Consider the following 115,343-nt stretch of genomic DNA (forward strand, 5'->3'; position numbering starts at 1 on the left):
GCCGCATATGCAGAATTTTGACGGCGTCTACGATGCTAAAATCGATTTGGTGGACAACACCATTCTTTTTTCCGCGATGGCGGAGGTCAGGCCTTCCGCGTTGCTGCCGCTGGCGGCCGATCTCTCTGCTATCAACGCCAGTTCGTTGACGGTAAAAGCCTTTCTCGATATGCAGGATGATAATCTGCCAAAACTGGTTGTGTGCCAGTCTTTATCCGTTATGCAAGGCGTCACCTACGAACAGTTCGAATGGTTTGTTCGCCAAAGTGAAGAGCAGATTTCTATGGTGATCCTTGAGGCCGGGGCGCATCAGCTTCTGTTTAACGCGGAAGAAGACGCGCAAAAAACCAGCGCGGTTGACCATTTTCTTCACTGATCCCTCCCGATAATCAGGCAGTCGCTGCCAGCGCGGCTGCTGTTTACGTTTTTTTATGCTGCCGTTAACCTTTATTTAAAGAATTATTCACCTCCTTTCTGACCATTTCGCTTTATCACATAGACAAAACCTGCATAAAAAATTGATAAAAGGCGTTTTTTAATCTGGGCTATAGCCTCAAACCTTAGCTAAAGTTATTCTTGCGAAGCTTCTATAGCGAGCTTGATGGCAGGGAGGGCGACCTCTCTTCTTCATTTGTATCAAATGAAAAGGTATGCACATTTCAGGCATGTTTTAAACCACGCCTAATGGGTTCATTTGTTAACGGATTTCAGAAGGAAAGCGATGATGACCGCCTTAAAGAAAAAATGGCTATCGGGTCTGGTTGCGGGTGCTCTGATGGTCGTCTCTGTCGGCACGCTCGCTGCCGAACAAAAAACGCTGCACATTTATAACTGGTCAGATTATATCGCGCCGGACACGGTGGCGAACTTTGAAAAAGAGACCGGGATTAACGTTATCTATGATGTCTTTGACTCTAACGAAGTGCTGGAAGGCAAGTTAATGGCAGGCAGCACCGGGTTCGATCTGGTGGTGCCATCGGCCAGTTTTCTTGAGCGCCAGCTCACCGCGGGCGTTTTTCAGCCGCTGGATAAAAGCAAACTTCCCGGCTGGAAAAACCTCGATCCTGAACTGCTGAAACTGGTAGCGAAGCACGATCCTGACAACAAATACGCCATGCCTTATATGTGGGCCACGACGGGCATTGGTTATAACGTTGATAAAGTGAAAGCGGTGCTGGGGGATGATGCGCCAGTGAATAGCTGGGATTTAGTCCTCAAGCCGGAAAATCTGGAGAAGCTAAAAAGCTGCGGCGTCTCTTTCCTTGATGCGCCTGAAGAAATTTTTGCCACCGTGCTGAACTATCTGGGTAAAGATCCGAATAGCAGCAAAGCGGATGACTACACCGGCCCGGCAACCGATCTGTTGTTGAAGCTACGGCCAAACATTCGCTATTTCCACTCCTCGCAATACATTAACGATCTGGCTAATGGCGATACCTGTGTGGCCATCGGCTGGGCGGGCGATGTCTGGCAGGCCGCTAACCGGGCGAAAGAGGCGAAAAATGGCGTCAATATCTCTTTCTCGATCCCCAAAGAGGGGGCAATGGCATTTTTTGATGTGTTTGCCATGCCGGCTGACGCCAAAAATAAAGACGAGGCCTACCAGTTCCTTAATTATCTGTTGCGCCCTGATGTGATTGCCCATATTTCCGATCACGTTTTCTACGCCAATGCGAATAAAGAGGCGACGGCGCTGGTCAGCCAGCAGGTGCGCGATAACCCGGGAATTTATCCGCCGGCGGATGTGCGGGCCAAGTTGTTTACCCTGAAAGTGCAGGAGCCGAAGATTGATCGCGTCCGCACCCGCGCATGGACGAAGGTGAAAAGTGGTAAGTAATTGATTAACGGTATGGCCTGATAAGCGTGCGCTATCGGGCATTCCACCGTTTGTATCGTTTGATTGTGTTATGCCGGAGAGCGCCTTGTGAATGATGTCCCCCACCGCCCGCAGGTGAAAACCCGTAAAGCGCTGACGCCGCTTCTGGAAATTCGCAACCTGACGAAGTCATTCGACGGGCAACATGCTGTCGATGATGTCAGTCTGACTATCTATAAAGGCGAGATTTTTGCCCTGCTGGGCGCGTCAGGTTGTGGAAAATCGACTCTGCTACGGATGCTGGCAGGTTTTGAACCGCCGAGCAGCGGGCAAATTATGCTCGACGGCGTCGATCTGGCGCATGTTCCGCCGTATCAGCGTCCAATTAATATGATGTTTCAGTCCTATGCGTTGTTTCCGCATATGACGGTAGAGCAGAACATCGCTTTTGGTCTGAAGCAGGACAAACTGCCGAAGGCGGAGATTACCAGCCGCGTCAATGAGATGCTGGGTCTGGTGCACATGCAGGAGTTTGCGAAACGTAAGCCGCATCAGCTTTCCGGCGGTCAGCGTCAGCGCGTGGCCCTGGCTCGCAGCCTGGCGAAACGTCCTAAGCTGCTCTTGTTGGATGAACCGATGGGCGCGCTGGATAAAAAATTACGCGACCGGATGCAGCTTGAAGTGGTGGATATCCTTGAGCGCGTCGGCGTGACCTGCGTCATGGTGACGCACGATCAGGAAGAAGCGATGACGATGGCGGGGCGCATTGCCATCATGAACCGTGGAAAATTTGTGCAAATTGGCGAACCGGAGGAGATTTACGAGCATCCGACGACCCGCTACAGCGCCGAATTTATCGGATCGGTAAATGTTTTTGAGGGCTTACTGAAAGCGCGTGAAGAGGACGGTCTGGTCATTGACGCGCCCGGTTTGGTTCATCCGTTAAAAGTCGATGCAGATGCCTCTGTCGTTGATAATGTGCCGGTATATGTGGCGCTACGTCCGGAAAAAATCATGCTGTGTGAGTCGCCGCCTGCCGATGGCTATAATTTCGCCGTCGGCGAAGTGGCGCATATTGCGTATCTCGGCGATCTGTCTATTTATCATGTGCGGCTAAAAAGCGGGCAGATGATCAGCGCTCAACTGCAGAATGCGCACCGTTACCGGAAAGGGTTACCGACCTGGGGCGATGAAGTGCGTTTGTGCTGGGAAGCGGATAGCTGCGTGGTCCTGACGGTATAAGGGGGAAACATGAGCACACTTGAACCTCCGGCACGCATCAGTAAACCTGGCAGTGCGGCGCTATGGTTGGCGCGAATGCAAATGAAACATGGGCGTAAGCTGGTTATTGCTTTGCCTTATATCTGGCTCATTCTGCTGTTTTTACTGCCGTTTCTTATCGTCTTTAAGATAAGCCTGGCGGAAATGGCGAGGGCGATCCCGCCGTATACCGATCTGCTGGAATGGGCTGACGGTCAGTTGTCGATTACGCTCAACCTCGGCAATTTTTTGCAACTGACCGACGATCCGCTTTATTTCGAAGCCTATCTGCAATCGTTACAAATTGCCGGTATTTCCACAATCTGCTGCCTGCTGTTGGGCTACCCGCTGGCGTGGGCGGTGGCGCACAGCAAGCCCTCCACGCGCAATATCCTGCTGCTGTTGGTGATCCTGCCCTCGTGGACATCTTTTTTAATACGCGTCTATGCCTGGATGAGCATTTTGAAAAACAACGGCGTGCTGAACAATGTGTTGCTGTGGCTAGGGGTTATCGATCAGCCGCTGACGATCCTGCACACTAACCTGGCCGTCTATATCGGCATTGTTTATGCTTATCTGCCGTTTATGGTTCTGCCCATTTATACCGCATTGACGCGCATTGATTATTCGCTGGTGGAAGCGTCGCTGGATCTCGGCGCCCGACCGCTGAAAACGTTTTTTAGCATCATTGTACCGCTCACCAAAGGCGGAATCATCGCCGGCTCGATGCTGGTTTTTATCCCGGCGGTGGGCGAGTTCGTGATCCCGGAACTGCTTGGCGGGCCGGACAGTATCATGATTGGTCGCGTTCTGTGGCAGGAGTTTTTCAATAACCGCGACTGGCCGGTGGCTTCTGCGGTCGCCATTATTATGTTGCTGCTGCTGATAGTACCGATCATGTGGTTCCATAAACATCAGCAAAAAAGTGTGGGGGAGCACGGATGAATAACTTACCGGTCGTTCGCTCGCCCTGGCGCATTCTGATTCTGGTGCTGGGGTTTACTTTTCTCTATGCGCCGATGTTAATGTTGGTGATTTACTCGTTTAACAGTTCGAAGCTGGTGACGGTGTGGGCGGGATGGTCGACGCGCTGGTATGGCGAGCTCTTTCGGGATACCGCCATGATGAGCGCAGTGGGCCTAAGCCTGACAATTGCCGCCTGCGCGGCGACGATGGCGGTGGTGCTCGGTACCATTGCCGCGGTGGTGATGGTGCGATTTGGACGGTTTCGCGGCGCAAACGGCTTTGCGTTTATGATCACCGCGCCGCTGGTGATGCCGGATGTGATTACCGGGCTGTCGCTGCTGCTGCTGTTTGTCGCGCTCGGTCATGCTATCGGCTGGCCCTCCGATCGCGGGATGCTGACCATCTGGTTGGCGCACGTCACTTTCTGTACCGCCTATGTGGCAGTGGTGATCGCTTCGCGATTACGCGAACTGGATCGTTCGATTGAAGAGGCGGCGATGGATCTTGGCGCGGCGCCGTTGAAGGTCTTTTTTGTCATTACGTTACCGATGATCATGCCAGCGGTGATCTCGGGCTGGCTGTTGGCCTTTACGCTTTCCCTTGACGATCTGGTGATTGCCAGCTTCGTTTCCGGTCCCGGCGCCACCACGCTACCGATGCTAGTTTTCTCCAGCGTGCGCATGGGCGTGAACCCGGAAATCAACGCGCTGGCGACGTTAATCCTCGGCGTGGTAGGAATCGTCGGATTTATTGCCTGGTACCTGATGGCGCGAGCGGAAAAACAGCGGATTCGCGATATCCAGCGTGCAAGACGCGGCTGAAGCCACTAAAATCTTCCACTATGGCAATGCGTTGCCGCGCGGGTCGCGGCATCATTTTCAGGGAAGACATTCATTGGGATTTATAAAGCAATCAACCTCATCACATGCCCGTTTAAATGTGCCTACGCTGGTGCAGGTTGCGGCTATGGCGATTATTTTGATTCGCGGTCTCGATGTGCTGATGATTATGAATACCCTCGGCATACGTGGGATGGGCGAGTTTATTCATCGCAGTGTGCAGACGTGGAGCTTAACCCTGGTCTTTCTGGCAAGCTTAGTGCTGGTCTTTGTTGAAATTTATTGTGCGTTTTCGCTGGTGAAAGGCCGTAGCTGGGCGCGCTGGGTGTACCTGGCGACACAAATTATTGTGAGTGGGTATCTGTGGGCGGCGTCGTTAGGCTACGGGTATCCGGAGTTGTTTAGCATCGCGGGAGAATCGAAGCGTGATATCCTGCATTCCCTGGTCATGCAAAAACTCCCCGATCTTTTAATTCTGTTTCTGCTGTTTATTCCCGCTCCCAGCCGTCGGTTCTTCCGGCTGCAATAATGTGTATAATCGTCGCCCCGGATAATATGAAGGTTTTTTGGTATGCAGTGCGCACTCTATGACGCGGGTCGCTGCCGTTCCTGTCAATGGATTACGCAGTCGGTTAACGAACAACTTTCCGCAAAAACAGCCGATTTACATCGTTTGCTGACCGGGCTGCCTGTTGAACAGTGGTGCGCGCCGATTGGCGGCCCGGAACAGCATTTCCGCAACAAAGCGAAAATGGTCGTGAGCGGTAGTGTAGAAAAACCGCTCTTCGGGATGCTGCATCGCGACGGTACGCCAGTCGATCTTTGCGGCTGCCCGCTGTATCCCGCCTCCTTTGCCCCCGTATTCAGCGCGCTAAAACCTTTTATTGCCCGTGCCGGACTCACGCCTTATAACGTGGCGCGAAAACGTGGCGAACTGAAATACCTGTTGCTGACGGAAAGTCAGTTCGATGGCGGCATGATGCTACGCTTCGTGTTGCGTTCAGAAACCAAACTTACGCAACTTCGCGCAGCGTTACCGTGGCTGCGTGCGCAACTGCCGCAGCTCAGGGTGATCACCGCAAATATTCAGCCGGTACATATGGCGATTATGGAAGGGGAGACGGAAATCTATCTGACGGATCAGCAGGCGCTGGCGGAACGTTTTAACGATGTGCCGCTGTGGATTCGTCCGCAAAGTTTCTTTCAGACCAACCCTACGGTCGCCAGCCGATTATATGCAACGGCGCGCGATTGGGTAGGGCAACTGCCGGTACGCCATATGTGGGATCTTTTTTGCGGAGTGGGCGGATTCGGCCTGCACTGCGCGACGCCGCAGATGCAATTAACCGGTATTGAGATCGCGCCGGAGGCGATTGCCTGCGCGAAGCAATCCGCTGCCGAGCTGGGATTGACCCGCCTTCATTTCCAGGCGTTGGATTCCACCCAATTCGCCACCGCACAAGGCGAAACGCCCGACCTGGTGTTGGTGAATCCTCCCCGCCGTGGCATTGGCAAGCCGTTGTGCGATTACCTTGCACAAATGGCGCCGCGTTTTATTATTTATTCAAGCTGTAACGCGCAGACGATGGCGCAGGATATTCGCCATCTGCCGAACTACCGTATTCAACGTGTTCAGCTTTTCGATATGTTCCCGCATACCGCGCATTATGAAGTGTTAACATTGCTTTGCAGGCTGTAGCGCCAAAAGCTAGACATACAAAATATCTATATTAACTGTCTAATTATCCATAAATAATAATAACCATGATCGATCGATAAAAAACTCCGATCGATCATGGTTATATATTAACCTATTTTTGCAAATCAAATCACAAATAATCACTTTAAATCTTTTAATGACTAATTTTGATTATTACAGTGCGTGTAAGGCAAAATTAGACAAGGTGGTTTATCGGGTAAATTTCAATAGCATCAGCGAAGCAATACGTAACGTCAGTAAAGGGGTCAATCATGACAACGAATAGGCACGCTTATGGAGGGCGTTCAGACGATGTTTGCCAAATTTATAGATGTTATTCAAACGTTTTTAACTGAACCGGCAATATTAATTGGGATATTAGTCGGTGTTGGCTATGCGCTGGATAAAAAGACGCCTATAAAAATTATCACCGGTATGATCAGCGCGATGGTCGGTTTGATGATGGTGTTATTTGGCGGCTTTCAATTTTCAGCCACTTTTAAACCGGTTGCAGAGGCAGTCAGCAAGGCTTATGGCGTGCATGGATACTTAATGGATTCATACGCCATGAAAGCCGCGACGCAAATAGCGCTGGGCGATAATTTCGGCTATGTAGGATACGTTTTTGTACTGGCGTTTTTTACTAACCTGATATTAGTTTTATTTGGTCGTTATACCGGCGCAAAAGGTATATTTCTTACCGGTAATACCGGGGTCTCACATTCACAGGCGGTACTGTGGTTAATTGTCTTCTGGCTGGGGTTCGGTTGGGTACAATCCATTGTGATTGCCGGGGTATTGACCGGGGTTTTTTGGGCGTTTTCAACCACGCTTATTGTTAACCCCATTGCCAAAGTGACCAATAACGCCGGTTTTACCATCGCGCATAACCAGATGTTGGGACTGTGGTTTTTCTCGAAATTCGCGCATAAATTCGGCGATCCGGAAAAGCATGACGCCGAAAACCTGAAACTTCCCGGTTGGTTAGCCATTTTTAACCACAACGTGACGGCAATCGCCATTGTGATGACGCTCTTCGTTGGCGGTTTTTTATTGGCGACAGGGATCGATAACGTACAGTTAATGGCGAAAGGCAAACCCTGGTATATCTATATCATCAATCTGGGCCTGCAATTCTCTATGTATATGGTCATCTTGCTGCAGGGCGTGCGGATGATGGTAGGCGAAATTAACGGTTCGTTTAAAGGATGGCAGGATCGCTTTATTCCTAATGCTATACCGGCTGTGGATGTTGCTGCTTTATTACCTTTTTCGCCGAACGCGGCCACGCTGGGATTCGTCTTTTGTACCTTCGGCACGATTTTTTCCATGGGCATTCTGCTGCTCATCCATAGCCCTATTATGGTATTGCCTGGTTTTGTTCCGCTCTTCTTTTCCGGCGGTCCCATCGGCGTATTAGCCAACCGAATGGGGGGATATCGTTCCGTTATTATTTGTACTTTCCTGTTAGGGATTATTCAGACTTTCGGTACGGTATGGGCCATTCCTTTAACCGGGCTGGCAAAAGAAGGTGTGGGCTGGACGGGAATATTTGACTGGGCGACTCTGTGGCCTGCGATTTGTGAATTACTGAAATTTATTGCTTCAACGTTCCATCTTGGTCCTTATTCCATTTAATTGATTCGGTTTATATAAAGGATTTTATCATGAAAGATTCTGTAAATATTTTATTCGTATGCGGTTATGGTGTAGGCAGTAGCGTAATGTTACAGACTGTGGTTAAAAAAGCGTTAGCAAAATATGACTTCTCTTTTGATATGGAGCATACGGCAGCGGGAGAGGTCGGTGGATTTACCGACTGGGCAGATATTTATGCGATTTCAAAAAAATTGCTTGATGTCGTTAGCCTCGATCCTAAACACGGACAATATCTCATTCCCATTGAAAATATCATGGATGGCGAATCAATAGGTAAACAGATTTACGATGTGGTAGAGAAAAATTTTCCGCACCTGCTCAACAAATGAGGCTGAGTCATGAAAGCGATTATTCTGCTGTTTGACAGTCTGAATAAAAACTATTTGCCGCCCTATGGCGATTTGCTAACGAAAGCGCCTAACTTTCAACGCCTGGCGGCACATGCCGCCACCTTTGACAATAGTTATGTCGGCAGTATGCCCTGTATGCCAGCCCGTCGGGAACTGCACACCGGGCGTTATAATTTCCTGCATCGTGAGTGGGGCCCGCTGGAACCCTTTGATGATTCCATGCCGGAATTATTGAAAAAAGCGGGGATCTACACCCATCTTATCAGCGATCATTTGCATTACTGGGAAGACGGCGGCGGTAACTACCATAACCGCTATAGCTCCTGGGACGTAGTACGCGGTCAGGAGGGCGATCACTGGAAGGCGAGCGTTGGCGAGCCGCCCATTCCGGAAGTATTGCGCGTTCCACAAAAACAAACCGGAGGCGGCGTTTCCGGGCTATGGCGTCACGACTGGGCGAACCGCGAATACATCCAGCAGGAAGCCGATTTTCCCCAGACGAAAGTTTTTGACGCCGGGTGCGATTTTATCCATAAAAATCATGCCGAAGATAACTGGTTATTGCAGGTTGAGACGTTCGATCCGCATGAACCGTTTTATACCACCGAGGAATATTTATCGCTCTATGACGATGAGTGGCAAGGCCCGCATTATGACTGGCCGCGCGGCAAAGTCAGTGAAAGCGAGGAGGCGATAGCGCATATTCGCTGTCGTTATCGGGCCCTGGTTTCCATGTGCGACCGCAATCTGGGACGTATCCTTAATCTGATGGATGAACACGATCTCTGGCGCGATACGATGCTGATTGTCGGTACCGATCACGGCTTCTTGCTGGGGGAGCACGGTTGGTGGGCTAAAAATCAAATGCCCTATTATAACGAGGTGGCGAATAACCCGCTGTTTATCTGGGACCCGCGCAGCGCGGTATGCGGAGCGCGGCGGCAGTCGCTGGTGCAGATGATTGACTGGGCGCCAACGCTACTGGATTATTTTCAGCAACCTATTCCCGCAGATATGCAGGGCCAACCGCTGGCGAAAGTCATTGCCAGTGATGAACCCGTCAGGGAAGGCGCGCTGTTTGGCGTGTTTAGCGGACATGTTAATGTTACCGACGGACGGTATGTTTATATGCGGGCCGCGCAGCCGGGGCGTGAGCATGACATTGCGAACTACACGTTAATGCCGATCAAGATGAATGCGCGTTATGACGTGGATGAACTGGGAAAATTATCTCTGGCGCCTCCGTTTAAATTCACTAAAGGGCTTCAGGTATTACGTATTCCGGCCAGGGAAAAATATAAAGGTGTGAATAGCTTTGGTCATCTCTTGTTTGATCTCAGAGACGATCCGCAGCAGCAACATCCTATTCATGATGAGGCCATCGAAGCAAGGATGATCAACTTACTTATCCGTTTGATGAAAGAAAATGATGCTCCGGCGGAGCAGTATCGCCGTCTGGGTCTGGATGTTATCTAAAAACGTAACAATGTTGTAAGCCGGGTACGCGTCAGCGTCACCCGGCAAGTATTAGTCCGAATCGCCTGTTGATGCAGGCGTTTGAGACTGATGACAAACTGTAGAATGCTCAATGGCGCTGCGCTTATCAGGCCAGGATGATTTCGTGGTCTGAATAAGGTATTTATACTGCCATTTCGCAACACGGTGGGGTAATCACATACGTCTTACTGCGGGAACCACTGATCGCTGATTTTCTGATAAGTGCCGTCCGCTTTAATGGCGGCCAGCGCATCATTCAGTTTTTCCAGCAACGCCTTATTGTCCGGGCGCACCGCGATGCCAAGTCCGGTACCGAAGTATTGCGGATCGGTCACTTTCTCTGTTGCCGGACCCAGTTGCGGATTCGTTTTCAGCCACTCATTGACCACTGCGGTATCGCCAAAGACGCCGTCAATACGGCCATTTTTCAGGTCGATAATCGCATTCTGGTAGCTGTCGTAGGCCACGGTTTTGACCTCCGGATGTTTATCCTGGAGATATTTTTGATGCGTGGTGCCATTTTCCATACCGATACGCTTACCTTTTAGATCGGTAAAGGTTTTATAGGTGTCTTTTTTGGCAATCACCAGCGCGGAGTTCGCATAATAGGGATTGCTAAAGGCGACCTGCTTACTGCGCTCCGGGGTAATGTCCATTCCGGAAATGACGGCATCATATTTTCTGAATTTCAGCGCCGGGATAAGACTATCGAAAGCATGATTGGTAAAAGTACATTCTGCCTGCATTTGCTTGCACAATGCGGTTGCCAGATCGATATCGAAGCCCACAATTTTATTACTCGCATCCAGGGATTCAAACGGGGGATAGGTGGCGGAAACCCCGAAATTGATTTTTTCAGCGGCGATGCTGCCAGTGGCGAAAGAGGCGAGTAATGCGGCCAGAACTAACTTTTTCATGATGTCACTCCCGTAATCTTATGATTATGCGCCGTGTCTGCGGCATAGATTTACAATGCCATTAATTGAATTTGTATGCAATAAAAATGATTAAATATTTTAAAATGGATAAAAAAAGACGGACAAGTTAACCACTTGTCCGTCGGGTTTATTCAATATTATGCATCGTAGGCTTGATAAGCGCAGCGCCATCTGACCATTGTCGAACGGCGGCGAGAATGCCTTATCCTGCCTGGTTAATTGCGCCGCTCAAACGCCAGGGCTTTACGCTCAATCAAACGCATCATCAGCGTCAATAGACCGTTGACGACCAGATAAATTACGCCTGCCGCACCAAATACCATCACATCGTAGGTACGACCATAGAGCAACTGACTGTACCCCATGACCTCCATCAAGGTGATGGTATAGGCCAGAGAGGTACTTTTGAAGACCAGTACTACCTCATTAGAATAGGAGGAGAGGGCGCGTTTAAACGCATAGGGCAACAAAATCGCCAGCGTATCTTTCTTACTCATCCCCAGCGCGCCGCAGGACTGCCACTGACCTTCCGGAATCGCGCGAATCGCGCCATAAAATAGCTGCGTGGTATAAGCGGCGCTGTTTAGCGACAACGCGATCAGTGCGCACAGCCACGGTTCAGACAGTAGATGCCAGAGTAGCGGATACTCTTGCAGTGTCGGGAATTGACCGGGTCCGTAGTAGATCAGGAAAATTTGCACCAACAACGGCGTACCGGTAAACAACGTGATATAGCCGCGTACCAGCCACACCACGAACGGCGTTTTTAGTGTCAGGATAATAGTAAAAACTAACGCCAGCACCAAAGCGACGGCAATAGAAGCCACGGTCAGCGTCAGGCTGGTGTGTAGCCCTTTTAGCAGTTCAGGTAAATACTCAAGCATTAGTCCGGCCTCCGCTCAAAACGTGTCGCGCGCAGGTCTATGCGTTTGAGAATGTACTGACTGATCAGCGTAATGACCAGGTAAATAGCCGCCGCAATAATGTACCAGTTAAACGGTTCCTGGGTGCGTGTGGCAATACTTTTGGTCTGCAACATTAGATCGTTAACGCTGATAAGGCTGACCAGAGCCGTATCTTTTAGCAACACCAGCCACTGATTACCCAGCCCTGGCAGAGCGTGACGCCACATCTGCGGCATCACCAGACGGAAAAAAATCGCCGTCTTTGATAATCCCAGTGCCTGACCCGACTCCCACTGACCAGACGGAACGGCTTTCAGCGCGCCGCGTAGCGTCTGCGACGCATAGGCCGCATACAGCAGGGACAACGCAATCACGCCGCACAGGAACGGACTGACGTCAAAGTTCTCAATCTCCATTTGCACCGGGATCTGCGTAAAGCCGAGATGGAGGGTAAACCCGTCAGACAGCGTAAGCAGGAGTTGCGAGGAGCCGAAATAGATAAACAGCACCACCAGAATTTCCGGCAGGCCGCGCAAAATAGTGACCAGCGCGGAGCCTATCCAGGCAATCGGGCGCCATTTTACGGACTCCCAGACGGCAAAGAACATGGCTAACGCGAGGCCAATGATCAGCGCACAGACGGCAAGGCCGACGGTCATCCCGGCGGCGCTTGCTAAAGGAAAAAATTCGTTCATCAAAGATTACTTCTGGAACCATTTGTTATAGATGGTCTCGTAAGTCCCATCTTTCTTCACTTTTTCCAGCGCAGTATTGAATTTCTGCTGCAGCTCGGTGTTGCCCTGACGTACCGCGATACCCAGGCCGGTGCCGAAATAATCTTTATCGGTGACTTTATCGCCGACCGGCGCCAGCTTAGGATTGGCTTTCAGCCATTCGGTCACGACCGCCGTGTCGCCGAAAACAGCGTCGATACGGCCATTTTGTAGATCCAGCTTCGCGTTCTGATAGCTGTCATACGGTACGGTGGTGATTTCCGGATGCTTATCCATGATGAATTTCTGGTGCGTCGTACCGTTCTGTACGCCGACTTTCTTGCCTTTCAGTTGATCGACGCTGGTGTATTTGCCCTGCTGACCCACGAACAGCGCGGAGTTGTCGTAATATGGCGTGGTAAACAGCACCTGCTTTTCACGTTCCGGCGTGATATCCATTCCCGCCATTACAGCGTCGAAGCGGCGGAATTTCAGGCTGGGGATCAGGCTGTCGAACGCCTGATTGGTAAAGGTACAGGAGGCGTCGATCTCTTTACATAGCGCGTTGGCCAGGTCGACGTCAAAGCCGACAATCTTGTTATTAGCATCCATCGATTCGAACGGCGGATAGGACGCTTCGGTCGCAAAACGAATGGTCTGGGCTGCTGTAGCGGAAAGGCTAAAGCCTGCAATTAGCGCGGCAATCAGAACTTTTTTCATTGTCATTGTCCCGAATCTTAGTGAGAGAGATAGTTTTTGAACGCTTCGGTCTGAGGGTGGGCAAAGCAACCCGCATCACCGTGCTCGACGATGTGACCATTTTCCATATAAATCACACGACTGGCGGTCTTACGCGCCACTTCGACTTCATGCGTAACGATCACCTGAGTAATGTTCGTTTCCGCCAGCTCATGAATAATGCTGACGATTTGAGCGGTAATTTCCGGGTCCAGCGCGGCGGTCGGTTCATCAAACAGCAGCACCTGCGGCTCCATCATCAGCGCGCGGGCAATCGCGACGCGCTGCTGCTGACCGCCGGAAAGATGCAACGGATAACGATCGCTATAGGGCTTCAGACGTAAACGCTCCAGCAGCTTTTCTGCGCGCGCCAGCGCCTGATCTTTTGTCAGACCCAGTACGCGGCAGGGCGCTTCAATCAGATTCTGCACAACGGTGAGATGCGGCCAAAGATTATATTGCTGAAAGACCATTCCGACATTTTGACGTAGCTCACGAATCGCCTTATCGGACGGCGTTTTCGTAAAATCAAAATGGTTCCCGGCGATAGTCAGAGTGCCGGAGCGCGGCATCTCAAGCAGATTGAGTACACGCAGCAGCGAACTTTTACCCGCCCCGCTTGGGCCAAGCAACACCAGCGTTTCGCCTTCGGGGCAATCCAGCGTGATATCGAACAGCGCCTGATGCGCGCCGTAAAAGCAATTAATGCCGTTTAATTGAATACTCATTGACACTCGTATACAGGCAGTCTGATAGCTATTGAAGCCGCAGATAGTACCTTTCGCAGAATAGTTATGCAATATTTATGCGTTAAAAGTTAAATATATCCCACATTCTTCCCTAAACATAGCACAAAATAGCAGGAGGAATAGTAGGTAAGAAGAATTGTCGGCATCCCGGGCAGAATGCCAGACAATTTACGGGGTTATGGGTGCAAAAGCGGGGAATACTGGCTGTTAACGATTTTCTATCGACTGGCGCAGCGTACCGGCAGGGGCATGGACATCTCCGCCCAGATAGCGAACGTCGTCAATCACCCAGCATGAGCCTTCGTGAATCATAAGGACCTCATCCTGCCAGCTTTGATCGCCCTGTTTTAACGCCACCCGCAGAGGAATATTGCGCGCATCTCGGTTCGGAATGGTTGATGCGCTGGCGACGCTGGCGCTATCCGGCAGCGTAGCGCGGCTGGAGAACAGATCGCCGCTCATCAACTGACGGTGCTCCGTATCGCGGCTGGCGTCGGTCAACAATTTCGCCAGGTTATCACTCAAGTAGGGGCGAAGCGCGGCGATATCATTGCTGTGGTGTTGAATACGGTAGTCGTAAAATTGTTGAGCCACGCTGTCCGGGCCGCCTTCCACACACGCGCCGATATGCGGGCCATTATCTTTGTAGGCGGGAGTGACGGTCGTACAGGCGCTAAGCAGAAGCGCGCACGGGATGAGCAAAGAGAGTTTAGAATAGCGCATGATGATTTCCTTATAGGCGATCGAGCAAAAACCGATCTACGATAATCAATTATATCCTTTCAATGATAGCGTATCAGCTTGATAATGCGTTTGAGATCGTGTGCTTAGCTAACCTGGGAGATTCACTATGCAGTTTTCAACAACCCCAACGCTGGAAGGACAAAGCATCGTGGAGTATTGCGGTGTGGTAACGGGCGAAGCCATTTTAGGCGCCAATATTTTCCGCGATTTTTTCGCCGGCATTCGGGATATCGTCGGCGGACGTTCCGGCGCGTATGAGAAAGAGCTGCGTAAAGCGCGTGAAATCGCTTTTCAGGAACTTGGCGAGCAGGCTAAAGCGTTGGGCGCCGATGCGGTGGTAGGCATCGATATTGATTACGAAACTGTCGGCAAGGATGGCAGTATGCTGATGGTCAGCGTCAGCGGAACGGCGGTGAAAACGCGCCGATGAGAGCGCTACTGTGGCTGGTGGGTCTCGCGTTGCTGTTAACAGGCTGCGCGAGCGAAAAAGGAATTATCGATAAAGAGGGATATCAGCTTGATACCCGACATCGGGCGCAGGCGGCCTATCCGCGCATTAAAGTCCTGGTGATTCACTATACGGCGGAAAACTTTGACGTTTCGCTGGCGACGTTAACGGGTCGCAACGTCAGTTCGCATTACCTGATTCCCGCAACCCCGCCATTATATGGCGGTAAACCGCGCATCTGGCAACTGGTGCCGGAACAGGATCAGGCCTGGCATGCGGGCGTCAGTTTCTGGCGAGGCGCCACGCGTCTCAATGATACGTCTATTGGCATTGAGCTGGAAAATCGCGGCTGGCGAATGTCCGGCGGGGTGAAATCTTTCGCGCCGTTTGAATCCGCGCAAATTCAGGCATTGATTCCGTTAGCGAAGGACATTATCGCGCGCTATGACATCAAACCGCAGAATGTGGTGGCCCATGCGGATATCGCGCCGCAGCGTAAAGACGATCCCGGCCCGCGCTTCCCGTGGCGCGAGCTGGCGGCGCAGGGGATTGGCGCCTGGCCTGACGCCCAGCGTGTAGCGTTTTATCTGGCTGGACGCGCGCCGTATACGCCAGTCGATACCGCAACGGTGCTTGCGTTACTCTCGCGCTATGGTTATGAAGTCAAAGCCGATATGACGACACGCGAGCAGCAGCGGGTGATTATGGCGTTCCAGATGCACTTCCGTCCGGCGCAATGGAACGGTATCGCAGATGCCGAAACGCAGGCGATTGCCGAAGCATTACTGGAGAAGTACGGCCAGGATTAACGCGGTAAATTTCCGTGATCGCGTAGCCAGGCGGCGGTGCGTTCAATGCCTTCGTCCAGCGTGACGATGGGCTGGTAGCCCAGCTCTTCCTGCGCGCGAGTCGTATCGAGCGTAAAATCAAAATTCAGTTTTGACACGCCGTAATGCGTTAGCGGGGGCTCTTTGGCGGATTTTTTGCCGAAGCGCTCCATACTGCGGGCGATCATATCCAGCATCGGGTAAGGCACAGAGCGAATGCGGCAGTCGATAGTCAGTTCATCTATTAACTTTTGTACGATGCTGCGTAAGGTGCGGTTTTCGCCGTTAGTGATGTTATAAGCGCGGCCAGAAGGCAGATGATCGCAGCCCGGCTGGCTGGCCAGCCACATGGCGTGGATCGCATTTTCATAGTAGGTCATATCGACCAGCGCGCTGCCCCCGTGCGGTAATAAGACGCTACCGTAATGGTGCATCATATGCGCCAGACGTGGGATAAATACTTTATCGTGCGGGCCAAACAGGCTTTGCGGACGCAACACCGTAAAACGTGTTTGCGGATTGGCCTGCGCCAGCAGATTAATCACCTCTTCGCCGGCGGCTTTACTGCGGGCGAACTCATTGGCAAACCGATGCGGACGGAAATCCTCTTTGATATCACGGTGGTGGTGGTAATCAAAATAGAGTGAGGGAGAGGAGATATGAATAAAATTGCGCACGCCCCAGGCGACCGCCCATTCTCCCAGACGGCGGGTGGCGCGAACATTCGCCAGATCGAAAGCTTGTTGGGTTCCCCAGGGCGAGGTAAAGCTGGAGCAGTGCCACAACGTGTCGATCCCGGCGAGCATCACTTTAGCCTGCGAGGAGACCAGTTCGGTTAAATCCGCATGGACGAATTCCGCGCCCATTTTTTCAAGCAGCTTGCCCATCGCTTCATTGCGACCCGTCGCTCTGACGCTGATGCCTTTATTGCGCAAAAATTCAACCGCGTTTCGACCTAAGCCGCTGGTGGCGCCGGTAACCAGTACCTTCATATCAATCCACTGTGTTTAATAAACCGTCGTGCGCATTCTTCCGTGAATTACGTCGGTATGCAATGGGAAACACGAAAGAATACAGCAACTTTTTCTCATTTTTCTGTGATTTGTTCTGCAAGTCGGGCAATACGCCTTGCCATTCCCCGGAAAATAAACAGGTGCGCCGGGATCATCAGTAGCCAGTAAATCAGGCCCGGCATTCCGTGTGGATGCCACCAGGCGCGCACGTCAATTTCGCGGTAGCGACCTTTATCGTGCAGCGTGAAGCTAAGCCGCCCCAGGCCCGGCGCTTTCATGCCAAACAAGAGCGTGAGCTGTTTTTCTGGTTCGACAATGATCACTTTCCAGCTATCTACCGTATCGCCTGGCTTGAGCAAGGCATGCGACGGGCGGCCTTTCGCCAGTTTATGCCCCACCAGACGGTCCATCGCGGCGCGCGTCTGCCACAAAATATTGCCGAAAAAATAGCCCTCTTTGCCACCCAGCCGATTTACGACCTGCCAGAGCGCCGATAGGCTGGCCGGGGTCTGCGCGGTAAAGCCCGCCTGCTTTGGAAAATAGCCGTATTCGGGACGCCAGCGGGCGAAGGCCAGCGCGTCGTAGCCCCAGTCGCTAGAGTTCACCAGTTTTTCTTCTTCTTTTAGCGTGCGGCGAACGGCGTCATCAAAGGTGATAAGCGTTTGGGGGATCAACTTTTTTAACGCGGCGTCATCGGCCAGCAAATCGTGCCTTAACCCCTGGATTAAGGCTTTTGCGGTAGTCGGCGGCACAGAGGTAATGACGTTTAAAAACCAGACCGAAATCCAGCGGGTCGGAAAAGGAACCGGGATCAGCGGACGCCGTTTACCGCTGACGGCCATAAAACGTTCAAACTGCTGCTGATAACTTAATACCTGCGGCCCGGCGGCTTCCAGAATACGATGCTCGCGCGCAGGGTGGTCCAGCAAGCCGACCAGGTAGTAGAGTAAATTTTCCAGAGCGATGGGCGTGGTGCGCGAACGCACCCAGCGCGGCGGCGTGAGTATTGGCAGGTTGTAAACCATGTCACGCATGACTTCGAAGGCGGCGGAGCCTGCGCCGACGATGATCCCGGCGCGTAATTCCGTCACCGGCACGCCTGCGTCGCGCAGTGTGTCAGCCGTAAGCTGGCGGGCGCGCAGGTGATCGGATTGCTCATGCGTCGGCGCCTGCAATGAACTGAGGAAAATAAGTTGTTTAACCGGCGTCTGGCGCAGCGCGTCGCGCACGTTGAGCGCCGCCTGACGCTCATGGGCGATAAAATCGCCGCCTTCGCCCATGCCGTGTACCAGATAGTAAACGGTATCAATGTCGCGAAGCAGCGCGGGTAAATTTTCCGGCCAGTGCAGATCGACCTTATGACAACTGACGTTGGCGAGGCGCTGCTTTTCCAGACGTTCCACGCGCCGCGCCGCCGCCCGCACCTGATGTCCTTGCTGACTTAGCGCAAAGGCCAGGTGCTGGCCGATATAGCCGCTGGCGCCGAGAACCAGAATGCGTTGCGCCACGTTGCTCTCCTTAGCGGGCTAAAAAGGCGCGCCAGTGGGCGACGACGTCGGCAAGCTGTTCGCGAGAAACATCCAGATGCGTCACCAGACGCACAATCGGCGCGGCGTTAATCAGGATATTCCGTTCCCGTAAATAGTCGCCAAGCGCGGCGGCCTGTGCTTCGCCAACGCGAACAAACAGCATATTCGTTTCGTGGCGCATGACCTCCGCACCTGCTTCCCGAAGCTGCTGCGCCAGCCAGGCGGCGTTATCATGGTCCTCTTGCAGACGCGCCACGTTATGCTTCAGCGCATACAGTCCGGCCGCTGCCAGAATCCCGGCCTGACGCATTCCGCCGCCGACCATTTTACGCCAGCGCGTCGCGCGTTTAATGTAATCGCGGTTGCCGACCAGCAGCGAACCGACCGGCGTTCCGAGACCTTTTGACAGGCAGATGGTAAAAGAGTCGCAATACTGCGTAATCTCTTTTAACTCACAGCCGTAGGCAACCACCGCGTTAAAAATTCGGGCGCCGTCAACGTGCAGCGCCAGTCCACGTTCGCGGGTAAATGTCCAGGCGTCTTTCAGATACGCGCGCGGCAGCACTTTCCCGTTATGCGTATTTTCCAGACTGAGCAAGCGCGTGCGCGCGAAGTGGATGTCATCCGCTTTAATCTTCGCCGCCACGTTCTCCAGCGGCAGTGTACCGTCCGCGGCGGCGTCGATGGGCTGCGGCTGAATGCTGCCGAGCACCGCAGCGCCGCCAGCTTCATAGAGATAATTATGCGCGCCCTGACCGACGATATACTCTTCGCCGCGTTCACAATGGCTAAGTAGCGCGACCAGATTGGCCTGGGTGCCGGTGGGTAAAAAAAGCGCCGCTTCTTTACCGGAAAGGTCGGCGGCGTAGCGCTGAAGGGCGTTAACGGTAGGGTCATCGCCGTATACGTCGTCCCCGACCGGGGCGGTCATCATCGCCTCGAGCATGGCGCGGCCCGGTCGGGTAACGGTATCACTGCGTAAATCAATCATGGCACATCCCTGGATTTTAAAAGGTGATGTGCACTGTTTTACCTTAGCCAGTTCGTTTTCGCCAGTTCGATCACTTCATCGCCGCGGCCGCTAATAATGGCGCGTAGCATGTACAGGCTAAAGCCTTTCGCTTGTTCCAGTTTGATCTGCGGCGGGATCGCCAGCTCTTCTTTTGCCACGACCACGTCAACCAGTACCGGGCCGTCAATGGAAAACGCGCGCTGTAGCGCTCCGTCCACGTCTGCGGCTTTTTCCACGCGAATACCGGTAATACCGCAGGCTTCGGCGATACGCGCGAAATTGGTGTCGTGCAGTTCGGTACCGTCGGTAAGGTAGCCGCCGGCTTTCATTTCCATCGCCACAAAGCCCAGCACGCTGTTATTAAAGACGACGATTTTTATCGGCAGCTTCATCTGTACCACCGAGAGAAAATCGCCCATCAGCATACTGAAGCCGCCATCACCGCACATCGCGATAACCTGACGACCCGGCGCGGTGGCCTGAGCGCCGAGCGCCTGCGGCATGGCGTTGGCCATTGACCCGTGGTTAAACGAGCCCAGCAGGCGGCGCTTGCCGTTCATTTTTAGATAGCGGGCCGCCCAGACGGTCGGCGTGCCGACATCGCAGGTAAAAATAGCGTCGTCAGCGGCGAAATGGCTAATTTGTTGCGCCAGATATTGCGGATGGATGGCTTTGTCGCTGAGTTTGGCTAAGTCATCAAGTCCCTTACGGGCGTCCCGATAGTGCTCCAGAGCTTTATCGAGGAATTTACGATTGTTTTTTTCTTCCACCAGCGGCAGCAGGGCGCGAAGCGTGGCTTTAATATCGCCCACCAGCGCCATGTCGACTTTGCTGTGCGCGCCAATACTGCCCGGGTTGATGTCAATCTGAATGATTTTGGCATCGCTCGGATAAAAGGCGCGGTAGGGGAACTGGGTGCCGAGCAGGATCAGCGTATCGGCGTTCATCATGGTGTGGAAGCCAGAAGAGAAGCCAATCAGGCCGGTCATTCCCACATCATAAGGATTATCGTACTCAACGTGCTCTTTGCCGCGCAGGGCATGAACGATTGGCGCTTTTAGTTTTGCCGCCAACGCGACCAACTCCTCATGCGCGCCCGCGCAGCCGCTACCGCACATCAATGCGATATTGCTGGAGTAACGCAGCAGTTGCGCCAGTTTTTTCAGCTCTTCTTCCGCCGGCGTGACGACGGGGTGCGGGGCATGGTACCAATGAGTGACGGCGTTTTCAGGCGCAGGTTTCAGCGCTACGTCACCCGGAAGTACGACCACGGAGACGCCGCGATTTAGCACCGCTTTGCGCATGGCGATGGCGAGTACCTGCGGGATCTGCTCCGGGCTGGAAACCAACTCGCAATAGTGGCTGCATTCACGGAACAACTCCTGCGGGTGGGTCTCCTGGAAATAACCGCTGCCGATTTCACTGGACGGAATATGGGCGGCGATCGCCAGAACAGGGACGTGGTTACGGTGGCAATCAAACAGGCCATTGATCAGGTGCAGGTTGCCCGGTCCGCATGAACCGGCGCACACTGCCAGCTCGCCGGTAAGCTGCGCTTGTGCGCCGGCGGCGAAAGCGGCAACCTCTTCGTGGCGGGTTGGCATCCATTCAATGGTTCCCATACGATTAAGACTATCGCTCAGGCCGTTCAGGGAGTCGCCAGTGACGCCCCAGATTCGTTTTACGCCAGCCTGTTCCAGCGTTTTGGCGATAAAAGCAGCAACGGTTTGTTTCATGGTTCTCCATCTCCTTAAATGTGATAACGGTTACAAGTTTAGTTGAAGATGACGATGACGTTTTTCTTTGGCGAAGAGAGGGGCGAAAGGATGAAGCGAGCGGCAAATCGCCCGGTGGCGCTAACGCTTACCGGGCCTACGATGGAACGTTTACCGATTATGCGAGAACAAGATCGCCCTGCGGATGGCAGGAGCAGGCCAGTACGTAACCTTCGGCAATCTCCGCCTCGCTCAGCGTCATGGTGCTGCTCACCGTATAGTCGCCGGAAACGACTTTGGTTTTACAGCAGCCGCAAACACCTGCCCGACAGGCAGCGGCAACCGGTACTTTATTACTCTCCAGCGCCTCCAACAGCGTTGTACCGATCGGGGCATAAAATTCCTGCGCTGGCTGTAGTTTGGTGAATTTCAGGCCGCTGGTTGCCGTTTCCGCCACCGGCGTGAAGAACTTCTCTTTAAAGAAGCGCGTTACGCCAAGCGCTTTCACGCCCTGTTCGACGAAATCCATATAGGGCGCCGGGCCGCAGGTCATGATGGTGCGCGATGCCAAATCCGGTACGCGCTGTAACAATTCCGTGGTCAGACGGCCCGCGACAAAACCTTCCGTGGCATGATTTTCCGCCACTAGCGTGACCGGATACTGTTGCCACTCGTCGGCAAAAATCACATCATCCGGCGAACGGACGTTAAAGATGACCTGCACATCGGCCTGCGGGCGGTATTTCGCCAGCCAGCGACGCATCGACATGATTGGCGTTACGCCACAACCGGCGGCGAGCAGCAGAAACTTATCTTCTGTTTTATCGTCACAGGTAAAATCGCCCATTGCATCAGACAGCCAGATGTAATCGCCGCGCTTGATGTCATGGGTCAACCACTGTGAACCCGTGCCATCTTCAATCCGACGAACGGTCAGCGTGATATATTCACTGACGCCCGGCGTAGACGAAAGGGTGTAGGCGCGCAGCGTTTCCGCTGAATTACGCACGCTCACCAGCGCATACTGCCCGGCGCGGTAAGGGTAGTAGTCATGGCATAATAGCGCAATTGTCCATACATCCGGCGTCTCCTGACGGATGTGATGCACCTGCATTCGCCAGGGACATTGTGAGGTTGGCATCGTCATCATTGGCCTCCTTACGCGCTCAGCAATTGCTTCATGTCTTCTTCAACGGTGGTCACGGAACGCAGACCGAACTTCTCGTTGAGGATAGCCAGCAGATCCGGCGTGAAGAAGCCCGGCGCGGTCGGCCCGGTGACAATATTTTTCACGCCTAATGACAGCAGCGTCAGCAGAATCACGATCGCTTTCTGCTCAAACCAGGAGAGCACCAGCGATAGCGGCAGATCGTTGACGCCGCAGCCCAGTTTTTCCGCCAGCGTCACCGCCAGGATAATCGCGGAGTAAGCATCGTTACACTGACCGGCATCGACCAGACGCGGCAGACCTTCGATATCGCCGAACTCCAGTTTGTTGAAACGGTATTTACCACACGCCAGAGTCAGGATCAGGCAGTCGTCCGGCACGCTGGTGGCGAAGTCGGTGAAGTAGTTACGTTCGCCGCGCGCGCCGTCGCAGCCGCCCACCAGGAAGATGTGACGCAGTTTCTCACGGCTCACCAGGTCAATCAGGGTATCAGCCGCGCCCAGCAGGGTCTGACGACCGAAACCTACGGTGATCAGGTGCGGAATTTCGCTGTACGGGAAGCCAGCCATCTGCTGGGCCTGCGCGATAACCGGACCGAAGTCATCGCCTTCCAGGTGGCTCACACCCGGCCAGCCGACGATGCTACGCGTCCAGATACGATCGTCATAGCTGCCCACGGTCGGGTCGATAATGCAGTTAGAGGTCATCACGATTGGGCCAGGGAAGCGGGCGAATTCGACCTGCTGATTCTGCCAGCCGCTGCCGTAGTTACCGACCAGATGCTTGAATTTACGCAGTTCCGGATAGCCATGTGCGGGCAGCATTTCACCGTGAGTGTAGACGTTAACGCCGGTGCCTTCGGTCTGCTCCAGCAGGTTGTAGAGATCTTTCAGATCGTGACCGGAGATCAGAATGCACTTGCCTTCAGTCGCTTTGACGTTGACCTGAGTCGGCGTTGGGTGGCCGTATTTGGTGGTTTCACCGGCATCCAGAATGCTCATCACTTTAAAGTTCATCTGGCCGATTTCCATTGCGCACTCCAGCAGCGCGTTCATATCAGCAGGCCAGGTGCCGAGCCAGGCCATGATTTTGTGGTACTGGGCGTAAATGTCGTTGTCGTATTGACCGAGAACGTGCGCGTGCTCCATATACGCCGCCGCGCCTTTCAGACCGTACAGGCACAGCAGACGCAGGCCGAGGATGTTCTCGCCAATGGCGGCTTTGTCTTTATTCGGGGTAAATTCCGCCGCCTGACGTTGCAGTTCGCCCAGATCGTCGCTAACCAGTTGCAGATCGGCCATCGGATTTTCGCAATGCGCATTGGCATCCACGCTCAGGCACTGCGCTTTCAACGCTTCACGCAAGGCAATCGCTTCACGGGCGTAGCCGACGATACGCGGAGAGTCGAAGTTAACATTGGTCAGCGTGGAGAAAAACGCGCGCGGCGCAAAGTTATCAACGTCGTGATTAATGATGCCATATTCACGGGCCTTCACCGCCCAGGCAGACAAACCTTGCAAAGCCGCAATCAGCAGATCCTGCAGATCGGACGTTTCAGCTGTTTTACCGCACATTCCCTGCGCGTAGGAGCAGCCGTTTCCGGCTGGTGTACGGATGGTTTGTTCACATTGCACACAAAACATGGTCACACCTTTTAAAGTTATATTTAATATACATGTTTAAGGTTATGCCTGTGAACAAAGGGATAAAAGGGATTTCTGCCATAATGTGCAAGGAGATTGATTTAGCGCAATTTTGGCGGCAGATGCCTACCGCCAAAGAGGTATCAGGCCGAGAAGAACGCCATTAAGAGGGGGACCAGCAGGCTGAGGATAAAGCCATGTACGATAGCCGCCGGAACAATCTCTACGCCGCCGGAGCGCTGTAATACCGGCAACGTAAAGTCCATTGAGGTCGCTCCGCACAGGCCCAACGCCGTTGAACGGCTGCGGCGAACCAGGCCGGGAATAAGCATAATGGCTAAGAGTTCGCGGGCCAGATCGTTAAAAAATGCCGCGCTGCCGATAACCGGTCCAAACGACTCCGTCAGCAAAATACCGGAAAGAGAGTACCAGCCGAAACCTGACGCCATCGCCAGGGCGGTTTTTAGCGGTAAATCCAGGATAAACGCATTAATCACGCCGCCCAGTAATGAGCTTGCCACGACAACGACCGCGACCATCATTCCCCGGCGGTTAAGCACAATTTGCTTTAAGGTCATGCCGCTATTTCGTAGCTGAATCCCCACCAGGAACAATAAAAAGATCAGCGTATATTCACTGGCTTCGGTGGCGTGCTGTAAAACAGAGAGTCCGCTCAGGCCGATAACAAACCCCAATACCACTACGCCGCACAGTTGCAGCGACTCCAGCGCCATGGCAATACGCGAAGGCAGTTTTTCCTGCTGATGATGGTGACGCCACGGGAGGATACGTTCCAGCCACAATAAGGCAGCGATATTACACAATAAAATAATCGTAATACTGACGGCGGAATAATGAAAAATCGCCACCAGATTACTGGCGAGGTTATCCAAAAACGCCAGGCTTATTCCCATAAAAAAGAGAATAAGATACACGATCCAGCTCAGTAGCCGGTTAATAAGTTGTAATGCGGCTTTATGTCGCAGTGGAATGAGATAGCCCACAATCAGTGGAACCAGAATGATTAAAAGTCCTGAAAACATGAACAGCCGGGCCCTTTTTTATTGTTTGAATAGCGTACATGACACTACCGAATTCCAGACTATCAGTAAAGCGACACCGTCAGCCGTACATTTATCATACAGTTGCCTCAGGCAAAGGGGGGAATATCACGCCAGGCGGAAGCATTTGCCGTTATACTGCGGTGAGTTTAATGGAGTGGTGACGCTTTTCTGGAGGAAGCATGATTCTCGAACGCGTTGAAATAGTGGGATTTCGCGGTATCAACCGACTGTCGTTGATGCTGGAGCAAAACAACGTGCTGATTGGGGAAAACGCCTGGGGCAAATCCAGCCTGCTGGATGCGCTGACTCTGTTATTGTCGCCGGAACTCGATCTCTACCATTTTGTCCGTGAGGATTTCTGGTTTCCGCCTGGCGACATAAAAGGACGCGAGCATCACCTGCATATTATTCTGACTTTTCGCGAAACGCAGCCAGGGCGGCATCGGGTACGTCGTTATCGAGCGCTGGAAGCATGCTGGTCGCCTTGCGAGGATGATTTTCACCGTATTTTTTATCGGCTAGAGGGCGAATGCGGCGCCGATGGTAGCGTGATGACGCTGCGCAGTTTTCTCAATAGCGATGGGCAGCCATTGCCGGTGGAAAATATTAACGATCAGGTGCGCCACCTGGTTCGTCTGATGCCAGTGCTACGTTTGCGCGATGCGCGCTTTATGCGACGTATTCGCAACGGTACGGTGCCCAATGTGCCGGATGTTGAAGTCACGGCCCGACAGCTGGATTTTCTGGCGCGTGAGCTGGCGACCCGGCCGCAAAATTTAACCGACGGGCAGATTCGTCAGGGACTGTCCGCGATGGTGCAACTGCTTGAACACTATTTCTCAGAGCAGGGCGCAGGACAGGCGCGTCACCGACTCATGCGCCGACGTTCGCAAAATGAGCAGCGTAGCTGGCGCTATCTGGATATTATTAATCGGATGATCGACAAACCGGGCAGCCGGTCGCATCGGGTGATCCTGCTGGGGCTTTTCTCCACGCTGTTACAGGCGAAAGGGACGCTGCGGTTACATAAAGACGCGCGACCATTACTGCTGGTGGAAGATCCGGAAACCCGTTTACATCCCATTATGCTTTCAGTCGCCTGGCAATTGCTCAATCTGTTGCCGCTACAGCGGATAGCGACGACTAACTCAGGCGAATTGCTCTCGCTAACGCCGGTGGAGCATGTCGTACGGCTGGTGCGCGAATCTTCCCGCGTCGCCGCCTGGCGTTTGGGCCCGGGCGGGTTAAGCGCGGAAGATGGACGGCGCATCGCCTTTCATATCCGCTTTAATCGCGCGTCGTCGCTGTTTGCGCGTTGCTGGCTACTGGTGGAAGGCGAGACGGAAACCTGGGTTATTAATGAGCTGGCGCGTCAGTGTGGACATCATTTTGATGCGGAGGGCATTAAAGTCATTGAGTTTGCTCAGTCCGGTCTGAAACCGCTGGTGAAGTTCGCCCGCCGTATGGGAATCGAGTGGCATGTCCTGGTGGATGGCGACGAAGCGGGGAAAAAATATGCCGCGACGGTCCGCAGCCTGCTTAATAACGATCGGGAAGAAGAACGCGAACATCTCACGGCGCTGCCTGCGCTGGATATGGAACATTTTATGTATCGTCAGGGCTTTGCCGATGTTTTTCACCGGGTTGCGCAGCTTCCGCCTAATGTACCGATGAATACCCGGAAAATTATCACTAAAGCTATCCACCGCTCGTCAAAGCCGGATTTGGCGATTGAAGTCGCGATGGAAGCCGGGCGGCGGGGAATTGACGCCGTGCCGCCGCTGTTCAGAAAGATGTTCTCGCGCGTGGTTTGGCTGGCGCGGGGCCGGGCGGATTAGCGTTTGAATGTGGCCGGAACCTGTACGACAACGCTATCGAGTAAAGCATAGCGGCGGCGATACTCGGCCCGTTTTTTACTGGCGATCTCCGCTTCGCTTTTTCGGGCGATCGCCAGCGGTAGCGCATAGTAATTTCCTTTAATTCTTTCACCGCCTAACGATTCCCAAAACGCGTCATAGTCGGCATGCATTTGCGTCTTTTTATCCATGTATCGCCAGCTACGGTAAACGTGCGCATCGTTACTCACGGCTATAATCTGCTCCGCCTGAAAGACTTGCGCAAACTGACAGAGAGCCTCCATCACGATGCGTTTGGGAAAAAGACCATGGCAGGCTTTGGTCGCCTGCTGGATAATTTCGTGAGGAACGTCGTTTGCCGCGCCCTGTAATCCGCCGATAAATAGTGTGCGTTGTTGGTTAAAGCGACACAGGGTAAATGTGATCTCTGCCAGAATACGTAACTGTGCGTCGCGAACAACAATAGTGCTTTCACCTTCTTTATCCAGTGAGACCAGACTGACTAAATCAAGTTGAAACAACTCGCCGGTTTTAGTTTCAAATTTAGCAAGATTCAGGCCATACTGACTTAAATAGCTAACCTGTTGTTCCCGCGATAAAAGTTGGCGCATCTGTTGATAATGAAAACACAGCGCATCTAAGGCGAAATCGCGTTTAATATTTACAGCCATATAAGGACGATGTAGCCGAATAGGCAAACGCGGCTGACGAGCAAGTAACGTATTTAACTCCGGCCATTGGGTGAGATTGGTCAGTAATTGGCTGGTCGCACGCGGCATGACTAATGAGCGGATTAAAAACTTGCGACGAAAGCTGGCTTTACGCCAGAATTTTCCTGGCTGTAATTGCCCGCGCGTCAGACGAATAAATAATTGTAAAGGAGAGATGTGATCTGAAGTGTACCAGGTATTATCTGTAAGCTGTGTCATGATCGTAATCCGCGACATAAGATTGTCGAGATTGAACCACAGGAAACATTAACCAATCGTCAATACAGCCGACGCTATCTTTATTGTGTCAGGTTTGTTTAGATACGGTTTACTTTCTGGTTAAAATTTTGCCGTCAGGGTTTCTATGCGTGCTAAGGGAAAGAAATTTAAAAAGCGTTATCTGGTCATTATTTTAATTCTTTTAGTGGGGGGGATGGTTAGCTGGCGAATGATAAATGCGCCGCTGCCAACTTATCAGACATTAATCGTGCGGCCAGGCGATCTTGAACAGAGTGTACTGGCGACTGGAAAACTGGACGCGTTGCGTAAAGTGGATGTCGGCGCGCAGGTGAGCGGCCAGTTGAAAACGCTGCTGGTCTCCATTGGAGATAACGTTAAAAAAGATCAGCTACTCGGCGTGATTGACCCAGATCAGGCGGAGAACCAGATAAAAGAGGTCGAGGCCACCCTGATGGAGCTGAACGCGGAGCGTCAGCAGGTAGCCGCTGAGTTAAAGCTGGCGCGGGTTACGCTGGCGCGCCAGCAGCAGTTAGCTAAGACTCAGGCGGTATCGCAACAGGATCTGGATACCGCGGCGACGGAGATGGCGGTTAAACAGGCGCGTATTGGCACCATAGATGCCCAGATCAAACGTAATCGGGCCTCGTTGGACACCGCGAAAACCAACCTGGAATATACCCGTATTGTTGCTCCCATGGCGGGGGAAGTGACGCAAATCACTACCCTGCAAGGACAAACGGTGATTGCAGCTCAGCAGGCGCCCAATATTCTGACGCTGGCGGATATGAGCACCATGCTGGTAAAAGCGCAGGTCTCGGAAGCGGACGTGATCCATCTTCGGGCGGGGCAGAAAGCATGGTTCACCATTGCAGGCGATCCGCAAACGCGCTATGAAGGCGTTTTAAAAGATATTCTGCCGACGCCGGAAAAGGTCAACGACGCTATTTTTTATTACGCCCGGTTTGAAGTGCCGAATCCCAAAAGAATCTTGCGTCTTGATATGACCGCACAGGTTTATATTCAACTCATGGATGTCAAAAATGTGCTGATTATTCCTCTCGCCGCGCTTGGCGAACCGGTGGGCGGCAATCGTTATAAAGTGGCGCTGTTGCGTAACGGCGAAAAACGTGAGCGCGAAGTGATCATTGGCGAGCGTAACGATACAGACGTGGAAGTGGTTAAAGGTCTGGAAGCGGGCGATGAGGTGATCATCGGCGAAAGCAGGCCAGGAGCGACGCCATGACGGCATTGCTTGAACTGCGCAATGTGAGTCGCAGCTACCCCTCCGGAGAAGAGCAGGTGGCGGTGTTAAAAGATATCTCCCTGCAAATCCACGCCGGGGAGATGGTGGCGATCGTCGGCGTTTCCGGTTCTGGAAAATCAACGCTGATGAATATCCTCGGGTGCCTGGATAAACCGACCAGCGGCACTTATCGGGTGGCGGGGCGGGACGTCTCGACGCTGGACCCGGACGCGCTGGCGCAGCTGCGGCGTGAGCATTTTGGCTTTATCTTTCAGCGCTACTATCTGTTGTCGCATTTAACGGCAGCGCAAAATGTTGAAATCCCCGCCGTCTACGCCGGCATTGAACGCAAAAAACGCCAGGCGCGCGCCAGAGAGTTACTTCTGCGGCTGGGATTAAGCGATCGCGTCGATTACCCACCTTCACAGCTTTCTGGCGGACAGCAGCAGCGTGTCAGTATTGCCCGCGCGCTGATGAACGGCGGACAGGTGATTCTGGCGGATGAGCCGACCGGCGCGCTGGATAGCCATTCCGGCGAAGAGGTGATGGCGATTTTGCGCCAACTGCGCGATCGCGGACATACGGTGATCATTGTGACGCACGATCCGCTGATTGCCGCCCAGGCGGAGCGGATTATTGAAATTCACGATGGCAAGATTGTCCATAATCCGCCCGCGCAGGAAAAGAAACGCGAACAGGGCGTTGACGCTGCCGTAGTTAATACGGCTCCCGGCTGGCGGCAATTTGCCAGCAGCTTTCGCGAAGCGCTGTCGATGGCGTGGTTAGCGATGGCCGCTAACAAAATGCGTACTTTACTGACCATGCTGGGAATTATTATCGGTATTGCGTCGGTGGTGTCGATTGTGGTGGTCGGCGACGCCGCAAAAAAGATGGTACTGGCGGATATCCGCGCTATGGGCACTAACACGATTGATATTCATCCAGGCAAAGATTTTGGCGACGACAACCCGCAGTATCGACAGGCGCTGAAATATGACGATCTGGTGGCTATTCAGAAACAGCCGTGGGTTAACTCTGCGACGCCCAGCGTTTCAAAGAGCCTACGTCTTCGCTATGGCAATATTGATATTGCCGTAAATGCTAATGGCGTCAGTGGCGATTATTTTAACGTTTACGGCATGTCCTTTAGGGAGGGGAACACCTTCAATGCTGTACAGCAACAGGATCGCGCGCAGGTGGTGGTGCTGGATGCCAACACGCGACGCCAGCTATTTCCAAATAAAGCGAATGTCGTAGGGGAAGTGGTGCTGGTGGGTAATATGCCGGTTATTGTTATTGGCGTGGCGGAAGAGAAACCGTCCATGTACGGCAATAGCAATCTGTTGCAAGTTTGGTTGCCCTATAGCACGATGTCAGATCGCATAATGGGTCAGTCATGGCTTAACTCGATCACCGTTCGTGTGAAAGATGGCGTTGATAGCGATCAGGCTGAACAGCAGCTTACCCGCCTGCTCACCTTACGCCACGGTAAAAAAGACTTCTTCACCTGGAATATGGACAGCGTCCTGAAAACGGCTGAAAAAACCACCTATACTCTTCAGTTATTTCTGACGCTGGTGGCCGTCATTTCGCTGGTTGTCGGCGGCATCGGCGTTATGAATATTATGCTGGTTTCCGTCACCGAGCGAACGCGTGAAATCGGCATCCGTATGGCGGTAGGCGCGCGCGCCAGCGATGTGCTACAGCAGTTTCTTATTGAAGCGGTGCTGGTTTGCCTGGTTGGGGGAGCGCTGGGGATTAGCTTGTCGATGTTCATCGCATTTATGCTACAGCTTTTCCTGCCCGGCTGGGAGATCGGTTTTTCACTGACTGCGCTGGCGAGCGCGTTTTTATGTTCGACGTTTACTGGGATACTGTTTGGTTGGCTACCGGCGAGAAACGCGGCGCGACTGGACCCGGTGGATGCGCTGGCAAGGGAGTAATCTTGCTGACGTCATTTGTCGGCCTGATAAGATGTAACAGTGTTGCTATCAGGAACTGGCGTTAAATAAAAATGCCAGCCGATCGGGCTGGCATTTTGCCTCCTGGATGTACACAATGAGACAGAGGAGCTATGCAACGGCCTCTGCTTCGATGGGCACGATGACGCTGGCGTGATTGCCTTTTGGCCCCTGGTGTACATCAAACCGGACAGACTGTCCGGCTTTAAGCGTTCTGTAACCATCCATTTGAATGGTGGAATAATGGGCGAAAATATCCTCGCCGCCGCCTTCAGGGCAGATGAAACCAAACCCTTTGGCATTATTGAACCACTTTACAGTACCCGTTTCCATGCTTCGACATCCTTCGTAAATCTTATATAAGTAAGATGGAATGAACCGGTGACGGAGTGGGGGCTGTTCAAAACCTCACCAACTCTCGACATTACAATTTAGAGAAATCAGGCGAGGCGTCAAGCATCAGGCAGGGGGGATCGGGTAAAAATGAATCAAAAATTTGAAGCAGTTAACGCTATTGCCGGGAATGTGACAGATGTCGCGGATGGTACTGATAGATGTTAGTTATCTATCAATTGAGGTAGATTGATTGTGTGCATAGACTCTGGTCAGCGGCAGATTTTCCTGCCGACAACCGTAACCGATAATGACGACTGACGATGGGTAAGACGAACGATTGGCTGGATTTTGACCAGCTGGTGGAAGATAGCGTGCGCGACGCGCTAAAACCGCCATCTATGTATAAAGTGATATTAGTCAATGATGATTACACTCCGATGGAGTTTGTTATTGACGTGTTACAAAAATTCTTTTCTTATGATGTAGAACGTGCAACGCAATTGATGCTTGCGGTTCACTATCAAGGCAAAGCCATCTGCGGCGTGTTCACCGCCGAGGTGGCGGAAACCAAAGTGGCGATGGTGAACAAGTATGCAAGGGAGAACGAGCATCCGTTGCTGTGTACGCTGGAAAAAGCCTGAATGCAGGTATAAAAATTGGGGGAGGTGCCTATGCTCAATCAAGAACTGGAACTCAGTTTAAACATGGCTTTCGCCAGAGCGCGCGAGCACCGTCATGAGTTTATGACCGTCGAGCATCTGTTGCTGGCGCTGCTCAGCAACCCATCGGCTCGCGAAGCGCTGGAAGCATGCTCCGTGGATCTGGTGGCGCTCCGTCAGGAACTCGAAGCCTTCATTGAACAAACCACACCCGTACTGCCTGCCAGTGAAGAAGAGCGTGATACGCAGCCGACGTTAAGTTTCCAGCGTGTCCTGCAACGTGCCGTCTTCCACGTTCAGTCTTCCGGGCGTAGTGAAGTGACTGGCGCGAATGTGCTGGTGGCTATCTTTAGCGAACAGGAATCACAGGCGGCTTATCTGCTGCGTAAGCATGAAGTGAGCCGTCTGGATATCGTGAACTTTATTTCTCACGGGACGCGAAAAGACGAACCGAGCCAATCTTCCGATCTCGGCAATCAGCCAACTGGCGACGAACAAGCTGGTGGGGAGGAACGTATGGAAAACTTCACGACGAATCTTAACCAACTTGCTCGTGTGGGCGGCATCGATCCGCTGATTGGTCGTGAAAAAGAACTGGAACGCGCGATCCAGGTCTTGTGTCGTCGCCGTAAAAATAACCCGCTGCTGGTGGGGGAATCCGGCGTTGGCAAAACGGCGATTGCCGAAGGGCTGGCCTGGCGTATCGTGCAGGGCGATGTGCCGGAAGTGATGGCCGATTGCACCATTTACTCGCTGGATATCGGTTCGCTGCTGGCGGGCACCAAATACCGCGGCGATTTTGAAAAACGGTTTAAGGCGTTGCTGAAACAGCTTGAGCAGGATACCAACAGCATCCTGTTTATCGATGAAATCCATACCATTATCGGCGCTGGCGCGGCGTCGGGCGGACAGGTGGATGCGGCAAATCTGATTAAACCGCTGCTTTCCAGCGGCAAGATCCGAGTGATCGGCTCAACGACCTATCAGGAATTCAGCAATATTTTTGAGAAAGACCGCGCATTAGCACGCCGTTTCCAGAAAATTGATATTACCGAGCCTTCGGTAGAAGAGACGGTGCAAATTATCAACGGCTTGAAACCTAAGTACGAAGCGCACCACGACGTGCGTTATACCGCGAAAGCGGTGCGTGCGGCGGTCGAGCTGGCGGTAAAATATATCAATGACCGCCATCTGCCGGACAAAGCCATTGACGTGATTGACGAAGCGGGCGCGCGGGCGCGTCTGATGCCAGTGAGCAAACGTAAGAAAACGGTCAACGTGGCGGATATTGAGTCCGTAGTGGCGCGAATTGCGCGAATTCCTGAAAAGAGCGTCTCGCAGAGCGATCGCGATACGCTGAAGAACCTGGGCGATCGTCTGAAAATGCTGGTCTTCGGCCAGGATAACGCGATTGAGGCGCTGACCGAAGCTATTAAGATGAGTCGTGCGGGTCTGGGCCATGAGCATAAACCTGTCGGCTCATTCTTGTTCGCCGGGCCAACTGGCGTAGGGAAAACTGAAGTTACGGTACAGCTTTCAAAAGCGCTGGGTATTGAGCTGTTGCGCTTCGATATGTCCGAATATATGGAGCGTCATACGGTGAGCCGTTTGATCGGCGCGCCTCCGGGATACGTCGGTTTCGACCAGGGCGGGCTGCTGACGGATGCGGTGATTAAGCATCCTCATGCGGTGCTGTTGCTGGATGAGATCGAAAAAGCGCACCCGGATGTCTTTAACCTGCTGCTGCAGGTGATGGATAACGGTACGCTGACCGATAACAACGGCCGTAAGGCGGATTTCCGCAACGTGGTGCTGGTGATGACCACCAACGCCGGCGTGCGAGAAACCGAACGTAAATCTATTGGTCTTATTCATCAGGACAACAGTACCGATGCGATGGGCGAGATCAAGAAAGTGTTTACGCCGGAGTTCCGTAACCGTCTCGACAACATTATTTGGTTCGATCATCTGTCTGGCGAGGTGATTCATCAGGTTGTCGATAAGTTTATCGTCGAGTTGCAGGCCCAGTTGGATCAGAAAGGCGTCTCCCTGGAAGTCAGTCAGGAAGCGCGCGACTGGCTGGCGGAAAAGGGCTATGACCGGGCGATGGGCGCACGACCGATGGCGCGTGTGATTCAGGATAACCTGAAAAAACCGCTGGCCAATGAGTTGCTGTTTGGATCGCTGGTTGATGGCGGACAAGTCACCGTCGCGCTGGATAAAGAGAAAAATGCGTTGACGTATGGCTTCCAGAGTGCGCAAAAGCACAAGCCGGAAGCCGCGCATTAATCTTCGTTTCACTGCCGTACAAACCGGGCCTTAGCGCCCGGTTTTTTTACGCCGGCTAATAGTTAGCCTGATGGCGTTGTGCTCGCGGTAGGCGGACAAGGCGCTTGTAAATTGCGTCATCATCCGGTAATCGACGGGGGTTTAATGCGAAAAAAAGCCCGCCGACAGAAGACGTTCCACGAATGTGCGGAAGCCGTGCTGGAAATTTTAGGCCCATTGAGTATGCCGCTTGTCTCATGGATGCTCTTGTTCTGCCGGGTAAGCGGTCTGCTACAGCCATACTTCCCACAGGATAATACTGTACCAGAACCTGATGTTCCCGCTCATGCCAGTGGCGAGAGTAGGTTTTCACGAATTCCAGTTCTTCGGGCGTCCAGATTGTGCGGTGATATCTGCCTTTCGATTTTATCATCAACTTACTTTCCAGATAGAGTTACGCATTACAAATTTTAAAAAATCCATTCTGATTTGCTTTATTTTCGTAAGAGAATATTCATTTTTTAAACCCCACAGTATCCCGTCATATTAAGTGTATTTTCATCGCTTTTTGTTTTGATGACAATAGTGGCTTTAATGTCACTTCCTTCATCATCATTTTGCTCTGCCACTGGAGTCTGTTTTATAAAGATAGAAAAATCCTTATTTTTATATACTGAGTCATTTTCACCTGACGATATCTGTTTCAATATTGTTATATTCCCATTCAGTTTCATGATGGCAGAGTAAGTACATTCTTCCCCACCCGCAGGACAAATCGCCCCTTCAATATAGTTATAGGAATCCTCCTTCTTATTATCAGCCAGGCGCAGAGTGCAAGTGGAGTGCCTCAAATCATCAGTAATCTCTCCATCAGTAATCTCCCCAATGTCGAAGCTATTAGTGTTTAGGCCATCTAATGGTATGTTGCCTGGCTCGGTTGCAGCACAACCAACAATGCCAGATAACATCAGAACTAAAATATAACCTATATATTTAAGCACTTTATCAACTCCTTGAAGATCAAACTCTTGGAAGATTATTTTTCCATACATTCAGATATGGTGCAGGATCTGTTACATCGGAACGCCTTCTTAATTCACCATGTCTGATTTCTACAGCAGAAGTACCAGAGTAAAAGGGATAAGGGGCACGCACCAGCACTCCATCAGCAACAGCATAAATAGGCGTCCCTGGGGGAAACGCATCCATCGCCATCAGTGCCGCATCTTCGGTCGGGGCCTGATAGAGCGTCTCAGGCCGCTGGTGACGGCTTTGTAGTCTTTCCCGGCTACGTATTTCAGGCTGTTACGCACCATATGGATAATGCCTGGCTGGATATGGGTTTGCGGGAAGACGCTGTTTATCGCATCCGGGAAGCCCTTCAGACCGTCCACACAGGCAATCAGGATGTCCTGAAGACCCCGCTTTTTCAGCTCCGTCAGCACGCTTAGCCAGAACTTTTCGCCTTCATTTCCGGACAGCCACATGCCGGCAACGCTTTCTGACCTTCGGTATTGATCCCCAGCGCAGGGAAAACTGCTTTGTTTATCACACTGCCATTCTGATGAACTTTGACAACATACAATCCATATAAACAAAGGGATACAGCGTATCCAGTTGTCAGTTTTGCCACTCAGTGACCTGCTCTTTTACGGCGTCGGTGACTTTAGATATCCGCGTGGGCGACACATCGGCGTCGTACATCTCTTTGAAGGTGGCAACGATTTCGCGGGTAGTCATGCCTTTGGCGCAGAGGGATAAAATCTGACTGTCCATCTGCGTAATGCGCGTCTGGTGCTTCTTAAGCTGCTGTGGTTCGAAGGTGTTTTCACGGTCACGTGGCGTGTTCAGTTCGATCTCACCGTCATCGCATAACACCGTTTTTGACGAGTAGCCATTGCGGGTGTTTGAGCCTGTTTTGGGCGCATTTTTCTCATGCCCGGGGTGGTCAGTCAGCTCCGCATTGAGCGCCGTTTCGACGGTTAATTTCGTCAGCATGCGGAAAAACGGATTGAGGCCGGCTTCGGTTTTAAGGCCTTTAGCCAGTTCAGCGGCCAGTGCTTTGAGTTTCTTTTCGTCCATAATGCGCCTGTCTCCGTTACTGGAGTGAACATATCAAAAACAGGTAATTACACAATTTTAATTACAGTCTCTATGGCACTGACGAACCGGCGATTAACACGTTTCGGTTTGGCCTCTGTACGGTGAAAAAGCTGCTCCACTTCAGGATTATCCCGATGCTGGAGCTGATGCTGTCCTTACCAATGCCAAAAAAACTAATCCTCTTCTCTGAAAAGAGTAGTCTTACACTTAGCACAAAGAATTCTTCTGTGATTATCCCATACCTGTATCAAACCAACATCGCTGAATTTCTCGTGACCACAACTGTAGCAGGATATTTTACTCATATTGTGTTTTTTAATATATTCATCTTTGGTTGGAAATTGCTTCCAGTAGCCTATCAGTCCGGGCATAACCTCTCCTTGAGTGGTTTATGTAATTTGCAAACGATGATAATAATTATATAATAAATAGTTCAGTATGAAATTATTGCTTATCACATTTTCGAAAGCGAATGCTATTAGCATCACACTTTCTACGTTGTTATCAATGACTAGTCCTGATATAGGTTGACAGTTTTTTGTCTGTAAAACGCCTGATGAACATCATCGGGCGTTTTGTATTTCAGGGCCAGGTGTGGCCGTTCATGGTTATAAATTGCCACGGACTCTTTTACTATTTCCCGCGCTTGCGCCAGGTCTGCAGGACGCGAGAGTAAAAACTCATTTTTCAGTATCCCGTTTATTCTCTCAGCCAGCGCATTCTGGTAGCAGTCGTAACCATCGGTCATTGAACAGGTTATTCCGTTTCGCTCATGAACTGACTGATAAAGTACCGAACAGTATTGCAGTCCTCTGTCAGAGTGATGTACCAGCGGACCTGTCGTTTTTCTCCGCCTCAGAGCCTGCCTGAACGCCTTTACCACATTTTCTGTCTGCAGGTTTTCTCCGACATGGTAACCCACGATTTTTCTGGAGCAGGCATCGGTGACCAGACTCAGATAGGCCGTGCCGCTGCGTAGTGGAAGGTAAGTAATATCGGCGACCCAGACCTGTTCTGGCTCAAGGGCGGTAACCTGTTCAGGGCCGGGTTTCAGCAGATTAGGATGCCGGTAAAAGCGATGATGGCTGTTGGTGGTTTTGTGATATGCCCGTTTCACGGGTACCAGGAGCCGGTATTCACCCAGCAGATTAAACAGACGGTCCCGTCCGATATTCAGCGTGTTATCAGTCTGCATGTTCAGCAGATAGTGCAGTTTACGCGTACCGATTCGCGGCTGACGGCACCGGGTACGGGCAACAAAATCAAGAACCTGAGCATGATGCTCCTGCCGTTTATTACATCTTGTATTGTACTGGTACCACGCCTGTCTGCTGTGCCCCAGGAACTGGCATGCACGCGTAACTGTTATTTTGGGGGCCTGACTTTGCGTGAGGACTTGCCGGGCCGCTTTTTTACAACACTTACCCCGTAATCATTTTTCAGGACGTTGATAACGCACTCAAAAAACTCAGCTTTCTGGTTTGCCAGCTCAAGCTGTTCTTCAAGTTCCCTGATTCTTTGCTCGGGTGTCAGCGGGATAGTTGTCTGAGCCACAGGCAGTTTCCTCTTCACCAGGTCAGGAAGTCCGGGTCTCCAGTCAAGCCGGCCATATTTACGCAGCCAGACAAGTACGGTGGCGCGCCCCTGAATGCCATATCGCTGCTGGGCCTGTTTATAGGTCATCTCGCCTTTTTCGACCTGCTCAACGACGGCTATTTTAAAGGATAGAGGATAATCGCGTTGGGTGCGTTTGAACTCAGTCATCATCACGTTCTCCGGATTTAAGTCTGGAACGTGTCAACGCTATTCAGGACGGGTCACATATAAGCAAAAAGCCCGTACTTCTGTACAGGCTCTCAACTTGAATATGGCGGTGAGGGGGGGATTCGAACCCCCGATACGTTGCCGTATACACACTTTCCAGGCGTGCTCCTTCAGCCACTCGGACACCTCACCATATTGTATTGCTGCCTGACCACTTGGGGGGCAACGGGGCGCTACTATAGGGAGTTGCGCTAAAACGGTCAAGCAGAATTTACATATTCACTGTCGTTTGCTCATGCAATAGACATAATCCCCGCCCAAACTGGCGCGGGGGGGCAAATTAGCGCTGTGAATCCAACATTTCGTTGTTTTTCACCACATCCTGCGCTTTGCTGTAGCTTTCGATCAGCAGTTGATAGGCCGGGAATACCTGAGTATAAACGTCGGCCCACGCGGCGGCGTCTTCACGGTTCCAGGTGCCTTGCAGCTCAGAGGCGACCGCGGCAGTATCCATCGGTACGACGCCAGCCTGTACGATACGCGCCAGGGTGATCTCCTGCGCCATCTTACTGTAGGTGCCGGATGCGTCGATCACGGCAAATACCTTATAACCTTCCGCTACCGCGCTAATGGCCGGGAATGCCATGCACACGCTGGTAATCGTCCCGGCAATGATCAGCGTCTTACGACCCGTCGCTTTTACCGCCTTAACGAAATCTTCGTTATCCCAGGCGTTAATTTCACCTTTGCGTGCAATATACTGCGCATGTGGCGCATTAGCGTGGATCTCCGGGATCAGCGGGCCGTTCGGACCTTGCGGTACGGATGCCGTGGTAATGACCGGCATTTTCGCTAACGTCGCCATCTTCGCCAACGCCGCGGCGCGAGCGCGTAATTCGGGCATTGGCATATCGCCTACGGTCTGGAAAAGACCGCTTTGATGATCGATTAAAAGCATCACGGAATCGTTAACATCAATTACCGGGCGCAAACCATTAAAATTAGCAGGACTTGACATCGTGTTCTCCTTCATGTTTTCAGATTTGGCCAAAATGGCCGGAGTTGAAATCGCGGACTGCTTCTGCGATCTCTTGTTTCGTGTTCATAACAAATGGGCCGTAACCCACAATCGGTTCATTCAGCGGCTCGCCTGATAACAGCAATACGCTGGCGTCGCTGCTGGCCTCAAGGTGCAGCGTTTTCCCTTGCTGGCTCAATACCACCAGTTGCGCTTCGTTGACCGGCGTCGTGCCGTTCACCGTGATATTGCCTTTCAGTACCACCAGCGCGGTGCTCCATCCTTCCGGCTGTGCCAATGTAAGCTGGCGATTGCGTTGCAGGCGCATATCCCAGACATTGAGCGGCGAGAAAGTGTGCGCTGGGCCTTTTGTCTCTTCATAACGCCCTGCGATGACCCGCACGACTCCGGCGTCATCCGGCAACGTAACGGTCGGGATAACATCGTGGGTAATGCTTTGATAACCCGGGGTGGTCATTTTGTCCTTCATGGGAAGGTTAACCCACAACTGCACCATTTCCAGTTCGCCGCCCCGACGGGTAAACGCGTCGGAATGGAACTCTTCATGCAAAATGCCTGCGCCTGCGGTCATCCACTGAACGTCGCCCGGGCCGATAACGCCGCCGCGACCGGTAGAGTCCCGGTGCTCGACTTCGCCACTATAAACAATCGTCACGGTCTCGAAACCGCGGTGTGGATGCTCTCCAACGCCGCGTTTTTCATTACCCGGCGTAAATGTGTGCGGCCCGGCATAATCCAGCAGCAGGAATGGACTCAACTGCTGCGCATGTGACTGATAAGAAAAGAGTGAACGAACCGGAAATCCATCGCCAACCCAGTGCGGGCGAGGTGCGGTATAGACGCCTGTAATCTGTTTCATGGTGTTCTCCTCAGTGGCGTTGTCTTGATGTGAATAAGCTTATATTCATGACAAAAGGTTCGGTAGTGGCTAAAATGGCTCATACCGTTCCATTAATAGGACAATGTAATGATAAAAACGGATCTCAATGATTTTGCGTGGTTTGTGCATGTGGTCGAAGAGGGTGGGTTTGCCGCGGCGGGGCGTGCGCTTGATGAACCAAAATCAAAACTGAGCCGGCGTATTGCGCAACTGGAGGAACGGCTGGGCGTGCGATTGATTCAGCGAACCACCCGGCAGTTTAACGTTACCGAAGTGGGACAAACATTCTATGAGCACTGTAAAGCGATGCTGGTGGAAGCTCAGGCGGCGCAGGATGCCATTGCCGCATTGCAGGTAGAACCTCGCGGTATCGTGAAGCTGACCTGCCCGGTTACGCTGCTGCATGTACACATCGGCCCAATGCTGGCGAAGTTTATGGCGCGTTATCCTGATGTTTCGCTACAGCTTGAAGCGACCAATCGTCGGGTGGACGTCGTAGGGGAGGGGGTGGATGTGGCGATTCGCGTCAGGCCGCGCCCGTTTGAGGATAGCGATCTGGTGATGCGCGTCCTGGCTGACAGAGGGCATCGCCTGTTTGCCAGCCCGGATCTCATCGCACGGATGGGAATCCCTTCCGCGCCGGCGGAGTTGAGCCATTGGCCAGGGCTAAGTCTTGCATCCGGCAAGCATATTCACCGCTGGGAACTTTATGGCCCGCAGGGCGCACATGCGGAAGTCCATTTTACCCCGCGTATGATTACCACCGACATGTTGGCGCTACGCGAGGCGGCGATGGCGGGCGTGGGGCTTGTGCAGTTACCTGTCTTAATGGTGAAAGAACAACTGGCCGCCGGTGAACTGGTCGCGGTGCTGGAAGAGTGGGAGCCCCGGCGGGAGGTTATTCATGCTGTGTTCCCATCCCGGCGAGGATTATTACCTTCCGTACGCGCGTTGGTCGATTTTTTGACGGAAGAGTATGCGCGGATGGTGGAAGAGTAACCTGCTCGTCATTCATCGACTTAATGGACGCAAAAAAGGCCGGTTAAACCGACCTTTTATCCAGCCGCCCTTCAGGGCGTGAGGAGACAATTAGCGACTACGGAAGACAATGCGGCCTTTGCTCAGGTCGTACGGGGTCAGCTCAACGGTCACTTTGTCGCCCGTCAGGATGCGGATGTAGTTCTTACGCATTTTACCGGAGATGTGTGCAGTAACCACGTGACCGTTTTCTAACTCTACGCGGAACATGGTATTAGGTAACGTTTCGAGAACGGTACCTTGCATTTCAATATTGTCTTCTTTGGCCATCTAATCCTCTGGGGTATCACTACCATAATTTGAACCGGCAAGATAATGCCGAACTTCTTTTGATAAGTAAAGATTTGTGCGTTTAAAACACAGCAAACCAGGTTTAGCACATGATTCCGCGACACACGACAACGCCGCGTTATACACCCTTTCCCTGATACTACCGCCTGATGTATCGACATAAGCGCAACATATAAGGGAACGGTGAAATAAACGATGGGCGTTACCTGACAACGGGCTGCGGGATAATATGCTAAACCAATTCTGCGGCAGCAATTATAACACCCCAATAAAAAATGTGCCGAAAACATTCACTTCCGGGGCAAAAATAATGTCCGCGGCACCCAAAAACGGGAGGCCAGCGGTTGTTGGCGTAAGGCTGCGAGGTGATCGAGGTAGTCACGACGTGGAATTTCAATGGCGCCGAGCGAGGCGGTATGACTATTAATTACCTGACAATCAATAAGTTTACCGCCGTGACGGGTAAATTCAGCGCAAAAAACCAGCAGTGCGGTTTTAGAGGCATTCTCCTGGCGGCTAAACATCGATTCGCCGCAAAACAGCGCCCCCTGCGAGACGCCATACATCCCGCCGACCAGTTCCTGATCACGCCACACTTCAATGGAGTGCGCGTGGCCCAATTCATGTAATCGGCGATAGGCTTCCTCAATACCACGCGTTATCCAGGTGCCTTCGTCACGGTGATTGGCGCATCCATCAATGACCCGATCGAAAGCGTAATTGAGCGTCACGCGGTAAGGGGATGCGTTGTGAAAGCGCTTCATGCTGCGACTGAGGTGAAACTTTTCAGGCCACAGCACGGCGCGCGGATCGGGCGACCACCACAGAATCGGGTCGCCCGGCGAAAACCACGGGAAAATCCCGTGCTGGTAGGCCATTAACAACCGGGCAGGGCTGAGATCGCCGCCCAGCGCCAGTAAACCGTTAGGCTCGCGTAAAGCGCCTTCCGGCGAAGGGAAGGCGATAGAATGTCGGGAAAGCTGAACCAGACGCATGACGGCGAAACTCCAGTACGCAAGTCGGATCGTTCAATAATAGCTTACAGACGTTGTTTAAACTGATAATAGCGCCCTTGTCCGGCTAACAATTCTGCATGAGTGCCTCGCTCAATGATGCGCCCGTCGTCCATTACGATGATTTGATCAAAACGGGCCAGGCCGCGCAAACGGTGAGTCACCATCAGGACGGTTTTCTCGCGCATCACATCGGCAAGTAATTCCAGCATTTCGCTCTCGGTGGTCGCATCCAGCCCCTCAGTGGGCTCATCCAACAGCATTAACGGGGCATCGTGCAACAGCGCGCGGGCGATGGCCAGGCGACGAAGTTCGCCGCCGGACAGCAGACGACCGCCTTCGCCAAGCCAGCTATTAAGCCCACTATCTTCGAGCAGATTTTCGAGGCCGACGCGACGCAGCATGTCGGAAAGGGCTTCGTCGCTGGCATTGGGCGCCGCCAGTAATAAATTATCACGCAGTGTGGCGCTGAACAGGTGGACACGCTGCGGCACCACGCTGATAGTCTGGCGTAAGGCGGATTCGCTCAGCGAGGATAGCGGAAGATCGTTGAGCAGAATTTCGCCTTGTTGCGGGTCCCAGGCGCGGGTGAGTAGCTGCAACAGCGTTGATTTTCCGCAGCCGGTACGCCCCAGAATAGCGACATGCTCGCCAGGATTAGCCTGTAATGAGAGGGCATTGAGCGCATTAATCGGCTGGTCGGGATAACGAAACGAAACGTCCCGCAGGGTGAGTGTGACCTTTTCCGGCGCGGGAGTTTCTGCCTGTGGAAAGGTCACCTCCGGTTTTTGCTCCGTTAATTCAGTGATACGAAGCGCAGAGGCGATAACCTGCCCCAGATGCTGGAATGCGCCGGTAACGGGCGCAAGCGCCTCGAAAGCCGCCAGCGCGCAGAAGACAAACAGCGCGATGAGCGCGCCGGGCTGCGTATTGCCGCCAACGCCGCCGGAGGCCATCCACAACATTAACATCACCGCCAGCGCGCCAATCAGCAGCATTAACGCCTGCGATAAGGCGGTCAGTTCAGACTGTCGGCGTTGGGCCTCATGCCATTGTAATTCGGTGGCTTCCATTTGCGCCCGATAGCGTTTGCTGGCGCCAAAAATGGTGAGTTCCGCCTGGCCCTGTAACCATGACGTGAGCTGTTGGCGATACTGACCTCGTAGATGCGTCAGATTTTGGCCGGTATTTTTGCCGGCGCGATAAAACACCGGCGGCATAATAAACAGCGTCAACAGCATAATGCCGCCCAGCGTGATCGCCAGCGTCACGTCGAGAACGCTAAGCCCCAGGGTGACAATCATAATCACTACAAAAGCGCCGACCAGCGGGGAGATGACGCGCAAATAGAGATGATCCAGCGTGTCGACGTCGGCAACGATGCGGTTCAGCAGTTCACCTTGCTGATATCGTGCCAGACCCGCGGGGGAGAGCGGTAGAAGTTTGCTGAAGGTGTAAATACGCAGATGTTGCAGCACGCGGAACGTGGCGTCATGACTTACCAGACGTTCAAAATAACGACCGGCGGTACGGGTAATGGCCGCGCCGCGCACGCCGGCTGCCGGGAGCATATAGTTAAAACTGTAAATTCCCGCGAAGCCTGCGATAGCGGACGCGGACAGGAACCAGCCGGAAAGCGTCAGCAGCCCGATACTGGCAAGCAGGGTCAGGATTGCCAGCGCAATTCCCAGCGTTAGCATCCATTTGTGGCGTTTATAAAGCGTCAGATAAGGGAGTAGCGCGCGCATTTAAATATCCTCCTGACGGTGAGCCAATAACGTCGCAAAAGCGCCGTTGGCAGCGCTGAGTTCGGCATAACTGCCTTGTTCGACAATCGCGCCATCTTGCATAACCCAGATAGCGTCCCAGTCGGCGAGATCTTCCAACTGATGCGTCACCATTAATGTGGTCTGGCGTTTTGACGCCGCTTTTAACGCTTGCATGACGCGTTGCTCGCTGTGAGCGTCCAGGCTTGCCGCCGGTTCATCCAGCAGTAGCAGTTGACAGGGATTAAGTAGCGCACGGGCGACCGCTACACGCTGTGCCTGGCCGACGGAAAGTCTGCTGGCATGATTGCCGAGCGGGGTGTCTACTCCCTGCGGCAGCAGCGGTAAAAACTCGCTTACCCATGCGGCGTCAAGCGCGGCATAAAGTTCCTGCTCGCTGGCGTCCGGGCGCGCCAGTAATACATTTTCGCGTAGCGTCGCCGCAGGTAATTGCGGGTTTTGTCCGACCCAGGAGAGATGCTGGCGCCAGGATTCCGGCGAGAGATCGCGAAGCTCGACACCGTTAATACGCAAAGATCCCTGATAGGAGAGAAAACCGGATAATACATTCAACAGAGAGCTTTTACCGGAACCGCTGCGTCCTACCAGGACGGCGCGTTCTCCTGCCGCTAATGAGAAATTCAGCGGCCCGGCAAGCGTTTTGCCTTCTGGCGAGGTGATAATAAGATTGACTGCGTCAATGGTTACAGGTTCGTTTTCCGCCAGCTCAACTTCGCCGCGCGCCGGGTGGGCGAGGGGTGTTTCCAGAAATGTCTTCAGACTATCCGCCGCGCCAACCGCCTGCGCCTTAGCATGATAAAACGTGCCGAGGTCGCGTAACGGCTGGAAAAACTCCGGCGCGAGGATCAAAGCGAGGAACCCGGCGGCGAGCGTCACACCAGTACCGTAATGACCAAAGTTCAGCTCGCCCAGGTAAGAGAAGCCAAAATAAACGGCGACCAGCGCAATAGAAAGCGAGGTGAAAAACTCCAGCACGCCGGAAGATAAAAAGGCGAGGCGCAGTACTTCCATCGTGCGTTGACGAAAATCCTGCGATGCTGCGCGAATGTTCTCGGTTTCCGCTTCTCCACGACCGAAAATTCGCAGCGTTTCCATCCCGCGCAGACGGTCAAGAAAATGGCCGCTTAGCCGGGCAAGCGCCAGGAAATTGCGGCGGTTGGCGTCAGCCGCGCCCATTCCCACCATCGCCATAAATAGGGGAATGAGCGGGGCAGTGCCCAGCAGAATCAGCGCCGCCGCCCAATTTGACGGGAAAATCGCCGCCACGATTAAGAGCGGTACGCAAACGGCAAGCGCCATTTGCGGCAGATAGCGCGCATAATAGTCATGCATATCGTCAATCTGTTCCAACACCAGCGTCGCCCAGCTACCGGCGGGCTTGCCCTGAATCCAGGCAGGGCCGGCTTGCTGCAGACGATCCAACACCTGACGGCGGATCTCAAAGCGAATATGTTGTCCGGCATGAAAACCGACGCGCTCGCGCAACCACACCACCCAGGCGCGAAGGACAAAGACCAGTATCAGCAGGATAAAAGGGAGCAACAGCGCTTCCCGTGGAATGTTCTCCATGATCATATGTTGCAGGATACGCGCCATGATCCAGGCCTGAGCGACAATTAATACGCCACTCATGAATCCCAACAGGCGGGAAATATTCAACCACCGTTGGGAGATTACGCTTTGCTGTTTTAACCAGCGGGTCAGCTCTTTTTGACGGGTTTTATTCATTGCACGCTTAGCAGGTGAGTTATTAGAATTTCAGGCAGGGGCAATGTTACAACGACGCAAAAATAAAGGCGACTTATAGTCGCCTTTTTTACTTTTGTTACTGATTTGTAAAAACTATTTGCTCGCGTCGGCCAGACCATCGAGATAGCGTTCAGCATCCAGCGCCGCCATACAGCCCGTACCTGCAGAGGTGATCGCCTGACGGTAAATATGATCCATAACGTCACCCGCCGCGAATACGCCAGGGATGCTGGTTTGTGTGGCGTTGCCATGGGTGCCGGACTGAACTTTGATATAACCATTTTCCAGCTCAAGCTGGCCTTCGAAGAGCGCCGTGTTTGGGCTATGACCGATGGCTACGAAAAGTCCGGCGATGTCCAGCGTCTCGATATTATCGCTCTGCTGCGTGTCGCGAAGACGCAGACCAGTGACGCCCATCTGATCGCCGGTCACTTCTTCCAGCGTCCGGTTGGTGTGCAGGATGATATTGCCATTTTCGACTTTATCCATCAGGCGCTTAATGAGGATTTTTTCAGCGCGGAAACCGTCACGGCGATGGATAAGGTGTACTTCCGAAGCGATGTTGGACAGATAAAGCGCTTCTTCAACTGCGGTGTTGCCGCCGCCGATCACCGCCACTTTCTGGTTGCGGTAGAAGAAACCGTCGCAGGTTGCGCAGGCGGAAACGCCGCGTCCTTTAAAGGCTTCTTCCGATGGCAGCCCCAGATAGCGCGCGGAAGCGCCGGTCGCAATGATCAACGCATCACAAGTGTACTCTGCGCTGTCACCTGTCAGACGGAACGGACGATTTTGCAGATCCACTTTGTTGATGTGATCAAAAATTATCTCGGTTTCAAATTTTGCCGCATGTTCATGCATGCGTTCCATCAGCAGCGGGCCGGTCAAATCGTTTGGATCGCCGGGCCAGTTTTCCACTTCCGTCGTGGTAGTCAGTTGACCGCCTTTTTCCATACCGGTAATAAGTACTGGCTGTAAATTTGCGCGCGCGGCATACACCGCCGCGGTATATCCCGCCGGTCCTGAGCCCAGAATAAGCAGCTTACTGTGTTTGGTCGTGCCCATGAGATCCCCATAGTTGTTGGCAGACAATGAGCAGAATTGTAGGGAATTTACAGACGTAAAAAAAGAGCATAACGATTTTGTTAACAATATGTGTAATAGCATGAACCGATGAACGACCGGGACAGCGACGTTATCATCACAAATTTTACTTGAAATCGGTAACTTATAAGGTGACGAAATGACAGTTTACCGCCCTCTCTAATGAATAACTGGCATGTTGTACTAAAAATCGATGTTTTGCTTTGACAATCACCTGCTGTTTTGCGAAAACATTCGAGGAAGAAAAAAACTGTGTTATGTATGTGCTGCATAATCATGCATGTAAATACCATGTTTACCGGGCTAGTGAAATCTACGCATGGCGTGGACAGACGCCATTCGTGATGTCGATAGCTGCCGCGAGGCAACGGTCTTCTCACCATAGACCAGGCATTGCGCGCCGTTAATCCCTCTGGGTTTCGGTCTATTGTGATGGGCAGCGACTCTGAACAGTGATGTGAGTAGAGTCAGGCAGGAGTAGGGAAGGAATACAGAGAGACAATAATAATGGTAGATAGCAAGAAGCGCCCTGGCAAAGATCTCGACCGTATCGATCGTAACATTCTTAATGAACTGCAAAAGGATGGGCGTATTTCCAACGTCGAGCTTTCTAAACGAGTAGGGCTTTCGCCGACACCTTGCCTTGAGCGTGTGCGTCGGCTGGAGCGACAGGGGTTTATCCAGGGCTATACGGCGCTGTTGAACCCGCATTATCTGGATGCGTCACTTCTGGTATTCGTTGAGATTACCTTAAATCGCGGCGCGCCGGATGTGTTTGAACAGTTTAATGCCGCCGTGCAAAAGCTTGAAGAGATTCAGGAGTGTCATTTGGTTTCCGGCGATTTCGACTACCTGTTGAAAACCCGTGTACCGGATATGTCAGCGTATCGAAAACTATTGGGAGAGACGTTGCTGCGCTTGCCAGGTGTGAACGACACCCGAACTTACGTAGTGATGGAAGAGGTAAAACAGAGTAATCGTCTGGTTATTAAGACACGCTAACACGGAACAGGTGCAAAATCGCCGTAGTTTGATTACACTCCTGTTAATCCATACAGCAACAGTGCCGGGGTAACCCGGTGCTGTTGTCCGTTTTAGCATCGGGCGGGAAAAGCCTGGAACCTGGAGAGCCTTTTTTGAGCCAGGAATATACTGAAGACAAAGACGTCACATTGACGAAGTTAAGCAGCGGGCGCCGACTTCTGGAAGCGTTGTTGATACTTATTGCCCTTTTTGCCGTCTGGCTGATGGCGGCCTTGTTGAGCTTTAACCCTTCGGACCCCAGTTGGTCGCAAACCGCCTGGCATGAACCCATCCATAATTTAGGCGGCGCGCCGGGCGCGTGGCTGGCCGATACACTGTTCTTTATTTTTGGCGTAATGGCCTACACCATCCCTGTCATTATTGTCGGCGGGTGTTGGTTTGCGTGGCGTCATCAGTCTACGGATGATTACATCGACTATTTTGCTGTGTCGCTACGCCTTATCGGCGTGCTGGCGCTGATTCTCACTTCCTGCGGTCTGGCGGCCATTAATGCCGACGATATCTGGTATTTCGCCTCCGGCGGCGTAATTGGCAGCCTGTTAAGCACCACGCTGCAGCCGTTGTTGCATAGTAGCGGCGGAACGATAATGCTTCTCTGTATTTGGGCTGCCGGGCTGACGCTCTTTACCGGTTGGTCCTGGGTTAGTATCGCCGAAAAATTAGGCGGCTGGTTGCTTAATATACTGACCTTCGCCAGCAACCGTACCCGGCGTGATGATACGTGGGTTGACGACGAAGAGTATGATGACGAATACGATGAAGAAACCGACGGCGTGCAGCGTGAATCTCGCCGGGCGCGTATTTTGCGCGGCGCGTTGGCGCGTCGTAAGCGACTGGCTGAAAAATTCAGCAATCCACGGGGCCGTCAGACCGATGCCGCGCTCTTTTCCGGCAAACGGATGGATGATGACGAGGACATTCAGTATAGCGCGCGCGGCGTCGCTGCCGATCCCGACGACGTTCTGTTTTCGGGCAACCGTGCGACGCAGCCGGAATATGATGAATATGATCCGCTGTTAAACGGCCATTCTGTCACCGAACCGGTTGCCGCCGCTGCGGCCGCAACTGCCGTCACCCAGACGTGGGCAGCGTCCGCCGATCCCATAATGCAAACGCCGCCCATGCCGGGGGCTGAGCCGGTTGTCGCGCAACCGACCGTGGAGTGGCAGCCCGTACCGGGGCCGCAAACCGGCGAGCCGGTTATCGCGCCTGCGCCGGAGGGGTATCAGCCGCATCCGCAATATGCTCAACCGCAGGAGGCGCAAAGTGCGCCGTGGCAGCAACCTGTGCCTGTCGCTTCCGCGCCGCAATACGCCGCGACGCCAGCGACCGCAGCAGAGTATGACTCTCTTGCGCCGCAGGAAACACAGCCGCAATGGCAGGCGCCGGATGCCGAACAACACTGGCAGCCGGAGCCGACCCATCAGCCGACGCCGGTTTATCAGCCGGAGCCGATAGCGGCTGAACCTTCCCACATGCCGCCGGTTATCGAACAGCCGGTTGCCACCGAGCCTGAACCTGTCATAGAAGAGACCAGACCCGCCCGTCCTCCGCTTTACTATTTTGAAGAGGTGGAAGAGAAACGCGCCCGTGAGCGCGAACAACTGGCGGCATGGTATCAACCGATTCCGGAGCCGGTAAAAGAGAACGTGCCGGTCAAACCTACGGTATCTGTCGCGCCATCCATACCGCCAGTGGAAGCGGTAGCCGCCGCCGCGTCGCTTGACGCAGGTATTAAGAGTGGCGCTCTGGCAGCAGGCACCGCGGCCGCTGCGCCTGCATTTGGTCTGGCTACCGGCGGCGCGCCGCGTCCGCAGGTGAAAGAGGGGATTGGTCCGCAACTGCCGCGTCCGAACCGCGTTCGCGTGCCGACCCGACGGGAACTGGCGTCGTACGGTATTAAGCTGCCGTCACAGAGGATTGCAGAAGAAAAAGCCCGCGAGGCGGAGCGCAATCAGTACGAGACGGGCGCGCAGCTAACCGATGAAGAAATAGATGCAATGCATCAGGACGAGTTAGCCCGTCAGTTTGCGCAGTCGCAGCAGCATCGTTATGGTGAGACGTATCAGCATGATACTCAACAGGCAGAAGATGACGATACCGCTGCGGAAGCTGAATTAGCCCGCCAGTTTGCCGCTTCGCAACAGCAGCGATATTCCGGCGAGCAACCCGCTGGCGCGCAGCCGTTCTCACTGGACGATCTGGATTTCTCGCCAATGAAAGTATTGGTTGATGAAGGTCCGCACGAACCGCTGTTCACGCCGAGTGTCATGCCCGAATCAACGCCTGTTCAGCAGCCGGTAGCACCGCAGCCGCAGTATCAACAGCCGCAACAGCCGGTAGCGCCGCAGCCGCAGTATCAGCAGCCGCAACAGCCGGTAGCGCCGCAGCCACAGTACCAGCAGCCGCAGCAGCCGATAGCACCGCAACCGCAGTATCAGCAGCCGCAACAGCCGGTAGCGCCGCAGCCACAGTATCAGCAGCCGCAGCAGCCGGTAGCGCCGCAGCCACAGTATCAGCAGCCGCAGCAACCGACAGCGCCGCAAGACAGCCTGATTCACCCGCTGTTGATGCGTAACGGCGACAGTCGTCCATTACAGCGTCCGACGACGCCGCTGCCTTCGTTAGATCTTCTGACGCCGCCGCCGAGCGAAGTTGAACCGGTAGATACCTTTGCGCTGGAGCAAATGGCGCGTCTGGTTGAAGCGCGTCTGGCGGATTTCCGCATTAAAGCTGATGTGGTGAACTATTCGCCAGGCCCGGTCATTACTCGCTTTGAACTGAATCTGGCCCCGGGCGTTAAAGCGGCGCGTATCTCCAACCTTTCCCGGGATCTGGCGCGCTCATTGTCAACGGTAGCCGTACGCGTTGTGGAGGTCATTCCAGGCAAACCTTACGTAGGGTTGGAATTGCCGAACAAGAAACGGCAAACCGTTTATCTGCGCGAAGTGTTGGATAACGCCAAATTCCGCGAGAATCCGTCGCCGCTTACCGTGGTGTTAGGTAAGGATATCGCGGGCGATCCGGTAGTGGCGGATCTGGCGAAAATGCCTCACCTGCTGGTGGCCGGTACGACCGGTTCCGGTAAGTCGGTCGGAGTTAACGCTATGATCCTCAGTATGCTGTATAAAGCGCAGCCGGAAGACGTTCGCTTTATCATGATCGACCCGAAAATGTTAGAACTCTCGGTCTATGAAGGTATACCGCATCTGCTGACAGAAGTTGTTACCGACATGAAAGACGCGGCTAACGCGTTACGCTGGAGCGTCAATGAGATGGAGCGTCGCTATAAGCTGATGTCCGCGCTCGGCGTGCGTAATCTGGCTGGGTATAACGAGAAAATCGCCGAAGCGGCCCGCATGGGGCGTCCGATTCCGGACCCGTACTGGAAGCCGGGCGACAGTATGGATGTTCAGCATCCGGTTCTGGAAAAACTGCCGTATATCGTGGTACTGGTTGATGAATTTGCCGACCTGATGATGACCGTCGGTAAAAAAGTTGAAGAGCTGATCGCGCGTCTGGCGCAGAAAGCGCGCGCCGCGGGGATTCACCTGGTACTGGCGACGCAGCGTCCGTCGGTCGATGTGATTACTGGTTTAATTAAAGCCAACATTCCAACCCGTATCGCTTTTACCGTATCCAGTAAGATCGACTCCCGCACCATTCTTGATCAGGGTGGCGCTGAGTCGTTATTGGGAATGGGGGACATGCTCTATTCCGGACCAAACTCCACCATGCCGGTACGTGTCCATGGGGCGTTTGTGCGTGACCAGGAAGTCCATGCGGTGGTTCAGGACTGGAAAGCGCGCGGTCGTCCGCAATATGTGGATGGCATTACCTCCGACAGCGAAAGCGAAGGTGGCGGTGGCGGTTTTGACGGCGGCGAAGAATTAGATGCGCTATTCGATCAGGCCGTTAATTTCGTCACCCAGAAGCGTAAAGCGTCCATTTCAGGCGTTCAGCGTCAGTTCCGCATCGGCTATAACCGTGCGGCGCGTATTATCGAACAGATGGAAGCGCAGGGTATTGTCAGCGCTCAGGGGCATAACGGTAATCGTGAAGTGCTGGCTCCGCCGCCTTTTGAGTAAACCTGTAAGCCGGATGGCGCTGTGCAGGCTGCCATCCGGCAACAAAATTCAGTATTTTCTTCTTTCCTCATGCTGATTTTTGGCCTGGAATAGAAAGCAAAAGGAGCTCCTGGTCGGGAGTGTCGAAACCTGAGGAATAATGATGAAAAAAATGGCAATCGCCTGTGCATTACTTTCAAGCGTTGTAGCCAGCAGCGTATGGGCTGACGCCGCCAGCTCTCTGAAAAGCCGTCTGGATAAAGTGAGCAGCTTTCATGCCACCTTTACTCAAAAAGTCACCGATGGCAGCGGTGCCGCGGTGCAGGAGGGACAGGGTGATTTATGGGTTAAGCGGCCAAATCTATTCAACTGGCATATGACGCAACCTGACGAGAGTATTCTGGTTTCTGACGGCAAAACGTTATGGTTCTATAACCCGTTTGTAGAACAGGCTACCGCCACGTGGTTGAAAGATGCCACCGGAAATACACCGTTTATGCTGATTGCCCGCAACCAGGCCAGCGACTGGCAGCAGTATAATATTAAGCAGGATGGCGATAATTTTGTGCTGACGCCGAAAGCCAGCAACGGCAATCTGAAACAGTTCACCATCAATGTGGGACGCGACGGGACTATCCACCAGTTTAGCGCCGTAGAACAAGACGATCAGCGTAGCGCCTATCAGCTAAAATCCCAGCAAAACGGCGCTGTTGATCCGTCAAAATTTACGTTTACTCCGCCGCAAGGGGTAACGATAGACGACCAACGTAAGTAGAGGCGATGAGTGAGCAATCTGTCGCTCGATTTTTCTGATAATACGTTTCAACCGCTGGCCGCGCGGATGCGGCCGGAAAATTTAGCGCAGTATATCGGCCAGCAGCATTTGCTGGCCGCAGGTAAGCCGTTGCCTCGCGCTATTGAGGCCGGGCATCTGCACTCCATGATTTTATGGGGGCCGCCAGGGACGGGGAAAACCACGCTCGCTGAAGTGATCGCCCGCTACGCCAGCGCCGATGTCGAGCGTATTTCCGCCGTCACTTCTGGGGTAAAAGAGATTCGCGAAGCTATCGAGCGCGCCCGCCAGAATCGTAATGCCGGTCGCCGTACCATCCTGTTTGTCGATGAAGTGCATCGCTTTAACAAAAGCCAGCAGGACGCCTTTTTACCGCATATCGAAGATGGCACTATCACCTTTATCGGCGCGACCACGGAAAATCCCTCTTTTGAGCTGAACTCGGCGCTATTGTCGCGAGCGCGGGTCTATCTGCTGAAATCGTTGACCACTGACGATATTGAGCAAGTACTGGACCAGGCGATGCAGGACAAAACGCGTGGTTACGGCGATCAGGATATCGTGTTACCGGATGAGACACGGCGAGCGATTGCTGAGCTGGTCAATGGCGACGCGCGGCGCGCCTTAAATACGCTGGAAATGATGGCCGATATGGCGGAGGCGGATGATAGCGGCAAACGCGTTTTATTGCCCTCCTTGTTGACCGAGATCGCCGGCGAGCGCAGCGCGCGTTTTGATAACAAAGGCGATCGCTTCTACGATCTTATTTCCGCCTTACATAAATCAGTGCGCGGCAGCGCGCCGGATGCCGCCCTCTATTGGTATGCCCGTATCATTACCGCGGGAGGCGATCCGCTGTACGTGGCGCGTCGCTGCCTGGCGATTGCCTCGGAAGATGTGGGTAATGCCGATCCGCGCGCGATGCAGGTCGCTATTGCCGCGTGGGATTGTTTCACCCGCGTTGGTCCGGCTGAAGGCGAAAGGGCGATCGCGCAGGCTATCGTTTATCTCGCCTGCGCGCCGAAGAGCAACGCCGTCTATACCGCCTTTAAGGCTGCGCTGGCCGACGCGCGCGAACGTCCTGATTATGACGTTCCTGTCCATCTGCGTAATGCGCCAACCAAACTGATGAAAGAGATGGGTTATGGCCAGGAGTACCGCTATGCCCACGATGAGCCCAATGCCTATGCTGCGGGTGAAGTGTACTTCCCGCCGGAAATCGCGCAAACGCGCTATTATCATCCGACAAATCGTGGTCTGGAAGGCAAGATTGGCGAAAAGCTCGCCTGGCTGGCTGAACAGGATCAAAATAGCCCCACAAAACGCTACCGCTAGTGTAAACGTTGCGGTAAGGTTATCTCTAAATATGATGCTCCAGGTATCATGGCGTTGATGATGAACCTCGTTATGCCTGATAGCACGTTGCTTATGAGGTCCGCGGGTATAGCGCAATGGATGCGTTGTTGCTGTCGTCGGTCAGGTAAGGCGAAAACGTCGCTATTACGTAAACGCGGTTTACGTTCATCAATACAATCAGAGGCGATCATCAATTGATCGCGTTTCCTTTTATTATTCGATAAGCACAGGATAAGCATGCTCGATCCCAATCTGCTGCGTAATGAGCCAGACGCAGTCGCTGAAAAACTGGCACGCCGGGGCTTTAAGCTGGATGTAGATAAGCTGCGCGCTCTTGAAGAGCGTCGTAAAGTTTTGCAGGTCAACACGGAAAACCTGCAGGCGGAGCGTAATTCTCGATCGAAATCCATCGGCCAGGCGAAAGCGCGCGGGGAAGATATCGAGCCTTTACGCCTGGAAGTGAATAAACTGGGCGAAGAGCTGGATGCGGCGAAAGCCGAGCTGGATACCTTGCTGGCGGAGATCCGCAATATCGCGCTGACCATCCCAAACCTGCCTGCGGATGAAGTGCCGGTAGGTAAAGATGAAAACGACAACGTTGAAGTCAGCCGCTGGGGTACCCCGCGTGAGTTTGATTTTGAAATCCGCGATCACGTCACCTTAGGGGAAATGCACTCCGGCCTCGACTTTGCCGCCGCGGTTAAGCTGACCGGCTCCCGTTTTGTAGTGATGAAAGGACAGATTGCGCGTATGCATCGCGCATTGTCGCAGTTCATGTTGGATCTGCATACGGAACAGCACGGCTATAGCGAAAACTACGTGCCGTATCTGGTTAACCACGACACGCTGTATGGCACCGGTCAACTGCCGAAATTCGCAGGCGATTTGTTCCATACCCGTCCGCTGGAAGAAGAAGCAGACAGCAGCAACTATGCTTTGATCCCGACGGCGGAGGTTCCGCTGACCAATCTGGTACGCGATGAAATCATCGACGAAGATCAGCTGCCAATTAAAATGACGGCGCATACGCCTTGTTTCCGTTCTGAAGCAGGTTCTTATGGTCGTGATACCCGTGGCCTGATTCGTATGCATCAGTTTGACAAAGTGGAAATGGTGCAGATCGTTCGCCCGGAAGATTCTATGGCTGCGTTGGAAGAGATGACCGGTCACGCGGAAAAAGTGCTCCAGCTACTGGGACTGCCGTACCGTAAAATTATTCTGTGCACTGGTGATATGGGCTTCGGCGCCTGCAAAACCTATGACCTCGAAGTCTGGGTTCCGGCGCAGAATACCTACCGCGAGATCTCTTCCTGCTCTAACGTCTGGGACTTCCAGGCGCGTCGTATGCAGGCACGCTGTCGCAGTAAGTCCGACAAAAAGACCCGTCTGGTCCATACCCTGAATGGTTCTGGTCTGGCGGTAGGTCGTACCCTGGTGGCCGTGATGGAAAACTATCAGCAGGCTGATGGTCGCATTGAAGTGCCGGAAGTATTACGTCCGTACATGAACGGACTGGAATATATCGGCTAATCCTCGCTTTCTCTTCTTCTAAAAAGCGCCTTCGGGCGCTTTTTTTATGCCAGTTTGATACCGGACAATAATCCCTACCCTATTAGGGGTAATACTGATTTCGAATGAAGGTCAGTTTTTAACGCTATTTTTCTATTTTTTCGATATATATCAGACTTTATAGCGACGTTATCGCTATATAAAATTCTATACATCGTTTTATTGTTTTTTTTATTGTGAGCAGCAGAGTGAGCCCTTATGAAAACTAAGATCCCTGATGCCGTGCTGGCAGCCGAGGTGAGCCGTCGTGGTTTAGTCAAAACCACCGCGATAGGCGGCCTGGCGATGGCCAGTAGCGCATTTACCCTGCCATTTACCCGCATCGCTAACGCCGCAGAGGCGATAAGCCCGGCGAAAACCGGCGAGAAAGTCGTCTGGAGCGCCTGTACGGTAAACTGTGGCAGCCGTTGTCCGCTACGTATGCATGTTGTGGATGGCGAAATCAAATATGTAGAAACGGATAATACCGGAAACGATGATTACGATGGCCTGCACCAGGTTCGCGCCTGCCTGCGCGGTCGTTCTATGCGTCGTCGCGTCTATAACCCGGATCGGCTCAAGTATCCGATGAAGCGCGTCGGCGCGCGCGGCGAAGGTAAATTTGAGCGTATTAGCTGGGACGAAGCCTACGATATCATTGCTACCAATATGCAGCGTCTTATCAAAGAGTATGGCAACGAGTCCATTTATCTGAACTATGGCACGGGTACGCTGGGCGGCACTTTGACACGTTCATGGCCGCCAGGAAAAACGCTGGTCGCCCGTCTGATGAACTGCTGCGGCGGTTATCTTAATCACTACGGTGATTACTCTTCCGCGCAAATCGCAGCGGGTCTGAATTACACCTATGGCGGCTGGGCGGATGGCAATAGTCCATCCGACATTGAAAACAGTAAGCTGGTGGTGTTGTTTGGTAATAACCCTGGCGAAACCCGCATGAGCGGGGGCGGTGTAACGTATTATCTTGAACAGGCGCGGCAGAAATCAAACGCGCGGATGATCATTATCGATCCTCGTTACACCGACACCGGCGCCGGTCGCGAAGATGAGTGGATTCCGATTCGTCCAGGTACCGATGCGGCGCTGGTCAATGGTCTGGCATATGTCTTAATCACCGAGAACATGGTCGATCAGCCGTTCCTGGACAAATATTGCGTCGGTTATGACGAAAAAACCTTGCCTGCCAGCGCGCCGAAAAACGGTCACTACAAAGCCTATATTCTGGGCCAGGGTAAAGACGGTATCGCGAAGACGCCGGAGTGGGCGGCGCAAATTACCGGGATCCCGGCGGATCGCATTATTAAGCTGGCGCGAGAAATCGGCAGCGCTAAACCCGCCTATATTTGCCAGGGGTGGGGACCACAGCGTCATGCTAATGGAGAAATCGCCACGCGCGCCATCTCGATGCTGGCGATCCTGACGGGTAATGTTGGGATTAACGGCGGTAACAGCGGCGCGCGCGAAGGGTCTTATGCCCTGCCATTTGAACGTATGCCCACGTTAGAAAACCCGGTTGAAACCAGCATCTCCATGTTTATGTGGACCGATGCCATTGAACGCGGCCCGGAAATGACGGCGCTGCGTGATGGCGTGCGGGGGAAAGATAAGCTGGACGTGCCGATCAAAATGATCTGGAACTATGCTGGCAACTGTTTGATTAACCAGCACTCTGAGATTAACCGCACCCACGAAATCCTGCAGGATGACAAGAAATGCGAAATGATCGTCGTTATCGACTGTCATATGACCTCGTCGGCAAAATACGCCGATATTCTGTTACCGGATTGCACTGCTTCTGAGCAGATGGACTTTGCGCTGGATGCCTCCTGCGGGAACATGTCTTACGTTATCTTCACTGACCAGGCGATTAAACCGCGCTTCGAGTGTAAGACGATTTATGAGATGACCAGCGAACTGGCGAAACGTCTTGGCGTGGAACAACAGTTTACCGAAGGACGGACGCAAGAAGAGTGGATGCGTCATCTGTACGAACAGTCGCGTAAATCCATTCCGAATCTGCCCACCTTTGAGGAGTTCCGTAAGCAAGGCATCTTCAAACAGCGTGACCCCGAAGGCCACCATGTCGCCTATAAAGACTTCCGCGAAGATCCGCAAGCGAATCCACTTACAACGCCATCGGGCAAGATTGAAATCTATTCACAGGCGTTGGCGGATATCGCCGCCACCTGGGAGCTGCCGGAAGGCGACGTGATCGATCCATTACCGATCTACACGCCAGGTTTTGAAAACTATAACGATCCGCTAACGGATAAATTCCCGCTGCAGTTGACGGGTTTCCACTATAAAGCGCGTGTACATTCCACTTATGGCAACGTAGACGTACTGAAAGCCGCCTGTCGCCAGGAAATGTGGATTAACCCAATGGATGCGCAGAAACGCGGTATCAACAATGGCGATAAAGTCCGCATCTTCAACGATCGCGGCGAAGTACATATCGAGGCTAAAGTGACGCCGCGCATGATGCCGGGCGTGGTCGCCCTGGGAGAAGGCGCATGGTATGACCCGGATGCAAAACGCGTGGATCAGGGCGGATGTATTAACGTACTGACGACCCAACGTCCTTCTCCGCTGGCGAAGGGGAACCCGTCACATACGAACCTCGTTCAGGTTGAAAAGGCGTAAGGAGTAACCGATGACAACCCAGTATGGATTTTTTATTGATTCCAGCCGTTGCACCGGTTGCAAAACCTGCGAACTGGCCTGCAAGGACTACAAAGATTTGACCCCGGATGTCAGCTTCCGCCGCATTTATGAGTATGCGGGTGGCGACTGGCAGGAAGATAACGGCGTCTGGCACCAGAACGTCTTTGCCTACTATCTCTCCATCTCCTGTAACCACTGCGAAGACCCGGCCTGTACCAAAGTCTGTCCGAGCGGCGCGATGCACAAGCGCGATGACGGTTTTGTGGTGGTGAACGAAGAGGTCTGTATCGGTTGCCGCTACTGCCACATGGCCTGTCCGTACGGCGCGCCGCAATACAACGCGGCCAAAGGTCATATGACCAAGTGCGACGGCTGTTATGACCGGGTGGCGGAAGGCAAGAAACCGATCTGCGTCGAATCCTGTCCGCTGCGGGCGCTGGATTTCGGCCCGATAGACGAACTGCGCAAAAAACACGGTGAGCTGGCTGCCGTCGCGCCGTTGCCGCGCGCGCATTTCACGAAGCCGAATATTGTGATTAAACCCAACGCCAACAGCCGCCCGACCGGGGACACCACCGGTTATCTGGCCAATCCGAAGGAGGTATAAGATGGGAAGTGGATGGCATGAATGGCCGTTGATGATCTTCACGGTCTTTGGTCAGTGCGTGGCTGGTGGTTTTATTGTTCTGGCTTTGGCGCTGATGAAGGGCGACCTGCGCGCGGAAACGCAGCAGCGGGTGATCGCCTGTATGTTTGGTCTGTGGGTGCTGATGGGGATTGGCTTTATCGCCTCGATGCTGCATCTGGGTTCGCCGATGCGCGCGTTTAACTCGCTTAACCGCGTGGGTGCTTCCGCACTGAGCAATGAAATTGCCAGCGGCTCGGTGTTTTTTGCGGTCGGCGGGATTGGCTGGCTGCTGGCGGTACTGAAAAAGCTGCCGCCGGTACTGCGCACACTCTGGCTGATTATCACGATGGTACTGGGCGTCGTCTTCGTCTGGATGATGGTACGCGTCTATAACAGCATCGATACAGTACCGACCTGGTATAGCATCTGGACGCCGCTGGGCTTCTTCCTGACGCTCTTTATGGGTGGCCCGCTACTGGGTTATCTGCTGCTGCGCATCGCGGGCGTGAACGGTTGGGCGATGCGTTTGTTGCCTGCGGTGTCGGTGCTGGCGCTGGTGGTTATCGCCATTATGGCGGCCATGCAGGGCGCGGAACTGGCGACGATTCACAGTTCCATTCAGCAGGCGTCTGCTCTGGTGCCGGATTATGGCTCGCTGATGGCCTGGCGTATGGTGCTGCTTGCGGCGGCGTTGTGCTGCTGGATTGTGCCACAGTTAAAAGGGTATCAACCTGCGGTACCGTTGCTCTCTGTCGCCTTCATTCTGATGCTGGCGGGGGAATTGATTGGCCGCGGCGTATTCTATGGGCTGCATATGACCGTGGGCATGGCGGTAGCCAGCTAACGCGTTGACGCGTATTCGGCCTGCAGAACGTGCAGGCCGAATACGCCTTTAGCCGCCATCAATTTAAGGGATATAACCGGGGCGGAGAAGGTGCATATAAATCCATAGAGAAGAAAACGAAGCTAAAGGAACCATGAAATTTTTCGACTGAACAAAACGCCGATTTTGCGGGTTAGATCAATAAAAACAAGGGGATGAATTTTTAGCCTTTTAATATATTCACGTGCAGAATAAGTAAATCAAATCGATAGTCTCAAAACTTGCGGATCGCCCATGCGGAGCCGATTGACAATGTTTTTGGCGATGGCATGATGCGCATGAAATTTGAACTTCCTCACGGTTTTTATTCATGTCCACCTATACCCGTCCCGTCATGCTTTTGCTGTGCGGGCTACTTTTGTTGACCCTGGCCATTGCGGTACTGAATACGCTTGTGCCGCTGTGGCTTGCTCAGGCAAACCTTCCGACCTGGCAGGTGGGGATGGTCAGCTCGTCTTATTTTACCGGCAATCTGGTCGGGACGTTATTTACCGGGTATTTAATTAAACGCATTGGGTTTAACCGTAGCTATTATCTTGCCTCGCTGATCTTCGCCGCGGGTTGTGTCGGGTTGGGCGTGATGGTGGGGTTCTGGAGCTGGATGAGCTGGCGTTTTATTGCCGGTATCGGCTGCGCCATGATTTGGGTGGTTGTCGAAAGCGCGTTGATGTGCAGCGGAACCTCGCATAATCGCGGGCGCCTGCTGGCTGCCTATATGATGGTCTATTACATGGGGACCTTCCTTGGACAATTATTGGTCAGTAAAGTGTCTGGTGAATTGCTGCACGTCCTTCCCTGGGTGACCGGAATGATTCTGGCGGGAATTCTGCCGCTACTCTTTACCCGGATTGTAAATCAGCAAACACAGGCACGTCATTCCTCTTCTATTAGCGCCATGCTGAAGCTACGCCAGGCGCGTCTTGGCGTGAATGGTTGTATTATTTCCGGCATTGTTCTTGGTTCATTATATGGTCTGATGCCGTTATATCTGAAGCATCAGGGGATGGCTAACGCCAGCATCGGTTTCTGGATGGCGGTACTGGTGAGCGCCGGTATTTTGGGGCAATGGCCAATGGGACGTCTGGCGGACAAATTTGGTCGCTTGCTGGTATTACGCGTACAGGTATTCGTTGTCATACTCGGTAGTATTGCCATGTTAACCCAGGCGGCGATGGCGCCAGCTCTGTTTATTCTGGGGGCGGCGGGTTTTACGCTTTATCCTGTTGCAATGGCCTGGGCCTGTGAAAAAGTCGAACACCACCAGCTTGTGGCAATGAACCAGGCACTGTTGTTAAGTTATACGGTAGGGAGCCTGTTGGGGCCGTCTTTTGCTGCGATGTTAATGCAGAATTATTCAGATAATCTGCTGTTTATTATGATCGCCAGCGTATCGTTTATTTATCTGCTGATGCTGTTACGTAACGCCGGCCAGACGCCTAATCCTGTCGCCCACACCTAACTGTTCTCTGAATCGTATGCAGGACGTGAGTCTTGCATACTCTTTGTTTATGTTTTACGTAAAATAATTGACCTGCATAATTTTCTTGCTTTACTGAAAAATAAAATGTGCCGAAGGTTATAATTTTGCGCTCCTCTATTTTCTCTCTTCGTCTTTACCGCGCATAATTCCCCGCTTCATTTATAGTAATAGCATTGTGTTCACGAAGGATCACGTTATGCCGAATGTGCAGGAAAAACAGTTGCGATGGTACAACATCGCCCTGATGTCGTTTATTACCGTTTGGGGATTCGGCAATGTTGTCAATAACTATGCTAACCAGGGGTTAGTGGTTGTCTTCTCCTGGGTGTTTATTTTTGCGCTCTATTTTATTCCTTATGCCTTAATCGTGGGGCAACTGGGCTCAACCTTCAAAGAGGGAAAAGGGGGCGTCAGTACCTGGATTAAGCATACGATGGGGCCGGGGTTGGCTTACCTTGCGGCATGGACTTATTGGGTCGTGCATATTCCCTACCTGGCGCAAAAGCCGCAGGCGATACTCATTGCATTGGGATGGGCTTTAAAAGGCGACGGCTCGTTGATAAAAGAATATACCGTCGTTGCCTTGCAGGGGCTGACGCTGGCATTGTTTGTTTTCTTTATGTGGGTTGCTTCCCGGGGGATGAAATCGCTAAAGGTTGTTGGATCTGTGGCCGGAATTGCCATGTTTATCATGTCAATTTTATATGTTGTGATGGCAGTGACCGCGCCAGCAATTACAAACGTTGAAATTGCGACCACTAACATCACCTGGCAGTCATTTATTCCTCATATCGATTTTACCTATATCACCACCATCTCTATGTTGGTCTTTGCGGTTGGTGGGGCAGAGAAGATCTCGCCTTACGTTAACCAGACGCGGAATCCAGGAAAAGAATTTCCGAAGGGGATGCTCTTTTTAGCCGTCATGGTTGCGGTCTGCGCTATCCTCGGTTCGTTGGCGATGGGAATGATGTTTGATTCCCGGCATATACCTGACGATTTAATGACCAATGGGCAATATTATGCATTCCAGAAATTGGGTGAGTATTACCATATGGGTAATTCATTAATGGTGATTTATGCCATTGCCAATACTCTGGGGCAAATCGCCGCGCTGGTGTTTTCTATTGATGCGCCACTAAAAGTATTGCTGGGTGATGCAGACAGTAAATATATCCCGCAGCGCTTATGTCGTACTAACGCTTCAGGTACGCCAGTTAACGGTTATTTGCTGACATTGGTGTTGGTCGCTATCTTGATTATGTTGCCAACGCTTGGCATCGGCGATATGAACAACCTGTACAAATGGCTGCTTAATCTCAACTCAGTTGTTATGCCGCTGCGCTATCTGTGGGTATTTGTCGCCTTTATTGCTGTCATTCGACTGGCGCAAAAGTACAAACCCGAATATGTGTTTATTCGCAACCGGGCGTTGGCGTTAACTGTGGGAATATGGTGTTTTGCCTTCACCGCGTTTGCCTGCCTTACCGGTATTTTCCCCAAAATGGAGGCGTTCACACCGGAGTGGACATTCCAGCTGACGTTGAACATCGTGACGCCTTTTGTCCTGGTCGGGTTGGGATTAATTTTCCCACTGCTGGCGCGTAGAAACACATAACGACGCTCTTTTCCACGGCGCTCCTGTCAGGCGAGCGCCTTTTAAGGTCACAGGTGCCTGGGTTCCAGGCGGAGACCATGGTATTAACAGGCACCGGGTCAGCAATAGTTGTCAGACCTTCAACCCAGCAGCAGATAAGCGACTCTGTATTTAATACCTGGTAAGCGCAATATTGTTAACCAGGCCTGTCTGACGGCGGAGTCGGATATTTTAGCGGTAAGAGCGTTATCCAGACAGCAAAACGGCTACCCTCACGGGTAGCCGTTTAAAAGCGGATAAGATAGCAGGCGATTAATACATCACTTTATGACCATACTGCTCAAGAATGCCCTTCACACGCTCCATGGTCTCTTTTTTAGGCGGCTTCACGCCATCCAGTTTATATTCTTCGCCCATTGCCACCCATTTATGTTTGCCCAGCTCATGATAGGGCAGCAGTTCGATTTTTTCGACATTCCCCATATCGCGGGTAAACTCACCCAGGCGATGCGCGGAATCATCGTCGTCAGACCAGCCGGGAACGACAACGTAACGGATCCAGACCTTCACATTTTTCTTTGATAAATACTGAGCGAATTCCAGCGTCCGGTGATTAGAGACACCGACCAGATTCTGGTGGATCTCATCATTCATCTGCTTGAGATCGAGCATCACCAGATCGGTAACGTCCAGCAGTTCATCAATCACTGGGTCATAACGGCGCACAAAGCCGTTGGTGTCGAGACAGGTGTGGATACCTTCTTTTTTACAGGCGCGAAACCAGTCGCGTACAAATTCTGCCTGCAAAATGGCCTCGCCGCCGGATGCCGTCACGCCGCCGCCAGAAGCATTCATAAAATGCCGATAGGTCACCACCTCTTTCATTAAGTCTTCAACGGTGATTTCTTTACCGCCATGCGTATCCCATGTGTCGCGGTTATGGCAATACAGGCAGCGCATCAGGCAGCCCTGGAAAAAGGTAATAAAGCGGATGCCTGGGCCATCAACGGTGCCACAGGACTCAAAGGAGTGAATGCGACCAATAACCGGCTTTTTATCAGCAGTTACTGCAACACTTTCATTTGTAATACAATCGGTTAAGTTACTCATATCGCTTCGGCTAGCTCTAAATAACATGGGGTTTATGGACACATTCCGGGCATGTTGAGCACCCTGGTAAGGGGGTTGCATCCTGTAAAAAAGCGGTACTGCGAGCGTAAATTTTGGACTACAGAATGTGTGGCTGTTCCAGAATGTGCTGCAATGGAGCTATTTTACCTCTATTCAGTATAAAATATACGGCAAATCTATGCTGCATAACTCGCACCGCCAGAAATTCTGGCTCATTCATCAGGTCGTAACGCCTCAACCGCAATACATACTGTAAGTGTATCATTCATAGCGCCCTGGTTTTGCTGTTTATGATCCGCCTCTTTTTTCGAATGGTTGGCGCCGTTTTGTTGTGGTCAGAACGAAAATAATTCTCAACATAATTCAGATGTGTCCAAAGAACGTTATGCCCGTCCAGTGCCTGGCGTCGCATTCAACGCGCAATCAGGTGTAAATCTGATGCCATTTCTAAACCCAGGCTGATTCAATCTCTTAAATAGAGTGTGGCTTTAATCAAAAAAATGAGAGCAACGGATTGGATTTTTCTTTCGCGGTAAATAATCAAGGGAGTTATTATGCCAGTTACGTTAAGTTTTGGTAATCGTCATAACTATGAAATTAATCATTCACGGCTAGCCCGTTTGATGAGTTCTGACAAAGAAGAAGCGCTATACATGGGGGTATGGGATAGATTTAAGGACTGCTTCAGAACACACAAAAAAAGAGAGGTGCTGGAGGTATTATATACACTCATCCATGGATGTGAACGTGAAAATCAAGCTGAACTTAATGTTGATACAGTCGGCATGGAGAAGATATATGCCTTTGCACAATTAAAACAATATGCTAATCCATCTCAACAAGACCGCTTTGTTATGCGTTTTGATATGAGTCAGACACAAGTTTCATTTGAGATTGATGGCAAGGTTATTGATAAATGTAATTTGCATCGTATCCTCAATGTTTCAGAAAACTGTATTTTTAAAGTGATGGAAGAAGATGAAGAAGAGTTGTTTTTTAAAGTATGTATTAAGTATGGAGAAAAAATTGCTTGCTATCCAGAATTATTAGAAAACTTTGCTTTTAAACTTAGGCAGGAAGTTAATGAAGATGATGAAATTAAGGATGAAGTTTATAAGCTTATGCGATCTGGAGAAGATCGAAAAATGGCATGTGTTGAATGGAATGGTACGCTTACTGAGGATGAGATGGATAAACTACGCTGTCTTCAAATGGGGTCTTTTGAGATTTCTACCCAATTTTGTAAAATAGGTTACTGGGAATTAGAGGGAGAAGTCCTGTTTGATATGTTTCATCCAACACTTATCTATCTGCTACATGGATATATGCCGTCATTGTCATGTGATTTTACAGAAGCTAACACCATGCTGTTTTCTGATGTATTAAATAAGGATTATGATGATTATCAAAATAATAAAAGAGAAATTGATGCTATTCTGAGAAGAATATATAGATCACATAATAACACTTTATTTATAAGTAAAAATTCTGGTTGTCGAAATATGCTTTTATAAAAATTAAAAAGGCCCCACTGACATGGAGCCTTTTTTGTACGCTTTTTATAGCGTAATTTCAGTCAAACCCATTACATGGTCTGCGTGAAGGTACGAGTAATAACGTCCTGCTGCTGTTCTTTCGTCAGGGAGTTAAAACGTACTGCGTAACCAGATACACGGATGGTCAGCTGCGGATATTTTTCCGGATGTTCCATCGCGTCCAGCAGCATTTCACGGTTCATGACGTTGACGTTCAGGTGCTGACCGCCTTCGATGGACGCTTCGTGGTGGAAGTAACCATCCATCAGACCTGCCAGGTTAGTCTTACGAACTTCGTCGTCTTTACCCAGTGCGTTCGGAACGATAGAGAAGGTATAAGAAATACCATCTTTCGCGTAAGCAAACGGCAGTTTAGCAACGGAGGTCAGAGAAGCGACAGCGCCTTTCTGGTCACGACCGTGCATCGGGTTAGCACCTGGTCCGAACGGCGCGCCAGCACGACGACCATCCGGGGTGTTACCAGTTTTCTTACCATACACAACGTTAGAAGTGATGGTCAGAACAGACTGCGTCGGGATAGCGCCACGGTAGGTGGTCAGTTTCTGAATTTTCTTCATGAAACGTTCTACCAGGTCAACCGCCATGTCATCTACACGAGCGTCGTTGTTACCAAACTGCGGGTATTCGCCTTCGATTTCGAAGTCGATAGCCAGACCATCTTCGTCACGAATCGGTTTAACTTTCGCATATTTGATGGCAGACAGGGAGTCAGCCGCAACGGACAGACCTGCGATACCACACGCCATGGTGCGGATAACGTCACGGTCGTGCAGCGCCATCAGAGAGGCTTCGTAGCTGTACTTGTCGTGCATGTAGTGGATAACGTTCAGCGCGGTGACATACTGTTTAGCCAGCCAGTCCATGAAGTGATCCATGCGATCCATCACTTCGTCGAAGTTCAGAACATCGCCTTTGATCGGTTCGGATTTCGGACCAACCTGCATTTTCAGTTTTTCATCAACGCCGCCGTTGATTGCATACAGCATGGTTTTCGCCAGGTTTGCACGCGCACCGAAGAACTGCATTTGTTTACCAACGATCATCGGGCTTACGCAGCATGCGATAGCGTAGTCATCGTTGTTGAAGTCCGGACGCATCAGGTCATCGTTCTCGTACTGCAGAGAAGAGGTGTCGATGGAGACTTTAGCGGCGAATTTCTTGAAGTTCAGCGGCAGTTTTTCAGACCACAGAACGGTGATGTTCGGCTCCGGAGACGGCCCCATGGTGTACAGGGTGTTCAGGAAGCGGAAGCTGTTTTTGGTGACCAGAGTACGGCCGTCAACGCCCATACCACCGATAGATTCGGTTGCCCAAATCGGGTCGCCGGAGAACAGTTCATCATATTCCGGAGTACGCAGGAAGCGAACCATACGCAGTTTCATGACCAGGTGGTCAATCATTTCCTGTGCGTCTTGCTCGGTGATTTTGCCTGCTTTCAGGTCACGTTCGATGTACGCATCCAGGAAGGTGGATACACGACCGAAGGACATTGCTGCGCCGTTCTGAGATTTAACCGCAGCCAGGTAACCGAAGTAAGTCCACTGGATTGCTTCCTGAGCGTTAGTCGCCGGGCCAGAGATATCGCAGCCGTATTTAGCTGCCATTTCTTTGATCTGACCCAGAGCGCGGTGCTGTTCAGCGATTTCTTCACGCAGACGGATAGTCGCTTCCAGATTTACGCCGTTTTCCAGATCGGATTGCAGAGACGTAAACTGCGCGAATTTGTCTTTCATCAGGTAGTCGATACCGTACAGCGCTACGCGACGGTAGTCACCGATGATACGGCCACGGCCATACGCATCCGGCAGACCGGTCAGAACGCCAGATTTACGGCAACGCAGGATGTCCGGAGTATAAACGTCGAATACGCCCTGGTTGTGGGTCTTACGGTATTCGGTGAAGATTTTTTTGAGCATTGGGTCCAGCTCGCGATTGTACGCTTTGCAGGAACCTTCAACCATTTTGATACCGCCGAACGGGATAATCGCACGCTTCAGCGGAGCTTCAGTCTGCAGACCAACAATTTTCTCAAGCGCTTTGTTGATGTAGCCAGCGTCGTGAGAAGTGATGGTGGAAGCAACGGAGGTGTCAAAGTCAACAGGCGCGTGAGTGCGGTTTTCCTGTTTAACGCCTTCCATTACGCTGTCCCACAGCTTGGTGGTCGCGTCAGTAGCGCCAGCCAGGAAGGACTCGTCACCCTCATACGGAGTGTAGTTTTTCTGAATGAAGTCACGGACGTTTACTTCATTCTGCCAGTCACCTTTGGTAAAACCTTCCCAGGCTGTGGCTAACTTTTCATTAAGCTCGGACATGTAACACCTACCTTCTTAAGTGGATTTTTTATTTACTGCGTGTAATGGGCATCAACAGATTAATGATGCTCGTTACCACGCAGGTAAATGACCCAGTATGTCAACCCGACCAACAAACCGCCGCCGATAATATTACCGATCGTGACCGGAATCAGGTTATCAGTGATGAAGCTCATCACGGTCAGGTGAGAAAAACTTTCCGGAGACGAACCGACTGCGGTCCAAAACTCCGGTGTAGCGAAATCGCGTATTACAATACCCATAGGAATCATAAACATGTTTGCGATACTGTGCTCAAAACCGCTGGCGACAAACATGGCGACGGGCAGTACCATGATGAACGCTTTGTCCATCAGGCTACGACCTGAATAGCTCATCCACACGGCCAGACAAACCATCAGGTTCGCCAGAATACCGAGGCAGACAGCTTCAATAAAAGTGTGGTGCATTTTGTGGTCGGCGGTTTGCAGGACGTTAAGTCCCCATTGACCGTTGGCAGTCATATACTCGCCGGAAAGCCACATCAGTAACACGAAAAGCAGAGCGCCAATCAGGTTACCAAAATAGACGTTTAACCAGTTTTTAGCCAGTTGCCCCCAGGTGATGCGACCGCTAGCTTTAGCTACAACGATCAGAACAGTAGAGGTGAAAAGATCAGCGCCGCAAATAACACAGAGAATCAGTCCCAAAGAGAAACAGATACCCCCGATAAGTTTCGCCATGCCATAAGGCATCGCGCCAGTACCGGTTGTCGCAGTAATATAAAAAACAAAGGCAATTGAAATGAATACGCCGGCGGTAATCGCCAGATAGAAAGTCTTAAGCGGATGTTTCGTTGCTTTATAGACGCCTGCTTCTTCAGCCACTTTGGCCATTGCTGCAGGGAGTAAAAGGTCAAAAGGGTTGTCAGCTTTCACACTAACTCTCTCTTTATTAAGTCGGCGACGAGATACTAACAAAGCATTATAGATGAGAATTTGATATAGATCATATCTCGCCTGGCTTATAGGCCCGTAAGTCGCATGGCTTTTATGCAATTACGGTGTAACTTTTTGATTATCCTAATAAAAATAAATTTTAAAAATTATAAATAGAGTTGAATTTTTTCCTGACTCCTCCTGCTGCACGGTTAATTAATATGGAGTAATCAACAAATAAAGTAACATCACTATGTCAATTAATTTAATATCAACAACCAATATTTAACCTTGTTATTACATTTTTCGCCGTTTAGTGAAAATAAATAAAACGGGGCCGCAAAGGCGCCCCGTAATATAACGCAGCCGAGAGGGTAAACCTACCCTAAGTCACTCATATGGCCTTATTTTGACCAGTATGCCGCTTTCGCGCGCTGTAATTTATCATACGCTTTTAACAAGGACTGATGCGCCGGGAACGCTCGTAGATCGTGGTCGACAGCTGGTAGCCCGTAAAAAGCCGCTTCACCGCTAAGCGCAGCGCTGGCGGCTTCTACAGCCTCCGCGCCATACATTTTTATAAAAGCATTGAGATATTGCAGCGGCTGACGCGCATCCTCTTGCGACAGGAGCAGCAGCGTTTGCAGGCAACGGTAATAGTTTGCGCGTGCCGGACTAAAGACCGACGAATTGAACTCCATCGTCCATTCTGTCCAGATTAGCGCCTGCTCCAAATCGCCGCCCGCTAACGCTAGCATTGCTTTTAATTCGCCGACGCGCAGTGTATACCAACCATTGTCCGCTCCGGTCGCCAGACCCAACAGTTCACGCACGCGGGTGAAATCGTCAAAACCTTCTTCATCCAATTGTTCAATCAGATTGAGATAGTCTTCTTTATTCCAGGCGCTACCGGGCAGCGAAAGCAGAATCTCACGAAGATGGCTACCCATATTGTTGTTGGCCAGCCACAGATCTTCGGCAGGATAAATATCAGACATTCCCGGTACGATAATACGACAGGCGTATACGCCGAGATGCTCGTAATCGGCAATGTAAACTTCTTTATCTTCAGCAGCAAAGATGGCCATCAGCGTGGCGAATTCTTCTTCGGTAGTGCCGGAAAAACTCCAGTCCGTGAACGGGTAATCGGCGTCCTGTTTGAACAGATCCCAGGAAATCAGGCCGCTGGAGTCGATGAAGTGGGTCTCCAGATTAGTGTGCTCCGCGACTTCTTCATCATCGAACGTTGGCGGGGTGAAGACATCAAGATCTTTCAGACCGCGTCCCTGGAGTAGTTCGGTCACTGTACGTTCCAGCGCAACGCCAAAGTCAGGATGGGCGCCAAAAGAAGCAAAGCAGGTACCGTTAGCCGGGTTGAACAGCACGACGCAGATAACCGGATACTTACCGCCCAGCGAGCCGTCATAGGCGAAAATCGGGAAACCCTCGGCTTCCAGCGTGGCGATTGACTCCATTACCGCCGGATAACGCGCCATCACCTCTGCGGGAATCTCCGGCAGACTGATACTTTCTGCAATGATGCGATTTTTCACATAGCGCTCGAAGACTTCCGACAGTCCCTGAACGCGGGCTTCATTACGCGTATTGCCAGCGGACATTCCGTTAGAGACGTACAGGTTGCCGATGATATTCATCGGAATATACACGGTCTGGTTATCGGACTGACGAGTAAATGGCAGGCCGCAGACGCCGCGTTCTTCATTGCCGGACTGAAGATCAATTAACTGGCTTCCGGTGAGTTCATTTTCCGGATCGTAAAACGCGCGCAGACGGGCATCAAGCAAGCCTTCCGGTACGTCGTCATTTTCAGTCAGCGGGAACCACTTTTCATTCGGATAATGCACGAATGGCCCGTTGGCGACCGTTTCGCCAAGCCAGAAATCAGCAAAAAAGTAGTTGGTTGACAGACGCTCGAAGTATTCGCCCAGCGCCGAGGCCAGCGCCGCTTTTTTGGTCGCGCCTTTTCCATTGGTAAAGCATAACGCGCACTCTTTATCGCGAATATGCACTGACCAGACGTTTGGCACCGGGTTCAGCCAGGAGGCCTCTTCGATGTGAAAGCCGAGGTCGAGTAACTTTTGCTGGAAGCGGGCGATGGAGTCTTCCAACGCGGCGTCTTTGCCGGGAATAAATGTTTGCGTCATGAAAATCACTTTTGTCGTACGGAAAGCGCGCAATGATACGGGTTTTATGTGACGAGCGCTATCTCGCCGGGACATCGGCGGAAATAAAAGTATTGGCTATGCTTTTACACTGGAATTCACAGGAAGAGCATAAAAAATGAAAGCATTTGATTTGCAACGAATGGCGCTGGATAACGTGCCGGTAGCGTTTTTGGGGGAAGTGGCGCTGCGTAGCTTTTACACCTTTGTTCTGGTGTTTCTTTTCTTAAAGGTGACAGGACGACGCGGCGTACGACAAATGTCGCTTTTTGAAGTGCTGATCATTTTGACATTGGGGTCGGCGGCAGGCGACGTCGCGTTTTATGATGACGTTCCGATGCTCCCTGTTCTGGTGGTATTCATCACCCTGGCGCTGCTCTATCGCCTGGTCATGTGGCTGATGGCGCATAGTGAAAAGTTGGAAGATCTGCTGGAAGGCAAGTCGGTAGTCATTGTTGAAGACGGCGAACTGGCGTGGGAAAAACTGCAGCGCTCGAACATGACGGAGTTTGAGTTTTTTATGGAGCTTCGCTTGAATGGCGTTGAGCAACTGGGGCAGGTCAGACTGGCTATCCTGGAGACAAACGGACAAATCAGCGTCTATTTCTTTGAAAATAAAGACGTTAAGCCGGGGTTAAGCATTCTTCCTGAGCACTGTACGCCACGCTTTATCGTGGTGCCGGAGGCTGGCGACTATGCCTGCGTACGTTGCAGTGAAGTGATACGCATGAACGTCGGGGAAAAGCAATTATGTCCGCGCTGCGCAAATCCAGAATGGACGAAGGCAAGCCGGGCTAAACGCGTTGTTTAACAGCGAAAATATCGGATTTATACGGTTAATCCGGAAGATTCTGTTGTGTGACGCATGCCGCATTTTCTCCTCGCATTGTTTTACCCATTGCGGCGCGTGTCACTGAATGATAAAACCGATATTCACATGAATAACGTTTGCCTGATGTCTGTCAGGCAGGAAACAATGCAGCGTGGTGAGGGGAAATGGCTCAGGTCTTTAATTTTAGTTCAGGTCCGGCGATGCTACCGGCGGAAGTACTTAAACTGGCGCAACAGGAACTGCGTGACTGGCACGGTCTTGGTACGTCGGTAATGGAAATTAGCCATCGAGGCAAAGAGTTTATCCAGGTCGCTGAAGAAGCGGAGCAGGATTTTCGCGATCTCCTTAATATCCCCTCCAACTATAAAGTTTTATTTTGTCACGGCGGCGGTCGCGGGCAGTTTGCTGGCGTGCCGCTCAATCTGCTGGGCGATAAAACCACGGCGGATTATGTCGATGCTGGTTACTGGGCGGCGAGCGCCATTAAAGAAGCCAAAAAATATTGTGCGCCGCAGATTATCGACGCCAAAATCACCGTTGACGGCAAACGTGCCGTAAAACCGATGCGCGAGTGGCAGCTTTCCGATAACGCCGCTTATTTACACTATTGCCCGAATGAGACCATTGACGGCATCGCCATTGATGAAACGCCGGATTTTGGCCCGGAGGTGATCGTCACGGCGGACTTTTCTTCTACCATCCTGTCTGCGCCGCTGGACGTCTCTCGCTATGGCGTAATTTATGCTGGCGCGCAGAAGAATATCGGTCCGGCAGGACTGACGCTGGTTATCGTCCGGGAGGATTTGTTAGGCAAGGCGCATGAGAGTTGCCCGTCCATCCTCGACTACACCGTCCTGAATGATAACGACTCGATGTTTAATACGCCGCCGACTTTCGCCTGGTATCTTTCCGGCCTGGTGTTCAAATGGTTGAAAGCGCAGGGCGGCGTGGCGGCGATGCACAAAATCAATCAGCAAAAAGCGGAGTTGCTGTACGGTGTGATTGATAACAGCGATTTCTACCGTAACGATGTCGCACAGGCCAACCGTTCGCGGATGAACGTTCCGTTCCAGTTAGCGGACAATGCGCTGGACAAGGTCTTTCTGGAAGAGTCTTTCGCCGCCGGTCTGCACGCCTTAAAAGGGCACCGTGTTGTTGGCGGTATGCGCGCCTCTATCTATAACGCCATGCCGATTGAAGGGGTGAAAGCGCTGACCGATTTCATGATCGATTTTGAGCGTCGCCACGGCTAATACGTTTCTTTTTTCATCCCCACGGCCAGTCTGTGGGGTTTTTATTTCTGTTTTTTGAGAGTTGAGTTTCATGGAATCCCTGACGTTACAACCCATCGCGCGGGTCGATGGCGCCATTAATTTACCTGGCTCCAAAAGTGTTTCAAACCGTGCTTTGCTCCTGGCGGCTTTAGCTTGTGGTAAAACCGTTCTGACGAATCTGCTGGATAGCGATGACGTCCGCCATATGCTCAATGCCCTGAGCGCGTTGGGGATCAATTACACCCTTTCTGCCGATCGCACCCGCTGTGATATCACGGGTAATGGCGGCGCATTACGTGCGCCAGGCGATCTGGAACTGTTTCTCGGTAATGCCGGAACCGCTATGCGTCCGTTAGCGGCAGCGCTATGTCTGGGGCAAAATGAGATAGTGTTAACCGGCGAACCGCGTATGAAAGAGCGTCCGATAGGCCATCTGGTCGATTCGCTGCGTCAGGGCGGGGCGAATATTGATTACCTGGAGCAGGAAAACTATCCGCCTCTGCGTCTGCGCGGCGGTTTTACCGGCGGCAACATTGAGGTTGATGGTAGCGTTTCCAGCCAGTTCCTGACCGCTCTGCTGATGACGGCGCCGCTGGCCCCTAAAGACACAATTATTCGCGTTAAAGGCGAACTGGTATCAAAACCTTACATCGATATCACGCTAAATTTAATGAAAACCTTTGGCGTGGAGATAGCGAACCACCACTACCAACAATTTGTCGTGAAGGGCGGTCAACAGTATCACTCTCCAGGTCGCTATCTGGTCGAGGGCGATGCCTCGTCAGCGTCCTATTTTCTCGCCGCCGGGGCGATAAAAGGCGGCACGGTAAAAGTGACCGGGATTGGCCGCAAAAGTATGCAGGGCGATATTCGTTTTGCCGATGTGCTGGAGAAAATGGGCGCGACCATTACCTGGGGCGATGATTTTATTGCCTGCACGCGCGGCGAATTGCACGCCATAGATATGGATATGAACCATATTCCGGATGCGGCGATGACGATTGCCACCACGGCGCTGTTTGCGAAAGGAACCACGACGTTGCGCAATATTTATAACTGGCGAGTGAAAGAAACCGATCGCCTGTTCGCGATGGCGACCGAGCTACGTAAAGTGGGCGCTGAAGTCGAAGAAGGGCACGACTATATTCGTATCACGCCGCCGGCGAAGCTCCAACACGCGGATATTGGCACGTACAACGACCACCGTATGGCGATGTGCTTCTCACTGGTCGCACTGTCCGATACGCCAGTCACGATCCTGGATCCGAAATGTACCGCAAAAACGTTCCCTGATTATTTCGAACAACTGGCGCGGATGAGTACGCCTGCCTAATCCTTCTGTTGCGCCAGTCGACAGGCTGGCGCATCGAGGTCCGCATTCGCACTATTTTTACAATTATGACTAATGCTAATTTGTTGATGATTTAACACATTGATTTATGTGTTTTTTATAATAGTTATCAACGGAAGATTAGTATGAAAAATAAATCATTATTACTGGCGGTGGCGATTTCCGCTACGCTACTGGCAGGATGTAAAAATGGCGTGAATGGCAATTTAATCGCCAGTTCCGGCATGTCAGCCTACAAAGCCGCCACACTGTCCGATGCGGATGTTAAGGCATTATCTAATAATGCCTGTAAACAAATGGACAGCGAGAATCAACTGGCAGGTTCGAAAAGCAAATACACCAAACGTCTGAGCAAAATCGCCAAAGCGCTGGGTAACAACATTGACGGTACGCCGGTTAGCTATAAAGTCTATATGACCAGCGATATCAACGCATGGGCGATGGCGAACGGGTGCGTTCGCGTATACTCCGGCCTGATGGATCTGATGACCGATAATGAAATTGAAGGCGTACTGGGCCATGAACTGGGCCATGTCTCTTTAGGGCACTCCCGCAAGGCAATGCAGACCGCCTATGCCACGCTGGCGGCTCGCGATGCGATTTCCGCCACCAGCGGTGTCGCAGCGCAGTTTTCCCAGTCTCAATTGGGCGATCTGGCGGAAGGCGTCATCAATTCGGCGTTTTCTCGCAGTCAGGAGTCGGATGCGGATGATTTCTCTTACGATCTGCTGAAAAAACGTGGGATTAACACCCAGGGCTTAGTCACGGCATTCGATAAATTCGCCACAATGGACGCAGGTCATGCAAAATCATTGATGGACTCCCACCCGGCTTCAGCCGATCGCGCGCAGCATATGCGCGACAGAATTGCCGAAGATAAAAAGTAAATCATTGTCATCTTTCGGGCTGGTTTCTCGCCGGCCCGCTATAATTGCGCAATTATTCCGCATCTGATTACAGACAAAACTGGTTTTTGCACGCAACGTTAACGGTCGCGAGCGTTGGCGCGTATAATGCGCGGCGTTTACGTTAACAGTACGCCTGTTTAAGGAGATAAAGATGACGGCAATTGCCCCGGTAATAACCATTGATGGCCCAAGCGGTGCAGGTAAAGGCACCTTGTGCAAAGCAATGGCGGAAGCATTGCAATGGCATCTGCTGGATTCCGGCGCGATATACCGCGTACTGGCGCTGGCGGCATTGCATCACCATGTCGATCTCGCCTCTGAAGATGCGCTGGTGCCGCTGGCGTCCCATCTGGACGTGCGTTTCGTCTCAACGGACGGCAACCTGGAAGTTATCCTGGAAGGCGAGGACGTTAGCGGCGAAATCCGTACGCAGGAAGTCGCGAACGCGGCATCCCAGGTGGCGGCATTCCCACGCGTGCGTGAAGCGCTTCTTCGCCGCCAACGTGCATTCCGCGAAGCGCCTGGTTTAATCGCCGATGGACGCGATATGGGGACCGTGGTCTTCCCGGATGCGCCGGTAAAAATTTTCCTTGACGCCTCCTCGGAGGAACGTGCGCATCGACGTATGCTACAGTTGCAGGAGAATGGCTTTAGTGTTAACTTTGAACGCCTTTTGGCCGAGATCAAGGAACGCGACGATCGCGATCGTAATCGCGCTGTAGCGCCGTTAGTTCCTGCTGCTGATGCATTAGTTTTGGATTCTACCCGATTAAGCATTGAGCAAGTGATTGAAAAAGCGTTACAATATGCGCGCCAAAAATTGGCTCTCGCTTAAATGCGACCGAATTTGTAGTACCCCCGTTGCAAAGGATTGACAGCGGGTATGTTAAACAACCCCATCCGGCACGGAGCCAGGTGGACGTTAAATATGAAACCTGAAGATTAAACATGACTGAATCTTTTGCTCAACTCTTTGAAGAATCCTTAAAAGAAATCGAAACCCGCCCGGGTTCCATCGTTCGTGGTGTTGTTGTTGCTATCGACAAAGACGTAGTACTGGTTGACGCCGGTCTGAAATCTGAGTCTGCCATTCCGGCTGAGCAGTTCAAAAACGCCCAGGGCGAACTGGAAATCCAGGTTGGTGACGAAGTTGACGTTGCTCTGGATGCAGTAGAAGACGGCTTCGGTGAAACTCTGCTCTCTCGTGAGAAAGCTAAACGTCACGAAGCATGGATTACGCTGGAAAAAGCTTACGAAGATGCTGAAACTGTTACCGGTGTTATCAACGGCAAAGTTAAGGGTGGCTTCACTGTTGAGCTGAACGGTATTCGCGCGTTCCTGCCAGGTTCTCTGGTAGACGTTCGTCCGGTGCGTGACACTCTGCACCTGGAAGGCAAAGAGCTTGAATTCAAAGTAATCAAGCTGGACCAGAAACGTAACAACGTTGTGGTTTCTCGTCGTGCCGTTATCGAATCCGAAAACAGCGCAGAACGCGATCAGCTGCTGGAAAACCTGCAGGAAGGCATGGAAGTTAAAGGTATCGTTAAGAACCTCACTGACTACGGTGCATTCGTTGATCTGGGCGGCGTTGACGGCCTGCTGCACATCACTGATATGGCCTGGAAACGCGTTAAGCATCCGAGCGAAATCGTGAACGTTGGCGACGAAATCAACGTGAAAGTGCTGAAATTCGACCGCGAGCGTACCCGTGTATCCCTGGGCCTGAAACAGCTGGGCGAAGATCCGTGGGTAGCTATCGCTAAACGTTATCCGGAAGGTACCAAACTGACCGGTCGCGTGACCAACCTGACCGACTACGGCTGCTTCGTTGAAATCGAAGAAGGCGTTGAAGGCCTGGTTCACGTTTCCGAAATGGACTGGACCAACAAAAACATCCACCCGTCCAAAGTGGTTAACGTTGGCGACGTAGTGGAAGTGATGGTTCTGGATATCGACGAAGAACGTCGTCGCATCTCCCTGGGTCTGAAGCAGTGCAAATCTAACCCGTGGCAGCAGTTCGCAGAGACCCACAACAAGGGCGATCGCGTTGAAGGTAAAATCAAGTCTATCACTGACTTCGGTATCTTCATCGGCCTGGACGGCGGCATCGACGGCCTGGTTCACCTGTCTGACATCTCCTGGAACGTTGCAGGCGAAGAAGCAGTTCGTGAATACAAAAAAGGCGACGAAATCGCTGCAGTTGTTCTGCAGGTTGACGCAGAACGTGAACGTATCTCCCTGGGCGTTAAACAGCTCGCAGAAGATCCGTTCAACAACTGGGTTGCTCTGAACAAGAAAGGCGCTATCGTAACCGGTAAAGTCACTGCAGTTGACGCGAAAGGCGCAACCGTAGAACTGGCTGACGGCGTTGAAGGTTACCTGCGTGCTTCTGAAGCATCCCGTGACCGCGTTGAAGATGCGACTCTGGTTCTGAGCGTTGGCGACGACGTTGAAGCTAAATTCACCGGCGTTGATCGTAAAAACCGCGCAATCAGCCTGTCTGTTCGTGCGAAAGACGAAGCTGACGAGAAAGATGCCATCGCAACTGTTAACAAACAGGAAGATGCAAACTTCTCTAACAACGCAATGGCTGAAGCATTCAAAGCAGCTAAAGGCGAGTAATCCTCTGAAACTTCGGGCCTTTTAGTCCGAAGTATAACGAGATTACTTGACAGATTGCAGGTTTCGGCCTGTAATCAAGCACTAAGGGCGGCTACGGCCGCCCTTAATCAATCTCACGGCTGCAGCCAATTTGCCTTTAAGGAACCGGAGGAATCATGACCAAGTCAGAATTGATTGAAAGACTTGCAACCCAGCAATCTCACATTCCCGCTAAGGCGGTTGAAGACGCGGTAAAAGAGATGCTGGAGCATATGGCCTCGACTCTTGCGCAGGGCGAGCGTATTGAAATCCGCGGTTTCGGCAGTTTTTCTTTGCATTACCGCGCGCCTCGTACCGGACGTAACCCCAAGACCGGCGATAAAGTGGAACTGGAAGGAAAATACGTTCCTCACTTTAAACCGGGTAAAGAACTGCGCGATCGCGCCAATATTTACGGTTAAGTTTTAACGCAAAACTTGAACCCGAAAAAAGCACCGTCAGGGTGCTTTTTTCATTTATACACCGTCAGGTGCAAACGCTATTCGACCGAAAACTGGAAAACGTTTCGCATTTTTTGCTGCGTCTTACATTTATCAGGTAAAAAACCTGGAATCCGCGCCGTATAGCACAAAATCCCCTCCAGACAATGGCGTCCTGAACCTGCACACTTTCCCGCACAGGGAGGTGTCTATGAAGATAACGACGGTCAGCGTATGCGTAGTATGCGGCATACTTCCGCTCATGATATTGCCAGTATTACCTGACACGTGGATTCTCGCGGTGCTGTTTTGTCTGGCATGTTTGCTTTGCCTCATACCCCATAACTATGCGCGCTACGCGGCATTAACCTTGCTCTTTTTCATGTGGGGGATATTTGCCGCCAGGCAGGCCATCTGGGCGGGAAACGTCCTGCCCGCCGCGACGCAGGAGGCGACAGTCGTCATTACTGCCACCGATCATATGACCACTCATTATGGGCGAATCACCCATTTGCGCGGAAAGCCGCTCTTTCCTGCTGTAGGGATTGTCCTGCATGGCCAGTACTTACCCACGGAAGTGTGTGCCGGGCAACAGTGGGCGATGACGCTGAAGGTCAGAGCGGTACACGGACAGCTTAACGAAGGCGGTTTTGATAGCCAACGTTACGCGCTGGCGCAGCACCAACCATTGACCGGGCGTTTTCTACAGGCTAAAGCGATTAACCCTGAGTGTAGCTTGCGTGGGCGCTATCTTGCTTCGCTTCGCGCTACGCTTGCGCCTTATCCGTGGCAACAGGTTATTCTGGCGTTGGGAATGGGGGAGCGGGGAGAGGTGTCGCAGGAGGTGAAGGCCGTTATGCGCGATACGGGGACTGCCCATTTGATGGCGATTTCCGGCCTGCATATCGCTTTTGCCGCGTTATTGGCTGCCGGATTAATCCGTGGCGGACAATTCTTTTTGCCGGTCAGATGGATTCGTTGGCAGACGCCATTGCTGGGCGGCATTCTTTGCGCGATATGTTATGCCTGGCTTACCGGCTTACAACCGCCTGCGCTGCGCACGGTGGCGGCACTGAGCGTCTGGGGAGGATTAAAATTAAGCGGACGACAGTGGAGCGGCTGGCAAGTCTGGTGTTGCTGTCTGGCCGCGATTATTTTCGCCGATCCTGTGGCGGTTATATCACAAAGTCTTTGGCTGTCAGCATTTGCGGTTGCCGGCCTGTTATTCTGGTATCAGTGGTTTCCTGTGCCAAACGGAAATTTTCCACGAGGCTTACGCTGGTTGCTTAACCTGCTTCACCTACAGGCAGGCATTACACTTCTGCTTTTGCCTCTCCAGGTGGCGCTTTTTCATGGCATAAGCGTTACCGCAATGCTGGCGAATCTTTTTGCCGTACCCTGGGTCACATTTGTGACGGTTCCGCTCATCCTGGCGGGAATGATTCTGCATTTAACCGGGCCGTTTTTTCTTGAAGAGTGGGTATGGTACCTGACCGATCGCGCGTTAGCCGCGCTATTTTACCTGTTGAATGCTTTACCGCAGGGCTGGGTGAATATTGATAACCGTTGGCAGTGGCTGACGTTTTGGCCCTGGCTAACGCTTATCGCGTGGCGATTAAACGTCTGGCGTACCTGGCCGGCGGTCTGTTTATGCGGGTTATTGTTAATGAGCTGGCCACTCTGGCGGCCGATAAACGCCAGCGGATGGCAGGTGCATATGCTGGATGTCGGTCAGGGGCTGGCGATAGCGATCGTCAGGGGCGATAAAGTAATACTCTACGATACCGGTCGGGCATGGCCGGAGGGCGACAGCGGGCAACAGGTTATTATTCCCTGGTTGCGCTGGCATAATCTGACGCCGGAGGGCGTTATTTTGAGTCATGAGCATCTGGATCATCGGGGCGGGCTGCGTTCGCTACAGCGGATCTGGCCGTCAATGTGGATTCGCAGCCCGTTAGGCTGGCAGGGACATTTGCCCTGTTTTCGCGGCGAGCAGTGGCAATGGCAGGGGCTAACGTTTCAGGCGCACTGGCCGTTACGCGAAAGTGCCGATCGAGGAAATAACCGCTCCTGTGTGGTCAAAGTGGATGACGGTGTACATAGCATCCTGCTCACGGGCGATATTGAAGCGGGCGCTGAACAAAAAATGCTAAGTCGTTACTGGCGACATCTTGCGGCGACGTTTATCCAGGTGCCGCATCATGGTAGTAATACGTCGTCGTCGTTACCATTTATTCAGCGCGTACATGGTGAAGCGGCGCTGGCGTCCGCATCGCGCTATAACGCATGGCGGCTGCCGTCCCGCAAGGTAAAACAGCGCTACCGACAACAGGCGTATCAGTGGTTTGATACACCCCACCAGGGGCAAATTTCGCTGCGGTTTTCTCCGCAGGGCTGGCGCATACAAGGCTTGCGGGATCAAATTTTACCTCGCTGGTATCATCAGTGGTTTGGCGTGTCCGAGGATAACGGGTAGAATATGCGGCTATTTCAACAAATGCTGGTTTTTTGAATGCATAACGATAAAGATCTCTCTACGTGGCAGACCTTCCGCCGACTGTGGCCAACCATAGCGCCTTTTAAAGCAGGTCTGATCGTGGCGGGCATAGCGTTAATTCTCAACGCAGCCAGCGATACCTTCATGCTATCGCTCCTCAAGCCATTACTGGATGATGGTTTCGGTAAAACGGATCGCTCAGTGTTGCTGTGGATGCCGCTGGTGGTTATTGGGCTGATGATATTACGAGGCATCACTAGCTATATCTCCAGCTACTGTATTTCATGGGTGTCAGGCAAAGTGGTAATGACCATGCGCCGTCGCCTGTTTGGCCATATGATGGGAATGCCCGTCGCCTTCTTTGATAAACAGTCTACCGGTACGCTGCTGTCGCGTATTACATACGATTCAGAACAGGTTGCCTCTTCTTCATCTGGCGCGCTAATTACCGTGGTGCGTGAAGGGGCATCGATCATCGGATTGTTTATCATGATGTTCTATTACAGCTGGCAGCTGTCGATCATCCTGGTTGTTCTGGCGCCGATTGTGTCGATTGCGATTCGCGTTGTCTCAAAGCGGTTCCGCAGCATCAGTAAAAATATGCAGAACACGATGGGACAAGTGACTACCAGCGCTGAACAAATGCTGAAAGGACACAAAGAGGTACTGATTTTTGGCGGTCAGGAAGTCGAAACTAAACGCTTTGATAAAGTCAGCAATAAGATGCGACTGCAAGGCATGAAAATGGTCTCTGCCTCGTCAATTTCTGATCCTATCATTCAGCTCATTGCCTCGCTGGCGCTGGCGTTTGTTCTCTATGCTGCGAGCTTCCCAAGCGTAATGGATAGCCTGACGGCAGGGACCATCACCGTGGTGTTCTCCTCCATGATCGCGCTGATGCGTCCATTAAAATCGCTGACAAACGTTAACGCGCAGTTCCAGCGTGGGATGGCGGCTTGTCAGACGTTGTTTGCGATTCTGGACAGCGAACAGGAGAAAGATGAAGGTAAACGTGTCATTGACCGCGCGACCGGCGATCTCGAATTCCGCAATGTGACGTTTACTTACCCGGGCCGTGAAGTGCCGGCATTGCGTAACATCAATTTGAAAATTCCTGCCGGGAAAACCGTGGCGCTGGTGGGGCGTTCCGGATCGGGTAAATCAACTATCGCCAGCCTGATCACCCGTTTCTACGATATTGATGAAGGACACATCCTGATGGATGGTCACGATCTACGCGAATACACTCTGGCCTCGCTACGTAATCAGGTGGCGCTGGTTTCGCAAAACGTGCATCTGTTTAACGACACGGTCGCTAATAACATTGCTTATGCCCGGACGGAAGAATACAGCCGCGAGCAGATTGAAGAGGCGGCGCGCATGGCCTATGCCATGGACTTTATCAACAAGATGGATAATGGCCTGGATACCATCATCGGCGAAAACGGCGTACTGCTTTCCGGCGGTCAACGCCAGCGTATCGCGATTGCCCGCGCCTTACTGCGCGACAGCCCGATTCTGATCCTTGATGAAGCTACGTCTGCGCTGGATACCGAGTCTGAACGTGCGATTCAGGCCGCGTTGGATGAGCTGCAGAAAAACCGTACCTCTCTGGTGATTGCGCATCGTCTCTCCACCATCGAACAGGCGGATGAGATCGTTGTGGTCGAAGACGGCATTATCGTTGAGCGCGGCACTCATAGCGAGCTGCTGGCGCAACACGGCGTTTACGCCCAGCTACATAAGATGCAATTTGGCCAATGATTGCGCGTATCTGGTCTGGTGAATCCCCGCTATGGCGGTTACTGCTGCCGCTCTCCTGGCTGTATGGCCTGGTGAGCGGGGCGATTCGTCTGAGCTATAAGCTTGGTTTTAAACGCGCCTGGCGAGCGCCGGTACCGGTGGTTGTGGTAGGGAATCTTACGGCTGGCGGTAACGGTAAAACACCCGTAGTCATTTGGCTGGTGGAAAAGCTGCAACAGCGTGGCGTGCGCGTGGGGGTCGTTTCCCGCGGCTACGGCGGGAAAGCTGCCGCTTATCCGCTGCTCCTGACGCCGGAGACGACAACCGCAGAAGCGGGAGATGAACCGGTATTGATTTATCAACGGACCGGCGCGCCTGTCGCGGTGGCGCCTGAACGCGCCGCGGCGGTGAAAGCGATTCTGGCGGCGCATAATGTGCAGATTATTATCACCGACGATGGGTTGCAGCATTACCGACTAGCGCGAGATATTGAAATTGTGGTGATTGACGGCGTGCGCCGTTTTGGCAACGGCTGGTGGCTTCCTGCCGGCCCTATGCGCGAACGCGCCAGTCGCCTGAAAACCGTGGATGCCGCTATCGTGAATGGCGGCGTCGCCCGGGCGGGCGAAATACCCATGCAGCTAACGCCTGGACTGGCGGTGAACTTACGTACGGGAGCGCGTTGCGATGTGGCGCAACTGAGCAATATTGTGGCGATGGCGGGCATCGGTCATCCGCCGCGCTTTTTCGCGACTCTGGAAGCCTGTGGCGCGCATCCGCAAAAGTGTGTCCCGCTGGCCGATCATCAAACGCTCGCCCCTGCTGACGTTCAGGCGTTGGTCGGTGAAGGGCAGACCCTGGTAATGACGGAAAAAGACGCGGTGAAATGCCGTGCTTTTGCCGAAGGTAACTGGTGGTTCTTACCGGTTGATGCGCGTTTGTCCGGTGAGCAGCCTGATAAGTTGCTTGAACATATCACCTCGCTGGTTCGCTAGCGTACCCCAATGCTGCGGCAGTGATGAATTTATGGAGTCATGAATGTCATTGCCGTACCTTTCTCTTTCCCAGGCCCGTTGTCTTCACCTTGCTGCGCAGGGGCTATTGAAAAAGCCGCGCCGTAACGCGATGCCTGGCGATGTTCTTGCCGCCATCTCACGCATGGCGTTGTTGCAAATTGATACCATCAATGTTGTCGCACGTAGCCCCTATCTGGTGCTGTTTAGCCGTCTCGGTTCGTACCCGCAGGCCTGGCTGGATGAGGCGCTGCGACGCGGCGAGTTAATGGAATACTGGGCGCATGAGGCCTGTTTCTTACCACGCCGCGACTTTAAACTTATCCGCCATCGTATGCTGTCGCCGGAAAAGATGGGCTGGAAATATCGCGCGGCATGGATGCATGAACACGCGGAAGAAATAGAACAGCTGGTTCGGCATATTCAGGAGCACGGTCCGGTGCGTTCTGCCGATTTTGAACATGCGCGGAAAGGCGTCAGCGGCTGGTGGGAATGGAAACCGCATAAACGCCACCTTGAGGGTTTATTTACCGCCGGAAAAGTCATGGTTGTTGAGCGGCGTAATTTTCAACGTGTCTATGATTTAACGCCCCGTGTGATGCCGCACTGGGATGATGAACGCGATGGACTGTCACAGTCGCAGGCGGAAAGCCTGATGCTGGATAATAGCGCGCGCAGTCTGGGGATTTTCCGTGAACAGTGGCTGGCGGATTACTACCGCCTGAAACGTCCTGACCTGAAGGGATGGCGGGAGAGCCGGGCGGAACAGCAGCAGATTATTCCGGTCGAGGTGGAAACGTTGGGGCGGATGTGGCTTCATGCCGATCTTCTTTCGCAGCTGGAACCGGCGCTAAATAACGCCTTAAAGGCGACTCATAGCGCAGTACTGTCGCCTTTCGATCCTGTGGTATGGGATCGCAAGCGGGCAGCGCAGCTCTTCGGATTTAACTATCGGCTGGAATGTTATACGCCCGCAGCGAAGCGCCAGTACGGTTATTTTGTGCTGCCGCTATTATACCTGGGCCGTTTAGTCGGGCGAATGGATGCCAAAATGCACCGTAAAACGGGGGTGCTTGAGGTTATCTCGCTGTATCTGGAGGACGATATCCGCCCTGGCGTTAGTCTGCAAAAAGGAATCTGGCAGGCTATTAGCGCGTTTGCTGCCTGGCAACGGGCATCGCGCGTGACGCTGGGACAATGTCCGCCAGGCCTGTTTAGCGCCATGCGTCATGGCTGGGAAATAGACCCTGCACCATAACCGATTATGTTAATATTGAAGGATTCACAATCCGGTCCATCTGGAGGAACTATGGATCATCGTCTGCTTGAAATCATCGCCTGCCCGGTATGTAACGGCAAACTCTGGTATAACCAGGAAAAGCAAGAATTAATTTGCAAACTGGATAATCTCGCTTTCCCGTTACGCGACGGCATTCCTGTATTGCTGGAAAATGAAGCTCGCTCCCTGACATCTGATGAGAGTAAATCATGAGTTTCGTCGTCATCATTCCGGCCCGTTTTTCATCTACTCGACTGCCAGGCAAACCATTAGTGGATATTAATGGTAAGCCCATGATTGTTCATGTCCTGGAGCGGGCGCGCGAATCTGGCGCGGAACGCATTATTGTCGCCACCGATCATGAAGACGTGGCTCGTGCGGTAGAAGCGGCTGGCGGCGAAGTGTGCATGACGCGCGCCGATCACCAGTCCGGCACCGAACGGTTGGCGGAAGTGGTAGAGAAGTGCGGATTCAGCGACGATACCGTTATTGTGAACGTTCAGGGCGATGAGCCGATGATCCCGGCGGTTATTATTCGCCAGGTCTCGGAAAATCTGGCGCAGCGCCAGGTTGGCATGGCGACGCTGGCGGTGCCGATTCACAGCGCCGAAGAAGCATTTAACCCGAATGCGGTAAAAGTCGTGCTGGATGCTGAAGGCTATGCGCTTTACTTTTCCCGGGCGACGATTCCCTGGGATCGCGACCGCTTTGCAAAAAGTCTGGAAACAGTAGGGGATACTTGCCTGCGCCACCTGGGCATTTATGGCTATCGCGCGGGTTTTATCCGCCGTTACGTGAGCTGGCAACCCAGCCCGCTGGAACATATTGAAATGCTGGAGCAACTCCGTGTGCTGTGGTACGGCGAAAAAATTCATGTCGCCGTCGCCAAAGCGGTGCCCGGCACGGGCGTAGACACTGCCGACGACCTGGAGCGCGTGCGCGCTGAAATGCGTTAACATGATCCTGTTCATGATCGTCTTAGACGGTCATGAACAGCGCGGTATGATAGCGCAAAGATGAATACTCACGTTTGCTCATCAGTGGCGGTTTTCTCGTACCGTTACGATTTTCCTCATTTTTCTTTTCTTCCCTTGATCTGATACGGGTGACATCTGTCCATACGACGCTCATTATTAAAGCAGTAGCACTAATGGGGGTTATCTGGAATGGAACAGTTGCGGGCCGAACTCAGTCATTTGTTGGGTGAAAAACTTAGCCGTATAGAGTGCGTGAATGAGAAAGCGGATTCCGCATTGTGGTCATTATATGACAGCCAGGGAAATCCGATGCCGCTGATGGCGCGAAGTTTTACCACTCCCGGCGTTGCGCAGCAACTGGCATGGAAAACCTCAATGCTGGCGCGTAGCGGTACGGTGAGGATGCCGGTAATCTATGGCGTATTGACGCATGAAGAGCATCCTGGTCCGGATGTGCTGCTGCTGGAACGACTGCGCGGTGTGCCGGTCGAGGCGCCGGCGCGCACTCCGGAACGCTGGGAACAGCTAAAAGATCAGATTGTCGAAGGGCTGTTAGCCTGGCATCGGCAGGATAGCCGCGGTTGCGTGGGCGCCGTAGACCATACTCAGGAGAATATCTGGCCTTCCTGGTATCGTCAGCGGGTGGAGGTGCTGTGGACGACGCTAAATCAGTTCAGCAATACCGGCCTGACGATGCAGGACAAACGCATTCTGTTTCGTACCAGAGAATGTCTTCCTTCGTTATTTGAAGGGTTTAACGACAACTGCGTACTGGTGCATGGCAACTTCTGCCTGCGCAGTATGCTTAAAGACGCCCGTAGCGATCAGCTTCTGGCGATGGTCGGCCCCGGGCTGATGCTGTGGGCGCCGAGAGAGTTCGAACTGTTTCGCCTGATGGATAATCCATTGGCGGAGGGATTGCTTTGGCATTATCTGCAACGCGCGCCAGTGGCGGAGTCCTTCATCTGGCGGCGTTGGCTCTATGTGCTGTGGGACGAGGTTGCGCAATTGGTCAATACCGGACGTTTTAACCGTACCAATTTTGATCTGGCGGCGAAATCATTACTCCCCTGGCTTGCCTGATATGCCTTTCAGCCACTGCCAAAGTCGCCCTAATGTTTCATACCCAGCGCGATCGCTGTGCATCAGCCAGACCGGGGACGGAATTGCCCGCTCCCAGGGATTGAGCGGCGAATCGATCGCCAACTGATTCGCCGGTGCGGGAAGCGGATTCAGCCCGGCATGCTGAAAGAAAATCATCGCACGCGGCAAATGCGAGGCGGAGGTTACCAACAGGAAAGGGGCGTCGCCGATGGCCTGCTTAACGGCGGCGGCTTCTTCTTCCGTATCTTTTGGCTTATCCAGCGTAATAATATCGTTACGCGGTACGCCCAGCGACTGTGCCACCCGCGCACCGACTTCCGCCGTGCTTACCGTATTGGTTTTTGCTACGCCGCCGGTAAAAATCAGCTTTGCTCCCGGATTCGCGCGCCACAGCCGAATGCCTTCCGCCAGCCGCGGCAAGCTGTTGTTAATTAAATTAGAGCTCGGCGCCCACTGCGGGTTCCAGGTATAGCCGCCGCCGAGAACCACAATATATTCCACCTTTTGCGGACCCTGCCAGGTAGGGTAGCGGTTTTCTATCGGACGCAGCAGATGGTCAGAGACGGGTTGCAGGCTTAATAGCAATAGCGCCAGCCAACCTACGCTGATAAATACTTTTCCGGTCTTCTGAAAGCGGCTAAACCAGAGCAGCGCCAGGCCGACGCCAATGATCAGCAACATCAGCGGAAGCGGCAATAACATACCGCCAATCACTTTCTTTAGCGTAAAAAGCATCCTTTTTGGTTCCTTTTTTAACCATATAGCGGAGGATTAACGGTGATATTACACCAGACAGGTTCATTCTGGCCGCGGCTGTGACAAAATAGCGGTTTTATCAGATAACGCCTGAGCCAGCCTGTGGAGAGTCCGATGCAGGATCGCAATTTTGATGACATTGCTGAAAAGTTTTCCCGTAACATTTACGGCACGACCAAAGGGCAACTGCGGCAAGCCATTCTGTGGCAAGACCTCGATCGCGTGCTGGAGGAGATTGGCGGGCGAAAACTGCGGGTACTGGATGCCGGCGGCGGCGAAGGGCAAACGGCGATTAAGATGGCGGAACGCGGCCATCAGGTGACGTTATGCGATCTGTCTGGCGAAATGATCGCCCGCGCGCGGCAGGCGGCCGAGGCAAAAGGTGTGAGCAAAGACATGCATTTTATACAATGCCCGGCTCAGGACGTCGCTTCGCATTTGGAAAGCCCGGTTGATCTGATATTGTTTCATGCTGTGCTGGAGTGGGTAGCCGATCCTGTCGGCGTATTAGAAACGCTCTGGTCAGTATTGCGCCCTGGCGGCGCGCTGTCGTTGATGTTCTATAACGCTAACGGTTTGCTGATGCACAATATGGTGGCGGGTAATTTTGACTACGTGCAGGCGGGGATGCCTAAACGCAAGAAGCGCACGCTGTCGCCTGACTACCCGCGCGATCCCGCGCAGGTGTACCAGTGGCTGGAGGCGATTGGCTGGCAGATTACCGGTAAAACCGGCGTGCGTGTGTTTCATGATTATCTGCGTGAAAAACACCAGCAGCGTGACTGTTATGAGACCCTGGTCGAACTGGAAACGCGTTATTGCCGCCAGGAGCCGTATATTAGCCTTGGGCGCTACATTCATGTCACCGCGATTAAAAGCCCGGCGCTAGCCGCAGATGCAAGGATAACCTATGAGTGAATTTTCCCAGACAGTCCCCGAACTGGTTGCCTGGGCCAGAAAAAACGACTTTTCCATCTCGCTGCCGGTAGACAGACTTTCCTTTCTGCTGGCGGTCGCCACGTTGAACGGCGAACGCCTTGACGGCGAGATGAGTGAAGGCGAGCTGGTGGATGCATTCCGCCATGTGAGTGATGCGTTTGAGCAAACCAGCGAAACCATCGGCGTGCGCGCGAACAACGCGATTAACGATATGGTGCGTCAACGTCTGCTGAACCGCTTTACCAGCGAGCAGGCGGAAGGCAATGCGATTTACCGATTAACCCCGCTCGGGATTGGCATCACCGATTACTACATTCGTCAACGCGAATTCTCTACGCTGCGTCTTTCTATGCAGTTGTCGATTGTGGCCGGCGAATTGAAGCGCGCGGCGGATGCGGCAGCGGAGGGTGGCGATGAGTTCCACTGGCATCGCAACGTTTACGCGCCATTGAAATATTCGGTGGCGGAGATTTTCGACAGTATCGATCTCACCCAGCGCATCATGGATGAACAGCAGCAGCAGGTGAAAGACGATATCGCACAACTGCTGAATAAAGACTGGCGGGCGGCGATTTCCAGCTGTGAACTGCTGCTTTCCGAAACGTCCGGTACGCTGCGCGAATTGCAGGATACGCTGGAGGCGGCGGGCGATAAGCTGCAGGCTAACCTGCTGCGCATTCAGGATGCCACGATGACGCACGACGATCTGCATTTTGTCGACAGGCTGGTGTTTGACTTACAAAGTAAACTCGACCGCATTATCAGTTGGGGTCAGCAGTCTATTGATTTATGGATCGGTTACGATCGTCACGTGCATAAATTTATCCGTACCGCGATCGATATGGATAAAAACCGTGTCTTCGCCCAGCGGTTGCGCCAGTCCGTGCAGACTTATTTTGACGATCCGTGGGCGCTAACCTACGCGAATGCCGATCGTCTGCTGGATATGCGCGATGAAGAGATGGCGTTGCGTGACGATGAAGTCACCGGGGAGTTGCCGCCGGATCTGGAATATGAAGAGTTTAACGAGATCCGCGAGCAGTTAGCGGCCATCATTGAAGAACAGCTGGCTATCTACAAAACCAGACAAACGCCACTGGATCTTGGGCTGGTGGTGCGCGAGTATCTGGCGCAATACCCGCGCGCGCGTCATTTCGACGTGGCGCGTATTGTTATCGATCAAGCGGTACGTCTTGGCGTAGCGCAAGCAGATTTCACCGGGCTGCCAGCCAAATGGCAGCCGATTAATGATTACGGAGCCAAGGTACAGGCGCATGTCATTGACAAATATTGAACAAGTGATGCCGGTTAAGCTGGCGCAGGCGCTGGCGAATCCGTTATTTCCGGCGCTGGATAGCGCATTACGTTCGGGCCGCCACATCGGGCTGGACGAACTGGATAATCATGCCTTTCTGATGGATTTTCAGGAATACCTGGAAGAGTTTTACGCGCGTTATAACGTGGAACTGATTCGCGCGCCGGAGGGGTTCTTCTACCTGCGTCCGCGTTCTACCACGCTTATCCCGCGCTCGGTGTTATCCGAACTGGATATGATGGTCGGTAAAATTCTCTGCTACCTCTATCTTAGCCCGGAGCGTCTGGCTAACGAAGGGATCTTTACTCAGCAGGAGTTGTACGACGAGCTGCTTACCCTTGCGGACGAAGCCAAACTGCTAAAGCTGGTGAATAACCGCTCGACGGGATCTGACGTTGATCGTCAGAAACTGCAGGAAAAGGTGCGTTCTTCTTTGAACCGCCTGCGTCGTTTGGGCATGGTATGGTTTATGGGCCACGATAGCAGCAAATTCCGCATTACCGAATCGGTCTTCCGCTTTGGCGCGGATGTCCGCACCGGCGACGATCCTCGCGAGGCGCAGCGTCGTCTCATCCGCGACGGGGAAGCGATGCCCATTGAAAACCATCTGCAACTTAATGATGAGACCGAAGAGAATCAGCCGGACAGTGGAGAGGAAGAATAATGATTGAACGCGGTAAATTTCGCTCGCTAACGCTGATTAACTGGAACGGTTTTTTTGCCCGCACTTTTGACCTGGATGAACTGGTCACGACGTTATCCGGGGGCAACGGCGCCGGGAAATCCACGACGATGGCGGCGTTCGTCACGGCGCTGATCCCGGATCTTACATTACTGCACTTTCGTAACACCACGGAAGCCGGCGCCACCAGCGGTTCGCGCGATAAAGGTCTGCACGGTAAGCTGAAGGCGGGCGTCTGTTACTCCATGCTCGACACCATTAATTCCCGCCATCAGCGGGTGGTGGTTGGCGTGCGTCTGCAGCAGGTCGCTGGGCGCGATCGCAAAGTGGACATCAAACCGTTCGCTATCCAGGGGCTGCCGATGTCGGTACAGCCGACACAACTGGTGACGGAGACATTAAACGAACGTCAGGCGCGCGTACTGTCGCTTGCTGAGTTGAAAGACAAGCTTGACGAGATGGAAGGCGTGCAGTTTAAGCAGTTTAACTCCATCACCGATTATCATTCGCTGATGTTTGACTTAGGGATTATCGCCCGTCGTCTGCGCTCCGCTTCCGATCGTAGTAAATTCTATCGTTTGATAGAGGCCTCGCTGTACGGCGGGATCTCCAGCGCCATTACCCGATCGCTACGCGATTATTTATTGCCGGAAAACAGCGGCGTGCGCAAGGCGTTCCAGGATATGGAAGCGGCGCTGCGCGAGAACCGACTCACGCTGGAAGCGATTCGTGTTACCCAATCCGATCGCGATCTGTTTAAGCATTTGATCAGCGAAGCCACCGATTATGTGGCGGCGGATTATATGCGCCACGCCAATGAGCGTCGGGTTCACCTTGATCAGGCGTTGGCGTTTCGACGCGAACTGTACACATCGCGCAAACAACTGGCGGCGGAGCAGTACAAGCACGTCGATATGGCCCGTGAGTTGGGCGAACATAACGGCGCCGAAGGTTCTCTGGAAGCGGATTATCAGGCGGCGAGCGATCACCTGAATCTGGTGCAAACCGCGCTGCGCCAGCAGGAAAAAATTGAACGCTACGAAGCGGATCTTGAAGAGCTGCAGATTCGACTCGAAGAGCAAAATGAAGTGGTGGCGGAAGCCGCCGAAATGCAGGACGAAAATGAAGCGCGTGCCGAAGCCGCCGAGCTGGAAGTCGATGAACTCAAAAGCCAGCTTGCGGATTACCAGCAGGCGCTGGATGTACAGCAAACGCGCGCGATTCAGTATAACCAGGCGATATCAGCGCTCGCCCGCGCTAAAGAACTTTGCCATCTGCCGGATCTAACGCCGGAAAGCGCCGCCGAATGGCTGGATACTTTCCAGGCAAAAGAGCAGGAAGCTACGGAAAAACTGCTGTCGTTGGAACAAAAAATGAGCGTGGCGCAAACCGCGCACAGTCAGTTTGAGCAGGCTTACCAGCTGGTGGCGGCGATCAACGGCCCGCTGGCGCGTAGCGAAGCCTGGGACGTGGCGCGCGAGCTGTTACGGGACGGCGTGAACCAGCGTCATCTGGCGGAACAGGTACAGCCGCTGCGGATGCGCCTGAGCGAACTGGAACAGCGGCTGCGCGAGCAGCAAGAGGCGGAACGTCTGCTGGCGGAGTTCTGTAAGCGACAGGGCAAAAATTTTGATATTGACGAACTGGAAGCGCTGCATCAGGAGCTGGAAGCCCGCATCGCGTCCTTGTCTGATAGCGTATCGTCAGCCAGCGAACAGCGTATGGCCTTGCGTCAGGAGCAGGAGCAGCTTCAATCCCGTATCCAGCATCTGATGCAACGCGCTCCTGTCTGGCTGGCGGCGCAAAACAGCCTTAACCAGCTTAGCGAACAGTGTGGCGAGGAGTTTACGTCCAGCCAGGAAGTGACCGAATACCTGCAACAGCTGCTGGAGCGTGAGCGCGAAGCCATTGTCGAACGCGACGAAGTGGGCGCGCGTAAAAATGCGGTTGATGAAGAGATCGAACGTTTAAGCCAGCCGGGCGGCGCGGAAGATCAGCGTTTGAATGCGCTGGCGGAGCGTTTTGGCGGGGTACTGCTGTCGGAAATCTACGATGATGTCAGTCTTGAAGATGCGCCGTACTTTTCCGCACTGTATGGCCCGTCGCGCCATGCGATCGTCGTACCGGATTTATCGCAAATAGCCGAACAGCTTGAAGGTCTGACCGACTGCCCGGAAGATCTGTACCTGATCGAAGGCGATCCGCAGTCTTTTGATGACAGCGTATTCAGCGTTGACGAGCTGGAAAAGGCGGTGGTCGTGAAAATTGCCGACCGTCAGTGGCGTTATTCGCGTTTCCCGTCGCTGCCTATTTTTGGCCGCGCGGCGCGCGAGAACCGTATTGAAAGTCTCCATGCGGAACGGGAAGTGCTTTCCGAGCGCTTTGCCACGCTCTCGTTTGACGTTCAGAAAACCCAGCGTTTGCACCAGGCGTTCAGCCGTTTTATCGGCAGCCACCTTTCCGTTGCTTTTGAGGACGATCCGGAAGCGGAAATTCGCCGACTGAACGGGCGTCGCGTCGAACTGGAGCGCGCGCTGGCGACGCATGAAAGCGACAACCAGCAGCAGCGCCTTCAGTTTGAGCAGGCGAAAGAGGGCGTTTCCGCGCTTAACCGTTTGCTGCCGCGGCTGAATTTATTGGCCGATGAAACGCTGGCCGATCGGGTCGATGAAATTCAGGAACGGTTGGATGAGGCGCAGGAAGCGGCGCGATTTGTGCAGCAATATGGCAACCAGTTAGCCAAACTGGAGCCGGTGGTTTCCGTTCTGCAAAGCGATCCGGAACAGTTTGAGCAGTTAAAAGAAGACTATGCATGGTCGCAGCAAATGCAGCGCGACGCGCGCCAGCAGGCTTTTGCGCTGGCTGAAGTCGTCGAACGTCGGGCGCATTTCAGCTATTCCGACTCGGCGGAAATGTTGAGCGGCAACAGCGATCTCAACGAAAAGCTGCGCCAGCGGCTGGAGCAGGCGGAAGCCGAGCGTACCCGCGCCCGCGAAGCGCTGCGCAGCCATGCCGCGCAGTTAAGTCAGTACAGCCAGGTCCTGGCCTCGCTAAAAAGCTCTTACGACACGAAAAAAGAGCTGCTTAACGATTTGCAGCGCGAATTACAGGATATTGGCGTTCGCGCCGATAGCGGGGCGGAAGAGCGCGCTCGCCAGCGTCGCGATGAACTGCACGCTCAGTTGAGCAATAACCGTTCGCGTCGCAATCAGCTTGAGAAAGCGCTCACTTTCTGCGAAGCGGAGATGGAGAACCTGACCCGTAAGCTGCGCAAGCTGGAGCGCGATTATCATGAAATGCGCGAGCAGGTCGTAACCGCGAAAGCCGGCTGGTGCGCAGTCATGCGGATGGTGAAAGACAATGGCGTGGAACGCCGTCTGCACCGTCGTGAGCTGGCTTATCTGTCGGCGGATGAACTGCGCTCCATGTCGGATAAGGCGTTGGGCGCGCTGCGCCTGGCCGTCGCGGATAACGAACATCTGCGCGACGTATTGCGTCTGTCGGAAGATCCGAAACGCCCGGAACGTAAAATCCAGTTCTTTGTGGCCGTTTACCAGCATCTGCGCGAACGTATTCGTCAGGATATTATTCGTACCGACGATCCGGTTGAAGCCATTGAACAAATGGAGATTGAGCTGAGCCGTCTGACGGAAGAGCTGACATCGCGTGAGCAAAAGCTGGCGATCAGTTCCCGCAGCGTGGCAAACATCATCCGCAAGACTATCCAGCGTGAGCAGAACCGTATTCGTATGCTGAACCAGGGTTTGCAAAGCGTCTCGTTTGGCCAGGTGAATAGCGTGCGGTTAAACGTCAACGTGCGTGAAACGCATGCCACCTTGCTGGATGTGCTTTCAGAACAGCAAGAGCAGCACCAGGATCTGTTTAACAGCAATCGTCTGACCTTCTCTGAAGCGCTGGCGAAACTGTACCAGCGTCTGAATCCGCAGATCGATATGGGGCAACGCACGCCGCAGACCATCGGCGAGGAGTTGCTGGACTACCGTAACTATCTGGAAATGGAAGTTGAAGTTAACCGTGGGTCTGACGGCTGGCTGCGTGCGGAATCCGGCGCGCTATCCACGGGTGAAGCTATCGGGACCGGGATGTCAATTCTGGTGATGGTGGTGCAAAGCTGGGAAGACGAAGCGCGCAGACTGCGCGGGAAAGATATTTCGCCATGTCGCCTGCTGTTCCTCGATGAAGCGGCGCGTCTGGATGCGCGCTCTATCGCCACGCTGTTTGAACTATGCGAACGTTTGCAGATGCAGCTCATCATCGCCGCGCCGGAAAACATCAGTCCGGAGAAGGGCACGACGTATAAACTGGTGCGTAAAGTGTTTCAGAATACTGAGCATGTTCATGTTGTCGGGCTGCGTGGCTTTGCGCCGCAGCTTCCGGAAACGCTTCCCGGTACGCGGACGGAAGATACGCCTTCAGAAGCGAGTTAAATACGGCAGAAATAATGAAGTGCCCGATGGCGCCTCGTTTATCAGGCAAGGCCGGATAAGTCGGTTACGCCGCCATCCGGCACAACAAGTTCTGCTTTATCATTACCCTGGGGCGGCGAAAGCCGCCTTTTTCTTTATCTGAAAAATCTCTCCGGGTAGTGCATTTTCTTTAAACTTCTTTACATTAGGTTAGGCAAAAACGTAACGAACTTTATATACTGGAGTTAAGCCTGACGAGTGAGCAGGCTGACTCGTCATACTAAACAAAAGCATCGGTTGAGGTTGACCCGCGCTGCGGGCAGCACAGTCATGCGGAGTATGATAACGAAAACAGGGGGCAAGGGATGTTGCTTAACAAGATGTGTGGTCGTTGTCTGTCGGCAATCAGTTTATGCCTGGCCGTAACATTCGCTCCACTGTTCAATGCGCAGGCCGATGAGCCTGAAATGATACCTGGCGATAGCGCCGTTGCCGCGACGGATCAGGCTGGGCCGCAGAAGCAATCCGCCGCGACGGCGATTATGGCCGGGATTCAGCCGCTGCCGGAGGGCGTTTCAGCCGAGAAAGTCCGGGCTGATTTACAGTCGCAGCTTCCTTCCGGCTATACGCCGGTCTATATGAGCCAGCTAACATTGCTGTATGCCGCGCGCGACATGAAGCCCATGTGGGATAATCGCGATGCGGTGAAAGCCTTCCAGCAACAGTTGGCGGAGGTGGCGATTGCCGGATTCCAGCCGCAGTTTACCGCCTGGGTGGCATTGTTGACCGATCCCGCCGTAAACGGTATGGCGCGCGATGTTGTGTTGTCAGACGCCATGATGGGCTATCTCCATTTCATTGCGAATATCCCCGTCAAAGGCCAGCGCTGGTTATATAGCAACAAACCTTACGCATTGGCGACGCCGCCAGTCTCGGTGATTAACCAGTGGCAAATCGCGCTGGAAGAGGGGCAGTTGCCGATGTATATCGCCAGCCTGGCGCCGCAGCATCCACAGTATGCGCCCATGCATGACGCGCTACTGAAGCTGGTGGCGGACTCTCGCCCGTGGCCGCAGTTGACCAATACCGCGACGCTGCGCCCGGGGCAATGGAGTAACGATGTGCCTGCGCTGCGCGAAATATTACAGCGTACGGGGACGCTGGATGGCGGTCCAAAGATAGCCTTACCCGGCGATAACACTGCTGATAGCGCCGTCGTCAGCCCCTCCGCCGCGGTAGTCGAAACATCGGTGGCGCAGCCGGTCGACGAACAAACGGCCCGCCGTAGTAAGTCGGCTCCGGCGGCACGCGCCTACGATCGTGAACTGGTCGAGGCGGTAAAGCGTTTTCAGGCATGGCAAGGGCTGGGGGCGGATGGCGTTATTGGCCCGGCGACGCGTAACTGGCTTAATATGACCCCCGCGCAACGCGCAGGCGTACTGGCACTGAATATCCAACGTTTACGCCTGCTGCCGGCGGAACTCTCTACCGGTATTATGGTAAACATTCCCGCTTATTCGCTGGTCTACTATCAGAATGGCAACCAGGTGCTGGCTTCGAGGGTGATCGTCGGGCGTCCTGACCGTAAAACGCCGATGATGAGCAGCGCGCTGAATAATGTGGTGGTGAACCCGCCGTGGAACGTTCCGCCCACGCTTGCGCGTAAAGACATTTTACCGAAGGTGTGGAATGACCCAGGCTATCTGGAGCGCCATGGCTACACCGTGATGCGCGGCTGGAACAGCAAAGAAGCGATCGATCCGTGGCAGGTTGACTGGGCCACCATTACGCCATCGAATCTTCCGTTCCGTTTCCAGCAGGCGCCAGGCGCGCACAATTCGCTGGGGCGTTATAAATTTAATATGCCGAGTTCAGATGCGATCTATCTGCACGATACGCCCAACCATACTCTCTTTCAGCGTGACGCCAGGGCGTTAAGTTCCGGCTGCGTGCGGGTCAATAAGGCCTCTGAACTGGCGAATATGCTCTTGCAGGATGCTGGCTGGAACGATGCGCGGATCTCAGGCGCCCTGAAGCAAGGCGACACGCGGTATGTCAATATCCGGCAGAACATTCCAGTAAATCTTTACTATCTGACCGCGTTTGTCGGCGCAGATGGACGTATGCAATATCGTACAGATATTTACAATTACGATCTCACAGCGCGATCCAGCGCACAAATTGTGCCAAAGGTTGAACAATTAATCAGGTAAATGAAGAAGTTCTGGTAAATATGTTGTCCTAATGTTTGGCTTCAACGGGGCGTTTCGCTGTAGACCCCCGTTGTGGCTGGGGGAGGGCCATCTTGACGCGGGCTTTATCGGCAGTTAAGGTGCCTTTCGTGCGCCAGAAGTGCATATACAACAACCTTTAAGTCGACCGGGCCGTTCAGAAGTCTGTGCCAGCCGGTATCATGTCTGCTTAAAGGTAGAAGTGTATTAACGATAACATTGACCTGTAGACCTGATTATCATGGACAAATTTGACGCTAATCGCCGCAAGCTGCTGGCGCTTGGTGGTGTCGCTCTCGGCGCCGCCATCCTGCCCGCGCCAGCGTTTGCCACACTCTCGACCCCACGCCCGCGCATTTTGACGTTAAACAATCTCCATACCGGAGAGTCAATCAAGGCGGAGTTTTTCGATGGAAGAGCCTATATTCAGGATGAATTAGCAAAGTTAAACCATTTTTTCCGTGACTATCGCGCGAATAAAGTCCGATCAATCGATCCCCGCCTGTTTGACCAACTTTACCGACTTCAGGGGCTGTTAGGGACGCGTAAACCTGTGCAGCTCATCTCGGGCTACCGTTCTCTTGATACCAATAATGAATTACGCGCCCGTAGCAGCGGCGTAGCGAAAAAAAGCTACCATACAAAAGGGCAGGCGATGGATTTTCATATTGAGGGCGTGGCGCTGAGCAATATTCGCAAAGCGGCGTTATCTATGCGCGCAGGTGGTGTAGGATATTACCCACGTAGTAACTTTGTGCATATTGATACCGGGCCGGCGCGGCACTGGTAATCAGCGAGGCTTAATCAAAGGAGCAGTATGAACTATCGTATTATTCCGGTCACCGCGTTCTCCCAGAACTGTTCATTAATCTGGTGCGAACAAACCCGGCTGGCGGCGCTGGTCGATCCGGGCGGCGACGCGGAAAAAATTAAACAGGAAGTGGACGCCAGCGGCGTGACGTTGATGCAAATTTTACTCACGCATGGGCATCTCGATCATGTCGGCGCGGCGAGTGAACTGGCGCAGCATTACGGCGTTCCTGTTATCGGTCCGGAAAAAGAAGATGAGTTCTGGCTGCAAGGACTGCCGGCGCAAAGCCGCATGTTTGGTCTGGATGAGTGTCAGCCGCTGACGCCTGATCGCTGGTTGAACGACGGCGATCGCGTCAGCGTGGGGAATGTGACGTTACAGGTGTTACATTGTCCGGGACACACGCCGGGACACGTGGTTTTCTTTGATGAACAGTCGCAACTGCTGATCTCCGGCGATGTGATTTTCAAAGGTGGCGTCGGGCGCAGCGATTTTCCTCGCGGCGATCACACCCAGTTGATTGACGCTATTAAGCGTAAATTATTGCCGCTTGGCGATGATGTGACCTTTATTCCTGGCCACGGCCCGCTCTCTACGCTCGGGTACGAGCGTCTGCATAATCCCTTCCTGCAAGATGAGATGCCGGTCTGGTAAGCAGAATGAAAAAGCCTGCAATGTGCAGGCTTTTTTATCGGTCACGCCAGTCGGCAGCTTTTTACAGTACCGCGACAATGGCTTCGCACAGCGGCGCCATATTATCCGGGGTCATGCCCGCCACGTTCACGCGACCAGAAGCCACGGCATAAACGCCGAACTCTTCACGCAGACGCAGCACCTGATCTTTGGTCAGACCGCTGAATGAGAACATCCCGTTCTGCTTGATAATAAAGCTGAAGTCACGGTTCGCGCCTTTTTCCTGCAAGGTATTCACGAACAGTTGACGCATACGCTGAATACGCTGGCGCATATCCGTCAGTTCCTGTTCCCAGATAGCGCGCAGGGCGTCATTACTCAGGATAGTCGCGACGATGGACGCGCCGTGCGCTGGCGGGTTGGAGTAGTTAGCGCGAATGGCGGATTTCATCTGGCTAAAAGCGCGATCCACGGTTTCCGCATCGGCGGCAACGAGGGTGCAGGCGCCGACTCGTTCATTATATAAGCCGAAGTTTTTGGAGTAGGAGCTGGCGACAATGAGCTCTTTATGCAGCGCGGCAAAGGCGCGCAGACCTTCCGCATCTTCTTCCAGGCCGCGGGCAAAGCCCTGGTAAGCGAAATCGAATAGCGGCAGCCACCCTTTTTCAACGGAAAGCTCAGCCAGAACCTGCCACTGTTCCAGAGTAGGGTCAATGCCGGTTGGGTTATGACAGCAACCGTGGAACAGAACCACATCGCCGGCCTGAGCTTCGCTCAGGCTGGCTTGTAACGCTTCAAAATCCAGCGTGTGATTTTCCGCATCGTAGTAAGCGTACTCCCGAACTTCCAGGCCGGCAGCGTTAAACACGCTTTTGTGGTTCGGCCAGCTGGGGTTGCTCACCCACACCCGTTTTACCGGAGTATTTTTTGCCAAAAAGTCGGCGGCAATGCGTAACGCGCCGGTACCGCCCGGCGTTTGCGCCGTGCGTGCGCGCTTATCGTTAATCAGCGCGCTGCCTTTGCCGAACAGCAGTTCCTGAGTGCAGCGAGCAAATTCCGGAATCCCGTCAATGCCGAGATAGTTTTTCGTCGTTTCATTTTCCAGTAAATACTGCTCGGCTTTTTTAACGCTGGTGAGCACCGGTGTTTTGCCGGTTTCATCTTTATATACGCCAATGCCAAGGTTAATTTTCCCTGGACGGTCATCGGCGCGAAACAGATCGGCCAGGCCCAAAATCGGGTCGGCAGGAGCGGCGGTTATGTTCTCAAACATGACGAGGTTCCATTATAGTTACAGAAGGGAAATCCGCTATCAGGTTAACGGCAGATTTACAAAATGCCAACCGTTAGCGCTAAAAAGCCCGCCTGTTTTTGAAAGACGCACATTTTCTCTAAGAGAGATAAAAAAACAGGACCGAAGTCCTGTTTTTGAGGCATAAAACAAAGGGGTCTGCTGATCAGAACTGGTAAGTAATACCGACAGCCGCCTGATCGTCGGTGCCAACGTAGCTGGAGCTGTAGTCGTTTTCGTCCAGCAGGTTGAAACGGTAGTCAACCCATACGTTCATGTTTTTGTTGAAGTAGTAAGTCGCGCCCGCCTGAATATATTTCGCCAGATCGGCCGAGCCGTCGGCGCCGTTCAACTGCTTACCTTTACTCTGCACATACGAGATTGCCGGACGCAGGCCGAAGTCAAACTGGTACTGAGCGACCACTTCCAGGTTCTGCGTTTTGTTTGCCATTTCCACGGTATCGGTAACCGTATTTTCAACAATGCTCATATTGCGGGTTTCAGCATATACGGCAGCCAGGTAGACGTTGTTTGCATCATATTTCGCGCCAACGGCCCATGACTCTGCGCGATCGCCATTACCATCGCGATCCTGCTGATCGTTAGTACGCTTGCTGTTGCTGTACGCTGCGGTGACGCCAAAGCCGTCGAACTCATATGCCATGGTGTAACCTACGCCATCGCCATTCTGAGAGTTAATGCTGTGGTTGTCCTGATTTTTACCCTGATACTGGATACCGAAAGAGAGACCGTCCACCAGACCAAAGAAGTCAGAGTTACGGTAGGTCAACAAACCGCCAGCACGGCTGGTCATGTAGTTATCAGTATAGGCGCCGCCCCAGGTTTCGCCGGAGAAGTAGGGGGCCATATCGGTATAGGATTCAACATCGTAAACGATACCGTAGTTACGACCATAATCGATTGAACCCACTTCCGCGTATTTCAAACCCGCGAAAGCCAGACGGACCAGATTCGAGTTCTGCTGTTCGCCTTCAGCGCGGTCTGCTTTAGTACGGTATTCCCACTGACCGAAACCGGTCAGATCGGTGTTAATCTGCGTTTCCCCTTTAAAACCAATCTGGGCATAAGTCTGGTCGGCATTTTTGCTATCGCCGGTCGTTGTCCATACGTGACGACCCACGGCTTTACCGTACAGATCCAGCTTATTACCATCTTTATTATAAATTTCTGCTGCGTTTGCGGTTGCAGCAGCCAGCAGGGCAGGGATCACCGCTGCCAGGATTTTGCGCTTCATCATTATTTATTACCCTCATTGGTTTTTTTATATGACACCTGCCACTGCCGTCAATAAATTCCGTCAATAAAACTTTACAGAAATATTGATGAGAGTTTGGTGTCTTTATGTGTCTGACAGGCATCTTTCCATTCAAACTAACGTTTCGCTACCGTGAAAGTGCTACAAATATAAAGATTTAGTTTCAAAAGGAAAAAATATGTAAACAAATGTTATTTTCGCGGAACTTTGTGAACAACGTCAAACTTCCCCTGAGTTCTCGCTTTGATTTGATCGTTTTTCTTTTATCACTATGATTTTATTGTAATTATTGGCTTGTAGAACCGTTGTGCCTGAAAAAGCAGCAGACGAGCCATTTCATAAAAATAGCCATTTAGAAGTCTTGATGTCTGAAATTATGGTGAAAAATTGTGCTATTAGAACAGAAAAATCTAATCCGCAATAAAATTAAGGATTAATTTTTATGTGTAAATATTTTCGTGAAATATACAGTAACAAGATGTGGTAATTCAGAGGGTTGTAATTAAATTTATTTACTTATTGATAATAAAACTGACATTCAGGCGAAAAAAAAGGCCAGCATAGCTGGCCTTGAGTGTGACGTAAAAATCAGAAGCTGGCGTTGCGTGGGGTCCGTGGGAACGGAATAACATCGCGCACGTTTTGCACACCCGTGACGTAAGCGATAAGGCGTTCAAAGCCCAGGCCAAAGCCGGAATGCGGTACAGTACCGTAGCGACGCAAGTCGCGATACCACCAGTAATCCTCTTTATTCAGCCCCATTTCGGCCATACGGGCATCCAGCACATCCAGACGCTCTTCACGCTGGGAACCACCGATGATTTCGCCGATTCCCGGCGCCAGCACATCCATGGCCGCCACGGTTTTGCCATCTTCGTTAAGGCGCATGTAAAATGCTTTAATTTCCTTCGGATAGTTTTTCACCACTACCGGCGCTTTGAAATGCTCTTCCGCCAGATAACGTTCGTGTTCGGAAGAGAGGTCGACGCCCCAGAACACCGGGTTTTCAAATGTCTTACCACAGCGTTCCAGAATGGCGACCGCATCGGTGTAATCCACCTGAGCGAAGTCGGTAGAGACAAAACGCTCCAGACGAGCGATAGCGTCTTTATCCACGCGTTCGGCAAAGAACTTCATATCATCCGCACGCTCTTCCAGAACCGCCTTGAAGACATATTTCAGCATGGCTTCCGCCAGACGGGCGTTGTCTTCCAGATCGGCGAACGCCACTTCCGGCTCCAGCATCCAGAACTCCGCCAGGTGGCGGCTGGTGTTGGAATTTTCCGCGCGGAAGGTCGGCCCAAAAGTATAGATTTTGGACAGCGCACAGGCATACGTTTCACCGTTGAGCTGGCCGGAGACGGTCAGGAATGATTCTTTGCCAAAAAAGTCTTTGTCAAAATCTACTCTGCCCTGGTCGTTACGCGGCAGGTTTTCCAGATCCAACGTTGAGACGCGGAACATTTCGCCAGCGCCTTCGGTATCGGAAGCGGTAATCAGCGGGGTAGAGACCCAAAAGAAACCCTGCTCATCGAAGAAGCGATGCAGCGCCTGCGCCAGAGTATGGCGGACGCGCGCTACCGCGCCAATCAGGTTGGTGCGCGGGCGCAGATGCGCGACCTCACGCAGATACTCAATGCTATGGCGTTTTGCCGCCATCGGGTAGGTATCCGGATCTTCCACCCAGCCTGCGACCTCTACTTTCGTAGCCTGGATTTCGAAACTTTGCCCCTGTCCCGGCGACGCGACAACCTTACCTGTTACTACTACGGAGCAGCCTGTCGTCAGGTGTAATACTTCTTCATTATAATTGGGCAGAGAATTATTAATGACAGCCTGTACAGGATCAAAGCAGGAGCCGTCATAAACGGCGAGGAAGGAGATGCCAGCTTTTGAATCTCGGCGGGTACGCACCCATCCGCGCACGGTGACTTCTTGGTCAACGGCTACGCGGCCCTGGAGTACGTCGGCTACAGGCACAACGCTCATAATATTCTCTCTGTTAATAGTCGGAAAAAATAAACACTTGTCCACCCGAAATGGGGGTATTCCTATGTTACCTGGCATCTGCAATCAGACAAGCAGAAATCGCAGCTGAAGTGAAAGATTTCGGAAATAAACCTGAAAAAGGAGCCCAGGCAGGCTCCCTGGAAAGAATTAACTGGCTTTGCGGATCTGCGGGAGATCAAAGGCTTTACGCAGCGCGCGCACAAACGCTTTATCATGACAGATCGTTTTACCGGGGCTGTCGGAAAGTTTAGCCACCGGCTTTCCGTTACATTCCACGAGTTTAATCACAATATTGAGCGGTTTTACCTGAGGGATATCGCAGGTCAGGCGGGTACCGATGCCGAAGCTTAACTGCACGCGAGAGGCGAAATGGCGATAGAGCTCGACCGCCTTTTGCAGATCAAGGTTATCTGAAAAGACCAGCGTTTTTGTCAGCGGATCAATCCCCAGCTTTTCATAATGGGCAATCGCCTTTTCGCCCCATGCGACAGGGTCTCCTGAGTCGTGGCGTAACCCCTGATAACGGCTGGCGAATTCAATGCCGAAATCGCGTAAAAACGCATCCATTGTAATGCAATCTGTCAATGCGATACCAAGCTGGTCCGGATATTCGTTAAGCCAGGCGGCCAACGCGGCACGCTGGCTGGTCGCCAGGTCCGGACTGATTTGTTGATGCGCCTGGAACCATTCGTGCGCCTGAGTGCCCATCGGCGTCAGCGCCAGGCGACGCGCGAGATCATAGTTGCTGGTGCCGACGAACCATGACTCCTGCTGGAGACGTTTAACTATCGCCTGCTGCACTTCACGAGAGAAACGGCGGCGGGTGCCGAAGTCCATCAGGTGGAAGCGGGACATATCGAGATTGGCGGTTAACGCAGTGAAATCAACCAGCTTACTTTCCAGCGCGTCGAGCGCCTGATCAACGCCCGCGTTTGGCGAGCGGTAGTGATGAACCAGCTCACTGATCACGGCCAGCAGCGGCACTTCCCACATAATGACTTCACGCCACGGGCCGGTTAAGCGAATATTCAGCTTGCCGTTATCGTTGGTGACACAGACTTGAGCTGGGTTATAGCGAAACTCGCGTAACCAGTTCAGATAATCCGGTTTAAAAAAGGGCAGGCCGGAGAGCCACTGGAACTCGTCCTCCTGGAGGCGCAGGTGCTGCATCGCGTCCACCTGCTCGCGAATAGCATCGGCATAAATACCCAGCAGGTCGTCGCCACGGCAACGAAACTCAGCCGCTACCTGCACATCATAGTAGTGGTGAAAAACGGCTTGCTGCATATGCAACTTATAAGCATCTGTATCCAGCAACGAGTGCAGAACAGGAGAAGCGAATTGTGTCATAGGTGCGCTGTTGCGTCCTCTCACGGGAGCGTTTAGTACAATAAACAACTAAGAAAACCGCTGGAGTATACCTTGTTTAGCGATTTATTGAACCCCGATCACACCATAAGCTGTCTTTAGGGTCGAGCGCATTTCGTGCCCCATGTTATAAAAATGTAGCGATGCGACTGCTAACCCCTTGAATTTAAGGATTTCTACTGCGCTGCTACCATGCTTTGGGGCAGTGATGGGGCATAGCGGGAAAGTGCCTGGTTGAGCAGAGAAACCTGTTCTGCGCTCTTCTCTGACATCCACTTTCCATACACCTTGTAAACCATCTGTGCATCGGTATGCCCCATCTGCGTTGCTATAAAGTTTGGGTTAGCACCAGCTGATAATGACCAGCATGCATAGGTATGTCGTGACTGATACGCGTTACGGTAACGAATGCCGGCACGCTTGATTATCGGGGCCCAAATTTTATTAATGGAATTAACCGCGTAGTGATATCCTGTGCGAGGTCCACGTTTGACGCATTGAGGGCTGAATACGAACGTGCAGGGCTGAATGACAGATTGTCCATATTCCCGCAACTTCACTTCAACCTCAAACTGCCGGCCAAGGCGTGTCAACTGGGCCTGATTCCTCAGGGCATCAATAGCTGGTTGAATGAGATATATCACCCTGTCAGTACCTGCGTCGGTTTTTGGCAGGGTGAACTCATCCGTCTGGGTAAGGTTGCGCTTCACAATGATCGTCCCGGCATGCAGATCGATATCTTCCCAGGCCAGACCGCACAACTCCCCATGCCTCATTCCGGTATAGACTGCCAGTGACCAGAGATTTCTCATCTGCTGGTGTCCGCATGCCTGGATAAACCTGATGAACTCGTCTGTCGTGAGTGGATCTGGTTCCCCTTTCGCTTTCTTGAGACGGTTAATTCCGCTAAACGGGTTTTCCTTTGCATAGCCGTTATCTGTTCCAAACTGGAAGATCTCGGCCATCAGCATCATGTAATTATTCACTGTGGACGATTTCCGGCCTTTAACCTGAGTCCGGTGATCCTTCTTCATTACCTGAAAGCCCGTCAGCAACTCCTTCCTGACATACAGCAAATCCTCAGTAGTCACCGCAGAAACCATTTTGTTTTCGCCGATGAGTGGAAGCATGTTTTTTATGATAGATTCGTACCTACTCATGGTATTAGAGCTGATCTCCATTCTCTTCAGCTCGGACCATCTTTCGGTAAGCTCCAGCACAGTAATTTCCTTTCTATCCTGACCGAACCGGGCAAGGTTCGGTGAGTTTGGGAATTTTTCCACATAGTTAAAATTCCCCATCCTTATCGCAAAACAAACCGAAGAACGCAGTTCGCCAGCTATCTTGCGATTTTTTGCAGTGTCAGGGATACCAAGGTTTTCCCTGACACGTTTACCTTTATACAGAAACCAGATGCGGAGCGAACCGCCGTGGTTTTCGACGCCTGTCGGGTATGATGCATTAGCCATTAATCCCTCCTGACGTCCAGGAGCATTGACGAGTGTACTGCTTTTCATGTTGTCTTCGCACCTGGTTGATTTTTTTTCTGCGCCTCGATCCACTGATCAACGGCTTCTCTGTTGTATATGCATTCGCTCGAAGGCTTCGGATTTCCGTCTGGTGAAATGTGCAGGTACTCGCGGCCCAGCATCCAGGATTCTTTTCTGGCGCGGGTAATGGTTCCGGGCTTAAGCCCGGTAACCGCAATCAGAACTTTTTCGCTAACCCACTTGTTTGGCGTCAGTTGGATAATGTTGCTCATCGTTTTCTCCAGTGGCCCCGCAGCGGGCCATCGCTAATATTCAGTTTGCCTGTGCTGGCAGATTTCTAAGTTTCCGGACGCCGATCATTGCGGTGGCTACGTAGCTGGTGGCCCGGTTAACTACTTCAACAGGCACCTTTACGCCATCCACTACAACGGTGTAATTGGTAACGTGCTTTTGTCTGCCGTAATCGCCGAACTTTTCATGATGCGCCGCCAGTGCAACATCACATGCGCGACGGCCCAATGGCGATTGCTTACTGCGATTTATAAGGCGCATAAAACCTCCTCAGGCGGGAGGGCGTAACCCCTCCCGATGCAATTAGCCGATGTATTCCGGTTTCATATCGTCCAGGGTGACGCGGTACTTATCGTGCAGTTCGTCGCCAAGATGACGTTTAGCAGCGCCAAGCGTGCTTTCAGCTTTAGCAAACATCTCTGCGGCTTCCGGTTCGCCAGGGTTTGGAATTGAGTTGATCACTGCCTCGACTTTGTTCTGTGCATCGACCTGGTAATAGCGCTTCACTGCTTTGTTTTTTAATTCGGTGAACAGCGCAGTACCCAGCAACGCTTTCTGTGATTCGATATCCGCACGGATTGCTTTTGCCTGATCAACGGAACTTGCTGTATCAATGCGTTCGCGAAGATCGTCGGCAACAGCATCAACGTTAGCTGCCGACTCCTGCGCGCTGGTCCTGGTGCTAACCTCTCTGGTGATTTCCTGTACGCTCATGCGCTGGACTGGAGCAGGGTTAATCTCGCGTTCTTCTCGTTGCTCAACCTCATCAGGGCTGTACACGCCGAGGATCACTTCCGGGCAGTACAGGCGAGCCCAATATTTAACGCCCAGATAGGCAATTTGCTGTTTAGGGTTTGAAACCCATAGCGGAGAATTGCGGGTAACAACGCCGGAGAGGTAAAGAGGTTCTCCCCAGGTGATTTCAGATTCACCTCGCAGAATGGCACCAACCTGAACGAACAGGCCGATCTCGTCCTCATCTGTCCAGCCACGAACGCGCTCAGTGACGGTGTACTTCCCATTTTTACCGTTTTTATCGCGTGTGATTTCCTGTGTCCTGGTGCAGCGCTCCCAGTCACCCCCATAGCGGTAATGAAAACGGCCATGAATGGCACTGGAGCTTGCGATTACTGCGTTGACCAGTTGTGCCTCGTAACCAAGAACACCGTTAACCAGGTGTGTTTTCTGCGCCACAGCGTAAGGGTTCATGCCCCATTGCATAGCCTGCATGACGATAGCCATACAGTCGGCTGGTTTCCCTGCAAGGTGTGCCGGTACCGTCACCTGTGAGTCTGCCATCAGGTTAGCGAAAGCTGTTAACTGACCCAGTGCCTGAACGTTAAAAATTGCGTTACTGGCAGAAATGGTGTTTGGTGCCTGCTGCTCAGTGGTAACAATATTTGTGTTTTCCATGATTTTCCCCTTATGCCTGTACGCGCAACGCTTCAAGGCGGCGCACATCAAAATCGTTCAGTTCGTCGGTGTAGTCTTCTGTGATAGGCGCTGGCCATTCACCAGTGTCGAAGCCGTTTGCTATCGCTCGCATTGTTTTGCGGTATTCCAGCATGCCAAGTTCCAGCAACTCGGTAGACGCCTCAATGATGGCGACCCAGTGGTAGTTCTCGTCTTTGTTGACGAAAATCCAGAAAAACTGGTCCAGCGCCGCAGTTTCGCAGTACATGGCCGCGCTCAGGTGATAGTCCCGATCGACGATTTCCCGGTGCAACTTCGCACGCAGGCCTTCCTGCTTGATGTTCCACATGCTGATAGTTTTCAGGTCGGCGCCAATGCGCAGGCCGCCCATATCGAGCTCAAGGTCAGGGCGTACCCGAACTTCCAACCCGGTTTCCTCATCAATCCCAAAATAGCTAACCTCGACAGCGCGGCTTGGGTGAGTCAGCAATTTGCCGGCGGTCGGGTGCTCCAGCAGGGCTTTCTGAATGTTCAGCGCGGTGCTGAGCTGTTGGCGGGTGACCAGCACTTTCCCTTCGGTGTTCTCCCGCCACGCATCCAGCAATTCGTCGGCGAATACCGCTGCCGGGTTGACTGATTTCACGGCCTGAATCAGATCGGCCTTCGTGCCAGAGACTTTCAACGGCGACGATTTTTGCGCTTCCTGAGCGACCAGGTCAGGGTTGATTATTGCCAGTTGCTCCAGCAGCGCGTCACGGCTGCCGCTGGTTTTAACCGGCGCGGGCAGGGTGGCGTTGTACTCTTTGATGCAGGCTTTCATCGCCGTGGCTGTATGTTTGGTGCCGTTTTCAATGCGCTGGAATTCTTCGGGAAGCTGCTCATACGATGCATAGGTTTCATCTACCGAAGCTCCAAGCGGCATCTGCGACGGCAGGGTGGCGTTGTACTCTTCCAGCAGCGCTTTGATATCATCAGCACTCAGCAGCGCTGGCAGGCTGGCGTTGTGCGCGTCGATGAACTCGCGCAGGGTGGCGGTGGTGGTGAAAGCACCCTCAGGGATCTCCGGCTCTACGCTGAACTCCGCTTCGAGGTTTTCCGGCTGTAGAGCCAGAGCATGTACCAGGTTGCCCATATCAAGCACTGGAGAGCGCTCTTTGACGATAGTCTTCTCTACGTGACGCGCGTTAAAGTACATCAGCGACACGCGAGCATCTTTCACCTGAGTTGAGCTGATCCCGTTGGCGGCGTGGTAAACCTCGTTTGGTACACCTTCATAGCGGCCCGGCTCGAAGTATTCCGGCCAGGCTGCTTCTGGCTCTTCTTGTTGCGATTCCGGTACGTTTTGTTGCGCCTCAGGTTCAGATTGGCTCACAGAATCGTTGTTCTGGTGCGTCTCAGCCTGATTCTGGTTCTCTACGGTAACTGCTTCTTTACCAGTACCCAGATCGCCTTCGCCTGCCTGCACCGCATCACCAGCCTGTTTTTCATCACTGTCAGCTTCTTGAACCTGCACATTGCTGGTGATCTCCGGATTCGTTTCTGTGCCATGAGTTGATGAGTTCTGCATTAAAGCGGACACGTCGAAAATACCGTTGCCAACATTTTTAACCAGTTCAGGTTCGGTGGTCGGCTGGCTTGTCTCGGTTTTCACCCATTTTGGGTCGTTCGGGTCGCTGATGCCCTCGACGTATTCACCGCGTGCGGCTGCCAGTTGTTTACCAACATCAACCGGGCTTTTGGGTGGAATGTTTTTACGTGCTTCGTACAGTTCTGCCCGTATTTTCTGGTAGCCTGCTTCTGTCTGGCTTACAGGTGGCTCATTCTCCAGCGGCTGCGGGTCCGGATGATGTTCAGTTGTGTCCTGTTCCACTGCTTCAGGCGTTGCTGGTTCATCTGCCAGTTCGCCTGCCGATTGTGGTTTTTCTTCATCACACTGAAATCTCCCTGCCTCAATATCCCGCAGACATTTACCCGCCTGACGAAGCCTTGCTGCATTTTCTTCATGGGTTGTTGGGGGGTTATCAGGCGCATATTCGTACCAGTCCGGATCGCGAACACCATGAACGGCAAGAAAGCTTTCGCACCACGTCCGGCGAAGATCAGGATTACCGTTATGTACGGCCTTTGGTGCCTTGCGTACCAGGTCAATAATGGTCTGTCGGTCGTAGCCTTTGATGTCGGGGATAATGCCCACTGTCATCGACATTCGCTTCCAGTCTTCCCGGTCTTCGGCGATGATACGTTTTGCAAAATCCATTGCAGGACGCAGGTTATTCAGATCCAGCTCCTCACAGAAACCACAAGCGAGCTCATAGTTAATCGTTCTGTGTGTCGGTTTTTCGCTACGGCGTGGACGTTCTGGCTTATTTACGTCGGCGACAATTACTTTATGTGGCTCGGATTTTTTAACGGGTGCTGGTTTATTCTTCAGGCGTTCAGCCCATTCCTTAACCAGCAGGCCGCGGTTAATGTGTTCAGCACTGAACCATTCCTTAAAAAACTTAATAGTGGTGCATAACTCAGGCACTTTTCCATCGACAGGAAATACCTGTTTATACGCATTCACTGCTTTGTGAATATCGTGCTCGATAGCTTTCTTGAACGCTTCAACATTCTCGGCGGCAAGCAGCAGGTTCTGGACATACGAATTATCGGTGTCCATTTCGAGACGCAGAATTTCTTTTTTCTGGGAGGCATCGACGTGATAAAGATACTCACCTTCACCAATGTACTGAGCAAGAACGCGGTGACGGAGGGGCATAGTTGCGACAACCGTTAGCTCGGGGGCTGGGGCTGTTGCCTGGGCAGGGCTGTTGCTTTCGTTACCAAAATTTTCGGTGTGGTCTTCCAGCACTTCGCCTGTTTCGGTATCAACACCATCGACGATATGCTGGCGCGCCGCGGCGGCGGCTTCAGATGATGGCAGGGTGACGCCGGGGATTTGCGTCCAGGTCATATTGTCTTTAGCGAGCTGATAGTAATCGCAGAAAGTGAGGCTCAGTTCGCCTTCCGGCGGCAGCTCGTTAACGACAGGGAAATTAGTAGCGACAGCTTTGAAATAATCTTTCAGCTTCGCACCGGATTTAATCAGAAGATAATCCAGTGTTGCATTTGCCGCTTCAAAATCATCACTGCACCAGAGTACAGCGTCTTTCTGGCCTGATGATTTCTTTGCTTTGCGGACTAAAAATACAGGATTAGTTCCACTCATTGTTTTGTCCTCAATTCGTGTAGAATGGAGGTGCCTTAACAGCACCCCGATATATCTGGTTGTTAGGTCCGGTTCGCTTTGGTCGGTTGGACCGGACAGGGCACGCCCGCTTCGGTGGGCGTTTTCTTAATGGATGGTCTGATAAAATTTTTCTGTGTAATCAAGCTTGTAACTTCGGTAATTACCAAACCCTGCTTGTTCTCCATCACTTACCTTGACTGTGAGCAGCGAAATGGCTTCTACAGCACAATGAGGACAGTCGAACTTTCCGAGTACATATCCACCGTCGAGAATCACAGTGGTTTCGCCAGTTGAATTTGAGTGAATAACGCCTGAGACTCTCTTTTCGCAATTGAATAAAGCAATGCTCTTATTAACTGCTTTCAGGTTCATTTCGATTTTTAAGATTTCCATAAGTTCTCCAGTCTTAAATTCAGGGTGTAGGAAGCCACGCCAAATTAATGGCGAATTTTTCATTTCATATTTCGGAACTACTATTTAACTTTCGTGCGCCATCTGGTCGTATTCAGCGCACTGCCTGGAACAATATTCCTTTTCTTTGCGCGCCAGTTGCAAGCCGTTGAGATAGAGAAGGGTGTTTTTTACTTCTTTGCCTTCATCAATGGATTTGCGGCAGTAACCGCATTGTTTAAGCATCCGGATCTCCTTTTTGTGCCAGCAGGTAGCAGAGGCGGCGGATTAAAACCTCAATCCGGTTGAGCGGGACAGCCTGCTGTCGAGCTGGTTTACGTGCGAAATCAATCATTCTCACCCTCGTTTGCCTTATCGCCGGCCAGCGGAACGTTTTACACCTGCTGCGCGTTAACCTTGCCATCTCATCCCGGTCTTCGTATGCCCCGGGCGGCTACTTCGTGGGCGTCCTGCCTTGATGACTCGTTGCTGCGTTTGATAGGTTAAGTATTATCGATTCAATCGATATATGTCAATTAAATTTGATGATTAATTTTACAGGGAAGATTAAGAAAGCGAGATGTGGGTGAATTAATGACATAAAAAAACCGCCAGTTAAGGCGGTTAGTAGTTTTAAAGCTGGTTTAGCGAGAAGGAGGCTCTATTTTTCTGCGTCTTTGGTATTCAGCCATGAAATCGTCTAGTTCTTGAAGTCTGGTGCCTGCAAGCTCAATAAAACGGTCTTGTTCAACAGTCGGTAGCTGATCAAATATTTCTAAGAGCCGCTTTTGTCGGTCATTGAGATCTGTTGGACCACCTTGTGTTAGACGTTCAGGCACATCCGATTCCTCATCATCCTCCATGAAGAACCAATACAACGGCTTACCCGTGGCCTTAGGTAACAACTCTAAGATATCTTTTCGGGGAAGAATGCCGGACTGACACCAACCATTAACTGATTGAGAGGTAGCGCCGACTCTACGACCTAACTCAGATTGGGTGATCCCAGTCTCATTAAGCACTCTTTGTAAACGCTCTCCAAAGTTCATTTTTCGTTCTCGCACAATTACATGGTTTCATTATACAGATTTTTTCTGTAGGTATGGCTATCGAAATAATTTGACAGTATCGATTAAATTTGAATAATTGGTTGTATCTTCACTCAATGAGACCGACCAATGAAAGTAACTGTTCAACGCAAGATCCTTTCCGTGTGTAGCCAGGCTGAGTTGGGACGCCGACTTGGTCGCCGTGCTCAGACCGTTAACGGCTGGTTTAAAAACAAAGTTCCCGGCGAACTTGTAGTTCGAGTGGCAAGAGCTATTGACTGGAAAGTCACCCCACACGAACTGCGTCCTGATCTCTACCCAAACCCAACCGATGGCTTACCAAGCCAAGAGGCATCAGCCAAATAACCATAGAGGATATTTACCCATGGAGAACGCAATTGCACGAAAGTTAGACCCACCAGAAATCAACCCGATTGAGATAGAGAGTGTTCTGCTCAACCGGCTTGCATCAGTAGGGCAGAAATCATACGCCGAGCATATGGGCATCAGCGAGTCGACAGTCAGCAGGCGTAAAGCTGAGGGATATTTCTGCAACATGGCGAAAGAGCTGGCTTTTCTTGGGATTCAGGCCGCGCCACCGGAGGCGGTACTGGTATCCAGAAACTATCTCACAGCTGTAGAGATTCTCGCTGATGCCGGGCTAAAGGCTGAACGAGCCAGGCCGGATGCGCTGGGGTGGGATTGAAAATGGCAGCAACCAAAAAGGCGAAAGCCGCGGTGAGGGGTCACCAACGGCTTTCAGGTGCAATTCATTGCGAATTCATTGCGGGGAAATTATGTCAGTAACCAGTATCGAGGTAAACATCCAGCCAACCCACAAATGCTCTTTTTGCGGAAAGACGAATGTTGAAGTGGCTGGCGTTTCTATCTGCCAGAAATGCGTCTTTCAGTGCGTTGATATTGTCTTTAAATACGCAGAAAAGACGAACTCTCCAACGTATTAAATTCAGGGGTATCTATGCAAAGTTCACCATGTGGCTTAAGGCTTCTCTCCAGTAGCGCATTCGTATGCCTTAGTGAGGGCGTCGATCAGGCGAGGAACTTCCCCTACGTGCATCTCAATTTCTCGGCAGATATTCAATTCTTCCGAATTAACACCAGGGCAGTGATTGATAGAAATTGTAAGCGAATTGTCATGCTCATCGTATCTGACAGAAATTTCAGGTCTGTGCGGTGTTGCTATGAATTTGTTCATTTTAACTCCATGGTCTGTAGGTATTTTATGGCTGCTTTACCTTACATGCAATTGTACATAGCTGATTATCTGGCAGATACCATGCATCTGTCTACAGAGGAGCATGGGGCTTATTTGCTGTTGATGTTTAACTACTGGCAAACGGGGAGAGCTATTCCGAAAAGTCGTTTAGCAAAAATTGCACGACTTGATAACGAGCGTTGGATTTCCGTTGAAGAGTCGTTAAGTGAGTTTTTTATCGACAATGGTGAAGAATGGATACATGAACGTATTGAACAGGATTTGGCATCTGTTCATGCGAAGCTGGAACAACGTTCTGCCGCAGGAAAGGCCTCAGTAGCAAAGAGAAAAGCCAATAAAACAATGAAAGTTGCACGAGAAAGCAACGTGTGTTCAACGCTCGTTGAAAGTTCGTTAGAGCGGAATGCTAACGGAAACTCAACTAATAAAGATAAGAATAAGAATAAAGATCTAAAAGAATTAAAAGATCCCCCTAAATCCCCCACGGGGGGAGATAGAAATAATTTTAATCCGCTTTCGATTGAATTACCGGAATGGCTATCCCCGACTCTTTGGGCGGAGTGGGTGGGTTATCGCAAACAACTTGGTAAGCCAATTAAAACCCTGCAAGGGGCCAACGGCTCGATTAATAAACTCACAGCATACAGGACGCAGGGGCATAGCCCTGAGTTCGTGGTGAAACTGACCATGGAAAATGAGTGGAGGGGGCTACTTGTTCCTGAGGAAACTGCGAGCAAAAAGCGTCGTGACGTAAACGAAATATCTCAACCTGATAATTCGATCCCTACCGGATTCAGGGGGTAACGATGAAAAACGTAATCGGTACTGGCAGTGCGCTTGATCGCCTGAAAAGAATTATCCCAGCCAGTGTGCAGCCGAAATTCTCGACTGCTGATGAGTGGCGGGCATGGCAGGAAGCCGAAGGGCGTAAACG

At 52.4% G+C, this 115,343-nt stretch carries 98 protein-coding genes, 1 tRNA gene and 3 pseudogenes (2 of these 102 running past the window's edge); 55 read left to right on the top strand and 47 right to left on the bottom strand.

Going from position 1 to position 115,343, the window contains the following annotated elements:
* From NA624_RS07650 to NA624_RS07695, 10 genes are all read left to right on the top strand, one after another.
* On the top strand, positions 1 to 376 hold the 3' portion of the coding sequence (locus NA624_RS07650; RefSeq protein WP_000624810.1) for a YbjN domain-containing protein. The gene continues 101 nt to the left of window position 1, outside the view; the window shows 376 of its 477 coding nt (coding positions 102-477); the start codon falls outside the window, past its left edge; it ends in the stop codon at positions 374 to 376.
* 348 nt (positions 377 to 724) lie between these two features.
* A complete protein-coding gene (potF, locus tag NA624_RS07655) occupies positions 725 to 1,837 on the top strand; it encodes a spermidine/putrescine ABC transporter substrate-binding protein PotF (protein ID WP_000125769.1) in 1,113 nt (370 codons plus the stop codon).
* 87 nt (positions 1,838 to 1,924) lie between these two features.
* Positions 1,925 to 3,058 carry a putrescine ABC transporter ATP-binding subunit PotG gene (gene potG, locus NA624_RS07660; protein ID WP_001000698.1) on the top strand — a complete coding sequence of 378 codons (1,134 nt, stop codon included), beginning with the start codon at positions 1,925 to 1,927 and terminating at the stop codon, positions 3,056 to 3,058.
* Between the two features lie 9 nt (positions 3,059 to 3,067).
* Positions 3,068 to 4,021 (top strand): putrescine ABC transporter permease PotH, encoded by a 954-nt coding sequence (gene potH, locus NA624_RS07665; RefSeq protein ID WP_000105457.1) that lies wholly within the window; start codon positions 3,068 to 3,070, stop codon positions 4,019 to 4,021.
* Positions 4,018 to 4,863, top strand: a complete 846-nt coding sequence (potI, locus tag NA624_RS07670; RefSeq protein WP_001061629.1) for a putrescine ABC transporter permease PotI — start codon at positions 4,018 to 4,020, stop codon at positions 4,861 to 4,863. The genes potH and potI overlap by 4 nt, the downstream gene beginning before the upstream one ends.
* 73 nt (positions 4,864 to 4,936) lie before the next feature.
* Entirely contained in the window at positions 4,937 to 5,410 is a 474-nt protein-coding gene (locus NA624_RS07675; RefSeq protein WP_000505788.1) for a YbjO family protein, read from the top strand.
* 42 nt (positions 5,411 to 5,452) lie between these two features.
* Positions 5,453 to 6,580, top strand: a complete 1,128-nt coding sequence (gene rlmC, locus NA624_RS07680) for a 23S rRNA (uracil(747)-C(5))-methyltransferase RlmC (protein ID WP_001149801.1) — start codon at positions 5,453 to 5,455, stop codon at positions 6,578 to 6,580.
* 294 nt (positions 6,581 to 6,874) lie between these two features.
* Entirely contained in the window at positions 6,875 to 8,218 is a 1,344-nt protein-coding gene (locus NA624_RS07685; protein WP_000399320.1) for a PTS sugar transporter subunit IIC, read from the top strand.
* Between the two features lie 29 nt (positions 8,219 to 8,247).
* A complete protein-coding gene (locus tag NA624_RS07690) occupies positions 8,248 to 8,568 on the top strand; it encodes a PTS sugar transporter subunit IIB (protein ID WP_000655399.1) in 321 nt (106 codons plus the stop codon).
* Positions 8,569 to 8,577: 9 nt separating this feature from the next.
* Positions 8,578 to 10,065 (top strand): sulfatase, encoded by a 1,488-nt coding sequence (locus tag NA624_RS07695; RefSeq protein ID WP_000644026.1) that lies wholly within the window; start codon positions 8,578 to 8,580, stop codon positions 10,063 to 10,065.
* Between the two features lie 206 nt (positions 10,066 to 10,271).
* Here the strand turns inward: NA624_RS07695 and artJ are convergent, their stop codons facing one another.
* The 6 genes from artJ to NA624_RS07725 form a co-directional block, all read right to left on the bottom strand.
* The gene (gene artJ / locus NA624_RS07700) at positions 10,272 to 11,003 is read right to left on the bottom strand and encodes an arginine ABC transporter substrate-binding protein ArtJ (RefSeq protein ID WP_000737537.1); all 732 of its coding nucleotides are present in this window, start codon (positions 11,001 to 11,003) and stop codon (positions 10,272 to 10,274) included.
* Between the two features lie 236 nt (positions 11,004 to 11,239).
* Positions 11,240 to 11,908 carry an arginine ABC transporter permease ArtM gene (gene artM / locus NA624_RS07705; RefSeq protein ID WP_000895393.1) on the bottom strand — a complete coding sequence of 223 codons (669 nt, stop codon included), beginning with the start codon at positions 11,906 to 11,908 and terminating at the stop codon, positions 11,240 to 11,242.
* Positions 11,908 to 12,624, bottom strand: coding sequence for an arginine ABC transporter permease ArtQ (gene artQ / locus NA624_RS07710; protein ID WP_001001677.1), 717 nt, complete (start codon positions 12,622 to 12,624; stop codon positions 11,908 to 11,910). Before artQ ends, artM begins: the two co-directional genes overlap by 1 nt.
* A gap of 6 nt (positions 12,625 to 12,630) precedes the next feature.
* On the bottom strand, positions 12,631 to 13,362 hold the full coding sequence (gene artI, locus NA624_RS07715) for an arginine ABC transporter substrate-binding protein ArtI (RefSeq protein ID WP_000756586.1): 732 nt from the start codon (positions 13,360 to 13,362) through the stop codon (positions 12,631 to 12,633).
* A 17-nt stretch (positions 13,363 to 13,379) separates the two neighbouring features.
* Entirely contained in the window at positions 13,380 to 14,108 is a 729-nt protein-coding gene (gene artP, locus NA624_RS07720; RefSeq protein WP_000027186.1) for an arginine ABC transporter ATP-binding protein ArtP, read from the bottom strand.
* Between the two features lie 228 nt (positions 14,109 to 14,336).
* Positions 14,337 to 14,852 (bottom strand): lipoprotein, encoded by a 516-nt coding sequence (locus NA624_RS07725; protein ID WP_001270719.1) that lies wholly within the window; start codon positions 14,850 to 14,852, stop codon positions 14,337 to 14,339.
* 127 nt (positions 14,853 to 14,979) lie between these two features.
* On the opposite strand from NA624_RS07725, the gene NA624_RS07730 reads away from it, so the two are divergent.
* Entirely contained in the window at positions 14,980 to 15,303 is a 324-nt protein-coding gene (locus NA624_RS07730; protein WP_001160725.1) for a heavy metal-binding domain-containing protein, read from the top strand.
* A complete protein-coding gene (locus NA624_RS07735) occupies positions 15,300 to 16,130 on the top strand; it encodes an N-acetylmuramoyl-L-alanine amidase (RefSeq protein ID WP_001202296.1) in 831 nt (276 codons plus the stop codon). Before NA624_RS07730 ends, NA624_RS07735 begins: the two co-directional genes overlap by 4 nt.
* Here NA624_RS07735 and NA624_RS07740 read toward each other — a convergent pair.
* The 7 genes from NA624_RS07740 to NA624_RS07770 all read right to left on the bottom strand — a co-directional run bounded on the left by NA624_RS07740 (position 16,127) and on the right by NA624_RS07770 (position 25,271).
* Complete coding sequence (locus tag NA624_RS07740; RefSeq protein ID WP_000866907.1) at positions 16,127 to 17,140, bottom strand: NAD-dependent epimerase/dehydratase family protein; 1,014 nt, start codon at positions 17,138 to 17,140, stop codon at positions 16,127 to 16,129. The two genes, NA624_RS07735 and NA624_RS07740, sit on opposite strands and share 4 nt — an antisense overlap.
* Before the next feature lie 95 nt (positions 17,141 to 17,235).
* Complete coding sequence (locus tag NA624_RS07745) at positions 17,236 to 18,669, bottom strand: SDR family oxidoreductase (protein ID WP_000068993.1); 1,434 nt, start codon at positions 18,667 to 18,669, stop codon at positions 17,236 to 17,238.
* 10 nt (positions 18,670 to 18,679) lie between these two features.
* Complete coding sequence (ltaE, locus tag NA624_RS07750; protein WP_000566346.1) at positions 18,680 to 19,681, bottom strand: low-specificity L-threonine aldolase; 1,002 nt, start codon at positions 19,679 to 19,681, stop codon at positions 18,680 to 18,682.
* A gap of 38 nt (positions 19,682 to 19,719) precedes the next feature.
* Complete coding sequence (gene poxB, locus NA624_RS07755; protein ID WP_000815322.1) at positions 19,720 to 21,438, bottom strand: ubiquinone-dependent pyruvate dehydrogenase; 1,719 nt, start codon at positions 21,436 to 21,438, stop codon at positions 19,720 to 19,722.
* 157 nt (positions 21,439 to 21,595) lie between these two features.
* Positions 21,596 to 22,564: an NADH oxidoreductase gene (gene hcr / locus NA624_RS07760; RefSeq protein WP_001538209.1), complete on the bottom strand. Its 969-nt coding sequence runs from the start codon at positions 22,562 to 22,564 to the stop codon at positions 21,596 to 21,598.
* Between the two features lie 11 nt (positions 22,565 to 22,575).
* On the bottom strand, positions 22,576 to 24,228 hold the full coding sequence (hcp, locus tag NA624_RS07765) for a hydroxylamine reductase (RefSeq protein ID WP_000458793.1): 1,653 nt from the start codon (positions 24,226 to 24,228) through the stop codon (positions 22,576 to 22,578).
* 143 nt (positions 24,229 to 24,371) lie between these two features.
* Positions 24,372 to 25,271 (bottom strand): lysine exporter LysO family protein, encoded by a 900-nt coding sequence (locus NA624_RS07770; protein WP_000491118.1) that lies wholly within the window; start codon positions 25,269 to 25,271, stop codon positions 24,372 to 24,374.
* 200 nt (positions 25,272 to 25,471) lie between these two features.
* Here NA624_RS07770 and NA624_RS07775 point away from each other — a divergent pair, with 200 nt between their 5' ends.
* Positions 25,472 to 27,130: an ATP-dependent endonuclease gene (locus tag NA624_RS07775; RefSeq protein WP_000599770.1), complete on the top strand. Its 1,659-nt coding sequence runs from the start codon at positions 25,472 to 25,474 to the stop codon at positions 27,128 to 27,130.
* Here NA624_RS07775 and NA624_RS07780 read toward each other — a convergent pair.
* Positions 27,127 to 28,077 carry a VirK/YbjX family protein gene (locus NA624_RS07780; RefSeq protein WP_001549582.1) on the bottom strand — a complete coding sequence of 317 codons (951 nt, stop codon included), beginning with the start codon at positions 28,075 to 28,077 and terminating at the stop codon, positions 27,127 to 27,129. The two genes, NA624_RS07775 and NA624_RS07780, sit on opposite strands and share 4 nt — an antisense overlap.
* A 145-nt stretch (positions 28,078 to 28,222) precedes the next feature.
* Between NA624_RS07780 and macA the strand changes: the two genes are divergently transcribed.
* Entirely contained in the window at positions 28,223 to 29,341 is a 1,119-nt protein-coding gene (gene macA, locus NA624_RS07785) for a macrolide transporter subunit MacA (protein WP_001201762.1), read from the top strand.
* Positions 29,338 to 31,284 (top strand): macrolide ABC transporter ATP-binding protein/permease MacB, encoded by a 1,947-nt coding sequence (gene macB, locus NA624_RS07790; RefSeq protein ID WP_439040257.1) that lies wholly within the window; start codon positions 29,338 to 29,340, stop codon positions 31,282 to 31,284. The genes macA and macB overlap by 4 nt, the downstream gene beginning before the upstream one ends.
* A gap of 129 nt (positions 31,285 to 31,413) precedes the next feature.
* Here macB and cspD read toward each other — a convergent pair whose 3' ends face one another.
* Entirely contained in the window at positions 31,414 to 31,635 is a 222-nt protein-coding gene (gene cspD, locus NA624_RS07795) for a cold shock-like protein CspD (protein ID WP_000447499.1), read from the bottom strand.
* Positions 31,636 to 31,785: 150 nt separating this feature from the next.
* On the opposite strand from cspD, the gene NA624_RS07800 reads away from it, so the two are divergent.
* From NA624_RS07800 to clpA, 3 genes are all read left to right on the top strand, one after another.
* Positions 31,786 to 31,863: a hypothetical protein gene (locus NA624_RS07800; RefSeq protein WP_212742690.1), complete on the top strand. Its 78-nt coding sequence runs from the start codon at positions 31,786 to 31,788 to the stop codon at positions 31,861 to 31,863.
* Between the two features lie 95 nt (positions 31,864 to 31,958).
* Positions 31,959 to 32,279 (top strand): ATP-dependent Clp protease adapter ClpS, encoded by a 321-nt coding sequence (gene clpS, locus NA624_RS07805; RefSeq protein ID WP_000520789.1) that lies wholly within the window; start codon positions 31,959 to 31,961, stop codon positions 32,277 to 32,279.
* A gap of 30 nt (positions 32,280 to 32,309) precedes the next feature.
* Positions 32,310 to 34,586, top strand: a complete 2,277-nt coding sequence (gene clpA, locus NA624_RS07810) for an ATP-dependent Clp protease ATP-binding subunit ClpA (RefSeq protein ID WP_000934064.1) — start codon at positions 32,310 to 32,312, stop codon at positions 34,584 to 34,586.
* A 500-nt stretch (positions 34,587 to 35,086) separates the two neighbouring features.
* On the opposite strand, the gene NA624_RS07815 is transcribed toward clpA, so the two are convergent.
* From NA624_RS07815 to NA624_RS07850, 8 genes and pseudogenes are all read right to left on the bottom strand, one after another.
* Entirely contained in the window at positions 35,087 to 35,566 is a 480-nt protein-coding gene (locus NA624_RS07815; protein WP_001555501.1) for a hypothetical protein, read from the bottom strand.
* A gap of 19 nt (positions 35,567 to 35,585) precedes the next feature.
* Entirely contained in the window at positions 35,586 to 35,780 is a 195-nt protein-coding gene (locus NA624_RS07820) for a M23 family metallopeptidase (protein ID WP_223228868.1), read from the bottom strand.
* A pseudogene (locus NA624_RS07825) lies at positions 35,763 to 36,647 on the bottom strand (IS256 family transposase); the annotation flags it as partial. The gene NA624_RS07820 and the pseudogene NA624_RS07825, both read right to left, overlap by 18 nt.
* Positions 36,648 to 36,841: 194 nt before the next feature.
* Positions 36,842 to 37,039: a hypothetical protein gene (locus NA624_RS07830; protein WP_024134435.1), complete on the bottom strand. Its 198-nt coding sequence runs from the start codon at positions 37,037 to 37,039 to the stop codon at positions 36,842 to 36,844.
* Positions 37,040 to 37,179: 140 nt separating this feature from the next.
* Positions 37,180 to 38,435 (bottom strand): IS3-like element ISSen1 family transposase gene (locus NA624_RS07835; protein WP_086007854.1). Its coding sequence is split into 2 segments (ribosomal slippage): positions 37,180 to 38,084 and positions 38,084 to 38,435, totalling 1,257 coding nucleotides; the frame shifts between segments, so codons are not numbered across the junction.
* 101 nt (positions 38,436 to 38,536) lie between these two features.
* Positions 38,537 to 38,624: transfer RNA gene (locus NA624_RS07840), tRNA-Ser, on the bottom strand.
* Between the two features lie 148 nt (positions 38,625 to 38,772).
* Entirely contained in the window at positions 38,773 to 39,450 is a 678-nt protein-coding gene (locus tag NA624_RS07845) for a hydrolase (protein ID WP_000097893.1), read from the bottom strand.
* 19 nt (positions 39,451 to 39,469) lie between these two features.
* Positions 39,470 to 40,330 (bottom strand): pirin family protein, encoded by an 861-nt coding sequence (locus NA624_RS07850; protein WP_000809968.1) that lies wholly within the window; start codon positions 40,328 to 40,330, stop codon positions 39,470 to 39,472.
* A 108-nt stretch (positions 40,331 to 40,438) separates the two neighbouring features.
* Here NA624_RS07850 and NA624_RS07855 point away from each other — a divergent pair, with 108 nt between their 5' ends.
* The gene (locus NA624_RS07855; protein WP_000597926.1) at positions 40,439 to 41,350 is read left to right on the top strand and encodes a LysR family transcriptional regulator; all 912 of its coding nucleotides are present in this window, start codon (positions 40,439 to 40,441) and stop codon (positions 41,348 to 41,350) included.
* A 90-nt stretch (positions 41,351 to 41,440) separates the two neighbouring features.
* On the opposite strand, the gene infA is transcribed toward NA624_RS07855, so the two are convergent.
* The 5 genes from infA to trxB all read right to left on the bottom strand — a co-directional run bounded on the left by infA (position 41,441) and on the right by trxB (position 47,291).
* Positions 41,441 to 41,659 carry a translation initiation factor IF-1 gene (gene infA / locus NA624_RS07860; protein ID WP_001040187.1) on the bottom strand — a complete coding sequence of 73 codons (219 nt, stop codon included), beginning with the start codon at positions 41,657 to 41,659 and terminating at the stop codon, positions 41,441 to 41,443.
* A 311-nt stretch (positions 41,660 to 41,970) separates the two neighbouring features.
* The gene (gene aat / locus NA624_RS07865) at positions 41,971 to 42,675 is read right to left on the bottom strand and encodes a leucyl/phenylalanyl-tRNA--protein transferase (RefSeq protein ID WP_001241643.1); all 705 of its coding nucleotides are present in this window, start codon (positions 42,673 to 42,675) and stop codon (positions 41,971 to 41,973) included.
* Positions 42,676 to 42,719: 44 nt separating this feature from the next.
* Positions 42,720 to 44,441 carry a heme ABC transporter ATP-binding protein/permease CydC gene (cydC, locus tag NA624_RS07870; RefSeq protein WP_001202249.1) on the bottom strand — a complete coding sequence of 574 codons (1,722 nt, stop codon included), beginning with the start codon at positions 44,439 to 44,441 and terminating at the stop codon, positions 42,720 to 42,722.
* Positions 44,442 to 46,208: a heme ABC transporter permease/ATP-binding protein CydD gene (gene cydD / locus NA624_RS07875; RefSeq protein WP_001044531.1), complete on the bottom strand. Its 1,767-nt coding sequence runs from the start codon at positions 46,206 to 46,208 to the stop codon at positions 44,442 to 44,444.
* 114 nt (positions 46,209 to 46,322) lie between these two features.
* Complete coding sequence (gene trxB / locus NA624_RS07880; RefSeq protein ID WP_000537406.1) at positions 46,323 to 47,291, bottom strand: thioredoxin-disulfide reductase; 969 nt, start codon at positions 47,289 to 47,291, stop codon at positions 46,323 to 46,325.
* A gap of 546 nt (positions 47,292 to 47,837) precedes the next feature.
* Between trxB and lrp the strand changes: the two genes are divergently transcribed.
* The 10 genes from lrp (at position 47,838) to NA624_RS07930 (ending at position 63,432) form a co-directional block, all read left to right on the top strand.
* On the top strand, positions 47,838 to 48,332 hold the full coding sequence (lrp, locus tag NA624_RS07885; RefSeq protein ID WP_000228469.1) for a leucine-responsive transcriptional regulator Lrp: 495 nt from the start codon (positions 47,838 to 47,840) through the stop codon (positions 48,330 to 48,332).
* Between the two features lie 134 nt (positions 48,333 to 48,466).
* Complete coding sequence (gene ftsK, locus NA624_RS07890) at positions 48,467 to 52,462, top strand: DNA translocase FtsK (protein WP_001549590.1); 3,996 nt, start codon at positions 48,467 to 48,469, stop codon at positions 52,460 to 52,462.
* 142 nt (positions 52,463 to 52,604) lie between these two features.
* Positions 52,605 to 53,216, top strand: a complete 612-nt coding sequence (lolA, locus tag NA624_RS07895; RefSeq protein ID WP_001519746.1) for an outer membrane lipoprotein chaperone LolA — start codon at positions 52,605 to 52,607, stop codon at positions 53,214 to 53,216.
* A gap of 9 nt (positions 53,217 to 53,225) precedes the next feature.
* A complete protein-coding gene (gene rarA / locus NA624_RS07900; RefSeq protein ID WP_000067786.1) occupies positions 53,226 to 54,569 on the top strand; it encodes a replication-associated recombination protein RarA in 1,344 nt (447 codons plus the stop codon).
* 258 nt (positions 54,570 to 54,827) lie between these two features.
* Complete coding sequence (gene serS, locus NA624_RS07905) at positions 54,828 to 56,120, top strand: serine--tRNA ligase (protein ID WP_000886699.1); 1,293 nt, start codon at positions 54,828 to 54,830, stop codon at positions 56,118 to 56,120.
* Positions 56,121 to 56,357: 237 nt separating this feature from the next.
* Positions 56,358 to 58,802 (top strand): dimethylsulfoxide reductase subunit A, encoded by a 2,445-nt coding sequence (gene dmsA / locus NA624_RS07910; RefSeq protein WP_000850250.1) that lies wholly within the window; start codon positions 56,358 to 56,360, stop codon positions 58,800 to 58,802.
* A 10-nt stretch (positions 58,803 to 58,812) separates the two neighbouring features.
* Positions 58,813 to 59,430, top strand: a complete 618-nt coding sequence (dmsB, locus tag NA624_RS07915) for a dimethylsulfoxide reductase iron-sulfur subunit DmsB (RefSeq protein ID WP_000213069.1) — start codon at positions 58,813 to 58,815, stop codon at positions 59,428 to 59,430.
* Position 59,431: 1 nt separating this feature from the next.
* Entirely contained in the window at positions 59,432 to 60,295 is an 864-nt protein-coding gene (locus NA624_RS07920; protein ID WP_000534685.1) for a dimethyl sulfoxide reductase anchor subunit family protein, read from the top strand.
* A gap of 349 nt (positions 60,296 to 60,644) precedes the next feature.
* Positions 60,645 to 61,793: an MFS transporter gene (locus NA624_RS07925; RefSeq protein WP_000109272.1), complete on the top strand. Its 1,149-nt coding sequence runs from the start codon at positions 60,645 to 60,647 to the stop codon at positions 61,791 to 61,793.
* Between the two features lie 217 nt (positions 61,794 to 62,010).
* Positions 62,011 to 63,432, top strand: a complete 1,422-nt coding sequence (locus NA624_RS07930) for an APC family permease (RefSeq protein ID WP_001134264.1) — start codon at positions 62,011 to 62,013, stop codon at positions 63,430 to 63,432.
* A 291-nt stretch (positions 63,433 to 63,723) separates the two neighbouring features.
* On the opposite strand, the gene pflA is transcribed toward NA624_RS07930, so the two are convergent.
* Positions 63,724 to 64,521, bottom strand: a complete 798-nt coding sequence (gene pflA / locus NA624_RS07935; RefSeq protein WP_000067928.1) for a pyruvate formate lyase 1-activating protein — start codon at positions 64,519 to 64,521, stop codon at positions 63,724 to 63,726.
* Positions 64,522 to 64,639: 118 nt separating this feature from the next.
* Positions 64,640 to 64,965 (bottom strand): annotated as a pseudogene (locus NA624_RS07940) (cytoplasmic protein).
* Between the two features lie 131 nt (positions 64,966 to 65,096).
* Here NA624_RS07940 and sopD2 point away from each other — a divergent pair.
* Entirely contained in the window at positions 65,097 to 66,056 is a 960-nt protein-coding gene (gene sopD2, locus NA624_RS07945; RefSeq protein ID WP_001145566.1) for a type III secretion system effector SopD2, read from the top strand.
* Between the two features lie 71 nt (positions 66,057 to 66,127).
* On the opposite strand, the gene pflB is transcribed toward sopD2, so the two are convergent.
* The 3 genes from pflB to ycaO form a co-directional block, all read right to left on the bottom strand.
* The gene (gene pflB / locus NA624_RS07950; RefSeq protein WP_001292803.1) at positions 66,128 to 68,410 is read right to left on the bottom strand and encodes a formate C-acetyltransferase; all 2,283 of its coding nucleotides are present in this window, start codon (positions 68,408 to 68,410) and stop codon (positions 66,128 to 66,130) included.
* A gap of 59 nt (positions 68,411 to 68,469) precedes the next feature.
* A complete protein-coding gene (gene focA / locus NA624_RS07955) occupies positions 68,470 to 69,327 on the bottom strand; it encodes a formate transporter FocA (protein WP_000642539.1) in 858 nt (285 codons plus the stop codon).
* Positions 69,328 to 69,731: 404 nt separating this feature from the next.
* On the bottom strand, positions 69,732 to 71,492 hold the full coding sequence (ycaO, locus tag NA624_RS07960; RefSeq protein WP_001549599.1) for a 30S ribosomal protein S12 methylthiotransferase accessory factor YcaO: 1,761 nt from the start codon (positions 71,490 to 71,492) through the stop codon (positions 69,732 to 69,734).
* A 136-nt stretch (positions 71,493 to 71,628) separates the two neighbouring features.
* Between ycaO and NA624_RS07965 the strand changes: the two genes are divergently transcribed.
* The 14 genes from NA624_RS07965 (at position 71,629) to NA624_RS08030 (ending at position 87,547) form a co-directional block, all read left to right on the top strand.
* Positions 71,629 to 72,321 (top strand): DUF421 domain-containing protein, encoded by a 693-nt coding sequence (locus tag NA624_RS07965; protein ID WP_000642870.1) that lies wholly within the window; start codon positions 71,629 to 71,631, stop codon positions 72,319 to 72,321.
* 185 nt (positions 72,322 to 72,506) lie between these two features.
* Positions 72,507 to 73,595, top strand: a complete 1,089-nt coding sequence (serC, locus tag NA624_RS07970) for a 3-phosphoserine/phosphohydroxythreonine transaminase (protein WP_000079585.1) — start codon at positions 72,507 to 72,509, stop codon at positions 73,593 to 73,595.
* Positions 73,596 to 73,665: 70 nt separating this feature from the next.
* Positions 73,666 to 74,949, top strand: coding sequence for a 3-phosphoshikimate 1-carboxyvinyltransferase (gene aroA, locus NA624_RS07975; RefSeq protein ID WP_000445196.1), 1,284 nt, complete (start codon positions 73,666 to 73,668; stop codon positions 74,947 to 74,949).
* Between the two features lie 143 nt (positions 74,950 to 75,092).
* Positions 75,093 to 75,854, top strand: a complete 762-nt coding sequence (locus tag NA624_RS07980; RefSeq protein ID WP_000792298.1) for a M48 family metallopeptidase — start codon at positions 75,093 to 75,095, stop codon at positions 75,852 to 75,854.
* Positions 75,855 to 76,026: 172 nt separating this feature from the next.
* Positions 76,027 to 76,710, top strand: a complete 684-nt coding sequence (gene cmk / locus NA624_RS07985; RefSeq protein ID WP_000125007.1) for a (d)CMP kinase — start codon at positions 76,027 to 76,029, stop codon at positions 76,708 to 76,710.
* A gap of 113 nt (positions 76,711 to 76,823) precedes the next feature.
* A complete protein-coding gene (gene rpsA / locus NA624_RS07990; protein WP_000140324.1) occupies positions 76,824 to 78,497 on the top strand; it encodes a 30S ribosomal protein S1 in 1,674 nt (557 codons plus the stop codon).
* A gap of 155 nt (positions 78,498 to 78,652) precedes the next feature.
* Positions 78,653 to 78,937, top strand: coding sequence for an integration host factor subunit beta (gene ihfB / locus NA624_RS07995; RefSeq protein WP_000167332.1), 285 nt, complete (start codon positions 78,653 to 78,655; stop codon positions 78,935 to 78,937).
* A gap of 229 nt (positions 78,938 to 79,166) precedes the next feature.
* Positions 79,167 to 81,431: a ComEC family protein gene (locus NA624_RS08000; protein ID WP_000705798.1), complete on the top strand. Its 2,265-nt coding sequence runs from the start codon at positions 79,167 to 79,169 to the stop codon at positions 81,429 to 81,431.
* A 36-nt stretch (positions 81,432 to 81,467) separates the two neighbouring features.
* Positions 81,468 to 83,216 (top strand): lipid A ABC transporter ATP-binding protein/permease MsbA, encoded by a 1,749-nt coding sequence (msbA, locus tag NA624_RS08005; protein ID WP_000551246.1) that lies wholly within the window; start codon positions 81,468 to 81,470, stop codon positions 83,214 to 83,216.
* Positions 83,213 to 84,190: a tetraacyldisaccharide 4'-kinase gene (lpxK, locus tag NA624_RS08010; RefSeq protein WP_000561684.1), complete on the top strand. Its 978-nt coding sequence runs from the start codon at positions 83,213 to 83,215 to the stop codon at positions 84,188 to 84,190. The genes msbA and lpxK overlap by 4 nt, the downstream gene beginning before the upstream one ends.
* Positions 84,191 to 84,233: 43 nt before the next feature.
* The gene (locus NA624_RS08015; RefSeq protein ID WP_000056928.1) at positions 84,234 to 85,466 is read left to right on the top strand and encodes a winged helix-turn-helix domain-containing protein; all 1,233 of its coding nucleotides are present in this window, start codon (positions 84,234 to 84,236) and stop codon (positions 85,464 to 85,466) included.
* Positions 85,467 to 85,517: 51 nt separating this feature from the next.
* A complete protein-coding gene (gene ycaR / locus NA624_RS08020; protein WP_000350056.1) occupies positions 85,518 to 85,700 on the top strand; it encodes a protein YcaR in 183 nt (60 codons plus the stop codon).
* Positions 85,697 to 86,443 carry a 3-deoxy-manno-octulosonate cytidylyltransferase gene (kdsB, locus tag NA624_RS08025; RefSeq protein WP_000011580.1) on the top strand — a complete coding sequence of 249 codons (747 nt, stop codon included), beginning with the start codon at positions 85,697 to 85,699 and terminating at the stop codon, positions 86,441 to 86,443. Before ycaR ends, kdsB begins: the two co-directional genes overlap by 4 nt.
* 210 nt (positions 86,444 to 86,653) lie before the next feature.
* The gene (locus tag NA624_RS08030) at positions 86,654 to 87,547 is read left to right on the top strand and encodes a YcbJ family phosphotransferase (RefSeq protein WP_000436893.1); all 894 of its coding nucleotides are present in this window, start codon (positions 86,654 to 86,656) and stop codon (positions 87,545 to 87,547) included.
* Here the strand turns inward: NA624_RS08030 and elyC are convergent.
* Positions 87,527 to 88,303, bottom strand: coding sequence for an envelope biogenesis factor ElyC (gene elyC / locus NA624_RS08035; protein ID WP_000899550.1), 777 nt, complete (start codon positions 88,301 to 88,303; stop codon positions 87,527 to 87,529). The genes NA624_RS08030 and elyC overlap by 21 nt on opposite strands.
* Before the next feature lie 135 nt (positions 88,304 to 88,438).
* Between elyC and cmoM the strand changes: the two genes are divergently transcribed.
* From cmoM to NA624_RS08070, 7 genes are all read left to right on the top strand, one after another.
* Positions 88,439 to 89,242: a tRNA uridine 5-oxyacetic acid(34) methyltransferase CmoM gene (cmoM, locus tag NA624_RS08040; RefSeq protein ID WP_001154025.1), complete on the top strand. Its 804-nt coding sequence runs from the start codon at positions 88,439 to 88,441 to the stop codon at positions 89,240 to 89,242.
* The gene (gene mukF / locus NA624_RS08045) at positions 89,235 to 90,557 is read left to right on the top strand and encodes a chromosome partition protein MukF (protein WP_001288828.1); all 1,323 of its coding nucleotides are present in this window, start codon (positions 89,235 to 89,237) and stop codon (positions 90,555 to 90,557) included. The genes cmoM and mukF overlap by 8 nt, the downstream gene beginning before the upstream one ends.
* Positions 90,538 to 91,242, top strand: coding sequence for a chromosome partition protein MukE (gene mukE, locus NA624_RS08050; RefSeq protein WP_000060026.1), 705 nt, complete (start codon positions 90,538 to 90,540; stop codon positions 91,240 to 91,242). The genes mukF and mukE overlap by 20 nt, the downstream gene beginning before the upstream one ends.
* Positions 91,242 to 95,708 (top strand): chromosome partition protein MukB, encoded by a 4,467-nt coding sequence (gene mukB, locus NA624_RS08055; RefSeq protein WP_000572739.1) that lies wholly within the window; start codon positions 91,242 to 91,244, stop codon positions 95,706 to 95,708. The genes mukE and mukB overlap by 1 nt, the downstream gene beginning before the upstream one ends.
* Positions 95,709 to 96,052: 344 nt before the next feature.
* Positions 96,053 to 97,900 carry a L,D-transpeptidase gene (ldtD, locus tag NA624_RS08060; RefSeq protein ID WP_000925894.1) on the top strand — a complete coding sequence of 616 codons (1,848 nt, stop codon included), beginning with the start codon at positions 96,053 to 96,055 and terminating at the stop codon, positions 97,898 to 97,900.
* Between the two features lie 259 nt (positions 97,901 to 98,159).
* Positions 98,160 to 98,708, top strand: a complete 549-nt coding sequence (locus tag NA624_RS08065) for a YcbK family protein (protein WP_000357052.1) — start codon at positions 98,160 to 98,162, stop codon at positions 98,706 to 98,708.
* Positions 98,709 to 98,735: 27 nt separating this feature from the next.
* The gene (locus NA624_RS08070; RefSeq protein ID WP_001109471.1) at positions 98,736 to 99,383 is read left to right on the top strand and encodes an MBL fold metallo-hydrolase; all 648 of its coding nucleotides are present in this window, start codon (positions 98,736 to 98,738) and stop codon (positions 99,381 to 99,383) included.
* A gap of 61 nt (positions 99,384 to 99,444) precedes the next feature.
* On the opposite strand, the gene aspC is transcribed toward NA624_RS08070, so the two are convergent.
* The 13 genes and pseudogenes from aspC to NA624_RS08135 all read right to left on the bottom strand — a co-directional run bounded on the left by aspC (position 99,445) and on the right by NA624_RS08135 (position 113,172).
* Positions 99,445 to 100,635, bottom strand: coding sequence for an aspartate transaminase (aspC, locus tag NA624_RS08075; protein WP_000462653.1), 1,191 nt, complete (start codon positions 100,633 to 100,635; stop codon positions 99,445 to 99,447).
* Between the two features lie 184 nt (positions 100,636 to 100,819).
* The gene (ompF, locus tag NA624_RS08080) at positions 100,820 to 101,911 is read right to left on the bottom strand and encodes a porin OmpF (RefSeq protein ID WP_000977709.1); all 1,092 of its coding nucleotides are present in this window, start codon (positions 101,909 to 101,911) and stop codon (positions 100,820 to 100,822) included.
* Between the two features lie 606 nt (positions 101,912 to 102,517).
* Positions 102,518 to 103,918 carry an asparagine--tRNA ligase gene (gene asnS, locus NA624_RS08085; RefSeq protein WP_000117867.1) on the bottom strand — a complete coding sequence of 467 codons (1,401 nt, stop codon included), beginning with the start codon at positions 103,916 to 103,918 and terminating at the stop codon, positions 102,518 to 102,520.
* A gap of 168 nt (positions 103,919 to 104,086) precedes the next feature.
* The gene (gene pncB / locus NA624_RS08090; protein ID WP_000191405.1) at positions 104,087 to 105,289 is read right to left on the bottom strand and encodes a nicotinate phosphoribosyltransferase; all 1,203 of its coding nucleotides are present in this window, start codon (positions 105,287 to 105,289) and stop codon (positions 104,087 to 104,089) included.
* A gap of 194 nt (positions 105,290 to 105,483) precedes the next feature.
* Positions 105,484 to 106,776 (bottom strand): FimB-specific integrase Int, encoded by a 1,293-nt coding sequence (int, locus tag NA624_RS08095; RefSeq protein ID WP_001262307.1) that lies wholly within the window; start codon positions 106,774 to 106,776, stop codon positions 105,484 to 105,486.
* 44 nt (positions 106,777 to 106,820) lie between these two features.
* Positions 106,821 to 107,069, bottom strand: a complete 249-nt coding sequence (xis, locus tag NA624_RS08100; protein ID WP_000065276.1) for an excisionase Xis — start codon at positions 107,067 to 107,069, stop codon at positions 106,821 to 106,823.
* A 40-nt stretch (positions 107,070 to 107,109) separates the two neighbouring features.
* Positions 107,110 to 107,349 (bottom strand): DUF4060 family protein, encoded by a 240-nt coding sequence (locus NA624_RS08105; RefSeq protein ID WP_001237031.1) that lies wholly within the window; start codon positions 107,347 to 107,349, stop codon positions 107,110 to 107,112.
* A gap of 42 nt (positions 107,350 to 107,391) precedes the next feature.
* A complete protein-coding gene (locus NA624_RS08110; RefSeq protein WP_077906562.1) occupies positions 107,392 to 108,549 on the bottom strand; it encodes a RecT family recombinase in 1,158 nt (385 codons plus the stop codon).
* The gene (locus NA624_RS08115; protein WP_000017119.1) at positions 108,512 to 111,712 is read right to left on the bottom strand and encodes a RecE family exodeoxyribonuclease; all 3,201 of its coding nucleotides are present in this window, start codon (positions 111,710 to 111,712) and stop codon (positions 108,512 to 108,514) included. The genes NA624_RS08110 and NA624_RS08115 overlap by 38 nt, the downstream gene beginning before the upstream one ends.
* 126 nt (positions 111,713 to 111,838) lie before the next feature.
* Complete coding sequence (locus NA624_RS08120) at positions 111,839 to 112,189, bottom strand: hypothetical protein (protein WP_023261969.1); 351 nt, start codon at positions 112,187 to 112,189, stop codon at positions 111,839 to 111,841.
* A 21-nt stretch (positions 112,190 to 112,210) separates the two neighbouring features.
* Complete coding sequence (locus NA624_RS08125; RefSeq protein WP_000917561.1) at positions 112,211 to 112,369, bottom strand: YdaE family protein; 159 nt, start codon at positions 112,367 to 112,369, stop codon at positions 112,211 to 112,213.
* Positions 112,362 to 112,526 (bottom strand): annotated as a pseudogene (locus NA624_RS08130) (hypothetical protein); the annotation flags it as partial. The gene NA624_RS08125 and the pseudogene NA624_RS08130, both read right to left, overlap by 8 nt.
* A 241-nt stretch (positions 112,527 to 112,767) precedes the next feature.
* Positions 112,768 to 113,172 carry a transcriptional regulator gene (locus NA624_RS08135; protein ID WP_001009038.1) on the bottom strand — a complete coding sequence of 135 codons (405 nt, stop codon included), beginning with the start codon at positions 113,170 to 113,172 and terminating at the stop codon, positions 112,768 to 112,770.
* A gap of 129 nt (positions 113,173 to 113,301) precedes the next feature.
* Between NA624_RS08135 and NA624_RS08140 the strand changes: the two genes are divergently transcribed.
* From NA624_RS08140 to NA624_RS08155, 4 genes are all read left to right on the top strand, one after another.
* The gene (locus NA624_RS08140; RefSeq protein WP_000869364.1) at positions 113,302 to 113,538 is read left to right on the top strand and encodes a transcriptional regulator; all 237 of its coding nucleotides are present in this window, start codon (positions 113,302 to 113,304) and stop codon (positions 113,536 to 113,538) included.
* Positions 113,504 to 113,878, top strand: a complete 375-nt coding sequence (locus NA624_RS08145; protein WP_001574095.1) for a CII family transcriptional regulator — start codon at positions 113,504 to 113,506, stop codon at positions 113,876 to 113,878. The genes NA624_RS08140 and NA624_RS08145 overlap by 35 nt, the downstream gene beginning before the upstream one ends.
* A 537-nt stretch (positions 113,879 to 114,415) precedes the next feature.
* Positions 114,416 to 115,213 carry a YdaU family protein gene (locus NA624_RS08150; protein WP_049793561.1) on the top strand — a complete coding sequence of 266 codons (798 nt, stop codon included), beginning with the start codon at positions 114,416 to 114,418 and terminating at the stop codon, positions 115,211 to 115,213.
* A 2-nt stretch (positions 115,214 to 115,215) separates the two neighbouring features.
* On the top strand, positions 115,216 to 115,343 hold the beginning of the coding sequence (locus tag NA624_RS08155; RefSeq protein ID WP_000800012.1) for an ATP-binding protein. It continues 622 nt past the right edge of the window; the window shows 128 of its 750 coding nt (coding positions 1-128); its start codon is at positions 115,216 to 115,218; its stop codon lies beyond the right edge, outside the window.

Source organism: Salmonella sp. NW38 (genome assembly GCF_051807745.1).
Classification (GTDB): domain Bacteria; phylum Pseudomonadota; class Gammaproteobacteria; order Enterobacterales; family Enterobacteriaceae; genus Salmonella; species Salmonella enterica.

What these genes read in the sequence shown, in the direction of transcription:
- potF (WP_000125769.1), top strand. Translation starts at nt 725, where the DNA reads ATGACCGCCTTAAAGAAAAAATGGCTATCGGGTCTGGTTGCGGGTGCT.
- potH (WP_000105457.1), top strand. Translation starts at nt 3,068, where the DNA reads ATGAGCACACTTGAACCTCCGGCACGCATCAGTAAACCTGGCAGTGCG.
- potI (WP_001061629.1), top strand. Translation starts at nt 4,018, where the DNA reads ATGAATAACTTACCGGTCGTTCGCTCGCCCTGGCGCATTCTGATTCTG.
- rlmC (WP_001149801.1), top strand. Translation starts at nt 5,453, where the DNA reads ATGCAGTGCGCACTCTATGACGCGGGTCGCTGCCGTTCCTGTCAATGG.
- NA624_RS07685 (WP_000399320.1), top strand. Translation starts at nt 6,875, where the DNA reads ATGGAGGGCGTTCAGACGATGTTTGCCAAATTTATAGATGTTATTCAA.
- NA624_RS07690 (WP_000655399.1), top strand. Translation starts at nt 8,248, where the DNA reads ATGAAAGATTCTGTAAATATTTTATTCGTATGCGGTTATGGTGTAGGC.
- NA624_RS07695 (WP_000644026.1), top strand. Translation starts at nt 8,578, where the DNA reads ATGAAAGCGATTATTCTGCTGTTTGACAGTCTGAATAAAAACTATTTG.
- artJ (WP_000737537.1), bottom strand. Translation starts at nt 11,003, where the DNA reads ATGAAAAAGTTAGTTCTGGCCGCATTACTCGCCTCTTTCGCCACTGGC.
- artM (WP_000895393.1), bottom strand. Translation starts at nt 11,908, where the DNA reads ATGCTTGAGTATTTACCTGAACTGCTAAAAGGGCTACACACCAGCCTG.
- artQ (WP_001001677.1), bottom strand. Translation starts at nt 12,624, where the DNA reads ATGAACGAATTTTTTCCTTTAGCAAGCGCCGCCGGGATGACCGTCGGC.
- artI (WP_000756586.1), bottom strand. Translation starts at nt 13,362, where the DNA reads ATGAAAAAAGTTCTGATTGCCGCGCTAATTGCAGGCTTTAGCCTTTCC.
- artP (WP_000027186.1), bottom strand. Translation starts at nt 14,108, where the DNA reads ATGAGTATTCAATTAAACGGCATTAATTGCTTTTACGGCGCGCATCAG.
- NA624_RS07725 (WP_001270719.1), bottom strand. Translation starts at nt 14,852, where the DNA reads ATGCGCTATTCTAAACTCTCTTTGCTCATCCCGTGCGCGCTTCTGCTT.
- NA624_RS07730 (WP_001160725.1), top strand. Translation starts at nt 14,980, where the DNA reads ATGCAGTTTTCAACAACCCCAACGCTGGAAGGACAAAGCATCGTGGAG.
- NA624_RS07735 (WP_001202296.1), top strand. Translation starts at nt 15,300, where the DNA reads ATGAGAGCGCTACTGTGGCTGGTGGGTCTCGCGTTGCTGTTAACAGGC.
- NA624_RS07740 (WP_000866907.1), bottom strand. Translation starts at nt 17,140, where the DNA reads ATGAAGGTACTGGTTACCGGCGCCACCAGCGGCTTAGGTCGAAACGCG.
- ltaE (WP_000566346.1), bottom strand. Translation starts at nt 19,681, where the DNA reads ATGATTGATTTACGCAGTGATACCGTTACCCGACCGGGCCGCGCCATG.
- poxB (WP_000815322.1), bottom strand. Translation starts at nt 21,438, where the DNA reads ATGAAACAAACCGTTGCTGCTTTTATCGCCAAAACGCTGGAACAGGCT.
- hcr (WP_001538209.1), bottom strand. Translation starts at nt 22,564, where the DNA reads ATGACGATGCCAACCTCACAATGTCCCTGGCGAATGCAGGTGCATCAC.
- hcp (WP_000458793.1), bottom strand. Translation starts at nt 24,228, where the DNA reads ATGTTTTGTGTGCAATGTGAACAAACCATCCGTACACCAGCCGGAAAC.
- NA624_RS07770 (WP_000491118.1), bottom strand. Translation starts at nt 25,271, where the DNA reads ATGTTTTCAGGACTTTTAATCATTCTGGTTCCACTGATTGTGGGCTAT.
- NA624_RS07775 (WP_000599770.1), top strand. Translation starts at nt 25,472, where the DNA reads ATGATTCTCGAACGCGTTGAAATAGTGGGATTTCGCGGTATCAACCGA.
- NA624_RS07780 (WP_001549582.1), bottom strand. Translation starts at nt 28,077, where the DNA reads ATGACACAGCTTACAGATAATACCTGGTACACTTCAGATCACATCTCT.
- macA (WP_001201762.1), top strand. Translation starts at nt 28,223, where the DNA reads ATGCGTGCTAAGGGAAAGAAATTTAAAAAGCGTTATCTGGTCATTATT.
- macB (WP_439040257.1), top strand. Translation starts at nt 29,338, where the DNA reads ATGACGGCATTGCTTGAACTGCGCAATGTGAGTCGCAGCTACCCCTCC.
- cspD (WP_000447499.1), bottom strand. Translation starts at nt 31,635, where the DNA reads ATGGAAACGGGTACTGTAAAGTGGTTCAATAATGCCAAAGGGTTTGGT.
- NA624_RS07800 (WP_212742690.1), top strand. Translation starts at nt 31,786, where the DNA reads ATGAATCAAAAATTTGAAGCAGTTAACGCTATTGCCGGGAATGTGACA.
- clpS (WP_000520789.1), top strand. Translation starts at nt 31,959, where the DNA reads ATGGGTAAGACGAACGATTGGCTGGATTTTGACCAGCTGGTGGAAGAT.
- clpA (WP_000934064.1), top strand. Translation starts at nt 32,310, where the DNA reads ATGCTCAATCAAGAACTGGAACTCAGTTTAAACATGGCTTTCGCCAGA.
- NA624_RS07820 (WP_223228868.1), bottom strand. Translation starts at nt 35,780, where the DNA reads ATGGCGATGGATGCGTTTCCCCCAGGGACGCCTATTTATGCTGTTGCT.
- NA624_RS07830 (WP_024134435.1), bottom strand. Translation starts at nt 37,039, where the DNA reads ATGCCCGGACTGATAGGCTACTGGAAGCAATTTCCAACCAAAGATGAA.
- NA624_RS07845 (WP_000097893.1), bottom strand. Translation starts at nt 39,450, where the DNA reads ATGTCAAGTCCTGCTAATTTTAATGGTTTGCGCCCGGTAATTGATGTT.
- NA624_RS07850 (WP_000809968.1), bottom strand. Translation starts at nt 40,330, where the DNA reads ATGAAACAGATTACAGGCGTCTATACCGCACCTCGCCCGCACTGGGTT.
- NA624_RS07855 (WP_000597926.1), top strand. Translation starts at nt 40,439, where the DNA reads ATGATAAAAACGGATCTCAATGATTTTGCGTGGTTTGTGCATGTGGTC.
- infA (WP_001040187.1), bottom strand. Translation starts at nt 41,659, where the DNA reads ATGGCCAAAGAAGACAATATTGAAATGCAAGGTACCGTTCTCGAAACG.
- aat (WP_001241643.1), bottom strand. Translation starts at nt 42,675, where the DNA reads ATGCGTCTGGTTCAGCTTTCCCGACATTCTATCGCCTTCCCTTCGCCG.
- cydC (WP_001202249.1), bottom strand. Translation starts at nt 44,441, where the DNA reads ATGCGCGCGCTACTCCCTTATCTGACGCTTTATAAACGCCACAAATGG.
- cydD (WP_001044531.1), bottom strand. Translation starts at nt 46,208, where the DNA reads ATGAATAAAACCCGTCAAAAAGAGCTGACCCGCTGGTTAAAACAGCAA.
- trxB (WP_000537406.1), bottom strand. Translation starts at nt 47,291, where the DNA reads ATGGGCACGACCAAACACAGTAAGCTGCTTATTCTGGGCTCAGGACCG.
- lrp (WP_000228469.1), top strand. Translation starts at nt 47,838, where the DNA reads ATGGTAGATAGCAAGAAGCGCCCTGGCAAAGATCTCGACCGTATCGAT.
- lolA (WP_001519746.1), top strand. Translation starts at nt 52,605, where the DNA reads ATGAAAAAAATGGCAATCGCCTGTGCATTACTTTCAAGCGTTGTAGCC.
- serS (WP_000886699.1), top strand. Translation starts at nt 54,828, where the DNA reads ATGCTCGATCCCAATCTGCTGCGTAATGAGCCAGACGCAGTCGCTGAA.
- dmsA (WP_000850250.1), top strand. Translation starts at nt 56,358, where the DNA reads ATGAAAACTAAGATCCCTGATGCCGTGCTGGCAGCCGAGGTGAGCCGT.
- dmsB (WP_000213069.1), top strand. Translation starts at nt 58,813, where the DNA reads ATGACAACCCAGTATGGATTTTTTATTGATTCCAGCCGTTGCACCGGT.
- NA624_RS07920 (WP_000534685.1), top strand. Translation starts at nt 59,432, where the DNA reads ATGGGAAGTGGATGGCATGAATGGCCGTTGATGATCTTCACGGTCTTT.
- NA624_RS07925 (WP_000109272.1), top strand. Translation starts at nt 60,645, where the DNA reads ATGTCCACCTATACCCGTCCCGTCATGCTTTTGCTGTGCGGGCTACTT.
- NA624_RS07930 (WP_001134264.1), top strand. Translation starts at nt 62,011, where the DNA reads ATGCCGAATGTGCAGGAAAAACAGTTGCGATGGTACAACATCGCCCTG.
- pflA (WP_000067928.1), bottom strand. Translation starts at nt 64,521, where the DNA reads ATGAGTAACTTAACCGATTGTATTACAAATGAAAGTGTTGCAGTAACT.
- sopD2 (WP_001145566.1), top strand. Translation starts at nt 65,097, where the DNA reads ATGCCAGTTACGTTAAGTTTTGGTAATCGTCATAACTATGAAATTAAT.
- pflB (WP_001292803.1), bottom strand. Translation starts at nt 68,410, where the DNA reads ATGTCCGAGCTTAATGAAAAGTTAGCCACAGCCTGGGAAGGTTTTACC.
- ycaO (WP_001549599.1), bottom strand. Translation starts at nt 71,492, where the DNA reads ATGACGCAAACATTTATTCCCGGCAAAGACGCCGCGTTGGAAGACTCC.
- NA624_RS07965 (WP_000642870.1), top strand. Translation starts at nt 71,629, where the DNA reads ATGAAAGCATTTGATTTGCAACGAATGGCGCTGGATAACGTGCCGGTA.
- serC (WP_000079585.1), top strand. Translation starts at nt 72,507, where the DNA reads ATGGCTCAGGTCTTTAATTTTAGTTCAGGTCCGGCGATGCTACCGGCG.
- aroA (WP_000445196.1), top strand. Translation starts at nt 73,666, where the DNA reads ATGGAATCCCTGACGTTACAACCCATCGCGCGGGTCGATGGCGCCATT.
- NA624_RS07980 (WP_000792298.1), top strand. Translation starts at nt 75,093, where the DNA reads ATGAAAAATAAATCATTATTACTGGCGGTGGCGATTTCCGCTACGCTA.
- cmk (WP_000125007.1), top strand. Translation starts at nt 76,027, where the DNA reads ATGACGGCAATTGCCCCGGTAATAACCATTGATGGCCCAAGCGGTGCA.
- rpsA (WP_000140324.1), top strand. Translation starts at nt 76,824, where the DNA reads ATGACTGAATCTTTTGCTCAACTCTTTGAAGAATCCTTAAAAGAAATC.
- ihfB (WP_000167332.1), top strand. Translation starts at nt 78,653, where the DNA reads ATGACCAAGTCAGAATTGATTGAAAGACTTGCAACCCAGCAATCTCAC.
- NA624_RS08000 (WP_000705798.1), top strand. Translation starts at nt 79,167, where the DNA reads ATGAAGATAACGACGGTCAGCGTATGCGTAGTATGCGGCATACTTCCG.
- msbA (WP_000551246.1), top strand. Translation starts at nt 81,468, where the DNA reads ATGCATAACGATAAAGATCTCTCTACGTGGCAGACCTTCCGCCGACTG.
- lpxK (WP_000561684.1), top strand. Translation starts at nt 83,213, where the DNA reads ATGATTGCGCGTATCTGGTCTGGTGAATCCCCGCTATGGCGGTTACTG.
- NA624_RS08015 (WP_000056928.1), top strand. Translation starts at nt 84,234, where the DNA reads ATGTCATTGCCGTACCTTTCTCTTTCCCAGGCCCGTTGTCTTCACCTT.
- ycaR (WP_000350056.1), top strand. Translation starts at nt 85,518, where the DNA reads ATGGATCATCGTCTGCTTGAAATCATCGCCTGCCCGGTATGTAACGGC.
- kdsB (WP_000011580.1), top strand. Translation starts at nt 85,697, where the DNA reads ATGAGTTTCGTCGTCATCATTCCGGCCCGTTTTTCATCTACTCGACTG.
- NA624_RS08030 (WP_000436893.1), top strand. Translation starts at nt 86,654, where the DNA reads ATGGAACAGTTGCGGGCCGAACTCAGTCATTTGTTGGGTGAAAAACTT.
- elyC (WP_000899550.1), bottom strand. Translation starts at nt 88,303, where the DNA reads ATGCTTTTTACGCTAAAGAAAGTGATTGGCGGTATGTTATTGCCGCTT.
- cmoM (WP_001154025.1), top strand. Translation starts at nt 88,439, where the DNA reads ATGCAGGATCGCAATTTTGATGACATTGCTGAAAAGTTTTCCCGTAAC.
- mukF (WP_001288828.1), top strand. Translation starts at nt 89,235, where the DNA reads ATGAGTGAATTTTCCCAGACAGTCCCCGAACTGGTTGCCTGGGCCAGA.
- mukE (WP_000060026.1), top strand. Translation starts at nt 90,538, where the DNA reads ATGTCATTGACAAATATTGAACAAGTGATGCCGGTTAAGCTGGCGCAG.
- mukB (WP_000572739.1), top strand. Translation starts at nt 91,242, where the DNA reads ATGATTGAACGCGGTAAATTTCGCTCGCTAACGCTGATTAACTGGAAC.
- ldtD (WP_000925894.1), top strand. Translation starts at nt 96,053, where the DNA reads ATGTTGCTTAACAAGATGTGTGGTCGTTGTCTGTCGGCAATCAGTTTA.
- NA624_RS08065 (WP_000357052.1), top strand. Translation starts at nt 98,160, where the DNA reads ATGGACAAATTTGACGCTAATCGCCGCAAGCTGCTGGCGCTTGGTGGT.
- NA624_RS08070 (WP_001109471.1), top strand. Translation starts at nt 98,736, where the DNA reads ATGAACTATCGTATTATTCCGGTCACCGCGTTCTCCCAGAACTGTTCA.
- aspC (WP_000462653.1), bottom strand. Translation starts at nt 100,635, where the DNA reads ATGTTTGAGAACATAACCGCCGCTCCTGCCGACCCGATTTTGGGCCTG.
- ompF (WP_000977709.1), bottom strand. Translation starts at nt 101,911, where the DNA reads ATGATGAAGCGCAAAATCCTGGCAGCGGTGATCCCTGCCCTGCTGGCT.
- asnS (WP_000117867.1), bottom strand. Translation starts at nt 103,918, where the DNA reads ATGAGCGTTGTGCCTGTAGCCGACGTACTCCAGGGCCGCGTAGCCGTT.
- pncB (WP_000191405.1), bottom strand. Translation starts at nt 105,289, where the DNA reads ATGACACAATTCGCTTCTCCTGTTCTGCACTCGTTGCTGGATACAGAT.
- int (WP_001262307.1), bottom strand. Translation starts at nt 106,776, where the DNA reads ATGGCTAATGCATCATACCCGACAGGCGTCGAAAACCACGGCGGTTCG.
- xis (WP_000065276.1), bottom strand. Translation starts at nt 107,069, where the DNA reads ATGAGCAACATTATCCAACTGACGCCAAACAAGTGGGTTAGCGAAAAA.
- NA624_RS08105 (WP_001237031.1), bottom strand. Translation starts at nt 107,349, where the DNA reads ATGCGCCTTATAAATCGCAGTAAGCAATCGCCATTGGGCCGTCGCGCA.
- NA624_RS08110 (WP_077906562.1), bottom strand. Translation starts at nt 108,549, where the DNA reads ATGTGCGCCGCCTTGAAGCGTTGCGCGTACAGGCATAAGGGGAAAATC.
- NA624_RS08115 (WP_000017119.1), bottom strand. Translation starts at nt 111,712, where the DNA reads ATGAGTGGAACTAATCCTGTATTTTTAGTCCGCAAAGCAAAGAAATCA.
- NA624_RS08120 (WP_023261969.1), bottom strand. Translation starts at nt 112,189, where the DNA reads ATGAAAAATTCGCCATTAATTTGGCGTGGCTTCCTACACCCTGAATTT.
- NA624_RS08125 (WP_000917561.1), bottom strand. Translation starts at nt 112,369, where the DNA reads ATGCTTAAACAATGCGGTTACTGCCGCAAATCCATTGATGAAGGCAAA.
- NA624_RS08135 (WP_001009038.1), bottom strand. Translation starts at nt 113,172, where the DNA reads ATGAACTTTGGAGAGCGTTTACAAAGAGTGCTTAATGAGACTGGGATC.
- NA624_RS08140 (WP_000869364.1), top strand. Translation starts at nt 113,302, where the DNA reads ATGAAAGTAACTGTTCAACGCAAGATCCTTTCCGTGTGTAGCCAGGCT.
- NA624_RS08145 (WP_001574095.1), top strand. Translation starts at nt 113,504, where the DNA reads ATGGCTTACCAAGCCAAGAGGCATCAGCCAAATAACCATAGAGGATAT.
- NA624_RS08150 (WP_049793561.1), top strand. Translation starts at nt 114,416, where the DNA reads ATGGCTGCTTTACCTTACATGCAATTGTACATAGCTGATTATCTGGCA.